The following is a 99,694-nucleotide window of genomic DNA, read 5'->3' as shown; positions in this document are numbered from 1 at the left end:
TCGTTTCCGCTCGACTTGCATGTGTTAGGCCTGCCGCCAGCGTTCAATCTGAGCCATGATCAAACTCTTCAATTTAAGATTTTGTCGGCTCAATGAATACTGAACATTCCTTTCGCTAATAAATAGCAGAAGTAATGTTTGAATTGACTGTGCTCTTATTGGTTTTTACTTTTGAAAAAGTAAAACAAAACAGCTCAAGGCTGCTTCCCAATTCGAATGGTCACTTCGTTTCATTGAAACCTAATTTGATACCGAGGTATCTAATTGGATTATCATCAACGAGTGCCCACACAGATTGATAGGTCTATATTGTTAAAGAGCTTGCTTTGCGAGAAGTTTTTCTCTCAAAGCGGAGGTGCATTCTAGCGATTTAGTTGTTAGTGTCAAACACTTTTTTAAACTAATTTTTTGTAGAAGCTTTTTACCTCTTCGACCCTGCTAAAGCCTTGTGGCGTCTGCCGTGTCGATGGATGCGCATTATAGGGAGAAGATTTTCTTTGGCAATACTAAAAGTGCATTTTTTCTAAAAAAACATGCCAAATGGATACTTTCCATCCAACCCTAAAATTACCCAGAAATAACACTCAGGATTTATACAATTTACCCACAAAAAGCTGTGGATAACTACTCATCACTATCAAAGAAATAAGAAATACGCGAACGCGGATTTAGATACTCTTTTACTTTATCCGGTAATTTTGACGGATGAATCGCGTTAACTATCTTTATATCTTTTGAGGCAAGATCAATGATTGGCGCTTGCGTCCTTGGTACTGATGGATCGTAAACCAAGACATTCGGGAATAATAGATGCGATGCATTCACTGAGATAACCAGGCCGACCATATTATTAGAAAGCTGAACTACGGTACCCGGAGGAAACACGCCCATAAACTTAATTAGGATGTTCAGGTTCTCTTCTTTATATAGGTGTTTACAGTTCTTATATAAATGAGAGAGTGCGGTATAAGGAATCTTTTGATCTGAGACTATCGGTGTATGACACAAGTTATCAAACGCATTGGCTACAGCAATAATTTGAGCAAACTCGTTGATCTCATCTCCTTTCAGGCCTTTAGGATAACCAGACCCATCTCTTAGCTCATGGTGCTGCGCAATCACAATTCTCGCGACTTCGGGAAAAGCCTCGATTTGACTCGCAAGATCGACGCCATATTTAGTGTGCAACTTTAAGTAGTTGGTTTCTGGCTCTGTTAGAGGTAGTTGCTTTCTTAATATTGCAGTCGGGATTTTTATTTTCCCGATATCATGGAATAGTGCGGAGAAGGAAAGCTCTTTCAACTGTGCTGCTGAGTACCCTTTAGCACGGCCAATCATCATCGAGATAACAGCCACGTTCAATGAGTGGAAATAAATATCTTCAAACTCATTTTTTCCGTTCATCAGGTGTAACGTAACATTATCATCGCACATTAACTTCTCGACGATATCTTCAATAAGAAGCTTTGCTTCATCAACTGCTGCTGTCGGACGGTTACGGATTTTAGTCATGACTGAACGCATACGTGCCAGAGAGCGCTCAAACTCTTTTTCACACTGAATCACGCGTCGACGGTATGCACTTAACTTTTCTATGCGGTTCTGTTTTTCTTGCCACATTTTTTGAGTTTCATGATCTAACGACGCTTCATTTGTTACTCTGTCAGCTTGTCTTTGATCAACAGGGAGTGGAACGGCATCGCTTTGCTCTGGATTAAAGTAAACGAACTTTACGCCGAGGTGGCGGATCATCTCGACTTGCTCTTGGTCTTTAATCTTAAAGCTATTGAGTAGAAAGGGGTGATCGTTCCACTTTAGCGGAAGACGGATATGTAATCCGGGTTGAATACGATCGACCGTTAGTTTAATGGCTGCCACTTATTCACTACTGATTTATATTTCTTAAGAGAGTTAGAATACTAGTAAATTTTGTGAATAAATTCATCAGTAACTATCAAAACATCAAACCGTTATTTCTAAGCGACTCACTTAATTAGATAGAAGTAAGCTACTTTAAGGAGCGATCTGCTTTGCGTATTTTAAGCTTGGCCTCGAACACTGGCTTGTCTATTACTTCTTGATCTTTGACTAGCCCCATTAACGTTTGTACCGCTACACGGGCCATGTCACTGATAGGAAAGTGCACTGCTGATACTGTAGGGTAAAGACTTTCACAAAGATCAACACTGTCAAAGCTAGTTAATGAGATTTGCTCTGGTACAGAAATACTGTGCTCGTGTAAGTACTGCATTGCGCCAACCGTCATTTCTTCACTGCACGAAAAGACAGCCGTCACATCAGGGTGTCGTTGTAAAATTGCAGCCATTGCATCATAACCACTTTGCCGACCATAATTCCCTTCTTCACACCAGCTTTCATCAATATCTATACCAGCATCCTTCATTGCATCAATATACCCAAGCTTTCTCAATACACTGTTATGACGTTGGGATGGACCGGCAATACAAGCAATCTTTCGATGACCACCAGCTAAAAGGTGCTCAACGGCAATACGGCTTGCATGATGATGGTTAAAGGTAACACAACGCTCTTCTATTCCTTCCACGTAGCGATCCAGGAGAACGAAAGGTGTAGGCTGTTTAGCTAGTTCACGTAAGTCATCATCTGACAAATAACGACTATGAAGTACATAGCCGTCACAACGTAAATCATTAAAACGCTGAATTGCCTCTTTTTCACCTTGTGCAGAATGATGGCCTTGAGCTGTAATCAAAAACTTCTTATGAATATCCAGCTCGGTCTGAACCTGCTCCATCATCTCGCCAAAGAAGCCCCCCGTATAGTAAGTCACCAATAACCCAACCATATTACTGGATGAGGTTGCGAGTGAACGAGCAATTGCACTGGGACGATAATTCAATTGCGCCATAGCTTGCTCTACTTTTTTTCGAGTTTCCTCGCGAAATTTCCCCTCTCCATTAATAATTCGAGAAACGGTAGAGCGATTTACACCGGCGAGTTCGGCTACATCTTTAATCCTTGCCATAATGCTATTGGGTCCAACTGCAATTGTTATTAAATATTCGTTTGTGTAGAACGGCTGCCAGCAATTCGTAAGGTGCTATAGGGGGCGAAGCTGGCAGCCTTTAATCATACACCGACCATTTGATTGGTAGAAACAAGCTCAGAGTAATCCGTGACAGTTATACCATGATGAGCTAACTGTTCTTTTAAAATGGGAGAGGTAAGAACTTGTAACTCTAGCTCTCGCTGAAGCGCATAGCCACTCTTTAAGATAAGCGCCTGATCGGCCTCTGCCGGGTGGCACATCACCTCAACCAAGTCATAGTCAGCTTTTAAGCTCAATAGATGTGCCATTAAGCCATCCAAGCTCACTTTTTGATCATAAAACTCATCAGTAAAGATATACCTGATTGTCATCGATTCTTGACACAAGCCAGTGCCCCGCAGTGGCACTCGGTATTCATTCGCTACTTCTTTAATAACGGGCAAAATTTGAGGGTGAGTATGCGCGTGATGATGGCTATCTAAGTGGCTTAGCTCTAACCCAAGCGATAAAAAATGTTCCACCTGAGCTTTTGCTTCATCATAAACGACCTGAGTTTCGAAGTCCTGCTTACTCCAAAGTTCGTCATAGTTAATAAAGTGCGCTCGGCCGTTGGTCAAGTTAGGATGCTTCGTTATAGGCACACCTGCTGTAAACCTAAGATGAACGCCAATTTTCAAGTCTGGATTATGGCGAGCTAGTTCTAAGGCATGTTGCTCAGCATCCATACCCACCATCATGGTGGTTGAATGAACCACACCTTGCTGGTGAGCTTTAACGATGCCGCTATTTACACCTCTCGTTAAACCAAAATCATCAGCATTAAAAATGACTTTCATTGGCGTCCTTCCTTAGTACTACAACGTCGTTAGTTTAAATTGAGGTAAATACGGAGCGTTCACCGCTAGGATATCATCCAGGATTGACTTGGCGCGGCCAATGTCAGGCACCAATGGGTTATTGGTTAATGCCATAAGCGCCTTGTCATAATTACCTTCGACAGCAGCTTCTATTGTTAGCTGCTCATACGCTTTAACTTGATAGAGTAATCCTTTGATATTGTTTGACAACTCGCCAACCGCAAGAGGTTTCGCCCCCCAGCTACCAATCACCGCACTACATTCAATCACAGCATCGTCAGGTAGGCCGTTGATCGCTCCATTATTTAAAACGTTAACAACATGAATACTATTACGATTGTTATAAATTGAATCAACTAGGTTCAGTGATGCATCAGAATAATAAGCACCACCCCGCTCCTCTAACTCTTTCGGCTTATGATCGAGGGTAGGATCTTGATAGAGCTTAAATAGCGCATTTTCTGTTTCCATTACCTGCTCAGCACGAGTGCCTTTTTCATCGGCACTTTGTTTCTCTTCAGCAAGCATGGCATCAGTTTGGTAGAAGTAGCGATGATAAGGACATGGTATCGCCCCCAGTGCTTTTAGAAATGCAGGATCCCACGGCTCTTCCCAGATATTCTTCATACTGAAGTTGGCACCATCACCGACTTTCTCTAATACCGTTTGAGTAATATCTTCCCCATTGAGCCATGCTTTGTGTACCCACACGAGATGGTTTAACCCAGCAAACTCAAGTTGTAGCTCTTTTGGCTCGCACTCCATCATTTCTGCAATCATCATTTCCATTGAAACGGGCACATTGCACAAACCAATACTCTTTACTTTGGTGTACTTACTGACCGCTTCGGAAACTAAACCCGCTGGGTTGGTGAAATTGAGCATCCATGCGTTTGGAGCCAACTCTTCAATGTCTTTACAGATATCAAGAATGACCGGAATGGTTCGCAGTGCTTTAGCAAAACCACCAGGGCCCGTTGTTTCTTGGCCGATGACGTCGTACTTGATTGGGATTCGCTCATCGTTAGCGCGTGCAGCAAGGCCACCAACACGAAACTGCGTCATCACAAAATCCGCATCTTTTATCGCAGCACGGCGATCGAAACCGGCTTTTATCTCAATTTTTGCTCCGGCTTTATCGACCATTCGCTGAGCCAATCCTTTGATGATCTCAAGCTTCTCAGCTCCTGAATCAATGTCCACAAAATGGATTTTCTTAACGGGTAAATATTCTAAGCGCTTAATAACCCCTTCAACCAATTCCGGGGTATAGCTACTACCACCGCCAATAATGGCAAGTTTGATCGCCTCTCTAGACATTTTCATCCCCCTTTACTTGTTCGAGATTTTTTTGTTCAGTGCGACGATTTCTACAGCCATCTCTTGAGCCAAAATCGTAGTCATCAGGTGATCTTGAGCATGCACCATCACTAACGTCATCGGGACTTTCCCTTCTCCCTGATCTTCTTCAATAAGCTGAGTCTGTATTAAGTGGGCTTTATTAATGCACTCTCTTGCTTGAGAGAGCTTCTCGTCAGCCGCTTCAAAATCTTGTTCTCGAGATAAACGCAATGCCTCGTAGCTTAAACTTCTGGCTTCACCAGCATTGCAAATGATCTCCATCACAACCAATTCTTGTTCCATCATTTTCTCTCCGAAAATCGGGCCGCGGTAATTGCGGCCCATTAAGCACAGTTAAGCAGTAACGCCTTCGCCTGACGGCTGCGTGTCACCTTTAGTTTCCTTCGTCGTTGGTAGTTCTTGCTCCAACATTTGCTTCTCAAACATTTTGAAGAATGGGAAGTAGATGATTAGATCAAGAATCAATAAACCAATGACGAGCAATACTGGCGCAAAGGTCCAACCGCTACCCCACGAAGCACCTATCAGTGCCGGTGTTGTCCAAGGTGTTGTAGCGACACCCATACCCACAAAGCCGACATGCACAGCAAAATACGCAATCGTAGCGTTGATGACTGGAGCGAAGACGAACGGGATAAACAAGGTCGGGTTCATCACAACTGGGCTACCGAAGATCACTGGTTCGTTGATTTGGAAAAAGCCAGGCACCGCACTCATTCGACCAATGCTCTTAAGGTGAACAGAACGGCTAAACGACATCAGCATAACAAGAGCAAGTGTTGCACCAGAGCCGCCAATAAAGATGTAAAAATCCCAGAACGGTTGAGTAAATACGTTTGGAATCGGTTCACCTGCAACAAAGGCTTCAATGTTGGCACCAATGTTGGTCAAAAAGATTGGAGAAAGCAGTCCAACAACAATTGCAGCACCATGAATACCCGCAAACCAAAGCAGCTGGCAAAGCAATAAAGCGCCAATAATGGCAGGCAATGAGTTAGACGCACTAATTAGCGGTTTAAAGATAGCCATAACAGCATCTGGAATCAGCATGTCGTACTGGGTTTGTACGAAAAGGCTAAGTGGATATAAGGTAATGAATATCGCTAAGACTGGTAGCAATACTTCAAATGATCGCGCAATCGCCGGTGGCACCTGCTCTGGCATGCGAATCGTAATATTGTGCTTTTTCATAAAACGGTAGAGCTCCACCGAGAAAAATGCACACATCACTGCGGTGAAGATCCCGGTTCCGCCCATGTGAGACATAGACAACGCGCCATCTTTAGCTGGGGCCGCAATGAGTAAAAAAGACATTAGTGACAATACAGCACTCGTGATCCCATCCATCTTGTAAGCCTTCGCTAAACTATAAGCAACGCCCAGCGAAACAAAAATGGTCATGATCCCCATCGACATGTTGTAGGGCATCATTATGGTATCAAAATGTGTAGTGGCGAAATCGAGCCAAATTCGACCAAAAGTAAAGGTTGTATCTTCGGCAAATGGGGGGAATGCAAAAATCAAAATGAAACTACCAACAATAATAAACGGCATTGCGACAATAAAACCGTCTCTCATTGCGCGAACATGGGGCTGATTCCCCACTTTAGCTGCTATAGGGGCTATATGCTTTTCGACTGCGCCTATAATTGCGTCATAAAGCTTCATAGAATCCATCCTTATTTTAGGCAAAAGAATCCCGCATCAAATATTTATATTTGATGTACAGTTATCTTTTTTAATTTAAAACTATGGTTTAGTTAATTAATTCTAATGCTTGCTCTAGTACTTCCTCTCCCTTCATCATTCCATAATGCTGAGGAGAAATCGCGTCAATGTTTTTACCATGCTCTTGCGCCGTTTTTCTTAGCTCTTCTAGCTGAAAACGTACTTGAGGCCCGAGAAGACAAACATCGTACTCTTTAATTGCATCTTCAAATGCATTCACTGACATCGCATCAATTTTGCATTCAATTCCTTTATTTTCAGCAGCTTGCTCCATTTTCCTAACAAGCATACTGGTTGACATCCCTGCGCTACAGCATAAAAGGATCTTTTTCATAGCCTTACTCCCGTTGTGTAAATTTCAACCTGCAAAAACTGTAGCAAAAATAACCAAGACAAAAAAGAGCAACCGGTTGCATTATTCGTGAACACAATCCCAATTTAGAAAATACCACCTATTTTTTTGTAATTATTTAGGTCTAGGATAAAAGTCATAAAATAATTTAAGACATCACATTAAGTTTCAAATTATCAATATTTTACTACTGACAACGTCGTTATTAATTTCTTAAAAGGAATAGAGAATGAAATTTAATAAATTGGCTATTGCAACGCTTGTAAGTGCCGCACTATCACAACACTCATTTGCTCAAACCGACTCTAAAGGCACAATTTATCTAACGTTTGATGATGGACCAATCAATGCATCTATTGACGTTATTCAAGTACTTAACCAGGAAGATATCAAAGCGACGTTTTACTTTAATGCTTGGCATTTAGATGGAATTGGTGATGAGAATGAAGACCGTTCCCTAGAAGCCTTAAAGCTCGCATTAGACACTGGTCATATTGTTGCGAACCACAGTTACGATCACATGGTGCACAACTGCGTGGATGAGTTTGGACCGAACAGTGCTGCGGAGTGTAATGCGACCGGGGACCACCAGCTTAACTCGTATCAAGACCCTGTTTACGATGCCTCAATGTTTACGGAAAACTTATCTGTGTTAGCAAAGTATTTGCCGAACATTACAAGCTACCCGAACTACAAGGCAACAGAGTTTGCTAGACTGCCCTACACCAACGGTTGGCGCGTGACGAAAGACTTCAAAGCAGATGGGTTATGTGCCACGTCTGATGACCTGAAACCTTGGGAACCAGGATATGTATGCGATACATCCAACCCATCCAACAGTGTAAAAGCAGCTATCGAGGTTCAAGATATCCTAGCGAATAACGGCTATCAAACTCACGGTTGGGATGTGGACTGGGCACCCGAAAATTGGGGCATTGAAATGCCAGCAAACAGCCTTACAGAAGCAGAAGCATTTCTTGGATATGTGGATTCCGCGTTAAACACTTGTGCACCAACAACGATTAACCCGATCAACTCCAAAGCTCAAGAGTTCCCATGTGGTACACCTTTACACGCCGATAAAGTTATCGTATTAACTCACGAGTTCCTATTTGAAGATGGTAAGCGTGGCATGGGTGCAACGCAAAACCTACCTAAGCTCGCTAAGTTTATACAGTTAGCAAAACAAGCGGGTTATGACTTCGACACAATGGATAACTACACACCGAACTGGCAAGTTGGTCATAACTACGACGCTGGCGATTACGTCTTACACCTAGGTACTGTATACCAGGCTGTAACAAACCATACTGCGCAACAAGATTGGGCACCGTCTCCAACCTCTAGCCTTTGGACAAATGCAGACCCAGCCACTAACTGGACTCAGAATGTTTCCTATAAACAAGGTGATGTGGTGACTTATCAAGGTTTGCGTTATCTAGTTGATGTACCGCACGTGTCCCAAGCAGACTGGACTCCGAACACTCAAAATACCTTGTTCACAGCTCTATAGGCTGTTCCTACTATCACCATGTAGTAGTTTGCGCGAGGCATACCCCTCGCGCTTTTTTTGTTTTGAAGATCCAGATACAGCAAAGCCCCGACTTTCATCGAGGCTCTGTCTTAAAATATGGTACCGGTGGGCGGAGTTGATTGGACTGGCATTCCTGCCGCCACCGCGAAGGCAACGCTAACTTTCTTTTGATATTTACGAACACCTAAAACGACGAAAGGCCGCTATAAAAGCGACCTTTCTAATATGGTACCGGTGGGCGGACTTGAACCGCCACGCCCGAAGGCAACGGATTTTGAATCCGTCGTGTATACCAATTTCACCACACCGGCATCTTTGGGCTATTGCCCTTTGATGGTTGGCATTATACGTAAGCTTTTGACCTGCGCAAGCAGAAATACCTTAAATAACTATCGTTTGCTGATAATTTCGCCACAAAGTGTGACAAAGCTGTACTCATAAGAAACGTACGCTCCATTTTCTACTACTCTTCCAGATGAAAGTGAGTATACGAAACTCTTTTTAAATTCTATTCACTGTAATATCAGAAACATAACCATTCCCAATGCTCGACAACGCATTATGGAGCATCTCTGCGGCATCTTCTGCTTGCATGAAGTGACTCGTGTCCATCGTATTGCCGCTTGTTTTCCAGAATTCCGTATCCATTCCACCAGGATAAACCGCGATAATTTTCATAGGTTTTCCTTTTAGCTCCAAACGAACCGACTCAATTAATCCTTTGACGGCCCATTTCACTGCACAATACGTAGACTCTTGCGCTTTAGGTTGTTGCGCGGCAGTGGACATGATCATGACCACTTTTATTGGATGATCTTTGTAACGCTTTACTAACTCTCTTAACACATGAATCGCAGAATTCAGGTTGTTATCAATCAACTTTTGAATCTCTTCCGGCTCCTGCTCTTCCAGTAAGCCAAAATAACCACTTCCTGCACTATGAATGACCATTTCAGGCGGCTGTTTCATCCCATCAAAGAGCTGTTTCACACCTTGATGTAATGAGAGGTTGCAAGCTTGATAGCCGACGTTATGAGAGAGTTGTTTTGCTAGTGCGGATAGTTTTTCTGTATTTCTTCCTATTACATACGTCTCTTTGCCTTCCGCATCATAACGCTTTGCTAGTTCCGCCCCTAAGCCGCTACTTGCACCTGTAATTACAATCATGCGCTACCTCTTTTCAATCACATACTTTTAATTCATCTATCAATTAAGGTAACAGAATCGTGGTAATTCACACCTCAAGAGCACCATTCTTTGAAGCAAGCAGCTTTCTTACTTTCGTGATGCATGAAATATCAAGCAGAACGACGGGCATTTAACCTATGCTTAAGCAAGAATAACTTTCTGAATTTTCTATCGACTTTCTAGTGAGAACTGAATAGGAGCAAAGAATGACTGGGTCAAAATGGCAGTGGTTACTGAAACAGATGACACGAAAACTGTGGGTCCGGACGTCACTCTACGCATTACTAGCTGTTGCTACCGCCTTAATGTCGATTGTTTTAAACCAGTTCATTACTCTGCCCCCTGCCATCAACGTCAGCAAGGATTTGTTGAACAACATATTAAATATCCTCGCAACCTCCATGCTTGCAGTGACTACATTCTCTCTCAATATTATGGTCTCAGCGTACAGTGCCGCTAGTGCAGGGGTAACGCCGCGAGCGACAAAACTGTTGATGGAAGACAGCACAACACAAAATGCCTTAGCAACCTTTCTTGGCTCTTTTCTATTTAGTTTGGTAGGAATTATCGCGCTAGGTATTGGGGCCTATCATCAACAAGCACAAATTTATCTGTTCATCGTGACTATCGCCGTAATCGTGATGATCATACTCACTCTGCTACGTTGGATTCAGCACCTTTCCGTACTAGGAAGGGTCAGTGAAACCACTTCATACGTGGAGCAAGCCTTGTTAGATGCGATAAGAAAACGGGGCAAAGAGCGTTGGCTAGGTGCTCACCCGTGGAGCCACCCAGAACATAAACCCAGAGGAAGTAAACCTATTTTGAGCCAAGAAATTGGCTACTTACAGCATGTTGATATGCATCATCTCGATAGTATTGCTGAAGCAAACCAATGCACCATCTACCTTGAGCGACAACCGGGAAGTTTTGTGTACGTAGGTCAACCATTGGCTTGGGTTTGTGGAGAATTGCCAGACGAAAGCGAAGTAACGGCAGCCTTCACGATTCGAACGGAGCGTTCATATGATCAGGACCCTCGCTTTGGTTTAGTCGTTATGGCGGAAATCGCCTCACGAGCACTATCTCCGGCTGTAAATGATAATGGCACCGCAATTGACGTTCTTGGGCGTTCTGTACGAGCACTTTCATTATGGGGAGACCTACTCAGTGAGCCTCCTACCAAAACTCGATATCCTAGACTATTTGTGCCCGCATTGAGCTGCCAGGATTTGTTTGATGATGTCTTTTTGCCGATAGCACACGATGGTGCAGCGCAACTCCAAATACAGATTCGCCTACAAAAGGCCTTGCTAGCTCTCTCTAGTATGCACCCTAAGTTATTTTTGTCACCAGCAATCAAGCTGTCAGAAAAAGCTTTAGAGCTTTCATTAAGCCAACATTATACCGAAGATGAGAAACACCAACTCTCTCAGCTATCTAATCTGGTCACAGACCAAAGAGCCAATGGTTAAGAGAATCGAATTCAGTTGAAACATATTGCTGCACGGCCTCGTGTATCATGACATGTGCTGATAACGTAGGGCAGAAAAGTCACTTAGTTTATACACAATTAAAGACTCTGTGCGTTAGGTCTCTTTTCTCTTGGTGAGGGAATCTATATTCTGACGCACAATTTTTAAGGTAAGTGATGGAATAATGACAACGTCTACAACTCTTCCACCTGCTGGTCTGTTTCGTCGACTTGCAGCGTTGATTTACGACACATTGATTATTATCGCAATTGAAATGATGGCCGCAGGTATTGTTATGGCCGTTGTGTTTGCACTAAATGCAGCAGGATTGTTGAGCTATGGCGAGTACGCTGATGCCGCAGATATGCTCGGAAAGCACCCTGTATTGAGCCCTCTATTTACACTTTACCTTGCGGGTGTGTGGATATATTTCTTTGTGTTCTTCTGGACGCGAGCAGGACAAACTCTTGGGATGCGCGCTTGGAAGCTTCGAGTTCGCAATGCCAAAGACGGAGCACCAATTACGGTAACTCAAGCTCTGATTCGTATTTCGACATCTGGCTTTGGCTTGGCAAATTTGACTGTACCGATTGATCCGAAGAAACGTGGTTTCCACGACATTTGGGCCAAAACAGAGGTTGTTGTATTACCTAAGGCAAATTAACTTGTCTAGGAACACAAAAAAGGAAGGCGTAATGCCTTCCTTTTACATTTGGTTCGGTAAAACTTGGTTTATTCGATGATGCTTCAGTTATAGCTTTCTTCGTAGCAGTGCAATCGCAATAGCTAAGAACACCAAACTCGGGGCCAAAGCACCAAACACTGGGGATATGCCATACACCAAGCTTAATGGACCAAAGAACTCACTGGATATGTAAAAAGTAAACCCGGCAACCACGCCCGACAATACCCTTGCCCCCATGGTCACGCTTCTGAGTGGACCGAAAACAAAAGATAGCGCCATTAACATCATCACAGCAATTGAAAGCGGCTGAGTCAACTTACGCCAAAACGCCAACTCATAGCGAGATGCATCTTGTTCCGATGCTTTCAGGTAAGTCACATAATCATACAAACCGCTCAGTGACAATTCTTCTGGCTTCACGGTCACCACAGCTAGCTTATCTGGTGCCAAAGAGGTGTGCCACTCCATCTGTTCGATGTCTTGCTTTGAAATTACGTTTTCATTTTCCATGTCCGTAATTTGTACGTAGCGCATCAGCCAGTTGTTATCTTGTTGGTAGTCGACTTCTTCGGCGAAAATAACTTTTTGTAGATTCTTATCATCATCAAAACGCCACATATTTAAAGCATAAAGCTTGTCGTCTTCGACTTTACCGATAAAGATAAAGTCGTTTGCGTCACGAGCCCACACACCTGAGCGCACAGACACAATGCTACCACCTGATATCGCAAACGCACGTAAGTCACGGGCCATCTTCTGGGCCTCAGGAGCGCCCCATTGGCCTAACGCCATAACGACAATCATGAGTGGGACGGCCGTTTTTAGTACCGATAACCCGATATCCAGCTTAGAGAAACCAGCAGCTTGCATCACCACCAGCTCAGAGCTTGAAGCCAACATACCTAAGCCGATCAGGGCACCGAGTAATGCCGCCATTGGAAAGAACATTTCGATATCACGCGGCACACTGAGTAACACAAAGTACAACGCATGAGTGAGGTCGTACACACCTCGCCCTACTTTACGTAGCTGTTCTACATATTTGATGATGCCCGATAAGCCAACAAACGTCGCTAAAACCAAGGCAGTGGTAGAGATGATGGTTCTACCGATGTAAAGGTCTAAGATTTTGAACACAGCTTACGCGAGCCTCTTCTTGCGGAATTTGTCTTTTATTCGTCTAGCAGCAACGCTGTCCATCATATTCGCCATGATAGCAACAATCAGCAACATCGCATTGATTGGCCACATACCAATAGCAGCCGGGATGTCACCATCTTCTAATGCAGATTTGGTTGCACTGATCGCCAAGAAATACGCTAGATAGATCAGAATCGCAGGCCCCATTTTGGCAAACCGTCCCTGACGCGGATTCACCGCAGACAAAGGAATAACGAGCATTGTTAAGAGTGGAATACACACAAATAACGAAATTCGCCATTGTAGCTCCGCTTGCGCCTCTGGATCTGGGTGACCTATCAAGTCAACCGTTGGGTATGCTTCCCAGTCTCGCCCTTTCTTTTTGACCTCACGTTGGCCGATAACACCTTCGTATTCATCGAATTTCGTGATCATATATTCAACGCGAGTAGGCACACCTTCATAACGCGTACCTTCTTTCATAGTGATGATCTGACGACCGTCCGAAAGCTCTTTTACTTCACCAGAAGATGAGAACATCACACTCGGTAACACTGAATCTCGAGGGCGCATCTGCGCAACAAAAACGTTGCTCAAGGTATTGTCTTTAATGTCATCGATGAACACAACCGATGAACCGTCTGGTGTACCTTGGAACTGACCTTTTTTAAGTAGGTCAACGCTGTTTTCTGACGCTACCTGCTCATAAAGCTGCTCAACGCGGTCTTGAGACCACGGCGATAGCCACAACGCATTGAAAGCCGCCACCGCTGAAGTAATCAACGCTAGGTATAAGGCCGCTTGAACCAAGAATTTATTACCAATACCTGTCGCGTTCATTACGACAATTTCGCTCTCTGCATACAGACGACCAAATGTGATCAATATGCCGATATACAGACTTAAAGGCAGCATTAACAGACCCATTGCTGGCATGTTCAAACCAACAATCGAGAAAATCAATCCAGCAGGAATATCCCCATCAGAAGCATCAGCAAGAACACTTATGAATTTCTGGCTTACAAACACCAAAAAAAGTACGAAAAAAATCGCAAATTGGCTCTTGAGTGTTTCGCGGATCAAATATCTAACAATAATCACGCTGAAATTACCTATACAAAACTTGTTTTTTTGGTCGAATCACTATAGTTTCCCGTTGAACCATTTATTTTTTTAAAAATTATAAACTAGATGTTAGTCGCTTAATCAGCTCTGCATGTAAGCCTGGAGCTAAAATTCAACAAGTAAGCGATCATTATCTAACATTTAGAGCAATTTGTCTTCAGGATGTAGGAGTACGCATGGAGTTCAGTGTAAAAAGTGGCAGTCCAGAGAAACAACGTAGCGCATGTATCGTTGTTGGTGTGTTTGAACCACGTCGCCTTTCTCCAGTAGCCGAACAACTTGATAAAATCAGTGACGGTTACATCAGTTCACTACTTCGCCGTGGTGATCTAGAGGGTAAACCTGGTCAGATGCTGCTACTGCATCAAGTACCAGGTGTTTTGTCAGAGCGCGTTTTACTTGTCGGTTGCGGCAAAGAGCGTGAACTTGGCGAGCGCCAGTACAAGGAAATCATTCAAAAGACGATCAGCACACTTAACGAGACAGGCTCAATGGAAGCGGTATGTTTCCTAACTGAACTGCATGTTAAGGGTCGTGATACATACTGGAAAGTGCGCCAGGCTGTAGAAGCGACTAAAGATGGTCTATACACATTTAATCAATTCAAGAGCGTGAAACCTGAGACTCGCCGCCCACTGCGCAAGCTTGTTTTCAACGTACCAACGCGTCGTGAATTGAACTTGGGTGAAAAAGCAATCACTCATGGTCTTGCTATCGCATCAGGTGTCAAAGCCTCAAAAGACCTTGGCAACATGCCGCCAAACGTAGCTAATCCAGCTTACCTTGCTTCTCAAGCTCGTCGTCTAGCGGACGACTACGAAACCGTAACCACCAAAATTATTGGTGAGCAAGAGATGGAAAAACTGGGTATGACCTCTTACCTAGCAGTAGGCCGTGGTTCTAAAAACGAATCTATGATGTCTATCATCGAGTACAAAGGTAACCCTGACTCAGATGCAAAACCGATTGTGCTCGTAGGTAAAGGTCTAACCTTCGACTCAGGCGGTATCTCTCTAAAGCCGGGCGAAGGTATGGATGAGATGAAGTACGACATGTGTGGTGCGGCATCGGTATTCGGTACAATGAAAGCGCTGGCGAAGCTAAACCTACCAATCAACGTTATTGGTGTTCTAGCGGGTTGTGAAAACATGCCTGGCAGCAACGCTTACCGTCCAGGTGACATCCTAACGACCATGTCTGGTCAAACTGTAGAAGTTCTGAACACGGATGCTGAAGGCCGTCTTGTTCTTTGTGACGCACTGACTTACGTAGAGCGTTTCGAACCAGACTGCGTGGTTGACGTTGCAACGCTAACTGGTGCTTGTGTTATCGCACTAGGCCACCATATCAGCGGCGTAATCTCTAACCACAACCCTCTTTCTCATGAGCTAGTAAACGCTTCTGAGCAAGCGAGTGACCGTGCATGGCGTCTACCAATGGCAGACGAGTACCACGAACAGTTGAAAAGCCCGTTTGCGGATATGGCAAACATTGGTGGTCGCCCTGGTGGCACAATTACTGCGGGTTGCTTCTTATCTAAGTTCGCGAAGAAGTACAACTGGGCACACGTCGATATCGCAGGTACCGCGTGGAAATCAGGCGCAGCGAAAGGCTCAACGGGCCGTCCTGTCTCAATGCTTGTCCAATTCCTTTTGAACCGCAGCGGCCAAGAGACAGAAGAGTAATTTCTGAACAACATCTAAAAGGGCCGCAAGGCCCTTTTTTATTATCCTAATTTTCTAAAATGAAAGTGGGACTTAAGATGGTCTTAGGAAGAGACCCAAGGCAAGTGAGAGAATGATGCAAACTGCAACCTTCTACATCATTAACGAAGAGAGCCCGCAAGCAACGGTGGCTGGCTTTGAAGAATACATCGTGTTTTTGGCTCAGCACTTTGCTCGCCAAGGCGCTAAAGTGTATTTAAACTGCCAAGACAAACCACACGCCGAGCAGCTCGCTGAAGCCTTTTGGCAAGTTGATGCAGACAAGTTCATGGCACATAACCTCGTAGGCGAGGGACCGAAATACGCCACCAACATTGAAATCGGCCATGAAGGTGTAAAACCTAATTGGAACCGTCAGCTGGTAATTAATTTGGCGGAAAATGAGACAACCTTTGCGAACAAGTTTGCTCAAGTGGTAGACTTCGTGCCCTGCGAAGAAAAAGCTAAACAACTCGCAAGAGAAAGATATAAAATTTACCGTCAAGCAGGTTACCAGCTGCAAACGATCGAAATTCAATATCCTTAACGGTCAATCCTTATAGTTAAGGCGATCTTGTTAAGATCCCTCACTTATAAAGATTGACTAAGATTCAACCATCAACGTATCCATTAAAAGAGCGCTATGGAAAAGACATACAACCCAACTTCAATCGAACAAGCTCTGTATCAGACTTGGGAAGAGAAAGGCTACTTTAAGCCACACGGTGACACTACTAAAGAATCATACAGCATCATGATCCCGCCACCGAACGTCACTGGTAGCCTACACATGGGCCACGCGTTCCAAGATACGATCATGGATACGCTTATCCGTTGTGAACGTATGAAGGGTAAAAACACCCTTTGGCAAGTAGGTACTGACCACGCTGGTATCGCAACTCAGATGGTTGTTGAGCGTAAGATCGCTGCAGAAGAAGGCAAAACAAAACACGATTACGGTCGTGAAGCTTTCATCGACAAAATCTGGGAATGGAAAGGCGAATCTGGCGGCACTATCACTAAGCAGCTTCGTCGTCTTGGCGCATCTGTAGACTGGGATCGTGAACGCTTTACGATGGACGATGGTCTATCTAACGCCGTTCAAGAAGTCTTCGTACGTCTATACGAAGACGATCTAATCTACCGCGGTAAGCGTCTGGTTAACTGGGATCCAAAGCTACACACAGCGATTTCAGATCTAGAAGTAGAGAACAAAGACACTAAAGGCCACATGTGGCACTTCCGCTACCCACTAGCAGATGGCGCTAGAACAGCCGATGGCAAAGACTACATCGTTGTTGCAACGACTCGTCCAGAGACCGTGCTAGGCGATACGGGTGTTGCAGTTAACCCAGAAGATCCACGTTACAAAGATCTTATCGGTAAAGAAATCATCCTTCCTATCGTTGATCGTCGCATCCCAATCGTGGGCGATGAGCACGCAGATATGGAAAAAGGTACTGGCTGTGTGAAAATCACACCTGCGCACGACTTCAACGACTACGAAGTAGGTAAGCGCCACCAGCTACCAATGATCAACATTCTGACTTTCGACGCAAACATCCGTGATGCTTCTGAAGTATTCAACACCAACGGCGAAGCAAGCGACGCTTACAGCACTGAGCTACCAGCTAAATACCACGGTATGGAGCGTTTTGCCGCTCGTAAAGCTATCGTTGCTGAATTCGACGAGCTAGGCCTACTTGAAGAAGTGAAAGATCACGATCTACAAGTTCCTTACGGCGACCGTGGTGGCGTGGTTATCGAACCAATGCTAACTGACCAATGGTACGTACGTACTGCGCCTCTAGCGAAAACTGCAGTTGAAGCAGTAGAAAACGGCGACATCCAATTTGTTCCTAAGCAGTACGAAAACATGTACTTCTCTTGGATGCGTGACGTTCAAGACTGGTGTATCTCTCGTCAGCTATGGTGGGGTCACCGCATCCCAGCTTGGTACGACAACCAAGGTAATGTTTACGTAGGTCGCACTGAAGAAGAAGTTCGTAAGAACAACAACCTAGAGTCAGTCATTGAACTGCACCAAGACGAAGACGTACTGGATACGTGGTTCTCTTCTGCACTATGGACATTCGGTACTCAAGGTTGGCCAGAGCAAACTGACGACCTGAAAGTATTCCACCCTTCAGACGTTCTAGTAACTGGTTTCGACATCATCTTCTTCTGGGTTGCGCGCATGATCATGATGACCATGCACTTCGTGAAAGACGAAAACGGCAAACCACAAGTACCATTTAAGACGGTTTACGTTACTGGTCTAATCCGTGATGAAAACGGCGACAAGATGTCTAAGTCGAAAGGTAACGTCCTTGATCCAATCGACATGATCGATGGTATCGACCTAGAGTCTCTCGTAGAGAAGCGTTGTGGCAACATGATGCAGCCTCAACTAGCGAAGAAGATCGAGAAGAACACTCGTAAGACGTTTGAAAACGGTATCGAAGCATACGGTACAGACGCACTGCGTTTCACTCTTGCAGCAATGGCATCGACAGGTCGTGATATCAACTGGGATATGAAGCGTCTTGAGGGTTACCGTAACTTCTGTAACAAGCTATGGAACGCAAGCCGTTACGTAATGATGAACACAGAAGAGCAAGATTGTGGCTTCAACGGTGGTGAGATTGAATACTCACTAGCAGACAAGTGGATCGAGTCTCAGTTTGAACTAGCAGCGAAAGCGTTCAACAACCATATCGACAACTTCCGTCTAGATATAGCTGCGAACACGCTTTACGAATTCATCTGGAACCAATTCTGTGACTGGTACCTAGAGCTTACTAAGCCAGTTCTATGGAAAGGTACTGAAGCACAACAGCGTGGTACTCGTCGTACATTAATCACGGTTCTTGAGAAGACTCTACGTCTAGCTCACCCAGTGATTCCTTACATCACTGAAACTATCTGGCAAAGCATCAAGCCATTAGTTGAAGGTGTAGAAGGCGAGACAATCATGCTACAAACACTTCCTCAATTCGACGAAGCAAACTTCAACCAAGAAGCGCTAGATGATATCGAATGGGTGAAGGCGTTCATTACCAGCATCCGTAACCTACGTGCTGAATACGACATCAACCCTGGTAAGCCGCTTGACGTTATGCTGAAAGCAGCAAATGCAGAAGATGCCTCTCGTCTAGAAGCAAGCAAGCAAGTACTGATGTCACTAGCGAAGCTAGAAGCAGTACGCGTGCTTGAAACTGGCGAACAAACTCCTGCATGTGCGACAGCACTGGTTGGTAAGTCTGAGTTGATGATCCCAATGGCAGGTCTGATCGACAAAGATGCTGAGCTTGCTCGTCTAGATGGCGAAATCAAGAAGACTCACGGCGAAATCAAGCGTATCGAAGGCAAACTAGGTAACGAAGGCTTCGTAGCGAAAGCACCTGAAGCAGTTGTTGCTAAAGAGCGTGAGAAGCTTGAAGGCTACAAAGAGACACTAGCTAAGCTAGAAGAGCAGAAGACAACGATCGCTGCGCTTTAAGCCTCAGTGAAAGAGAAGAATTAACACTTCTCACTTTTGGTTCAAAGGTTGGTCATCATGGCCAACCTTTTTTGTATACATTTCACCAAAACCATCATCAATAGCTTCCCCCTATCACAACAATACTCATTACCCATTAGCATTAATGAGAATTATTATCGATAATGAACTCATCGAAACAAACACGATTGAGTAATTATCATGAAAAAGACACTAACTTTCGCAGCACTGCATTTTACTATCGCATTTAGTGTCGCTTACGTACTCACAGGCGACATTCTAATTGGTAGTTTAATTGCCATGATTGAGCCTTCAGTGAACACCGTAGCCTTCTACTTTCATGAAAAGGCATGGGCAAAAGTCCCAGCACTTAAAGCTCGTCAGTGGATGACCAAATTAAAAACCGCAAGCTTTGCGACCGTGCACTTCAGCGTCGCTTTTACCGTGGTTTACTTACTAACAGGTGATGCATTTGTCGGCGGCGTAATGGCGATGCTAGAGCCGAGTTTGAACACGGTGGCTTACTACTTCCACGAGAAAGTATGGATGCGTAAATCATCAGAAAAAGCTCCAGCACCGCAGTTTTGTTTACATCACCACGCTTAAACATGGAGGCTCACTACGTCTCCTAACGAGAAAAATGACATTTACCATTGACAAGGTTGCGCACCGCAATTAATTTAATTGCGGTGCGCAACTTTATTTTTAGAGGTAAGTGATAATGAACGCTCGTCAACTTCGACACTACTCCCGTCAAGCCGTCCGATTGCTTGGTATGCTTGATAAACAATGCGGCGATGTCGCTCTCACTCCAGTGCAAGCGCACGCATTGGGTGAAATCCAATTGCAGCCATTGACCATCAATCAGCTGGCACAGCAGCTTAATGTCGACAAGTCCAACGCGAGCCGAACCGTTACTGGTTTGATTAAATTAGGTTTGGTCGAGAGCATCGAAAACCCAAAAGACAAACGTAGTCAACTCGTAGCGATTACAGAGCAAGGCCAACAGGCGTTATCACAACTGGACCAACAGCAAAACCACTTCTTTGAACAACTGCTTACCCAACTCGATGACAGCGAGCAAGAGCAACTCAAACTTGGTCTAGAGACTTACCTAAAAGGGCTAACAAAAGTGTGTCAGTCTGAGGAATACGTTCTTCGGCCTCTTACTAAAGCAGACAACCCGCAAGTCGCAGATGTGATTCGTAAAGTCTCTGCAGAATACGGCTTAACCGCAGACAAAGGTTATGGTGTGGCCGATCCAACGCTTGATGATATGTATTCGGTTTACAATCAATGCGGGGCCGCCTATTGGGTCATTGAACATCGCGGAGAGATCGTTGGTGGCGGTGGCTTTGCCCCTTTAGCTGGCGAGCCAAATGTGTGTGAACTACAAAAGATGTACTTCTTACCTCAAACACGAGGACACGGTTTAGCCAAACGCATCGTCGCATTGAGCTTACAATTGGCGGAACAATTTGGGTATCAGCAGTGCTATTTAGAGACAACTGAATGTCTGAGAGAAGCGGTAAGCTTGTATGAAAAGCTAGGCTTTGAGCATCTCGATGCCCCGCTTGGACAAACAGGGCATGATGCATGTGAAGTCGTAATGCTTAAGATGCTGTAATAGATAATATTATTAGAAGTTAAAGCACAACATGGGTAACACAAAGCTCCTGGCTCAAGGCAACAGTGAAGTTTTGGTGCTGCCCATCCAACTCAACAGACAATTGGTAGAGATCACTTGGATCAGGATCAGTAAGATCGGCATACTTTGGCGCTTCGATCTGGAATAAAGCGCTCGCATGCTCCGCTCGGACATCAATAGGAATATGGTAAGTCATACCATTAAACTTAACCGATGCAGAGACCAGACCCGGCGCAAAAGTTTGATAGTACAAGTCTACTTTAAACTCGCAACCACCACCGTGGTGCCAAATCTGCTCGGTTGCCACGCGGTCTAAACGTACATTGCGAATGAACTGCAGATACGGTTCTTGCCATACCCCTAAGCGCTCATCACTTTTTTTATATTCATGATCGGACAGAGAGCACAGCTCAGGTTTATCTTCATCAAACAGAAGATCCTCTTCTTCCTCTAAGAACAAGATTTCAAAGCGGTTACGCCCCATTTGCATGAACGGACGAATGTCTTTCTTGTAGACATTTTGAGAACCGTCACAGTCGAACAATGCTACTCCGTTCAAACGCACTTCTGCATGGTAATCCACACCACCCAACACCATTTCTACCGCTGGGAATGCCATCATGGATTCGTCCACTTCAATGTCATGCATCAGGTGCCACTCTTGCTGACGAATTGCTTCTTCTGTCAGTTCAGCTGGCAATACCTGACTCAAAGGAGCAGGGAAAGTAATGTCATCCTGTGGGATAGAAAGGTCCGTCAGTGGAGAGACTTGCCATAAACCGGCGAGTGAGAGTTGCATATACACCTTGAGCTAGATCAATTTTCACGCATTATAGGGAGAAATCCCCTATAAACTCAATGTGAATTATTTATCGCCTCCACATTCGTCAGTTTTTCAAGGAATAAAAAAACCAGCGTTAAACGCTGGTTTTTCCAAAAGTAGTGAGCTTTGATTACTCGTCGTCTTCATCTTCTTCAGGGTAAAGCGCATCTTCGCCTTCGTAGTACGTACCCCAACCGTCATAGATGATGTCGTATTTTTCTGCCAAGTGAATCAATTTTTCAACTTGCGCATCAATCGCTTCTGCGTCTAGTGCGGACTCCATAGTCGCATCACAGCAAAGCAACTTGTTACCATCTTCATCTTCAGTTTCTTCTGCTTCAAGAACTTCAAAGCCCATCTTGAATGCTTCAACTACCGCTTTTTCTAGCGTGTCAAAATCTTCTGCAAACAGGTGGTGCTCAATTTCGTATAGCGAATCTGGATCGCTGCCATCTTCTAGCAATGCTGCAATGATATCGCGAGTCTCTTCCTTTTGAATCTCAATTAATTCTTCTACTGATAGATATTCATCTTCGTGAGACATGTTTTGGCTCCAGATTAGTTACTTGATGGAAACACAATACCCGATACTGAGTATGCTGATCCGGTGAAATATGGCATGGATTGCGATGAAAAGCCACAAACAAACATCATACCACTGCGATTCTTATCGGTTATTTGAATCTAAATATTAAACCGACCACACAAAGAAACAAAAAATTAACAAAGAATGGCATTTTTTAATATTCAGAACATCCTAATTGACACTTAATGTGGTTATTTTCTCTTTCTATGCGTGTTTATGATGCTTTCTTGAATACACTCACGTGTAAAACGAAGAAGCATAACGAATAAATTCACTTTAATAATGCATAATTTAGAATAAAAATGCACGTTTTATGCACTGTGCGTGTATTCTTTCTCAACGGGAAAATTAGAATAAAAACGCACGCACTCTAATTTTAGTAAAATAGCATTTATATCTAATAATAAATTTCATAAGAATCAAAATAAAAATAAAAAACTCACAAAACCAGAAACACCAGAATATAAACAAAGCTTGATAACTTGCATCTTTCTAGGAAGCTTGTCATAACTAATGGCTGGAAAATTTGTAAGGATACAAAATGAGCAAGCTGTACGTTGGATCAGAAGTTGGTCAACTTCGACGAGTTCTATTAAATCGCCCTGAACGCGCCCTAACCCACTTAACTCCGTCAAACTGTCATGAGTTGCTATTTGATGACGTTCTTGCTGTAGAAGCGGCAGGTGAAGAGCACGATGCATTCGCACGTACGCTGCGCGAGCAAGACGTTGAAGTGCTTCTCCTCCACGATTTACTGGTCGAAACCCTCGCTGTTCCAGAAGCAAAACAATGGCTGCTGAACACTCAGATTTCTGACTTTCGCTACGGGCCAACATTTGCGCGAGACCTACGCCAATACTTTTCAGAAATGGATGATGAACATCTTGCCTGCATCTTTTTAGGTGGCTTAGCATACTCAGAGCTACCGATCTCCTCATCTTCTATGCTGCCAAAAATGAAGCGTCCTCTCGACTTTGTTATTGAGCCACTGCCTAATCACCTCTTTACTCGTGATACCTCATGTTGGGTTTATGGCGGCGTTTCTCTTAACCCGATGATGATGCCTGCACGCCAACGTGAAACAAACCACCTACGTGCGATTTATCGTTGGCACCCAATTTTTGCTGGCCAAGATTTTATCAAATACTTCGGTGACGATGATCTGCATTATGATAATGCTAATGTCGAAGGCGGTGATGTGTTGGTTATTGGTAAAGGTGCAGTTCTGATCGGTATGTCTGAGCGTACGACCGCGCAAGGCGTAGAGAACCTTGCAGCGAGCCTATTTAAAGCAGGCCAAGCGACCGAAGTGATTGCAATTGATCTGCCTAAACACCGCTCATGTATGCATTTAGACACCGTGATGACCCATATGGATGTAGATACTTTCTCTGTCTACCCAGAGATCATGCGCAAAGATCTCGACACATGGCGCTTAACACCAAAAGGCAACGGTGAAATGCATGTTGAAGCCTCACATAACTATCTGCACGCGATTGAGTCCGCTCTTGGCTTAGATCAGCTGAAAATCATCACCACTGGTGGCGACAGCTATGAAGCGGAACGCGAACAATGGAATGATGCCAATAACGTTCTAACTGTAAAACCGGGCGTAGTAATTGGTTACGAACGCAACGTATACACCAACGAAAAATACGATAAAGCTGGCATCAAAGTACTGACAGTACCTGGTAACGAGCTTGGTCGTGGTCGCGGTGGCGCTCGCTGTATGAGCTGTCCAATAGAGCGAGACGATATATAACTTACTCGTCCCTTTACATTAGGTGAATCAAAACTAAGGTTGATGTGAATACATCAACCTTTTTTAGCTTTATTTGAAAATAATTATTCACAATAAAAGCATTTATATGTTTTAATGAATTCTATTAATCTAATCACATGTACTAAGGGACGAGCTATGGCTTTCAATTTACGTAACCGCAACTTTTTGAAGCTATTGGACTTCTCAACCAAAGAAATCCAGTTTTTGCTCGAACTGTCTGCAGAGCTGAAAAAAGCTAAATATGCAGGAACAGAGCAGAAGAAACTTCAAGGTAAAAACATCGCACTAATCTTTGAGAAATCTTCGACTCGTACCCGATGTGCGTTTGAAGTCGCTGCCTTTGACCAAGGTGCTCAAGTCTCTTACATCGGCCCTTCTGGCTCGCAGATCGGTCATAAGGAATCGATGAAAGACACCGCTCGTGTTCTTGGTCGTATGTACGACGGGATTGAATACCGAGGCTTTGGCCAATCCATTGTTGAAGAGCTTGGTACTTATGCTGGTGTTCCAGTGTGGAATGGTTTAACGGATGAGTTCCACCCAACCCAGATCCTTGCTGACTTCCTGACCATGCAAGAGCACGGCCGTGGTAAACAGCTGCATGAAATAACCTTCGCTTACCTAGGTGATGCGCGCAACAACATGGGTAACTCACTTATGGTGGGCGCAGCGAAAATGGGCATGGATATTCGCCTTGTCGCGCCAAAAGCGTTCTGGCCTGAAGAAGAGCTCGTGGCAACTTGTCAAACTATCGCGCAACAAACCGGTGCAAAAATCACGTTAACAGAAAGCGTTGAGGAAGGTGTGAAAGGTTGTGACTTCCTATACACCGACGTTTGGGTGTCTATGGGTGAGTCTGCCGAGGCATGGGATGAACGTGTAGCGTTAATGACACCTTATCAAATCAATATGGACGTGATTGAGCAAACGGGTAATCCACATGTGAAATTCATGCACTGCCTTCCAGCTTTCCACAATGATGAAACCACCGTCGGCAAAGAAGTCGCTGAAAAATACGGTATGAAAGGCCTTGAAGTAACAGAAGAGGTATTTGAATCGGAATACTCCATCGTATTCGACGAAGCTGAAAACCGTATGCATACCATCAAAGCCGTGATGGTTGCGACGCTAGGAAGCTAAACCAGTGCGCAAAAACAGCCGATAAAAACCATGATGTAATCGCTTGCGCTCACGAAAGTTAAGCGTATAATGCTCGGCAATTTGTCTGAGGATTAAGAAATGACCACGCTGATTGCTGACGTAAAAACGCGATTTGCTCTCGCTAAGCGACTACGCTTACGTGGTGTTATTTTCGTTAATTCTATTGAATTTTAAAACCTCCCCATTGGGGAGGTTTTTTTATGTCCAAAATTCCTTTCGGTTATTTGGATGTAGTCATCAATGTTATAGGGAAGAAGATCATGGCGAACTCGCTTTACCAGAAGCACATCATCTCTATTCCAGAGCTTTCACGCGAAGAACTGGAACTTATCGTAGAAACAGCAGGTAGCCTTAAAAAAGCACCTCGACCAGAACTGATTAAAAACAAAGTCGTTGCAAGTTGTTTCTTTGAACCATCAACACGTACACGTTTATCGTTTGAAACAGCGATTCAGCGCATTGGTGGTGACGTGATTGGCTTTGATAATGATGGTAATACCTCTCTGGCGAAGAAAGGCGAAACACTCGCAGATTCAGTACAAGTCATCTCTTCTTACGTCGATGCCTTTGTGATGCGTCATCCACAAGAAGGCGCCGCTCGCTTGGCATCTGAATTTTCAAATGGCGTGCCAGTGATCAACGCGGGCGACGGTGCAAACCAACACCCAACTCAAACGCTACTCGACTTATACACCATCGCGGAAACACAAGGGCGTCTAGACAACCTGAACGTCGCATTCGTAGGTGACCTAAAATATGGCCGCACAGTGCACTCACTGACTCAAGCCTTAGCAAAGTTTAACAACATCCGCTTCTTCTTTGTTGCACCAGATGCGCTGGCAATGCCAGATTACATCTGCGAAGAACTAGACGAAGCTGGCATTCAATATAGCCTACACACAGACATGGAAAGTGTGATTCCTGAACTGGATATTCTGTACATGACACGCGTACAGAAAGAACGCTTTGACGAATCGGAATACGCACATATTAAGTCGGCTTACATCCTAACGGCGGCACTACTAGAAGGCGCGCGTGAGAACTTGAAAGTACTGCACCCACTACCACGTGTGGATGAAATCACAACTGATGTTGATAAAACGCCTCATGCCTACTTCTTCCAGCAAGCTCAAAATGGCGTGTATGCTCGCCAGGCACTGCTGGCGCTTGTTCTAAACGAAACACTGTAATCGAGGGGAAAAATCATGGCTAAAGAAACTCAATTGCAGGTAGAAGCAATCAAAAATGGTACGGTCATCGACCACATCCCTGCGCAAATCGGCATCAAAGTATTAAGACTGTTCGATATGCACAATTCATCACAACGCGTAACGATTGGACTGAACTTGCCATCATCAGCACTCGGTCATAAAGATCTACTCAAAATCGAAAATGTGTTTATCAATGAAGAGCAAGCGAGCAAGCTAGCGTTGTATGCTCCTCACGCGACCGTGAATCAAATCGAGAATTATGAAGTGGTGAAAAAGCTCGCGTTAGAGCTTCCTGAGCGCATCAATGATGTATTTGAATGCCCGAATTCAAACTGTATTTCTCATAATGAACCAGTAGAAAGCAGCTTTAGCGTGTTCGAGAAGAAACAAGAAATCCGCCTAAAGTGTAAATACTGCGAGAAAGTGTTCTCACGCGAGATCGTAACCGAGCGATAAACACGCCGCACGACTAGGCTTTGATACGTTTAAAATACCCTGCAATGTCGGGGTATTTTGCTCTTTACCTACCGAGGGTTTAGAGGCAAACTGAGAATCTTTATTCCCTACAACTGATGGAAAAAATCAAATGACGAAAGTACTTCACACTGAGTCTGCACCAGCAGCAATCGGTCCTTACGTTCAAGGCGTAGATCTAGGTAACATGGTTCTTACTTCAGGCCAAATCCCAGTAAACCCAGCGACAGGTGAAGTGTCTGCTGATATCGCAGAACAAGCTCGTCAGTCTCTAGAAAACGTAAAGGCTGTAGTTGAATCTTCAGGTCTTAAAGTATCTGATATTGTAAAGCTAACGGTTTTTGTTAAAGACCTAAATGACTTTGGCACAGTGAACGAAGTTTACGGCAAGTTCTTTGATGAGCACGGCGTAGCAAACTACCCTGCACGCTCTTGTGTAGAAGTGGCTCGCCTACCAAAAGATGTTGGCATCGAGATTGAAGCAATCGCTGTTCGCAAATAATTGCACTTGCTGACAAACATAAAAAAACGGGTAGCTCAGGCTACCCGTTTTTTATTGTTTTCTCGTGATGATATCGCAGTAAAACTTAAGCAGCGTTGCGCTGTTTGACTTCTTCATCTAACGATTCAAGCTTCTCTTTCATCTGTTCACGACAGATATTCGCTAACTCGCGAATGCCCTCTTTACCATAGCCTTCAGTGCTGATTGGAGGTAGCATTTCAACAATCACATGACCATTGTTCCAACGGTTCAGCTTAATTTTATTCGTCGAGCTACATACGATAGGAATGATTGGCACACCTGCACCAATTGCCGCATGAAAAGCACCTGTTTTGAATGGCAGCAAACCACGCCCACGAGAACGCGTGCCTTCTGGGAACATCCACACCGAAACATCACTTTCTTTCATGCTGCTCACGACCTGATCGATAGTACCTTTTGCTTTAGAGCGATTCGCTCGGTCAATCAGAATGTTACCCGTAAGCCAGTAAAGCTGACCAAACAGTGGCATCCAAGCCAAGCTCTTTTTACCTACTGTCACAACTTTCGGAGTCACAGCCGCAGAAACAGTAAACATGTCCCAGTTGTTCTGGTGGTTAGCAATGTAAACATGTTGGCCGCGTGAATACGCATCTTCAGGGATACGCAACTCTAACTTAATCCCAAACACACGAGACATCTTGGCAAACAAACGGCCAAAAGTGAAAACGTGCTTAGGGTTTCTAGGGCTTAATAGGCAGTAACCACAACCACCAATAAACATAACAATCGCAAAGATAGCGACAGCAAATACACGTAACAGTGCAATCATTCTTGTTCTCCAGGAACCGGCTTTTGCCAGATACAGCTATTAATATCTCTCTTTCCATAAAGGGAAAATATGGTCATGAGAGTGATATAAAAAAGCCGAAACTCAGGTTTCGGCTCTCTTGATATCCAAGTTACCTGCGGTGCAGTTTAACTTGCCTAGCTCACTCGCTCAATATTTGCGCCAAGTGCAGCCAGTTTATTTTCGATTTTGTCGTAACCACGGTCGATATGGTAAATACGATCAACGACGGTTTCGCCTTTAGCAATGCAACCTGCAATAACCAAACTAGCCGAAGCTCGTAGATCGGTTGCCATCACTTGCGCACCGCTGAGTGACTCAACATCACCACAGATAACCGTATTGCCTTCGATCTCAGCTTTAGCGCCCATACGCATGAGTTCTGGTACGTGCATAAAGCGGTTTTCAAAGATAGTCTCTGTGATCACGCCGCCACCTTTCGCCATCATATTCAGAAGCGTAAATTGAGCTTGCATATCCGTCGGAAAACCAGGATGTGGCGCAGTACGTACACTTACCGCTTTTAGCTCGCGGTCGGTCATATCAACGGAGATCCAATCTTCACCCGTTTCGACAAGCGCGCCAGCTTCTTCCAGCTTGGCGAGAACCGCTTCAAGCAAATGAGCATTAGTGTTGCGACATACCACTTTACCGCCAGATACTGCTGCTGCGACAAGGAATGTTCCCGTCTCAATACGGTCAGCAACCACGTTGTGTTTACAACCGCCTAGGCGCTCAGCACCTTCAATCGTAATGGTATCTGTGCCAGCGCCAGAGATTTTTGCGCCAAGCTTATTTAGGAAATCAGCGGTATCGACGATTTCAGGCTCACGCGCAGCGTTATCTAGTGTTGTTGTGCCTTCCGCCAGCGCTGCGGCACACATGATGGTGATCGTCGCGCCTACGCTGACTTTATCCATCACGATGTGCGCGCCTTTTAGACGACCATCCACTTCTGCTTTCACATAACCATCTTCTAATGTAATGGTTGCGCCAAGCTGCTCTAAACCAGAAATATGTAGATCCACAGGACGAGCGCCAATAGCACAACCGCCTGGTAAAGAAACCTGACCTTGACCAAAGCGCGCCACCAAAGGACCCAAAGCCCAAATAGAAGCACGCATGGTTTTCACCAAGTCATAAGGCGCACAGTATTCTGTAATACTGCTTGGATCAACATGAACAGAGCCATTGCGGCTTACTTTCGCGCCTAAACGCTTAAGCAATTCCATGGTTGTATCGATATCACGAAGGTGTGGTACGTTTGCCACTTCTACTGGCTCTTCCGCCAAGATAGACGCAAATAAAATCGGCAGTGCTGCGTTTTTTGCACCTGAAATGGTCACTTCACCAACTAGTGGTTTATCTGACCCAATAACTCGAAACTTTTCCATCAATAAACCTTAAAGCGACATCAATTTCTTATCACGAGCCCACTCTTCTGGTGTGAACGCTTTGATTGATAATGCGTGAATGTCGTTACGCTGGATGTATTCCATCAGAGGAGCATAAATTAGCTGCTGCTTCTTAACGCGGCTCATTCCATCGAAACAAGCATCAACAGCAACCACTTCATAGTGGCTACCTTCACCTTTCACATGCACTTCTTGAAGGTTTAGTGCTTCTTCTAATAACTGTTGTACTTTTGCGCTATCCACAATTTACCCCTGATAATTCTGTATGTGTTTGGCCACTAAAGATTCAACATTGCTCAGTTGAAACAAAGTGCGCAGTTGCGCCGGCACGAAACTGAGCATTATATGACAGTTTTGCTTTTTTGCATGCTCTAATAAGTGGATTAACATCACCATTCCTGCAGAGTCGACACGCTCTATCTCTTTTAGCGAGCATTCCAGCTCCGATTGAGCAGGTTGCCATTGCTGTGCATACGCCCACAATGAAGGCACTGTATCTCTATCAAGTGCCCCTGTTAGCTTAAGAATGTTTTGATCCAATTGCCACTGAGCGGGAGTCTGGGCCATTATTTCTTAGCCTCGAAGCGGATCGGTTCTGCGGCCAATTTTTCTAGGTCTTTAGCAACAGATAGAATACCTTCTTGACGAATTTTACTGTTCCATTCGGATTGTTTACTAGAAAGCAAACTAATGCCCTCTGCAATCATATCGAATGCTTCCCACTCACCAGAGTGGTTGTCTTTACGCAGTTTAAACTCAAGTTTGATGTTTGGACGCGGAGTATCGATGATATCAACTTTAATGCTTGTAATACGCTTAGAGTCATCAATGCTAGGCTCAGGACCAAACTCAATTTTTTGGTCAGAGTATTGCGTCAACACTTGTGCATAAGACGCAATCAGGTACGCACGAAATGCATCGATAAACTCAAGTACATCTTCACGCTTAGCACCTTTTAAGTTTGGACCAAGAAGTTTTAACCCTGCATAGCGGTAGTTGACGTAAGGCATTAGCTCTTCTTCAACGATCACTTTAAGTAAATTTGGATCTTGTTTGATTTTCGGCTGTTCGGCTTTCAATCTTTCGAACGTGACTTCAGCTACCTGCTTCATCATCTTATAAGGTTCAGTTTTATCCACCTCTGCTGCTGTTGCTCCAAAGACGCTAAACACAGCACAAACTGAAAGTAGTAATCTCGCTAACATAGTTATTCCTTACTTGAGTCGTCTGAACCACCTACGCTGTATAGTACTTGACCAATTAAGTCTTCAAGCACAAGCGCCGATTTGGTGTCTTCGATGGTATCACCATCCACTAGCATGACTTCATCATCAAAAACGAAGCCAGGTACTAAACCAATGTATTGCTCACCAATCAGGCCAGATGTCAAAATTTGTACGCTCGACGTTTCTGGGAACTGATTGTATTTGCTATTGATAGATAGTGTTACAACTGGCAATAAGTTGTCTGGGTTAAGCGAAATACTACTTACTCGACCAATCACAACGCCCCCCACTTTTACGGGAGAACGAACTTTTAAACTGCCAATATTATCGAACTCGGCTTTGAGGGTATAAGTATCACCAGAGCCAATGCTTTTTACGTCAGCAACTTGAAAAATCATCACAAGAATCGCGCAAATTCCCGCTAATACAAAGCTGCCAACCCATAATTCAGTTTTACGTGTTTGTTGCATGATTAATTCCCAAACATCAATGCGGTCAGTACAAAGTCTAATCCTAGTACTGCTAAAGAAGAATGCACAACAGTGCGCGTAGTTGCTCGGCTGATCCCTTCCGATGTTGGAATAGCATCATAACCGTTAAATAGAGCGACCCAAGTAACCGTAATTGCAAACGCAAAACATTTGATCATACTGTTACCAATGTCTTGCCCTAGCTCAACAGAGGACTGCATCGCTGACCAAAAACTGCCGTGATCAACGCCTTTCCAGTCAACACCAACAAGCTGAGCGCCCCAAATTCCCACAGCCATGAAAATCATAGCCAGTAAAGGCATTGAGATAACCCCAGCCCAAAACCGTGGTGCAATCACTCGTTTCAATGGGTCTACCGCCATCATTTCAAGGCTAGACAGTTGTTCCGTTGCTTTCATTAGACCTATCTCTGCGGTTAACGCAGAACCGGCACGACCAGCAAACAAAAGTGCAGTAACAACGGGTCCTAATTCACGGAGTAACGAAAGCGCTACCATTTGCCCCAAACTGCCTTCTGCGCCGTAATCCACCAACACAACATAGCCTTGTAGACTCAAAACCATTCCAATGAACAGACCAGATACGACGATGATCGCCAGCGACTGAACACCAACAGAATAAAGTTGCTTAACAAGCAGAGGAAAGCTTCTGATCGGTTGTGGCTTAGAAAATAGCGCCCCAATCAACATGAAAGTCGCACGACCAAATGCTCCGCAAATAGAAAGCGTGCGTCGACCCAGCGAGGCGACAAAGTGAATGAAGTTATCGACCATCAAATAAGTCCTTTTCGATACTTTGAGAAGGGAAACGAAACGGTACAGGACCGTCGGCATCACCTTGTAAGAACTGCTGGACACGAGGATCAGAGTTTTGAGTCAGCTCTTCTGGCGTACCATAGGCGATGATTTTTCCATCGGCCATCAGGTATACCCAGTCAGCAATACTCATGACTTCAGGTACGTCGTGAGAAACCACAATAGAGGTCAAACCTAACGCTTGGTTTAGATTGCTAATTAGCTCAACCAAAACGCCCATAGTGATTGGGTCTTGCCCCACAAACGGCTCATCGTACATGATCAAGTCAGGGTCAAGTGCGATTGCCCGAGCCAAAGCAGCGCGTCTTGCCATACCACCTGAAAGCTCACTCGGCATTAATTGCGCCGCGCCGCGCAGACCGACAGCTTCGAGCTTGAGTAACACCATGGTGCGAATCAAATCTTCCGATAAATCGGTATGCTCTCTTAATGGAAAGGCGACATTATCAAAAACATTCAAATCAGTGAATAAAGCCCCTGACTGGAACAACATGCTCATTTTCTTTCGAGCGTGGTAGAGTTTTTTACGCGAGAGAGAGGGAATATTGTCGCCATCAAACCAGATCTCTCCTTGCTCGGGATACAACTGACCACCAATCAAACGCAGCAGTGTTGTTTTACCAATTCCCGATGGTCCCATAATGGCCGTCACTTTGCCCTCAGGAACATGCAGATCAATATCATCAAAGATCATGCGTTCTCCCCGTGAAAAAGTGAGGTTGTTCACGGTGACTAAATCGTTGTTCGACATATCATCTCTTCTACTGTAGGAGCGTTGCAACTCACGGAATCATCAAGCAGATACTCATCGGAGTTGAATTCTACGTTTAATAAAGTAACGTCGGTACATTTATTAGGCTGCAATCATAAGCACATTGGCGTTGAATTTAAAGCACTGTTCAATTAAATAAAGTCGAGTATATCCCTGCAATTTCTCATGGTTTATGACCGAATTAGCACGAAGTGTTTAAATCCTAGACCAGAATTGCTCATTTAAATGAGTGAGATTTACATACATTTTCGTTACTAACCTTTAATTTATTCTTCGTTTATCTTCCATTTTAGGCCGCAAAAGGTCAAAATTAGCGGTTATTCATTTTACTTATTTAATACTTAGGAATTCTCATGCTCGAAGCCGTTGCGTTGCTTATAGTCGGTCTTGTTTTGCTTGTTTGGAGTGCAGATAAACTTGTTTTTGGCTCTGCAGCGATAGCCCGCAACGTCGGTATTTCCCCGCTTGTCATCGGCATGACAATCCTCGCGATGGGCTCATCCGCCCCTGAGATGATGGTATCTGCAACCGCTGCTTGGGATGGCAAAACAGATACAGCGGTGGGTAACGTATTAGGCTCAAACATAGCGAACATTGCGTTAATCCTAGGTATTACAGCGCTGATCAAGCCTTTGTCGATTAGCTCCGCCGTCATCCGCCGAGAACTTCCACTCATGATAGCCGTAACCGTACTCGCTGGTATTCTGCTTTGGAATAGCCATCTCGGTTTTTATGAGGGTGTCTTATTGTTTGTACTCTTTGGGGCATTTTTATTTGCTATGTTGCAAATCAGCCGCAAAGAGCAAAAATCAGGTGATGTTTTTCTTGATGACCAAGAGTCAGAGATCCCTGAAGGCGTCAGTAACCCTAAAGCAATCATGTGGGTGGTTATTGGCTTGATACTGCTTCCTTTGGCAGCCAGCATGCTGGTTGATAACGCGGTAATTATTGCTAAACACTTTGGTATGAGCGACCTTGTTATCGGTCTAACTATTATCGCCATTGGCACTAGCCTGCCTGAACTGGCCGCATCACTTGCGGGAGTTTTAAAGGGTGAAGACGACATGGCTGTCGGTAACATTATCGGTTCGAATGTGTTTAACATTCTGGCGGTAATGGGGATTCCTGGCATCATTAATCCATCGGTGCTCAGTGAGTACGCGATGGGACGTGACTTCTGGGTCATGTTAGGCGTTTCATTGTTACTTGTCGCGATGTGTTTGGGTAAATCACGCAGTATTAACCGTATTGAAGGTGCCATCTTGTTTGTGTGCTTCTTAGGTTACCAAGTGTACTTATTCGCAAACATGACCGCTTAATTACCACGATCAATAAGTAGAGATCTGATATGTCCAATCAATTTGATTTTCGCGCTGCTGCTAAACAAGTTCTTGATATCGAAGTTGCTGCTCTGCAAGAGCTAGATACCTACTTTGATGATCAATTTGAAAAAGCGTGTGAACTTATCCTTTCCAACAACGGCAAAGTTGTCGTTATGGGTATTGGCAAGTCAGGCCATATTGGTAACAAGATTGCCGCCACTCTGGCAAGCACTGGGACTTCGGCGTTTTTCGTTCATCCAGGCGAAGCCGCACATGGTGACTTGGGTATGATTAGCCCTGGTGACATTGTGCTGGCAATTTCTAACTCTGGTGAATCAAACGAAATTCTGTCTCTATTTCCAGTATTAAAGCGCCTGAATATTAAGATCATCAGCATGACAGGTAAGCCAGAATCAAATATGGCCAAGCTGTCTGACTTACACCTGCAAATTACGGTACCTCAAGAAGCTTGTCCGTTAGGCCTGGCGCCAACTAGCAGTACGACTGCCACATTAGTGATGGGAGATGCATTAGCCGTAGCTCTGCTTCAAGCTCGTGGTTTTTCTGCCGAAGATTTTGCCCTATCTCACCCAGGTGGTGCACTGGGGAGAAAACTGCTACTTAAGTTGTCTGATATTATGCACTTTGGAGAAGCGTTACCTAAAGTTTCTCCTGACGCATTAATTCGCGATGCCCTGCTTGAAATTTCAGAAAAGGGGTTAGGCATGACAGCCATCGTCGATGAGCACGATGCTATGCTTGGTATATTCACCGATGGTGATTTACGTCGTACCTTAGACAAGCGTATCGATATTCATACGACGGCAATTGGCGAGGTCATGACGACAAACCCAACCACAGCACACCCTGATATGCTGGCGGTTGAAGGTTTGAACTTGATGCAGAATAAAAACATTAACGCTCTGATTTTATGTAAAGACGAAAAAATTGTGGGTGCACTGAACATGCACGATTTACTAAAAGCTGGCGTGATGTAATATCAGCACAAACATTTAAATCATTTATTAGACGAATAAAGGCAATGGTCAGGGAAGTACTGAGCTAAACGATAGGCCTTCATTATATGAGTTTTACTCGCCTTATTTATTTGCTCTTGATCTTCGTTGTAGCGTGGTGCGGTTATTACCTACTAACCCCTAAAGGCAACGACGCAATTCAAGTAGCACCAGATTCTGAACTGCCCATGTTCAGTGGTTCTGGATTAGAAAACATCACCTACGGTGAAGATGGTGTCCGCAGTTACATCATTCGCTCCACTAACTTAGACCATTATGCTAAGAGTGGAGATACTATTTTTAATAACCCGACTTTGATGGTTTACCGTGAAGGTAGCGTCATTGAATGGAAGGTGACTGCCACAAGAGCAGTGTTAGATGAAGACCAAGTTTTGACTTTATATGACAAAGTCTTAATGCAAAATCTTCTGCCTGGTGCGAGTTTTGATACCATGGCAACAGACAAATTGGTCATTAATCTAACCAATCGTGATTTTAAAGCTGACCAACAAGTGATGTTGGTTGGACCACAATTTGAAACTACTGGAGGCGCAATGCAAGGCAACTTAAAACAGCATACTGCGACTCTGACAGATGAAGTTCAAGGTCGATATGAAACCGTTACACCTTAGCCTACTGGCACTGGTATTGGCGGCGCCTCAAGCGCTGGCACTCAAGTCGGATACTCAACAGCCGGTTTACATAAACTCTGACACCCAACAGGTGGATATGAAGAGTAACCAGGTTGTTTTTGAAGGCGATGTATCTCTTAAGCAAGGGAGCATCAATATCGATGCTGATAGAATCGTGGTAACTCGCGATCCTAAAACCGAAGCAATTAAACAGATTCAAGCATTTGGTAAACCTGCGAAGTTTTCTCAGCTGATGGACGATGGTAAAACACTTAGTGGTCAAGCTACGGAGTTGGATTACCGTATTTCTACAGACGAACTGACCATGAAAGGTCAAGCGCAGCTGGCGCAAGACAACAACACCATCAAAGGTTCTTCGATTCGTTACCAAATTGGTAAACAAAAGCTAGTCGCAGATAGCTCTAAGGAAGAGCGCGTTACGACCATTTTGCAACCCAATCAGATAGAGAACTAATATGGCAGTACTGAGTGCGAAAAACTTGGCGAAAAGCTACAAAAAACGCAAAGTCGTCACTGATGTTAGCTTAGAAGTTGAATCTGGTCAGATTGTTGGGCTGCTCGGTCCAAACGGTGCGGGTAAAACCACCTCGTTTTACATGATTGTCGGCTTAGTACCTCGCGATGAAGGCACCATTACCATTGACGACAATGACATCAGTATTTTGCCGATGCATAGCCGTTCACGACTTGGCATTGGCTATCTTCCGCAAGAAGCGTCGATTTTCCGTAAGCTTTCAGTAGAAGATAACATCATGGCCGTACTTGAAACTCGTCAAGAAATGACGAGGGAAGAGCGCCAAGATAAACTGGAAGATTTGTTGGAAGAATTCCACATCCAGCACATCAGAACCAGTGCTGGTATGGCACTATCAGGGGGTGAGCGACGCAGGGTGGAAATCGCTCGAGCTTTAGCGGCCAACCCTCAGTTCATTTTATTGGATGAACCTTTCGCTGGTGTTGACCCAATTTCGGTTAATGACATCAAGAAAATCATTGAGCATCTGCGCGATCGTGGTCTCGGAGTGTTAATCACTGACCATAATGTACGTGAAACACTGGACGTATGTGAAAAAGCCTATATCGTGAGCCAAGGGCACCTAATTGCATCGGGAACTCCGGCAGAAGTTCTCAATAATGAACAGGTGAAACAAGTTTATCTCGGCGAACAATTCCGTCTATGATTATATTAGGAACGGTAAGATTCTGAGCATTACAAGGTAAGTAACACTGAATGAAACCTTCATTACAACTCAAGCTAGGTCAGCAGTTAGCCATGACGCCACAGTTGCAGCAAGCGATTCGCTTATTGCAATTGTCGACACTCGATCTTCAACAAGAAATCCAAGAAGCGTTGGACTCAAACCCATTATTGGAAGTTGAAGAAGGCCAAGACGAGCCTCTAGCAAACGGTGAAGATAAGTCAGCGGTCGAGGCTGCTGATAGCAACAGTGCTAGCGAACCAACAGAAATTGACGTTCCAGATAGCTCCGATGTGATAGAGAAATCAGAAATTAGCTCTGAACTTGAAATCGACACGACTTGGGATGACGTCTACAGCGCTAATACTGGTAGCACTGGCTTAGCTCTTGATGATGATATGCCCGTCTACCAAGGCGAAACCACTGAATCGTTACATGATTACCTCATGTGGCAGCTTGACCTAACACCATTCAGTGAAACCGACCGCACGATTGCATTAGCGATTATTGACGCTGTTGACGACTACGGCTATTTAACTTTGTCGCCTGAAGAGATTCATGAGAGCTTCGATAATGAAGAGATAGAGTTAGACGAAGTAGAAGCCGTTCGTAAACGCATTCAACAATTCGATCCTCTTGGAGTTGCATCACGTAACTTACAAGAATGTTTGTTACTGCAACTGACGACCTTCCCAGAAGACACGCCGTGGCTTGCTGAAGCCAAAATGATACTTGCGGATCATATTGATCACCTAGGCAACCGAGACTACAAGCTCGTCATCAAAGAGACTAAGCTGAAAGAAGCCGATCTTCGTGAAGTCTTAAAGCTTATCCAACAGTTAGATCCTCGTCCAGGTAGTCGCATCACTCCTGATGATACCGAGTACGTAATTCCAGACGTATCCGTTTTTAAAGACAATGGCAAATGGACCGTTTCTATAAACCCGGATAGCGTGCCAAAATTAAAAGTAAATCAACAATATGCTCAATTAGGCAAAGGTAATAGCGCGGATAGCCAGTACATCCGCAGCAATTTGCAAGAGGCAAAATGGTTAATTAAGAGCTTAGAGAGTAGAAACGAGACGCTACTCAAAGTTGCAAGATGTATTGTTGAACATCAACAAGATTTCTTCGAGTATGGTGAGGAAGCCATGAAGCCAATGGTACTCAATGATGTCGCTTTGGCTGTGGACATGCATGAATCCACGATTTCTCGTGTAACAACGCAAAAGTTTATGCATACACCACGTGGTATTTTTGAATTGAAGTACTTCTTCTCTAGCCATGTTAGTACTGACAACGGCGGAGAATGTTCGTCAACAGCAATTCGTGCACTCATTAAAAAACTGGTCGCAGCAGAGAATACTGCCAAACCACTGAGTGATAGCAAGATTGCTGCTCTTCTGGCTGACCAAGGGATTCAGGTCGCAAGACGTACGATAGCCAAATATCGCGAATCCTTGGGAATTGCCCCTTCAAGTCAGCGTAAACGCCTATTATAAGGCACTAACTGAAAAGGAAAGTCTATGCAAATCAATATTCAAGGCCATCACGTTGATCTTACCGATTCAATGCAAGACTATGTAAATTCTAAGTTTCAGAAGCTCGAAAGGTTCTTCGACCATATCAATCAAGTGCATGTTGTACTAAAAGTTGAAAAAATTACTCAAATCGCGGAAGCTACGCTTCACATAAATCAAGGCGAAATCCACGCATCAGCCGATGACGAAAATATGTATGCCGCGATCGATTCGCTGGTAGATAAATTGGTTCGCCAACTTAATAAGCACAAAGAAAAACTAAACAGTCATTAATCATGCAACTGAGCGAAATACTGTCATTGGACTGCACCAAAAGTGCGGTCCACTGCACGAGTAAAAAACGCGCCCTTGAAATGATCAGCCGTATCGTGGCTGATCAAACGGGCCAAGATTCTACCGAGCTGTTCGAATGCATGCTCAATAGAGAAAAAATGGGCAGTACCGGTATCGGAAACGGTATTGCGATCCCTCACGCGAGAATGCAATCAAGCGACAAGGCCATTGCTGTCTTACTGCAATGTGATGAAGCAATCGAATTTGATGCGATTGACAATCGACCTGTCGATCTTCTTTTTGCGCTCCTTGTACCAGAAGAACAGTGCAAAGAGCACCTCAAGACTCTATCCTCTATGGCAGAACGTCTGAGCGATAAGCAAGTATTAAAACTACTGCGTAATGCTCAGAGTGATGAAGAACTTTACGACATCATGATTCACCAATAAGCAGGACTAACTCCATGCGACTAATCGTTGTTAGCGGGCACTCAGGTGCCGGTAAAAGTATTGCGCTTCGTGTACTGGAAGACTTAGGTTACTACTGTGTTGATAACCTGCCAGTTAACTTGCTGGACGCATTTGTTCATTCTGTTGCTGACAGCAAACAGAATGTTGCAGTCAGCATTGATATTCGTAATATTCCTAAAAAGCTAAAAGAACTGACGAGTACACTAGAACAGTTAAAAACTGAGCTTGATGTGACCATGCTTTTCTTGGACGCCAATAAAGAAACGCTACTCAAACGCTACAGCGAAACACGCCGAATTCACCCGTTATCTTTAGGTGGCACCTCCCTCTCGCTCGATCAAGCCATCGAGCGTGAGAAACAAATTTTGACGCCACTCAAAGCGCATGCAGATCTGGTCCTAAATAGTAGTGGGCAGTCTTTGCATGAATTGAGTGAAACCGTGCGTATGCGCGTTGAAGGCAGAGATCGCAAAGGGCTCGTTATGGTATTTGAGTCTTTTGGTTTTAAATACGGCCTGCCTTCCGATGCCGATTACGTATTTGACGTTCGCTTCTTACCTAACCCACATTGGGAACCAGCACTACGCCCGCTTACAGGTCTGGATGCTCCTATCGCCGCATTTTTAGAGCAACACCAATCGGTGTTAAGTTTGAAATATCAAATTGAAAGCTTTATAGAGAATTGGTTACCTCTGCTTGAGAAAAACAACCGCAGCTACCTGACCGTTGCAATCGGTTGTACTGGTGGTAAGCACCGCTCGGTGTACTTAACTCAGCAAATCGGTGAATACTTCGCCAACAAAGGACACCAAGTACAAATTCGCCATACCTCACTAGAGAAAAACGCTAAGGAGTAGCCGTGGAGTTAAGTCGTAAAGTATTGATTCAAAACCGCCTTGGCTTACATGCTCGTGCAGCAGTCAAACTGGTCGAACTGGCACAGAGCTTTGAAGCGGTCATCACCATCGACAATGAAGAAGACAAAACCGCCACAGCAGACAGCGTAATGGGCCTGTTAATGCTAGAGTCCGCTCAAGGACAATACGTCACGATCCACGCAACGGGTGGGCAAGCGGAAGAAGCACTGGATGCCGTTTGCCATTTGATCGAAGATAAATTTGATGAAGGCGAGTAGTTTACTCGCTTTTTTCTTACCTCCCATTATCTTTCTCTTCCCTGACCTAATAAATAAATTTGCTTAGTATCATAAGTTGTTATTAAAAGGCGCCTAGAATTAAGTTATTATTCAACGCATTGTAAATATCAGGAATTGGGAGGAATGAATGGCAGAGCAAATTGAATTCGACCAAGCTCACCAAGCCCTCCAAGAAGTCACAGAAGCGCTAGAAAATGGCCGCTTCGTCCATGTTCGTCGTCAATTACAGGACATGGAACCTGAGGATATCGCTCACCTTTTAGAAGCCTCCCCACGTAAGAGCCGTGAAGTTCTTTGGCAACTCACCGACCCTGAAGATTATGGTGAAATCCTTGACGAGCTGAACGAAGACGTCAAAGACAGCCTCGTATCCAAAATGGCACCAGAAGCGCTTGCAGAAGCGACAGAAGGCATGGATACCGATGACGTGGCTTACGTACTGCGTAGCTTGCCTGACAACCTGTCACGCGAAGTCCTGTCGCAAATGGACTCATCTGACCGCCTACGGGTCGAAACCGCCCTATCCTACCCAGAAGACACCGCGGGTGGACTGATGAACACCGACGTCATCACAATTCGTGGTGACGTAGATGTGGACGTAGTTTTGCGTTATCTACGTATGAAAGGCGAGCTTCCAGAAGCTACGGATGCCCTGTATGTGATCGATGAAGAGAGTAAGCTCATCGGTGAACTGCCGATCACTACGCTTATTACCACTCAGCCAGACGTAAAAATCATTGATGTAATGGAAGACGCGGACGAGGCCATCACCGTCGATACTAGCGACTCAGATGTTGCGAGTCTGTTCGAACGCCGTAATTGGGTATCTGCACCTGTTGTTGATGAAAACTTGCATTTGGTCGGTCGTATCACCATCGATGACGTGGTTGACGTTATTCGTGAAGACGCGGAACACTCGATGATGAGTATGGCGGGTATGGACGATGACGAAGATACTTTCGCGCCTGTTGTAAAATCAGCTCGCAAACGCAGTATCTGGCTTGGCGCTAACGTATTAGCCGCCCTTGCTGCTGCTTCCGTTTCTAACATGTTTGAGGCCACATTAGACCAAATGGCCGCCATTGCGGTATTGATGACGATAGTTCCGTCCATGGGTGGTGTCGCTGGTAACCAAACCGTCGCACTAGTGATTCGTGGTCTTGCTCTTGGTCATATCGGAGACTCAAACAAACGCGAACTGTTAATGAAAGAAGCCTCGATCGGCTTACTTAACGGCATCATGTGGGCGCTAATTATTGGTGGTATTGTTGTTGCTTGGAAAGGTAACTGGATGCTCGGAGGAATCATTTCCGCCGCCATGCTGACCAACTTATTGGTCGCAGGTATTGCCGGAGTAACGATTCCAATCCTATTGAAAAAAATGAACATCGATCCCGCTTTAGCTGGTGGTATGGCATTAACAACAGTGACGGATGTGATTGGTTTATCTGTCTTCTTAGGGCTTGCCACAATACTGATTACCTAACAGAAAAAACGAAAAAGCCTGATGAACACATCAGGCTTTTTTGATTCTGAATTGCTAGAAAAGCTTATTCACCCGCCACTTTCATGGTATCCAGTAGGATAGAGCCCGTTTGGATTTGTGAGCGCGTTTCAATATCACTACCAACCGCCACAATCTTGGTGAACATGTCTTTTAGATTACCTGCGATGGTAATTTCTGATACTGGGTATTGGATTTCACCATTCTCAACCCAGAAGCCTGCGGCACCGCGAGAGTAATCCCCCGTTACCACGTTCACACCTTGTCCCATGACTTCTGTCACTAGAAGACCAGTACCGAGCTCTTTAAGCATTTGTTCGAAGTTTTGGCCTGTCGACTTCACGTACCAGTTATGAATCCCACCAGCGTGACCTGTCGGCGTCATCTTCATTTTACGTGCGGCATAACTGGTTAACAGATAAGTTGCTAGCACACCGTCGGTAATGATCTCACGGTCTTGAGTGTACACACCTTCACTATCGAATGGACTTGATGCCAAACCACGCAATACATGCGGACGTTCTGAGATATTGAACCATTCAGGAAGCACTTGTTTGCCTAGATGGTCAAGTAAGAAAGAAGATTTTCGGTACAGGTTACCACCGCTGATCGCCATAACGAGATGGCCAATCAAGCCTGTCGCAACATCAGCCGCAAACATGATTGGGTATTGACCTGTTTTTAGACGCTGCGCATCTAGGCGGTTAACCGTATTCTCTGCCGCCTTACGACCCACCGTTTCTGGGGTCCATAAGTCATCACGATGACGTGCCACGGTGTAGCTGTAATCACGTTCCATCTCGCCGTTTTGACCAACGCCAATTACACAACAGCTAGTACTATGTCGGCTAGACGCATAACTAGCTAATAAGCCATGGCTATTGCCATACACTTTCACGCCGTAATGACTATCATAACTCGCGCCATCACTTTGTTTGATTGCACTATTATAATTTATCGCCTCTTTTTCTGCTGCAATCGCCACATTGGCAGCATAGTCTGGATCGGGTGCGTCAGGGTGGAAAAGATCAAGCTCAGGGATCTCTTGCACCATGTATTCTTTCGCTGCAGGGCCTGCAAATGGGTCTTCAGATGTGTAATGTGCAATATCTAGCGCCGCTATAACGGTTTGCTCGATTGCAGCTTCACTTAAATCAGACGTGGAAGCACTGCCTTTGCGTTGACCTCGGTAAACGGTAATGCCCAGCGCACCATCGCTGTTGAACTCGACATTTTCTACTTCACCCATACGAGTTGAAACACTTAAACCAGTGCTTTTAGTAATTGCGACTTCGGCGGCGTCAGATTTTGCCGATGCAAGCTTTAAGGCTCTTGCTACGGCTTGCTCTAGCTCGGTACGTTGCTCAGCAACCTGCTGTTTAATATCCATTGTCTTTCACATCTTGTCTTTGATGAACAATAGGATAACAAGAATTTCGCTTTCTCCCCATGATTCTTGTTAAAATAGTCATAATATTAATCAAAACACAGGCAACTGAAATGGCACGTAAGAATCAAAAAGCGCCATGGGAACCAGAAGAAGAGATCATCTGGGTAAGTAAATCCGAGATGAAGCGAGACATGGAAGAACTGCAAAAGCTAGGTGAGGAGCTTGTCGGCCTCAAACCTTCAGTTCTAGAAAAGTTTCCATTGAGCGAAGATTTGCGAGAAGCAATTGCTGACGCGCAACGCTTTAAAAATGAAGCGCGTCGTCGCCAATTGCAACGTATCGGCAAATTGATGCGTTACGAAGATCCAGAGCCAATCCAAGCCGCACTGGATAAAATTCGTAATAAGCACTCTCAATTAACGGCGGTATTCCACAAACTTGAAGCGTTGCGTGATCGCGTAGTGGAAGAAGGTGACAAAGCCATTGATGACGTAATGGAAATGTACCCAGAAGCGGATCGTCAGCGTCTACGCCAACTTGCTCGCCAAGCAGCGAAAGAGAAAAAAGCTGGGAAACCAGCAAAAGCGTACCGCGAAATCTTTCAGATCCTTAAAGGTCTAAACGAAGAAGAGTTTTAATTCGAGGGCTCACGCAATGAGCATTCGATTTAAACGCAAAAAGCAGACGTCAATGTCTGCTTTTTTTATCTTTGGTTTTACAGTCAGCGTTACACTAAGCGATTAACGCGGTCTCCGCGCTCGAAAGCGTTAATGTTCTCAATCAAGATTTCCGCTAAACGTTGGATAGATGAGTCGCTGCCCCATGCAACATGCGGTGTCAGTAACAAATTAGGTAAACTCATATTGGCAATCAGCGGATTGCTCTCATCAGCCGGTTCTTGTGTAAAAACATCAAAACCAGCCGCTGCAATTTCTTCCTGTTTTAAGGCATCCACCAGTGCGCTCTCATCCACCAAACCTCCACGCCCTGTATTAATCAAAATGGCGTTGGACTTCATTTGTTTCAACTCTGCTTGACCAATTAAATTCTGAGTATGATCGTTGAGCGGGCAATGCAAAGTCAGCGCATCGGAGCGTTTTAATACTTCCTCAAACGACACATAACCTGGTCTACATTCTGCCGCCCCTTTACGCTCAGAAAACAAGACGGTCATTCCTAACGCTTGAGCCAGATTCGCCGTCGCTTGCCCTAGTACCCCACTACCAACAACACCTAACGTGCTACCACCAATATCCCCGATTGGGTGCGTAAAAAAACAAAACTGCTGGTTACGCTGCCACTCACCTGCGGCAATATCTTGGTGGTACCCAAATAAATTTCGTCTTAAAGCGAATAACATTGCCATCACGTGCTCGGGCACCGAACGCGTCGCGTAACCACGTACATTAGCAACCGCAATACCATTATTAGCACAGTAGTTCACATCGACGTTGTTAAAACCAGTTGCGGCAACCGCGATCATCCGTAATTTTGGTAGTTGCTCTAATACATGTTGGTCAAGCACGACTTTATTGCTAATCACGATATCGGCATCTGCTAACCTTTCTATTACCTGCCCAGGCGCAGTTAGGTCGTACTCACGCCAGTGGTGCGGAAAGCCAGGTCGTGGGATCTCAATATGTTCTGGGATGGTCGCTCGGTCTAAAAATACGATGCTTGGCAAAGACATAACAACTCCTTGTTCACGGCTGAAAGACAGGATACATCAACCACAGTAACGAAATAGCCAAAAATAGCGAACTAGAAAGAACCGTTGTTGAGTGCAATTGGCATTAAGGGTGTGGCAACGTTTTATAATCAGGCAATGTACGCTCTGGCGAAAAATAGTTAAAGATCATCGCCTCGGCTTCAGAATAAAAGTCACAGGGTACAAAAATACTGCTCAGCTGACCCGTAGCTGGATGATAAAAACTTAGCTCCGCAGCGTGCAACTCTAAACGTTCTGAAAACTGATACGCCTCTTCGCTTGCATAAAACTCATCACCCACAATCGCATGACCAATCGCCATCAAATGCACGCGTAACTGATGCGATCGACCAGTAATGGGCAGTAGTCGCACAACGGTCGTATGGGTGCCATCAGGGTGCACTTCACGCTTCACTACTTGGAATAAAGTTTGAGATGGTTTGCCGTCGTCAAAACATACTTTTTGTCGTGGACGATTTGGCCAATCACAAATTAATGGAAGATCAATATTCCCTTCTTGCGGCTCAACATGCCCCCACACACGTGCGTAATACACCTTGTGAGTGAGGCGATATTGGAACTGCTTTTTTAATGCTCGCTCCGCGGGTTTGTTTTTCGCCAGCAACATCAACCCTGATGTCGACATATCCAAGCGATGCACAACTTGAATTTCCGGATGCAACTCTTTGAGGCGGCTCCACATGCTATCGTAATGCTCTGCAAGGCGACCAGGGACAGACAGCAGCCCTGATGGCTTATTCACTGCCAGAATGTCGTCATCCTCAAAAACGATATCGACCCAAGGATCGGTGGGAGGGGTATATTCAAGCATTGCCATGGGAGATCTCTACAAAATAAAAACGCCGCGATTATATACCCAAATAGCACCCAGATGCAGGATTCTGAAGAAAAGTTCAACCCAATAAAACAAAGTCAATCCTTTAGCATAAAAACTAAAAATAGCACGTTGTAAATTTAGTTTGACAACAAGACGCATAACTGAATAGAGTGCTAGATGCACACAGCATGATATTCGCAAAGAATACTTAAAATAAATACACCAAAACACAGCATTTAAAAGACATTACCGTTGCGCAGTATAGGGCGAGCGCTCAGCTTGTCATGTACTGCGGTATGTATCTCTTTAGAAAGATACATAAGATAAAAAGGACAATAAGCAATGGACTCCGCCGTTATAGATAAACCCCAATCCAAACTTTCCTTATTTTTTCGTTCGCTAGGCCCCGGCATATTAATGGCATCTGCTGCGGTCGGTGGCTCTCACCTCGTCGCATCAACCAAGGCTGGTGCGATTTATGGTTGGCAATTGGCTGCACTGATTCTGCTCGTAAACCTGTTTAAATACCCTTTTTTCCGAGCGGGCGTACAGTACACCATGGGGACAGGGCTCACCTTGGTTGAGGGCTACGCGAAATTAGGTCGGCCTTATCTATGGCTATTTCTATTTCTGAGCGTGGTATCGGCCGTCATCAATACCGCCGCTTTGTTAATGTTTAGCGCTAGCTTGCTGGGCTACTTCATTCCGTTTTCACTATCAATGGCATCACTCAGCATCATTGTGATTGTTACCTGCCTGCTCATATTATTTGCTGGCCATTACAAAGCGCTCGATACGCTATCTAAAGTGATCATGTCGGTGTTAACCATCGCGACTTTACTCGCTGTTTCTATCGCCTTTGGTAACCCTGTTGAACAAGTGGCCAACTTCGAGCCGCCGTCACCTTGGTCTATTGCGGCTATTGGTTTTATCGTTGTGACAATGGGGTGGATGCCTGCACCGATAGAGATCTCCTGTTTAACCTCAGCGTGGCTAAAACGCCAATCAAGCCAGCAAGAAGTAACATACCGCTCTGCTCTATTTGACTTTAATGTCGGTTATATTGGCACGGCGTTTCTTGCCATTATCTTTGTATCGCTAGGCTCTTTGATGCTTTATGGATCTGGCGTTGCGCTTGAAAGCTCTGGCGTTGGCTTCTCCCACCAATTGGTTGGCTTATATGCGGCAACGATTGGCGAATGGTCTCGTTACTTGATCGCGGTAATTGCGTTTTTCTGTATCTTTGGCAGCACGATTACCGTTATTGATGGCTACTCGCGCGTTATTTCGGATTCTCAACGCCTACTGCGCTCGCAACCAGACACTAACCCTAAAACCACTTCAGCGATCATGCTGGTAGTCTCCTTACTTGCATTAGGTATTGTGGTTTTCTGGGCTTCTGCGTTATTGCCTATGCTGAACTTTGCGATGATTCTCGCCTTTATGACCACGCCATTCTTTGCTCTGCTAAATTACACCTTAGTGAGCAAAACTGAGTTACCTGAGCCTTTGGCTGTTGGACCTAAACTAAAGTGGTTGTCGATTGCAGGCCTGATTTACTTGTTTGGCTTCTTGGCTGTATTTATCTGGTGGAAGTGGTTGATGTAAATGAGATAGCTATCAGTGATTAATGCATTCCGCATAAAGAAACTAAACCGTAAATAAAGAAAAAGGTCTTCAACTGAAGACCTTTTTTAATGAGCAATAAATACTTACTTAGTTGTGGCTCACCACAATCAAACGCAGCGAGTCGAGCTGAACCTGAGCTTGGTTGATATAACCAGTAAGCTCTTTAATTTGTGCGTCGATAGCTTCAATTTCTTCGTCACGAATATTTGGGTTCACCGCTTTCAGTGCTTGCAAACGCTCAAGTTCTGCATTCAAACTATGCTGCATATCTTGATGAGCTTGCTTGCGTACTTCTTCGACCTTCTCTTCAATAAGAACATCACCAGCTTCAATTAAGCGGTGTACGTCTTTCTGTACCGACGTAACCAACTTGCTACCTAAGTGACGGTTTACAGGGCTGAGCTGGCGGTTAAAGCTTTCAAACTCCACTTGAGCAGACAAATCATTACCACGCGAGTCCATCATTAAACGGATTGGCGTTTTCGGTAAGAAGCGCGCGATACCACTGCGTTTTGGCGCTTGCGCATCTACCGCGTAAATCAACTCAAGAAGAATAGTCCCGACTGGTAACGCTTTGTTTTTCAATAGAGATACCGCAGACGTCCCCACCCCTTCACTCATAAGAAGATCGATACCACCCTGGATCATTGGGTGTTCCCAACTGATAAAGTGCATATCTTCACGAGATAACGCTGTATCACGATCAAACGTGATCGTCGCTCCTTCGTATGGCAGACCTGGGTAGCTTGGCACCATCATGTGCTCAGATGGGGTCACAATCAGGGCGTTTTCACCTTTATCGTCTTGATTCAGGCCAATCGTGTCAAAAAGAGAAAGTGCGAAGGTGACCAGATTGGTATCGCCGTCAGTTGATTCAATTTTCTCAACGATTTGTTGTGCTTTTTCCCCGCCATTCGAATGCATTTCTAATAGGCGATCACGGCCTTGCTCCAATTGGGATTTCAGCTCTTTATTCATTTTTGCTGACGCTTCAATGATCTCATCTAGCGTGCTGGTATCACCAGAGGCAAGAATTTCAATCAGATCATCGGAGTACTTATCGTAAACAGCACGGCCTGTTGGGCAGGTTTCCGCAAAAGCGTTCAGGCCTTCATCGAACCAACGTGCTAGGATCGCTTGCGATGTGCCTTTCAGGTAAGGAACATGAATGTCGATATCGCGATTTTGACCGATACGGTCCAAACGACCAATACGTTGCTCAAGCAAGTCTGGGTTGAATGGCAAGTCGAACATGACAAGTTGGTTGGCAAACTGGAAGTTACGACCTTCAGAGCCGATTTCGCTACAGATAAGAACTTGTGCTCCACCTTCTTCTTGCGCAAAGTAAGCCGCCGCTTTATCACGTTCAAGAATCGACATACCTTCGTGGAAAACGGTGGCGCGGATACCTTCACGCTCACGCAGTGCTTGCTCCAATTGCAGTGCGGTACTCGCACGAGAAGCAATCACGAGGATTTTCTCGCTGCGCTTCTCTTTTACTTTTTCAAGCAACCAATTCACACGCGAGTCAAACTGCCACCAGCTCGCGTCATCGCCTTCAAATTCTTGGAAAATTTCTTCCGGGTAAAGGTTCTTCATCGCACGTGCTTCAGAACTCATCTTACCGCCAATCATTCCAGCAACACGCATTGATGTAGTGTATTGCGGTGGAATATCCATTGGCATCAGATGCACGTTACGCGTAGGGAAGCCTTTGATGGCCGCGCGCGTGTTACGGAACAAAACACGCCCTGTACCATGACGATCCATCAAGTTATCGATCAGCTCTTGGCGTGCCGACGCTTTAGCTTCTTCGTCCGCTTCACTTTCAATAATACGGAAAAGTGGTTCTACGTCTTGTTCAGACAACAACTCAGTGATCTGGTTTTTTGCTTCATTAGGTAGCTTTTCACCGGAAAAGAGTGAAGTAATCGCATCTGCTACGGGCGCGTATTGCTCTTCTTCCTCAACGAATGCTTCGTAATCATAGAAGCGGTCTGGATCCAACAAACGCAGACGAGCAAAGTGACTCTCACGACCAAGCTGCTCTGGCGTTGCAGTCAGTAGCAACACACCAGGAGTACGTTCAGCCAAGCCTTCTACCACTTGGTATTCGCGACTTGGTTTGTCTTGACTCCACTCTAGGTGGTGCGCTTCATCGACAACCAGTAGGTCCCATTCACCTTCCAGTGCTTGTTCAAAACGCTTGCGGCTCTTGCGTAGGAAATCCAAAGAACACAGCACATATTGCTGAGTATCAAATGGGTTTTCTGCATCCGCAAACGCTTCGATACAGCGCTCTTCGTCAAAGATAGAGAAATGCAGATTGAAACGACGCATCATCTCAACCAGCCATTGATGCTGCAGTGTTTCAGGCACCACAATCAAAATGCGTTCGGCACGACCAGACAGAACTTGTTGGTGGATGATCATGCCCGCTTCGATGGTTTTACCCAAACCTACCTCATCCGCCAATAAGACGCGTGGCGCGTGACGACGGCCAACTTCGTGCGCGATGTAAAGCTGATGAGGGATCAAACCTGCACGCATACCACATAGGCCACGCATTGGGCTCTTATGCTGCTCAAACTGGTTGGTTAGCGCACGGTAACGCAGAACAAAGTTGTCCATACGGTCGATTTGACCGGCGTACAACTTATCTTGAGGTTTGTTAAAACGAATTTGGTTGCTAAGGAAAATCTCACGCAGAACAACAGCGGTTTCTTGCGTGTCTTCACGAGTACCGAAATAGGTGTAAAGACCTTCATCTTCCAGTACTTCTTCTACTTTTAGAGACCAACCTTCTTGGCAATCGATGACATCCCCAACATTAAAGGTGACTCGGGTAACAGGTGCATCGTTACGTGCGTAAACTCGGTTTTCCTCTGACGCTGCAAACATCAATGTCACAGTACGAGCATCCATTGCTACAACGGTACCTAAACCTAAATCGCTTTCCGTATCGCTAATCCAGCGCTGCCCCAAAGCAAATGTCATGAATTGACTACCTCGTTATTAGTTCTTGATTCGTATTTCTTGTTGGTCTACTCATGCCCGTAGGCATGGATAATAGTTTAGATCTGATTCTGGCTTCTGCTATGCCGATAGCATTCGTCATTCCAGTATGAACTGAGTATTTTTTAAGCCAGCTCAACATGATAAATCGGACGTAGCCTATACGCAGAAAAAGGTCGCTAATCTTACTTGAAGCTGTGATTTAGGTCACGCCGAAACCGCACCAAGCAGAAACTTTTTTTCCCAAACTCTAAATGCAATCAAATTGTAAAATACTCATGCCAATTATTAAGTTGTAGAACGTAAATATTACGTATACTTCTAATGAGGGGCGTTTAAAACCATTGCATATGATTTAAGCGCGTTAGTACACGATTAGGATCAACACGGGTTTGCAGTAAGTTGTCTTGCTACTCGGTTGCACACTAGCCGACATCAGCCCGACAACCTCTATTGCAAGCAATCAGAGTTAGGTCACTTCACACCTATTTGGAAACGACCTAACAACTCGCATGCAGAGCCGTACTACGGCAAGGAGACGCTATGGGCGATACCGATCGGAAACTGTTTGTACTCGATACCAACATTCTTCTTCATGAACCCTTTGCCATCTTCTCTTTCCAAGAACACGATGTCGTTATCCCCATGACCGTGTTGGAAGAACTCGACCGAATCAAAGACAGTAAGCGCGACGTTGCAAGAGATGCGCGCGTGGCTATTCGCACCTTGGAAGATTTGTTTAAAGAAGCAACGCCAGATGAAATCTCTGAAGGCATTCCTGTTTCTAAAGACAACCCCGACCAAGGTACTATTTCCATTTTGGCGGATTTTGAACTGCAGGAAACCGTCAAAGCCTTCGCCGACAAAGCCGGTGACAACCGTATTCTCAACGCGGTGCTTTATCTGCAAAATAAACGTGCACCACGTGAAGTGGTACTGATCACGAAAGACATCAACATGCGTCTGCGAGCCAAAGGGGCTGGTGTACGCTTTGTTGAGGACTATAGAACCGACCAACTGATTGACGACATTCAATACCTAACCAAAGGCTTTCAATTGCGTGAAGGTGATTTCTGGAGCGGTATTGAGGAAGTAGAAAGCTATGCACTGGGCGGAAAAACTTACCACAAACTCAGTCGCGAACCCTTCGACCCAACCTTTATCAACCAATACGTTATTGATGAAGACAGTGACTTTGCTGGTCGCGTAGAAACCATCAATGAAGACAAGCTAACGCTTCTCGACCTGAGCCGCGAACGCCTAATGCATCGCAAGGCTTGGGACATCACACCTAAAAATATCTACCAGGGAATGGCGTTAGATGCCTTACTCGATCCAGAAATTGACTTGGTGATTCTAACGGGTGCGGCGGGTAGTGGTAAGACATTACTGGCAATGGCAGCAGCATTGGAGCAAACCATTGAAAAAAGCATGTTCGATAAAATTATCGTAACACGTAACACGCCAGATATCGGTGAATCCATCGGCTTCTTACCCGGCTCCGAAGAGGAGAAAATGATGCCGTGGTTAGCGGCGGTGACCGATACCTTGGAAGCACTACATAAACACGATCACTGCACTGAAGGCTCATTGAAGTACATCTGCGATAAAGCCAACATTCAATTTAAATCGATCAACTTTATGCGTGGCCGTTCGATTCAAAATGCGTTTGTACTGCTTGATGAGTGTCAAAACCTCACTGCATCACAAATCAAAACCATCATTACCCGCTGTGGTGAAGGAACCAAAATCGTCTGCTCCGGTAACTTGGCGCAGATTGACTCTCATTACCTCACCCCAGTGACATCAGGATTGACGTACATGGTTGAGCGCTTCAAGAACTTTGAAGGCAGCGCAAATATTCACCTCAACGGCGTGGTTCGTAGCCGCTTGGCGGAATTTGCTGAAGAAAACCTGTAATTGACACCGACTCACAAAGCAAAAGAGCGCTCTAATGAGCGCTCTTTTTATAACGATTCAACTGAGTTACTCAGTGCCACCCACTGTCAGTGAGTCCAGTTTCAAGGTCGGCTGACCAACACCAACTGGCACACTTTGACCTGCTTTACCACATACGCCAACGCCCTTGTCGATACTTAGGTCGTTACCGACCATAGAGACTTGCTGCATTGCTTCGATACCTGAGCCAATCAACGTCGCACCTTTAACAGGGCGCGTAATTTTACCGTTTTCAATCAAGTACGCTTCCGATGCAGAGAACACAAACTTACCCGAAGTAATGTCCACCTGGCCGCCACCAAAGTTTGGCGCATACAACCCTTTCTCGACCGTCGAGATGATTTCTTCTGGCGTATGTTCACCTGGAAGCATGTAGGTGTTGGTCATACGAGGCATTGGCAAGTGTGCATACGATTCACGACGACCGTTACCCGTTGGATTTACACCCATTAGCCGCGCGTTTAGCTTGTCTTGCATATAGCCTTTCAGCACACCATTCTCGATAAGCGTGTTGTACTGACCGTTTACCCCTTCATCATCCACATTCAGTGAACCACGAAGGTCTTTTAACGTGCCGTCATCTACGATGGTACACAGTGAAGACGTCACTTGTTGACCCATTTTTCCAGAGAACACTGACGACTCTTTGCGGTTAAAGTCACCTTCTAGTCCATGACCTACCGCTTCGTGTAGCAACACGCCAGGCCAGCCAGAACCCAATACCACTGGCATCATGCCTGCTGGTGCTGCTTCTGCTTCAAGGTTGATTAACGCCATGCGAATCGCTTCGTCTGCATAATGGAAAGCTTGTTTCACACCATTGCTTTCCGTTAAAAAGAAATCGTAACCGAAACGGCCGCCGCCACCAGCGCTACCGCGTTCACGTCGTTCGCCTTTTTGTGCGAGCACGCTAATAGACAAACGCACCAAAGGACGAATATCGCCTGCATAAGTACCGTCTGTTGCCGCAACAAGCATCTGCTCATGCACACCGCTGATGCTGATCGAGACCTCTTTAATCAATGGCTCTTTAGTGCGGATGTAAGCATCTAGAGATTTGAGCAATTCTGTTTTTTGCTGCTTTTCCCATTCAGCTAGTGGATTCACAGCGGCGTAGTACGCTTGGTTTTCGGTGCGTTTAAACGCTTGGACTTTACCATTCTGCCCTTGCTGAGCAATACCGCGCGCCGCCATTGCACTCTGCTTCAGGCCTTCAGGCTGGATTTGATCAGAGTAGGCAAAGCCGGTTTTCTCGCCAGTTACTGCACGGACACCAACACCACAATCAATGTTAAAAGAGCCATCTTTGATGATGCTGTCTTCTAGAACCAGAGACTCATGCCAGCTGGACTGAAAGTAAATGTCCGCATAATCGATCTGGCGCGTCGCAATGCTGGCAAGCGTGTCAGCAATGTCTTGTTCTGTCAGACCATTTGGGGCAAGGAGTGCCTGTTCTATTTGGTTTGTGCTCATAGTTAGCTCTTTTATTTCCGTCTCAATTCATTTTGAAAGCGACTGTGTTGAGTCAGCGGCATATTCTGCCTTACTTGTTGGCTTTGTGACAAATCTATCTCAGTCACCAATAAACCTACTTCATCCTGAAGCTGTTTATGGATACGTCCCCAAGGGTCAACGACCATTGAGTGTCCCCATGTTTTTCGTCCACATGGATGCGTTCCAGTTTGTCCGCTTGCCAAAATCCAACATTGTGTCTCAATCGCTCTAGATCGCAATAATACTTCCCAGTGAGCTTGCCCCGTCACAGCGGTAAACGCAGCGGGCACCACAATGATATCCGCCCCTTCTTGACGCAATACTTTATAAAGTTCTGGGAAACGTAAATCATAACAAATACTCAATCCAACACTGCCGATATCAGTTTCCGCAACGACTATTTGATTACCCGCCATAAACGTATCCGACTCACGATAACTACCATAACCATCGGCTACGTCGACATCAAACATATGCAGTTTGTCATAGTGAGCAATGCATTTACCGTGCGGCGGAAATACCAGTGTTGTGGTGGTGACACCTTTTGCGGTTTGAATGGGCATGCTTCCGACAATTAGCGTTAACTGGTTCTTTCTAGCGATTTCACAGAGCCGCTGTTGAATCATGCCACTGCCAAGTGGCTCTGCATGTTGATGATAAGCTTCGCGACTGGAAAATAGCACTGTATTTTCAGGAGTAAGAACAAGTTTGGCACCTTGCTTGCTCGCTAAAGCACACTGTTTTTCAATGAAGTCCAAATTCGCGTTAATATCCGGACCCGAAGTCATTTGAATAATGCCAACACGCTCCATGTGTTTCCTCCCTATTCCATTATATTCGGTGAGTTATTTGGCCTGTTCACGCAGTTTTTCTGGCAGCTTGTATTCACCTTTACTTCGCGAAATTTCTTTCACCGTTGGTGAATCTAGTGGGCCTTTCACTTCATAATTGACTTGAGTGAAGACCTCAACCACCGGAGATATCACCGTAGAGATGGCCAAGACATACAAAGCAGTTTGAGGCGCAACGGCAAACGCGGTCAGCATTGGTAGGCCTGATGTGATGTCTGGTGTGAATTTCACTTCCGCATCAACCATTCTGCTGTTCATATTAGCGATGCCGCGGATTTGCATTTCCCCTGCTAACGCATCCATTACGATATCATTGGTGATAAACACACCGTCTTGGATTTTGCCGGTTCCCGTGATCGAGTTGAATGCCATGCCTTTATCGAATACGTCGGTAAAGTCGAGCTGCATCTTACGGATGATAGAATCCAAGCTAAACAAGCCTAACAAGCGTGCCGCACCACTAACTTCACTGATCACGCCTTTACCAAATTCCGTTGAGACGTTTCCTTGCAAGGTTTGTGTCTTCATTGACCAAGGTGCGCCGTCCCATTCCATATTGGCATTGATCTCAAATGGTGCTTGTTGAATGCCTGATGTAATACCAAAGCGCTCCATAAGATCGGTGTTGTTATCACCTTTCATTTTCATGGTTAAGTTGGAATGACTACTCTCTTTCGTCAGGTCCCACCAACCACTCATATCAATGCGGTTTTTGCCGCTACTAAAGGTGATATTTTTCCACTCCAAGCGGTTCTCGCGACGCTGCAAATCAACATTAACTTTGCCCACTTTGTAACCTTGCAGCCAAAAATCATCGATGTTCAAAGTTAAGTTTGGCATCTCTGCGTGAAACTTGCGGTCAAAATTGGTAATCAAAGGTGCGTTTTGATCTTCACTCGCAAAGATTGAACTGCGCTCTTTGGTCATCTCTTCAAACCCTGGGATGTACAGATGCAAGTGCTCTAGAGAGACCGATAGAACATAGGGTTTCAGATAGTTAGCTTTCCCTTTAACCTCTTGACTGTCCACCTCGAGTTGCCAACTCAAATTTTTCTTGCTTGCTGAAAAATCCACATCATGAAACTCAATCCCACCGAGCTGTAAGTTTGGCGTTTCAACTTCAATGCGTGTCGGCAATGGAATGGTCGGCGTTTTCATGCTTGCCAAAACAGACGATGAAGGCTTGCTCTCAGAGACCTGCGCAAGCTCCGCCCATTGGTCTAAATTCAGTTCTTCGACACGCACCGAAGCATCGTGCCCGACAATAGGACTAATCCGGAAGCCACCTTTGCCAACCATTAAATGAGTCGCAGTCAGAACCGGGACATCGCCAGCGATATCTATCTCAGTTTGATACTTCACATTTGGGATCTGTAGTCGTGCTGAAATACTCTCTTGGTTGCCGGATGCTTGCAGTTTCGCTTGCCCAGACTCACCAATTTTTTTCGCTAAAGGATAAGGATATTGACTAGCCAGACGATTTAGCTGCGCCAGCACTTCAAGCTGATAAGTGAAACCAACATCATTGAGTTGCAAGTCAATATCCATTTGCCACGGCGCATGGCCAGAAACAAGGTTTAACCAACGCTCACCGACATAGGGTTTGAGCGGCTCGACATCCCAATCTCCTAGTGTATTAATTGTCACGTTGTAGCCTTGCTCCGCACTCTCTCCATGGAAATCAAGAGAGATAGGCTGTTGTAATAATTCGGCCGACAAACCCGATGTGGTAACCACATCATTGTCGAAGGTGATACGCCCTGTGGCGTTTTCAAGCGTCATTGGCGGCGCTTCAATATCAACACGATTTTCTGTTAAATCTGCATAACCCCAAGCGCGAGACTCTTTCTCAAAATCAAACGGTATATTGAGTTGAAACTCAGAGTAAACGGGACCACTCACTTGCAGCGCTGTCAATGCGGCACCGACTGAATCCACTAATGGCGTCGCCATCATGTAGTCACGGACTTCATTACCCGGCGCGCTTGCTTTCGCTTCAATCTCGATGTGTCCACCTTCTGCCAACTCAGGGATTCGCCCAGTGATACGCTTAGCATGAACGCCATTTAGTGTGGCTGATTTTGAATCCAAATACATGGCATCATTTTCAAACAGCAAGTCTAGCTGCAAATCCGTGATGGTTGGCCATGCCGTATCAAAGCTAAATTTCGCGTCTTTTAATCCAACCCAAGCTTGGAACATGCCATTATGTTCTTTGTAAGGAAAATCACCTAACTCGCCATACCACAACAATTTCGCTGTATTCACTTTTCCGCCCTGAATCGCGGTCGAAAGATAGTCGGTCAAGTCTTGTCCAAGTGCCAGAGTCGGTAGATAGCGCCATGTTTCACCCGCGTTGTAGAGATCCGCTTCGGCATAGAACGATAAAAATGGGCTTTGTTCTTTTGGAAAATCAAGACGGAATGCCCCCAAGACTTGAAGATCAGGCGTTGCTGCCGTCACTTTATCCGCCCACAAACGCCAACCCGCATCATCTTGCTGCCAGATAATATCGACTTCACCTTGTTTGATATTCAGCGGAGCTTGGAATACATCGCCGTACGGAAAGACATCATCAATGACGGTGACTTTTGCTTTAGCTTGATTCACATCCCCCGATACGCTGCCCTGTACGTGATGAAACCCGGGTAGGAGCTCCCATTGTGTCATCGCGAGTTCATCCAGTTCAGCCGAGTAGCGTAAGGTGTCTAAACCGCCGTTCATTGACAATCGGACATCTTCGACCCGACCTTTCGGTGCTAGTTTGTTAATAAGGTCACTGGTCGACTCTGACTCTGGAGCCAACTTGATGAGCGGAATGAGTGCTTCGATGTCGATTTGAGAGAGATTGAGCATCCAGCCGTTTGGTTGCCAATCAAACGCGACGTCTAGCTCTGGCCAAGGGGTGTTGTCGGTTCTGATCTGAAGTGAGTGGCCATTTACTTTCCAGCCTTGTCTATCTGGTCGAAGATTGAAAATTCCAGACTCAATAAACAGCTCATGATGTCCATCTTCATTCCACACCAACTCGGAAGGCAGTAATTCAACATAAGCATCATGCGGTTGGCTATGTTTGAGCGTTAGCCAAGTATTTAAGCTGACTTTACCCGACTCTGCTCCTGACTCTTCTTGCATGTAAGTGGTCAGCCAAGGTGTGACCGAGACATCTTGAGCACTCACGTAAAACTCACCAGATACATCGCGCAACGAGCCATGATCTTTAAAGTTAGCGCTTACTAACAATGAGTTCAGGCGAACATCGGCAATGCTAACCGTGCCCTCGGCTACGTGACGCTTCCCTTGATTACTCCAACGAAGCTGCTCAATATCTAAACGGCGAGTTTCACCTGACACAGACTTATACCAAATCCGTGAATCGCTAATAGTGAAGTCTTCGAACTGACGTAAAAGAAGTGAGTCGAGTTGGTCAATGAGTTTCACTTCGCTCTTATCCACTTCAGGCTTCGGATCTTGACGATGAGAAGTCGGCAGAATGTCTACCGTGTGAATGTCTAAAGCGAGGTTATGAATGGTAAGGTCTGCAACTACAGGTTTAAGTTGAAAAAGAGATTGAATAAGGTCGAACTCAATTTGGACTTCTTCAACAGCGAAGCGTGCATCTTGCACGTTTGGTAGATTTGCCTCTAAACCCAGTAACGCGATTGAGGGATGATTATTGCGCCACGTCCCTGCGACATTGGCAATAGAAACGTCAAAACCTGTGCCTTGCTTGACCCAGGTTTTGATCTCATCTTGGAAATGGTTAAGTTGCGGCAATGTGACGCGCAGCGTGGTCACTAATATGGCTAATAACACCAATACAGTAACTAAACTCCACGCACAAAAACGCCCAAAACGGTTAACACCAGAATTCACAAATGTTCCAAATTACATCATTACGACGTCAAACTGTTCCTGAATGTACAGGGGTTCAGCCTGAACTCGCACTTGCTTGCCAATAAATACTTCGAGCTCAGCCAACGCATGAGACTCATCGCCCAATAGCGCTTCAGCAACAAACGGCGATGCGTACACGACAAAATTATCGGCGTCGTAAGCACGGTTCACACGAGTAATCTCGCGTAATATCTCAAAGCATACGGTTTCGACCGTTTTCACGCTGCCACGGCCTTCACAAGTAGGACAGCCAGAACACAAGATATGTTCAATACTTTCTCGCGTGCGCTTACGCGTCATTTCAACTAAGCCAAGCTGGGTAAAGCCGTTGATGTTGGTTTTTACTCGGTCTTTCGCCAGCGCCGTTTCCAGTGAGGTAAGTACTCGCTGACGATGCTCTTCGGATGCCATATCGATAAAATCAATAATGATGATACCGCCGAGGTTACGTAAACGTAGCTGACGCGCAATAGCTTGCGTTGCCTCTATATTGGTATTGAAGATAGTCTCTTCGAGATTACGACGACCAACAAATGCACCCGTGTTGATATCGATGGTGGTCATGGCTTCGGTTTGATCGATGATCAAATAGCCGCCCGATTTTAGCTCGACCTTGCGCTCTAAAGAACGCTGAATTTCGTTTTCGGTGTCGTACATGTCAAAGATTGGCTTGTCACCTTCGTAAAGCTCAAGCTTATCTGTTAACTCCGGTACATACTCAGAAGTGAATTCTTTCAGGTTTTCATATTCAAGGCGGGAGTCGACCATGATCTTATCAAGCTCTGTGCCAACAAAGTCACGCAGAATGCGTTGAGCTAAGCCGAGTTCACCGTAAAGTGTTGAACGCGTTTTGTATTTTGAGCGACGCTCCATGACTTTTAGCCACAAACGCTTTAGAAATGCCGCATCTTGAGAGAGCTCTTTTTCATCAGCGCCTTCTGCCGCGGTACGAATGATAAAACCACCGTGCTCATCGCAGTAATGGTTCACCACCTTTTTCAAACGCTCACGTTCTTTCTCACTTTCAATACGCTGCGAAACACCGACATGGCTGGCCCCCGGCATAAAAACAAGATAACGCGAAGGTAAGGTGATATCCGTCGTTAAACGCGCACCTTTCGTGCCGAGCGGATCTTTGACCACTTGAACAACAATGTCTTGTCCCTGGCGTACCAGCTCAGAGATATCACGGACTTGAAACTGCTGTTTTTCGTTTTCTGCCACACATTCGGTATGGGGAACAATATCTGACGCATGTAAAAACGCCGCTTTATCTAAACCAATGTCGACGAAAGCTGCCTGCATGCCTGGTAACACTCGGCTTACTTTGCCTTTGTATATATTGCCCACAATACCGCGACGCGATTCGCGCTCGATATGTATTTCTTGTAGTACTCCACCTTCAATCATGGCCACACGAGTTTCACTCGGGGTCACGTTAAGCAGCAATTCTGCACTCATGTGCACACCTCAAAACAATTATAAAAATTCTTGAATTAGCTGATCGGTTTCGAACAAAGGTAAGCCTACTACAGCGTGATAACTGCCTTCGATTCGGGTGACAAATCGCCCTCCGAGTCCCTGAATACCATAACTTCCAGCTTTATCGCATGGCTCTCCTGACTGCCAATATTGTTCGATTTCTTCGTGAGTCAGTGGTTTGAACCACACGTCAGTGGTAACGACCACTGAATGTTGTTGTTCCGATGATACAACGCTCACCGCAGTCATCACTTGATGGCGACGACCCGATAAGTCAGTAAGCATACGCTTTGAATCTTCAAAACTTTTTGGTTTTTCTAGCACACGGTCATCGCATACGACGACCGTATCAGAGCCCAATACAACGGAATCAGGCTTAGCCAACGCTAAGCCTGCCTGAGCTTTTTCCAAAGAAAGACGCAACACGTAATCTCGTGCTTGCTCATGAGCCTGTTTGGCTTCCTCAATATCAGGCAATACGATCTCAAAATCATAACCCAGTTGAGCAAGCAGCTCTTTTCTTCTCGGAGAACCCGATGCGAGAACGAGAGATAAGCTTTTCTTCACCGCTTTACCTTACGTGCCATGCACGACGAACTCGTCGCATTAATAAAAACATCCATGGCCAAAGTATACAGTTTATTGCCGCCGTCCACAGAGATAATGGATTAAATACTACGTCCTGGTTCAAATATTCCCCACAGAATATCAAAACTTCCAATAACGCAGTAAAAAAGGCAATTAAAATCGACTGTTGCCACAAAGCCATGTTGCGAATCAACAGGAAATTCAGCGCCACGAGGTAGATAACGATCGACATCATCATGCCACGAATTCCAAGCGTTGAGCCGATCAAGATATCCCATAATAAGCCCAACACTAGCGCAGTTCCGACGTTCACTCGGTGCGGTAGTGCCAACACCCAATAACACGTAACAAGGAACAACCATGAAGGGCGTAACACATCTAACACACCTGGCCATGGAATGGTTTGCAGTACCAGCGCAACGAAGAAACTGACGCCAATCACCATTCGGCTACTCAATACATTATTGGCCATCGGTTACCTCTTGTTCTTGCTCTAACCCTTCATCTACATTGGACCGCAGTACTTTGTGTTGACGGTCTTCATTCGGCCAAATCAGCAGTAGGTAGCGTAAGCGATCAAATTCCACTACCGGCTCAGCCTTGATTGAGGCGAACTCTTGACGCGTATCGTGATCCACATTGGTAACCGTCGCGACTGGATATCCTTCAGGGTAAATACCACCTAAACCGGATGTCACCAATAAATCACCAACCTGAATATCTGTGCTGGTTGGAATGTGCTCCAGTTGGATTTCATCCATTTCACCATTGCCCGATGCGATCACTCGGATATCATTGCGGATCACCTGGACAGGAATTGCATTTTTCGCGTCCGTTAGCAGCAGAACACGTGCGTTGTGCGCTGCGACAAACGTGACCTGACCGACGATGCCTTTCTCGTTGATAACAGGCTGACCAACGTAAACACCATCAATACGGCCTTTATCGATCACCACTTGATGCCGATAAGGTGAAGTATCCACCGCCATTACTTCTGTCACGACTTTCTTTTCATCACGGACAAATGAAGATCCTAGCAACTTACGTAGGCGTTGGTTTTCTTCTTTATATTGGTCGAGCAAGATAAGCTCGCTTTTCAGGCGTAGCACTTCTCGCTTTAAGCTGCGATTGCCTTCAACCAATGCCTGATGAGAATTAAAACGTTCAAATACGCCATCGAACATACTACGAGGTAAATTCGCTGCGTACTGAATCGGTGCAACCATACTGTTTAGTAGGTATCGAACGTTGGAAAACGTATCTAGACGACTATCGGCCAGCATTAAGCTCGCCGACACGATGACAGCAAAAAACAGACGTAATTGCAGAGACGGACCTCTGCCGAAAATCGGTTTCATCTTGTTTTTGACCTGATTGCTTCCATGATTATTGAGCCTTACTTGGCAACCTAAAAATACTTAACTAAATACTTTTAGGTATGGAGCATGTTTGAATTACAGAGAGAGCAGAAATGAAGGTGAAGCCCGACATGAGCTTCACCTAAACCTTTATTCTTCAGAGAACAGATCGCCACCGTGCATGTCGATCATTTCTAGTGCTTTACCGCCACCACGCGCAACACACGTTAGTGGATCTTCCGCGATAACCACAGGAATACCAGTTTCTTCCATTAGTAGACGGTCTAGGTCTTTAAGTAGTGCACCACCACCTGTTAGTACCATACCGTTTTCAGAAATGTCTGAAGCAAGCTCTGGTGGACACTGTTCTAGTGCAACCATGACTGCTGATACGATGCCAGATAGCGGCTCTTGAAGCGCTTCTAGGATCTCGTTTGAGTTCAAGCTAAAGCTTCGTGGCACACCCTCTGCAAGGTTACGACCGCGAACTTCAATCTCTTGAACTTCATCACCTGGGTAAGCAGAACCGATTTCGTGTTTGATCTTTTCAGCCGTTGCTTCACCAATCAAGCTGCCGTAGTTACGACGTACGTAGTTGATCACAGCTTCATCAAAGCGGTCACCACCGATACGTACAGACGATGAGTAAACCACACCGTTTAGAGAGATAACGGCAACTTCAGTTGTACCACCACCGATATCGACCACCATTGAACCTGTCGGCTCAGATACACGTAAACCAGCACCAATTGCCGCCGCCATTGGCTCGTCGATTAGGTAAACTTCACGCGCACCAGCACCAAGTGCTGATTCACGAATTGCGCGACGCTCAACTTGGGTAGAACCACAAGGAACACAAACAAGAACACGTGGGCTTGGCTTTAGGATGCTGTTATCGTGCACTTGCTTGATAAAGTGCTGAAGCATTTTTTCGGTTACATAGAAATCAGCAATTACGCCGTCTTTCATTGGGCGGATAGCGGAAATGTTGCCAGGTGTACGACCAAGCATCTGTTTTGCTGCGTGACCGACTGCAGCAACGCTTTTTGCAGAACCTACACGATCTTGACGAATAGCAACTACAGAAGGTTCATCAAGGACAATTCCTTGCCCTTTTACGTAAATTAGAGTGTTGGCTGTACCTAAATCGATAGATAGATCGTTAGAAAACATGCCACGAAGTTTCTTAAACATACTCTTCGCTCATCCTGCAAAAATATAGAAGACAAAAATTGCTCTAAATGTACCAATGCCTCGCTGTCACAGCAAGGTATTGGTACACAAACATGAGCAGAAAGCCTCAATTTCTTGCAGTTTCCTAACTTAAGGGCAAAAACCTAAGTTGTTACTGTCCGGTTAACCCTGGCTCACCACGGTAAATCACACGGTCATTACCACGGTGAATACCAAAGGTGACGACGGAGGATGGGTTTTCTTCACCAGCTTTCTTATTGTCCCAGTTGTACTTGAGCCAAGGTAAGCCATTTTTTGAATCATCAAGATCTAACCAAACTTGTGATTGCTGTCGAACTTCATTATCACAACCTTGTACAGCGGTTAAACGCTCTCTATTTGCATTTGGTAATATGCCCCCGGTAACTTTAGCACTGGATGTTTCACTGTCTGCTGAATCAAGAACTTGAATATCGATATCACAGGCAGTAACACCATCTGGACTGCTCCAAATCAGTTTATCATCGCCTTGCTCTACAGCAGAAACGGCCGTTCGGTTGTCCTTAGAATTGACGACAAATCGGTTCTTATTCCAGTACTCAACTTTAAGAGGAATGCTGAGTGTATCCCCTTGTCTTCCGCCAATATCATCTAAAACCATACGCCCATACCTAACATCAGGTTGAGATAACAGTTGTTGCTCTACGGTACGAGATTGTTTGCCATCATGACCTTCTGTCAGAAATAGAGTTGGGTCAATATGTGCTGTCTTCGTACTCGCTGTATTATTGAGAGACAACGCAATTGATGACTCAGTAGAACTATCTGTTGATACTTTGGAGTTAAATGGACCATCTAAATTAACAGCTTTGCTCCAATCAACAGAATTAACCCAGGTTTTACTCCAAATCGCACCAGACCAGTTTTTACTGGTTAGATCAGAGTCCAAGATACTAAGTCGGTCAGAAAAGCTTCCAGCTAAGTGCAAGTCTGCTTTCAAAGAATCAGCAAAACTACCATAGTTCTGCGTAGCATACCCATCAGCGTTGTACGCAGTGACTTCAAACTTAACTGACGCAAAGTTTTGCCCCATATAAACGGAGTCATTCTGATTATCAGGATAAGTCCACTCGGTTCCTGTTACTTTAAAATAATCAGGATAGAAACGACCAACTGTGACGTCATATTCATCTAGTTTCTCTCCCAAATACGTTGCTTTAGTTTTAAGGTTTAAAGCGCCAACTTCACCCCAAACATATTCAACTGTTTTACCCGTTTTAGCTTCTTCCGAACTAAAGTCTAAGCTTGAACCTTTACTTGGGTCTAAGTTGGCGATCTCACCACCCAATGGATACAAGACAGAAAACTCAGCATCAAGTGGTGCAGCCGTATTTGAATCAGAGAAATAGTTTTGTGTCAGTGGGTATTCACAAACATTGGTAGCATTACCACGTGAGTCGCTATGAACGACTGGTTTATAGGTCACATTAAAGCTTTCAGCAGAGGCAATAAAGCCATCACCAGTAGCTTGTGTCTCAGGGTTAGCTTTTCCACCATTTTTCGCCACAATATTACATGCGGCAATTTTCCATGGTCGAGACTTAACGCTGAATGAGCCATTGAGAACCACTGATTCTTGCTCACCTTTCTCTTCATCCGGAGCGATTGGACACCCATCTGAGTACTGAGGATCACACGTGAAATTCGCATCTTCGAGTTTGATTGTGTACAAGCCCGACTCCATTAGCTTAAAGGTATCAGATGTCTTACCTTGCTCTGAGTCAATAAATTTAGGCTCATATGTTAATAAGCTCGCGTCACTGCGCCCGTCAGCTGGTGTTTCGATTTCCAACTGAACACTTGGTGAGCCCGTGTAACTTTTCACTACCGTTTGCTGGCCATCGCTACAAGCTAATACTCTTGTTTCTATTTGATAATTTTTACCAGCTACGATTGCTTGGTCATCTATGTCAAACTTGAATGGTACAAATTTGAAGGTAGACGTCTGCGTTTTTGATGGATCATTGTCCACCGTAACCTTTAACGTATATTCGTCATTAAGCTCAATACCATTTTGATCTGTAACGGTAACTTGTAGCTTCAACTTACCAAGCTTCGAAGACACATTGCTTGTAGTAAAGCTTGGGTAAGTGCCTGTACCAGTGCTATCAGCGACTTCTACAGAGAACTTATCGGCATCAGGATAAACCTGCACAGTAACCCCTGTACTTTCCGCATAGCCATCATTCTTGGTTTCTATTTCAAAGCTAGGTTGCTCTGTCCCGCACATCAGCGCATATTGTGTTGCTGGAAATAGCGTTACTTCATAGTTGTCAGAAGGCGTAAAACAGTGGTTGTCGGTCGCTATAATTTGCGCATCCTCTGTCATATAGATTTGACGCGCAGTTACCGCACCACGGACGATACTGTTATTATCCACTTTAACATCTGACTCGCTATATAGCAGACCGACAAACTCACTATCTTCACTTAGTAGAACATTAGAATCTTGACTACCGTGAACAAGAACGACAAGTTCTCCAGATTTAGTCGTGGTATTCTCTTCTTTAAACCAACTTTTCTTACCGTCTTCCTTCTTACCGCTCATCGAAAGCTTTTTGATATGAATAGTAACTTTTTCACCAGCAGGTATCGAAATCACACCACCATTATTAATGTCGATGCTGGCAACCCAGTAAGTACCCGTTTTAAAAGTTACTGTGCCTTTACCGACTGAAAGGTTTCCAATAACTTCATTATTCGAAAATTCACGCTCACTCTCCCAAACATTGACATTATTCAAGTTAGGGTCATCCGGACTCCTAAAGCTCTCGAGCTCTTGTTTTGTAACCATTAACCCGGAATCACCCAAACAACTTTGCCCATCACAGCTTGCTTCATTTCTTATATCAATCGAGCTTGGAGAAAAACCAACATACCTCTTGCCATTACTGAGTTGAGCTCCCGTTATTTTGGTTCTATTGCTCATCTGTAACAAAGCATTTGTGTTGCTAGACCATGTTTGAGCTGGCGAAGGGAAAAGTTCACAAACCCCATCAACTGGAGGTTTATCGAAAAGGAAGTAGGAGAATGGTTCGACAACATGACCACGTTCCGAGTCTCTCTGCATATCTTCTTCATTGATAAGAGCTACACCTGTTTTTGTCACTGAGCAGCGACGTAGCCAACCACCATTGTTACCATTACGCGTTCTTTTAGACGCAAGTAATACAGGTGCAGACTTAAAGCCAGAAACAGGAAAATTACTCACTTGTAAGCAACCCTCTGTAATTGGTTTAATGACGTTGTCGTCCAATGCTCCCAACGTATTTCGTGTAGAGCCATCCCCTAACCAGAACTTACGACCATTAACAAAGCCTTGCCCGAGACCAGCAACAAAAGCTACGTCCTCAGATTTAGCTAGCACAGCATTCTTCGTAACTTCTGAACGATCTAAAATCAATGAGAAGCCTTGCACTGTAGGATTAAGTGCAATTGAACTCAGCCACAAAGGTTGCCCATTAATGTAGTTATTCTTAGTTTGTAATTGAACTAAGACGCCAGGGGCAGACGCAAAAGAAGTATTTAGACCAAAGTCCCTAAATAGCACATTTTTACTTTTGTAGGTTGTACCGCCAATATTCGAATAAGTAAGGTCGGAGCTTACCTTACCTGCAACAATCATGGCATCCCCATCAAACTTGATAACACCAGGTTCGATAACGAGGTAGTCTATGTCTTCCATGGGAGCATCAACGAAAGTCACCCTCTCACCTTGATTATTGTTGTCCGTGCATCGCCACTTCCCGTTATTGTTTTGCTTCAATCGCTTACATGCCGCGCTGTGTGGCGGAAACAACTGCTTTACTGTGGCCTGAGTTTTGGACTTTGACCATATACGTAAATTTGAAGGATACTCCGTCCTCTTATCCGCGAAGTTAGACATTGACGCATCAATCGTCGACATCACAAAGACAAGCGGCTCTTCATCGTAGGTGTTCTGAAACTCGATATCACATGTAACACCACGCTCATTATTCAATACCTTACAATTTTCAGCAGGGATGGTGCCAAATTCAAACTGAGGGTTGTTATTTACTGCAGCAAAACTGATTGACGAAAAAAGGAAAAGAGCTACCGCAAGTAACGATATTATTATTTTTTTCATTATCTTACTCCCTCACCCAAACTTCTTGCTGTCGTTGAACTTTAGACACTCCAGAACCACAAACAGCCACACTTTTAACCACATATAGCTCCACTTCTTTACCAGGAAAGTCACCTGGTAGCTTACCTGCCTCCTGACATTCGATCGTTGTAACTTTGCATGCTTTATCAAACAAGTCACTGTCAGGCTTAACTCTTTTAGCTTCAATATCATCGCAACGAGTTTTAACAGCAGCGGAACTACTTAAAGGGAAAAACTGAGTTAACACCCAGTCATTACTCGATTGAGCAGTAAACCATGCCTTTGTACCCAAAAACTCACGCGTTAAACCACTTTGATTAGACCAAGTCACTTTCATTAGTGACGCAGCCAAATACCCCATTACGATAATGACAAAGAGCGTCACAATTAACACATTGCCTTTTTGCTTATTATGGAACATTCAGCACCTGCACATCTTGTTGGTACACACTACTTTCACCGGACTGTTCAAACACGAACCTCAGATGCACGAGCCCGCCTCGATGAAGCGATGTATCGTCATATTTGAAATAACTCTGAGATTGATCATCAACATAAATAAGATTGTCGGCAATTATTTCGCCGTAACGCTGTATCTGTGTGCCTACAAAGCAATATTTCACTGACTTAGATGGATCATAGAGATAGTGTCGATTAGAAACGGAGCGACTAGTTACTGAACTAGCGCCGTTAATGATCTTGTATGATTTATTCGAATCTGGAGAAAGGGCTCCGACATCAACACTATGAGTGGATGAGGTTAAATCACTTAACCGTGTTGGGTTAATCACCATTTTCAAGCCACTATCAAATTCGGGAGCATTATTACCAAAAAAACCCACCACAAACTGTATATCATTACCAGAAATCGCATAAAAACCAGAGTGCTCTATAGGCATAAAAATCAGGCAGTTTTTTTCACTCTCATCAATAAAAAAGCTATTCGGCACCGCATGACGAATCTCTCGAGATATTTTCTCAATAACGAATTGCGCCTGAGTTTGTAGTCTCTGCCTATCAATAGTATCAGCATAGCCCTTTGCTCCTAACTGCAAATAACCAGCAATTCCGAGCATGATAAAACTACTAATCACAATAGTGATGACCATTTCTATTAAAGTGAAACCACAATTTTTCATTAGTAATTTCCCCTTATCGCAGACAGTGTTAAAGGCTGTGTTTGTCCGGCGTAAATAGTCATAGTGACTCGTTTATAAGGCGTGATATCTTCCTGTGAAGGATTATTGACACCCGTTCCATCTGATTCAACGTATTGCACTTTCACTTCAACTCGAAAGTTCTTGTAATCATTTGCCATAGACGTGCCAAGAACGTTACTCAGCTCGTATAACGGCGTAGAGTTACAGCTGGCCTTTGTACCTTGTGTATACCAGCAACCGATATAGTCATCGACATCATTAAAACTAGCTGGGTTTGATTCACCGCTATCTGCCCCAAGACTTGTGGAACAATCCTTACCACCAAGGACAGTCTCACTACAGCGTACTAAACCACCATCAAAGTCGCTGTTTTCATCGAAGCCTCGCGCCAATATCTGTGACATAAAACCTTGGCCTAATGCGGCAGCGCGGGTTTGATAATGAGGGATGGCGGAATCTCGAATTTGAGGGACAAGAAAAGAAGTAAACGCCACCATCGCAATGCCCATTAAAACAATCGCGATGATCATTTCTATTAACGTCATGCCACTAGATTTCTTCATGAGCATGTACCTTTAGAAACATAGCCTTGAGTATTAATTTCAACTTGGCAGCGGCTTCGACCATGTTTATCTTCAATTAAGATGTTTACAGCACCACTTACAGGATTGCCGAGAAGGTTAAAATTAATTGTATTTGCGGCACCGCTGATAACGGAAAACTTTGCGGACTTATCGATAACCACGTCACTACGGGCATCTTGTGCACTACCTATTAATGCGCAGGCAGCAACTGAACCAACACATGAGCTAGAAACTTGCAAACGAAAGTTATCATCAGTTTTCTCAACATTCGACTGCATACGATTCACCTGCACTTGGCGAATCACAGAAATCACACGTTCTTGTAATGCATATGCAGAAAAACTGCCAGAGCCCATAAAACGGCTGGCTGCAAAAAGTGAAAGGATGGAGAGGAGAACAATCACTAGGATTAACTCCATTAACGTGACCCCTAATGCAGAGCTGCGAATTTTCATACCCCAACCTTAGGCTTAGAACAAGCGAGATAAGTATACGATGAAATTATGAGATTAATGATAGGTTTATAATTTTTCGATTCGAAGTGTGAACAGACGAACAAATAACCAATATCTAGTTATTTTGCCTTTTTGAACGACTAATCTCTTCTTCAATTCGATCGTAAGTTTCTTTGTTGCTTAGCGTCTCAGAAACGTGCTCAGCGGTCTGCTTGGTTTGCTCCCACTTCGCTTCGTAAGTTTCTGGTTCAAAGCTGATAAATCTTGGTAATACCACATAACCGATCACACCTAAGATAATCAGTACAACCACAAACTCAATTGCACTAAGACCTGATGATTTACGCATATGAACTATTCCGAAATTAATCAAAATAAAGAGATAAAGGCCAGACTAGCTGGCCTTTGTTGTCGAACTATCAGTTTTTACATGAGCCAACAACTTCAGCTTTAGCTGCATCGTCAGCATCTGCTTGGGTGTAAGTTACGTAACACTTGGTGTAGCCTTCGTAACCGTATGTGATTGATGAGCCTGTACCACCACTAATCACTTTCCAATCATCAGCCAAGCCTTCTACAACTAGAGATAGAGCTGAAGAAGTTGCTTTAGGGTAGCCGTATGCGATTGCTAGATCGTCAGTCGACTTAATTGTAAGAGCAGCAGAAGATAGAGCTTCTTTACCATCAATTGCAGCTTTACCGTAAGTAATGCCAGCAGCCCCAGCCATCGCGCCTTTTAGACCTTCAAGCGCAGAGTTACGAGCATCATCTTGTAGGTTAAGGAAACGTGGTGCTGCAGTTACCGCTAGAATACCTAGGATTACAATTACCACTACCAATTCGATAAGGGTGAAACCACCTTGTCTTTTCATTGTTTACTCTCTCTATGTAAGCATGCAGTACAACTGCAAAGTTTTGTTTAGGTCACGCGACCATTTTGGATATTGTCAAAACGGTTTGGGGCAGCAACGTTCACTAAAACTGACCGTGAAGTGGATACTGTATCTACCGCTTGAGCAGAATGACGATTCGCCATTATTCAGTTCATGCTGCAATGAGAAAAACACATTATTGTTTACCCACTATTACAGCCTGTTACTTATGGTAATGATTGCATTATACCGACTTTCATTACCAATTATAGTGATTAGGTGTCAAAAAATTCACTCTGCCGACATTTCGACGTCTATTTTCAGTTGATTAGCAGTTGAGATAACTACAATCGACCGACCATTTTCATAAGTGTATTGACAGACATAACGATCAGTTTTGATGGCTCCACTGATATCTATTAACTTGTTGGTCATTATTTTACGTTGGGGGTAATGCACCGCTAGCCAATAACCACAATCTAAAACACCTTGTTGAGTAAAGGGAGACACTAGCCCGCCCTCAGTCATGGTAAGGTTAAAACCATCCATCAGCATATGTTTTGGCTCGCCTTGTACTAACCAAGCTTGACGATAACGCTGAACACTATCTTGCATCCAAACTCTCGCCAACTTCGCTCCGGTCACTTGCGCCTGCTCGGTAACAGGACGTAATTTGACCGCCAAGCCAACAGCAATGATGGTAGCAATTACCCCAAAAACGATTAGCGTCGCCCGACTTTGATTTTCAACCACCTATTAGCCGCCTTTGATGATGTCTAGCATTCCCCACATTGGCAGGAAGATACCCAGTGCTAGCACCATGACCATGCCGGCGACAATCACCAAAAGTAGCGGTTCTATTCTTGCGGTTAGTGTTTTTAGATCGTAATCGACTTCTCGATCGTAAAAATCCGACACTTCTAGCAGCAGCTCATCAATACGACCGGTTTCTTCCCCTACTGCAATCATCTGAATCACCAAAGGGGTAAAGATTTTACTGTTGATAGCAGTCACTGAGATGGTGCTACCCGCTTCAATCGCGGATTTCATCTCAAGAATTCGATTTTCTAAAAAGCGGTTCCCCAGGGCTTCCCCGGCTAAAGCTAAAGACTGGTTAAGTGGAACGCCTGATTTCAGCATCAACGAGAAGGTTCTAGCAAAACGAGAAAGCTGCGCACGATTAACGATATCGCCTACAATTGGCAGCCGAAGCCGAAACTTATCGAACTTCTCCCGACCATCAGCCGTCGCCACCCACGCTCTGAACACCGTAAACGCGCCAATCATTGCTACAACCAGCAACACCCAATAATTAACAAAGAAATTAGAAGTCGCGATCAAAATACGCGTCGGCAATGGTAGCTCAACCCCAAAGCGCGTGAACATCGATGCAAACTCAGGGATCACCAAGATATTCAATACAAACATGGCGATGGTGATAAAGATAATGACAAACGTTGGATAACGCATCGCCGCTTTAATGCGTTTGCGAGTCTCAAGTTCCTGTTCGTAGTAATTCGCCAGTTGCAATAGCGCTTGGTCAAGCCGACCCGTATTCTCACCGACGTTGATCATAGAAACGAACAGAGGGCTGAATACTTTACTGTGTTGCTGCATCGCAGAAGACAAACCTCGGCCATTACTCAGTTCAGAAACGACATCTTCTAGCGCCTCTTTGAGCTGTTTGTTTTCGCAATTTTGCAACAAGCCACGCATAGAGCGCAGCAAAGGTACGCCAGCTTTAGTCAAACTAAACAACTGGCGAGAGAAAAGAATAATTACTTCCAACGGAATAGCAGGCACAAACAGCTTAGATAAGCTCACTTGGCTTTTTGCCGACTCTTTCTCTAAACGTACATTGAGCGGGATGACCCCTTTATTCATCAATGCTTCCGCTGCAGCTTCAGAGTTCACTGCTTCGATTTTGCCGTTAGTTGATGAGCCGTCTAGCGTGCGGCCTTGATAACGAAAAGTTGGCATTCACTTACCTATATGAAAATGGGATCAGTCTTACCAGAAGCATCGCCCTCACCTAGGGTCATCACTTCGTCCAAACTGACGGTGCCTTGTAGCGCCAGTTCCATTGCAGAAGCAAGCAGTGGCTTATAGTTTTCTGAGCGGCGCGCGGCTTGCGCAAAGCCAACCGCATCATTAGCGCGCAACTTATCCATCATCTCTTGCTCAAGTTCGAGCATTTCAAACACACCGATTCGGCCTCGATAACCAGTCAAATTACAGTTTTGGCAACCTGCGCCTTTATAAAAAATGGTGCTAACTTGATTTGGGAAACGCCCAGCTAACCACTGCTGGCGAGACTCATCTAAGTGGTCTTCTGTTTTACAATCGGGGCAAACTCGGCGCACAAGACGCTGCGCCACCACAGCTCTGACTGCACTAGCAACCAAGTAACCCGGCGCACCCATGTCGATCATACGTAACGCACTGTCGACAGCATCGTTGGTGTGGAGAGTGCTCAATACTAAGTGACCCGTTAGTGCAGCTCGCAGACCAATTTCTACCGTCTCTTGGTCACGCATCTCACCAACAAGAATGATGTCTGGGTCTTGACGTAAAAAGGTTCTAAGAACACGCGAGAAAGTTAGATCGATCTTGCTGTTAACCTGTACCTGAGTGATGCGAGGCAGACGATATTCAACCGGGTCCTCTGCTGTAATGATCTTTTTCCCAGGCTCGTTGAGCTCACTCAATGCGCCGTAAAGCGTGGTGGTTTTACCGGAACCTGTCGGCCCGGTAACCAAAATCATGCCATGCGGACGCGCCAACTGTCGACGTAAGCGAGCAAGCAAGTCTGGCGGCAAGCCCGACTCTTCTAACGGACGCAAACCAGCGGACTGGTTAAGCAGACGCATTACTACAGATTCTCCGTACTGCGTTGGTAACGTCGACATACGAATATCAATTGATTGGCCACGAACTTTGATATTGAATCGGCCATCTTGCGGCAAGCGCTTTTCAGAAATATCTAGGTGTGCCATCAACTTCAGTCGAAGAACCAAAGCCGATGCAATATTCACTTCATTTAAGAGCGTTTCATGCAATACGCCATCAATACGCTGGCGCAAACGCAACACTTGATCGTCTGGCTCAATATGAATATCCGAAGCTCCAACCTGTACCGCATCTTCAAACATGGAATTAACCAGCTTTACAACGGTAACCTCTTCACTATCGGCTTCATCAATACCGTAATCAAAGCTTTGTACATCTTTATGCTCTTCATGCAGCTGTTCAGCAAAGGAGGCGATCTCTTTAGTACGGCGGTAATAACGGTCAAAGCTTGAAATAAGCTGACGCTCTGAAGCAACAATGAACTCAAGGTTGTATTGACCTAACAAGTTCATCAATGATTCTTGGATGAACAAGTCCGCAGGGTCACTCATAGCAACGCGCAGTGTGTCCCCATTTCGAGCAACGACCATCGCACGTAAGCGACGTGCGTGTACCTCAGGTAAAATCTGCACGGCTTCGGCATCCACAGGTGCACGACCAAGATCGATCAGTGGCAAACCAAGCTGCTGAGACAAGAAGTCCAACATTTGCTTTTCGGTAATAAAGCCAAGGTCAATTAACGCATCCCCTAGCTTCTGCCCGGTACTGCGTTGTGCGTTTAGTGCTTGCTGGATTTGTTCTTCAGAGACGATACCTTCCTCAACCAGAAGATCGCCCAAGCGTTTTCTCAACTGAATTTTCATTGTGCGCTCTCCAACTCTTTCAAGATGCTCAAACGGTCACGGATAAATGCTTGCGATTGATTCGAAATGCCAACTTTACCCAGAGCTTGGTTGTAAGAGTTGATCGCGGCAGTAAAAGCCAGGGCGCGCTCTTGTTGAATAGCCAAACCTAACCACCAGCGCGCGTTTTCCGGCTCACGCTGAGTTAGGAGTTGATAGCTCTCAAGCGCAATGTCATTTTGCTTGTGTTTTTGTGCCAATGCCGCACGCATCGCCAAGTAATCTCGACTTGGTACTGGAGGCAAATGAACAAGCGGGCTCAGCGCCGCTTCAGGTTGATTAGCTTTCACTAACAACTTAGACAAGGCCAAGCGAAGTACTTGGTTGTTCGTATCTAGGTTGATACCTTCTTGAATAATCTCATATGCTTTACGCGTGTCACCTTTACCAAAGTACAACGCTGATAGCTTTTGACGCGTGTCTGCATTCATTGGCTCATAACGCAACGCCTCGGCATAAGCCGATAACGCCGTTTGCATATCGTTAGCATCGAGTGCTTTTTCCGCTCGACTAACTGCCTTAAGAGAAAGCTGACGATGTGTAAGCTCAACCTGCTCAATACGCATTGAGCTGTTTTCTGATGTCGTGTGGGTTACGGGATCGTATTGTTCCTCGCTCGGCATCGTTGCTAACTGCGCGAGTAAAACTGCCTCTTCAGAGGCGGTATTTATCTCAGATCTTGGCGTGAACCTATCAGTCTCTTGCATGTGAGGCTGTTGCGCTACTGGCTGCGTGGCTGGTTTGGTGTAAACCACATGAGTTGTATCGGGCGTCATTTTACTCGTTGGCGAGTGAGTGCGCTCCGATGAAACAATTGGTGAGACATTCACAGACGACAGTGGCATAGCGTCGGTTTGAAACTGTGATAGCTCGCCTGAAGGGACAGGACCGCGAGAGACCGCCCAGCTACCAACCGCAAGGCTTAACGAAAAACCGGCGACAAGCCAAAGCCAAGGTTTACTGCGTGAGACTCTTGGAATCTCCGCACGAGTAAGCTCTGACGGCGATGTTTTTTCAGCAAGTTCTGATAATGCTTTATTGATGGCACTCAAGGTTGACTCCATCCCCAAAATACGGGTGTTTTAAACTTAGGTTTACGGGCATCAAACGTATCGTGCATAGCGGCGTAAACGTGATGATTTTTCAATAGTGTGCAACGCTCATTAAATGCAGCAAGCAACGACTTGTGGCTAATTTGGTTTATCAAGCGCGGAATCCCCATGGATGAACGCCAAATCGCTTTTTTCTGTTCAATAGAAAAAATGTGCGCCCCATTGCCTGCTTTATCTAAACGATTATTGATGTAAGCCACGCCTTCATCGATAGAGAGAGGACGTAACTGGCAGCTAAACGTAATGCGTTGACGAAACTGCCTTAGCTCATGGTTAGCCAATCTTTCATCCAACTCAGGTTGTCCGAATAACACCAATTGAATGAGCTTATCTTGTTCCGTTTCTAGGTTGCCAAATAGACGCAATGTTTCTAAAGCTTGTGGGGAAAGAGCTTGCGCTTCATCAACGATCAAGACGGTTTTCTTTCCCAAGGCATGTACTTGAATCAAGTGCTCTTGAATGAGGGAAACGATGCGCAGCGGATCATCGTTCTCGATACCTAACTCTCTGGCGACAGCAAACTGCAACTGTTCCCCATTCAACACTGGATTGGGTAAGTAAATAAGCTCAACTTCAGATTCAATCTGCTCGATCAGCTTACGGCATACCATGGTTTTTCCAGTGCCGACTTCTCCCGTCACCTTAATCACCCCTTCTCCCATTTGCACGGCAGCTAGGATGGTTTGGATCGCCTCATAGTGAGGGACTAACCCCAAGAACATTTCTGTATTTGGGGTTAACGAAAAAGGCTGAACTCGGAATCCAAAGTGGGACAAGTACATACTCGAATCACAAACCTATTAAAAAACAGAACCTTTCCCAGCGCTTATTGCGCATCTGGGAACCACTCTTGCAGCAGATCACGAGAGCGCTCTAGCTCTTTCTGCCAAGAGTTCACGCCAACTACGGTCGGTTTTAGCAAGATGACCAATTCTGTTTTCTCAGTTACGTTATTCACGTTGCGGAACAAATGCCCCAGTGCTGGTACATCGCCCAAAAATGGGACTTTAGAAACAAGCTCACGATTTTGCTGTTTCATCAACCCGCCGATAACCACAACATCGCCATCTTTAGCACGAATAACCGAGTCTGATTCACGAATAGAGCTTTTCGCTAATGGCAGTTGGATGTTTTGGAAATCTCCGCCCAAGTTCAATTGCTTCACTTCTTCCGTGACTTCAATAACTGCGGGGTGAACATGCAGGAACACATTGCCTTTGTTATCAATTTGCGGAGTCACATCAAGGGAAATACCCGAGAAGAATGGCGTCAGTTCCACTTCAGGAACCGCATTTGAGTTTTCACCGTTGCCTGCATTGCTCGATAGCTCGGTAACAAAGTACTCATCGGTACCCACTTTGATAACAGATTTTTGGTTGTTGGCAGCGGTAATACGAGGGCTCGAAAGGACGTTCAAGTCACCTTGCGTAGACATGAAGCTCAATACAGCATTGAAGTTACCATCCGAAATAGTCACGTTAGTTTGACCGCCCAATAGCGTGCCAATCGCATCCAATGGTGGTAATGTCGACGCAGGGCGGTTGACTACGATACTACCCGAGTTACCAATTGATGCCGATAAGTTTGACCAGTTGATGCCTTGTTGGTAGCCATCATTCAACGTCACTTCTAGGATTTTAGCTTCAAGAATGACCTGGCGCTGCATGCGCTCCTGCGATACACCTAAGAACTCGCGTACTTCGCGAATATCATCTGGAAATGCTCGAACCGTAATAACTCCTGCTTGTGGCGTTACAACCACACTTTGCCCTTTGCCTGAACCAATTAGATTCGCAACGGCTTGCTGCAGCATAGGCCAGAAGTCACTTTCAGTGATGGTTTCGATGCGTGTACCACCCGTAGATGTGGTTGAGCTATCGTTGTTGTTTCCATTGTTAGAGTCTGACGAGTCAGAACTGTCTGAGCTACCACCAGAATTAGACGTACCAGCCGAGGTTACAGAGCCCGTAACAATGCTGGTTAATGAGCGACCAGAACGCTTGAACTGCAGGTAATCGACTGGAATGGTCACAGTACGCATACCTGCTGGGTAGATTTGAATTACTTTGCCAGACTTCACCACGTCATAGCCATACATATTCTGTACGACATTCAGAACTTCATCCAATGTCACATCTGACAAGTTGACAGTGATATTACCTTGTACCGATGGGTGAATCGCCACACTGTACTCTGTGCCTTTCACCAACGAAGCGAAAAAGCTTCTTGCATCGACCGCATTCGCTTGAATACGAAAACGCTTCGAGGTGCCTTGCTCTGATGCAACGTTCGAGTCTAAATTTGGCATCAAGTCTGCCTCAACAGAAGAAGGGATTTCTTCCAATGTGCGGCTGTTCGCTTGATTGATCGATTCATTGAGCGCTTCTTTAACTTCCACTGGATTCCGATGACCCATTGAACATCCCATTAAAGAAGCAATCGTTATTCCTACAACTAATTTGCGCATATCTGATCGGGCTCTGGTTATTATTGTTTTACGTTTAAATCAAAAAGCTCTAGGTCCCACTGACGGTTACCACGCTTTAAAGTTACAAATTCACTATTAATGCTCGCGACGCGATAACCCTTAAATAGCTCGCCTTTTTCGACAAGTTTGTTATCCATAATCGCGATACAATCAGTACTTGGCTTACACACAATACTGTTGAGCTTAGGCAGTCGATACCGTTTAACTTTTGGTTTCGCTGACGTTTCAACCGCTGGTTTTTCCCAACCAAGTGGGGCCGTTGGGTCTTGGTTTGCCCAAGCGGTTCCTGCCGCTGCCATAACAAGCAATGAGATGATGAGTTTGTTAACCACCAATAAACTCCTCTCTAGATCCTAGTGTGTAGACTTCTAACACAAGCTTCGCTTTCGGGTACTCTTCGACTTTATAACTAAAGCTGCGCCAGTAATAACTCGCAGGAAGGCTCTCCAATTTATTCAGATAATTAGCAATAGAAAAATAGTCACCAGTCAGTTCCATACGAACAGGATGCACGTAGTAACCAGAGTATTGCGATGCTTCTTTATCTTCCGTTATTGGCTCAGATGGCAAGGTTTGCAGAGATAAAAGGTGAATGCCACTTTGCTGCTCCAACACATTTTCAAGCAGCTCAGCCATTTGCGAAGGTGTAATAAGATGCTCGATGATCTCCGCTAATTGCATCGAAAGATGCTGACTCTCAGCTAACAGATTAGATATCGCGCGATCAATCTCAGCATTTGGATCTTTCTTAAGTTGCGCCTGAATACGTAGCGTATCGATTTCAATCTTTTGATTGGCTTGCTTTAAATTACTTAGTTGCCTCTCATTACTGATGATCTCGTTAAGCTTTGGCTCCAATACCAGCGTAAAGAGCAACATGATCACGACAACTAAACCGCACAATGCAGTGAGCACTTTTTCACGCGTACTCATTTCGCCAAAGCGCCCTTCTAATGAGAGCCAGAATTCGTTCATTTCTCTTTATCCTCGCGCGTTTTTAGTTCAAACGTCACAATATCCTTATCATTTCGACCTATTTTGACGTCGTCAAACGTTCGGCCAACCAAGCTAATTTCATTTTTAAATTGGCTGACCCAATTTGGCACTGAGCTCGGTTTTTTCGCTAGTCCCTTCAGGTCTAAGGTATGGGTATTGATTCGAATTTCGGACAAAGAAATTTCTTGGTTTCCTAGCTTCGCTAATGATTGCATCACGCCAGAGTAACCCGTGCGTTGCGAGTCATCGTATTTCCCGACAGCTTTAAGCGAGTCTCGCTTCGCCTTGACTTCACGCTCTAAGCGGGCTTTAGCTGCCAGCTTATTATTGTCAGGTTGATGCTTACGTAGCTTGACTTGATAACGTTCAAGCTCTGACTTCATGATATCGCCTTTACTTTTTACAATAGCAATCTCATCTTCCAAACCGCTGCTCTGCCAAGTGACATAACCGTAAGAAAATAGAATTGCAGCCGCCGCAACGCCCCAAGATAACGCGATATTTTTTAGCGTCAGGAGCTCTTTTTTCGGCTTTAAGTAATCGGGATATAAGTTGACGCGTCGAGTATTTGAAGTAGCCGCAGTGTCAGCCAAAACATGTCCTGATAGCTCATGTTCTGGTGGTAATAACGGTGAAACCTTAGTACTTAAACGATAGTTCAGAGCCTGAACAAGCTCGCTCTCATCCTCTTCATCACAGCACACTTTCAATTGATGTAATTGCACGTGGCGTAACTGAGATGAAAGATAGTCAATCGAACGTTGCAGTTCTAACGACAGACTGTCCATCTGTAAATCGCTAGACGGAACCCCCGTTAACGGTGGCGTCACACTGCGAATAGAGCGGTGGAACGCAATAGTATTTTCAACAAAAGCGCTTATACGGAAATGACCACGCACACTGCGTTGTAATAATAGGAAGTTTCCTAGTTCACCCGCAGTCTCTCCCCAAATATCGTCTTCAGGAAGAATGGCTTCTAATGGTAACTGGGCTCGGCTGGCCAGTAACACAATCTTATCCAATATTTTTCGCGATAAGACGTATGCTTGCACTTTGGTTGAATTCGGTAACTCGACCGCATCGGCAATAATGTCGATGGCGCGCTCAGAGATCAGTTCTTTCAACAAAAACGGTAATGCGGCTGGCCATTCTTGACGCGGCATGACCGGTTTGTCGATTTGGTACATCTGGTAATAGTTATGAGAAAGAACAACCGTTAATGAATCATACGCACTCGCTGCAACGCTCAATGCTTGCTCAACGGCTTTTTCCCAATTGGACTCAGAAATATCAAATTGGTATGGACGACTACTTTTGATTGAAGATGATAAATAAACGGCGTCTGGCTGAATAACCAAAAAGCAGGAGCGACCACCACTAGATGATCGCTTAAGCTTGTCGAATAGTGCTTTGAAATCCATGATTATTATCTTTATTTTTTCCGCCAGCGATTTCGTCTTCCCAATTTAACTTGGGATTCTGATTGAGAATTCGGCAACGCTTGGGGACGAGGAAGAAACTGCTGCTCCGCAGAAAAGTAACGCCCTTGCCCACCATAAACCCCGAGCTCAACTAATGTGTTGAGCTCGTTCTGATTCTCAATTCCCACTGCTATAATTTTAGTTTTACTGTTTGCCGCCGCACCTAGCATACTGCGGACAAATAGCTGGTTTTCATGTCGTTGGTCGATTTTTGCTACTAAACTGCGATGAAGTTTTAGGTAACGAATGTCCACTTCTTTTAAATAGTGAGTGCTGACGATGGTACGCCCAGCCTGCCCAACCATTAAGTGGCACCCCAAACCGGCCAGCATTTTAGCGACTGGTCGCATAAAGTCTAAGTGTCTTACAAATTGTGCTTCAACAAACTCAAAACTGAGACACTTTCTCTGCTCACGTGACAACTGTAAGAGTTCATCACGAAACCATTTAAAGTACTCTCGGTTAGAAAATGGCGTTACATTCAAATTGAGCGCATACGATCTTGAGTTATCAAAATTATCCTTAAACTCTCTTAAGAATTTATTAATAACTGACTTATCCATTTGCGCTTCATAACCAACCTGTCTGATCGCAGAAATGAACCGAGACGCTTTAACAATCCCATTCTCAGGATCGCGAATCCGACATGTTAACTCTTCATATAATGATTTTTTATGCGTCGCGTCACTTATTGGATGCACAGATTGTGCGTAGAGTATCACACTTTCAGGTGTAAGTGCTGTGTCAAATAACGTTCTCCATCTCACACTTCCGCGAGCTTCTTCATCGTGGTTCCATTTTTTGAAGCGACTCCAATTATTGTTATTTTGTAGTTGCGCACTACGCAAAGCAGTCTCGGCTTCATCAATGATTTGGCTGTGTCGCTCACCTTCTTTATAAGTGGTGATGCCAATATGGCACCAGTTGTCTGGATCAAGTGGCTCTGGCGGCATTAACTTTTCTAACTGGCGAATGCATTGCGAGGCAAGGTTAGCCACATCTTTCGCACTTTGGTGCGGTAGAAAAAGCGCAAAATCAGCATCGTAATAACGGGAAAATACAACATCTGGGTATCGTTGAACTAAATTGGACAATAAACTCCCAACTTCAACAATAAACTCATCCGTAATTTGCTTATCTTGCTCTTCTTCAACCAGTTTCCAGTCTTGAATACGAACTAGCAACACGGCGCCGCGAGCCCCGCTTTCTAGTAACGCCGATTCCAACTTGCTATCAAATAACACTCGGTTAGCGGTACCGGTTAGCTTATCAAGGAAGGTTTGAGTTCGAATAAAGGTATCAAATCGGCTTCGCTCTTGACGCGCATCTTGTAACTCTTCGATTAATACATCGAGCGCTTCACTGGCGGTGTAAGGCCATTCTTTTTTGTCACCTTTGGCATACTGCTCCACCCTACCAGCCAGGATCATTCTGCCTCGCTCTTCGAGCATTTCGGAGCCTTCTAATTGCTCCTTAAGCCATGCCACGCCGCGCATTAAGCAGAAGATGATCAATATAACGGCAAGCGTGATCGACCAAAGCGCCTGCATTGAGTAGCTGTAACCTAAGTAAGGGGGAATTGCTTTAAAGTGAATCGTGTAATCTTGATTGTGAGTCAGCTGATACTCTGCCTCAAACAAGACTGACGCTTCCATTTGATGAGAAGTATCTTTGAAGCGATAAACAACGGCGTTGTTGGTCGACAACGTCATTTCGACAATATTGGAAGCCTGCAGCATTTTCGGCATCCAGCGCTGCATAGAATAAGCGGCGTCAGGATCTTCCATCTCCTTGTCGACCACCTCTACGATCCCTTCTAAATAATGGGTGAGATATTCCTGCCCAAGACGTTTAAAAGAGAGGGTGCCACCGACAAACAAGATAAACATGGCGCAGATAACGATCATGGTGACAAAGGCCACCAGCCGTGTGCTTAACTTAAGAGTTGGGGTATACCTCATGAATACCAAATTCCTTTTTTATTCATCATATACCTTATTGAAATATTTATACTTGATAAGAGTTCATCAAACAATCGGATTAGTCTGATAGTGAGAGGCTGGAGCATAAAGAAAATCACACTCATTGATAAGTTTTATTGTTACGCCTAACCTTGCCAAGAGAAGCCTGTGAAATCATTAGATTGCGACAATAAAAAAGGCCGCGATATTCGCGGCCTTTTCGATTCAAGCATAAGCAGAATTTAGAACGGGATATCGTCGTCAAAATCCATTGGTGGCTCATTGTACTGCTGCTGTGATTGCTGCGGAGCCTGTTGTTGTGGTTGCTGTTGCTGAGGCGCATTGTACTGCTGCTGAGCTGGCTGTTGAGGCTGACCCCATCCACCTTGTTGCTGCTGTTGACCGCCCATAGGTGCGCCGCCACCTTGAGCACGACCGCCAAGCATTTGCATCACACCATTGAAGCCTTGAACAACGACTTCAGTTGAGTAGCGATCTTGACCACTTTGATCTTGCCATTTGCGAGTTTGCAGTTGCCCTTCAATGTAGACTTGAGAGCCTTTACGCAAGTACTCACCTGCTACTTCCGCAAGTTTGCCGAACAACACAACACGGTGCCATTCCGTTTTTTCGCGCTGTTCGCCAGTCGCTTTATCACGCCATGAATCAGAAGTCGCAATAGTAATGTTTGCTACTGCACCGCCATTCGGCATGTAACGAATTTCAGGGTCGTTACCTAGATTCCCCACCAAAATAACTTTGTTAATTCCACGGCTGGCCATGATGTGCTCCGTTTCACTCTGGATATATAAAATTTTAGCGCATTAGAATAGCACGCTTTAATGTTTTGATTAAAGTCTAATACCATTGTGATCTATTGAGTCACCCTCTAGAACCCAAATCGTATTTCAACTTACGTGTGTAGCATTTTTGATTCGCGTTGCAGACATCGTTTCGTGAAGCTTTGAATTCGAACGCATTTATTCAGTAAAGCGATGGTTATGGCCTCTCTTTAATGCCAGTTTATGGCTTCTATTGAACCCAGGGAGATTGGAACACGTGAGAAAGTCGGCTTACGCAAGAAAGCTATTTCTGATCAGTATGGAAGATAATGCGCAAAAAAAAGTGGCGGCACTCGAAAAGTACATTGATATGAGCATCCCGGTGATTTCAACCGAAGCACTCATGGAAGCCAAGCCACAACACCGTAATAAAATTCTACTGATCGACTTCAGTGAACATAAATCACTTGTTCAATCGATCAAAAACTTGCCTCTTGTATGGAAAAACTTTGAAACCGTTGTCTTCAACGTGCCTAAAAGACTAACCACGGATGAACTTCTTTCATTTGGTCAATTAAAAGGTGTGTTTTATTCTGAAGATACGCTAGAGCAAATTGGAGAAGGGTTAAAAGGCATTGTTAACGGTCAAAACTGGCTGCCGCGTAATGTAACCAGTCAACTTTTACACTATTACCGCAATGTCATTAATACTCATACTGCACCAGCTACGGTAGACCTAACCATTCGTGAGCTACAAGTACTGCGTTGCCTACAAGCTGGCGCCTCGAACAGTCAGATGGCCGAAGAGTTATTCGTCAGTGAATTCACCATCAAATCGCACTTGTATCAGATATTCAAAAAGCTATCCGTAAAGAACCGAGTACAGGCAATCGCCTGGGCAGACCAAAACTTAATTTCGTGATGCAATGTGAGCGGCTCTGATAACTGAAATGACGAGTCGCTCATCTTTTTTCCGCACCGAGTCTCACATTTTTTCCTACTTTATTCATGATTCATTGATACCTCTCGTGTTAAAGTTATGCGCAGATTCTTGATAAAAACGAGATAGGATATTCCCCCAATGATAAAAAAATGTCTGTTCCCTGCTGCAGGCTATGGCACACGCTTCCTACCGGCAACGAAATCTATGCCAAAAGAGATGATGCCAGTCGTGAACAAACCGCTTATTGAATACGGTGTCGAAGAAGCAATCCAAGCTGGTATGAACGGCATGTGTATTGTGACAGGTCGTGGCAAGCACTCGATCATGGACCACTTTGATAAGAACTACGAACTGGAACATCAGATTAGCGGTACCAACAAAGAAGAGCTGTTGGTAGATATCCGTGAAATCATTGAATCTGCAAACTTCACTTATATACGTCAACGCGAAATGAAAGGCTTGGGCCACGCGATTCTAACTGGACGAGAATTGGTAGGCGATGAGCCATTTGCTGTTGTTCTTGCTGATGACCTTTGTGTGAACGAGCAAGAGGGCGTACTGGCTCAGATGGTGGCACTATTTAAGCAGTTCCGCTGTTCTATCGTTGCAGTGCAAGAAGTACCAGCCGAAGAAACACACAAATACGGCGTTATCTCTGGTGAAATGATCAAAGACGACATCTACCGTGTAGACGACATGGTAGAAAAACCAGAGAAAGGCACGGCGCCTAGCAACCTTGCTATCATTGGCCGCTACATCCTGACTCCCGATATTTTTGAACTGATCGAAAACACTGAACCTGGTAAAGGTGGTGAAATTCAAATCACGGACGCGCTGCTTAAACAAGCAAAAGCGGGCTGTGTATTGGCTTACAAATTCAAGGGCAAACGCTTTGACTGTGGTAGCGTTGAAGGTTACATCGAAGCAACTAACTATTGTTTTGAAAACCTGTATCTAAAAGATGAAAAAACCTCTGAGCTAGGTAAGCACGCAACACAAAAAGCAGTATAAAGCATCGTCTTAGTACGAAATTACTGTATCGAAAGCCCAGCACAACGCTGGGCTTTTTACTTTACTGTTTTTTTATCCAGTAATTTTCTTTGCACATTTCTCACACTATGTAATACTTGCCCCACTTGGTTATACATAGAGCAAAAACGATGGATAAAATAGAAGTTCGCGGTGCCCGAACCCATAACCTTAAAGACATTAATCTTACAATCCCTCGCGATAAACTGATTGTCATTACTGGACTAAGTGGCTCCGGTAAATCCTCTCTCGCTTTCGATACATTGTATGCAGAAGGCCAACGACGCTACGTAGAGTCTCTCTCTGCCTACGCTCGTCAGTTTTTGTCTCTGATGGAAAAACCCGATGTCGACCACATTGAAGGGTTATCACCCGCGATTTCTATTGAACAGAAATCTACTTCTCATAACCCGCGTTCAACCGTCGGTACAATTACCGAAGTCTACGACTACTTACGTCTATTGTATGCTCGTGTGGGCGAACCCCGCTGTCCAACGCATCATGCCCCTCTTGCCGCGCAAACCATCAGCCAAATGGTGGACAAAGTCCTAGAGATGCCGGAAGGCAGCAAAATGATGCTATTGGCGCCTATTGTCAAAGAACGTAAAGGTGAGCATGTTAAAACGCTTGAGAACTTAGCGGCTCAAGGCTTTATTCGTGCGCGTATTGATGGAGAAACTTGCGATCTTTCCGATCCTCCAACCCTTGAGCTACATAAAAAGCACACCATTGAAGTCGTGGTAGACCGCTTTAAAGTTCGTCCAGACTTACAACAGCGCTTGGCCGAATCTTTCGAGACCACGCTCGAATTATCAGGCGGAATTGCGGTTGTCGCGCCAATGGATGGCGACGGTGAAGAGATTATTTTCTCCGCCAACTTCGCTTGTCCACAATGTGGTTACAGCATGCAAGAGTTAGAGCCGCGACTTTTCTCATTCAACAACCCTGCTGGTGCATGTGGCACTTGTGATGGTTTGGGTGTGCAGCAATACTTCGATCCAAGCCGAGTAATTCAAGATGATTCATTAAGCTTGGCACAAGGTGCGATTCGCGGTTGGGATCAAAAGAACTACTACTACTTCCAAATGCTCACCTCATTGGCCGATCATTATGGTTTTGACCTCCATGCCCCTTTTAATTCTCTGCCAAAGAAAACGCAAGATGTCATTCTAAAGGGCTCAGGTCGTACTGAGATTGAGTTTAAATACATCAACGATCGTGGCGATATTCGCGTTAAACGCCATCCATTCGAAGGTATTCTGAATACCCTAGAACGTCGCTATCGTGATACAGAATCTAACTCTGTCCGTGAAGAGCTTGCAAAATACATCTCCACTAAATCTTGTTCAAGCTGTGGCGGTACTCGTCTACGCCTTGAAGCACGTAACGTGTTTATTGCTGATACGACACTACCTGAGATTGTTGAACTCAGCATTGCTGATGCATTGGAATTCTTCCATTCCTTGAAACTGGAAGGTCAACGAGCCCAAATCGCTGAAAAAGTGATGAAGGAAATCAACGACCGCCTGCAATTCTTAGTTAACGTCGGTTTGAACTACCTAAACTTATCACGCAGTGCAGAAACCTTATCAGGCGGTGAAGCTCAACGTATTCGTTTAGCAAGCCAAATTGGGGCGGGTCTTGTTGGTGTGATGTATGTTCTGGACGAACCGTCGATTGGTCTCCACCAGCGTGATAATGAACGCTTATTAAAAACGCTCACCCATTTGCGCGATTTAGGTAATACCGTACTTGTGGTAGAACACGATGAAGATGCGATTCGCTGTGCAGATCATGTCATAGATATTGGTCCTGGTGCTGGAGTACATGGTGGTAATGTTGTTGCGGAAGGCACCATGGAAGAGATAGTCGCGAATCCGAATTCTCTGACAGGTCAGTACTTAAGTGGTGTTAAAGAAATCGCAGTACCGAAAGATCGCACGCCGCGAGATCCGAAAAAAACGGTTGAGCTATTAGGCGCTACAGGTAATAACCTTAAAAACGTTAACCTTTCAATTCCTGTTGGGTTATTCAGCTGTATTACAGGGGTATCTGGCTCAGGTAAATCAACACTGATTAATGATACTTTCTTTAAAATTGCGCATACCCAACTTAACGGAGCGACAACGGCTCAGCCTTCACCTTATAAATCGATTAAAGGTCTAGAGCACTTCGATAAAGTCATCGATATCGATCAAAGCCCAATTGGCCGTACACCTCGCTCTAACCCTGCAACCTATACGGGGATCTTTACACCAATCCGTGAACTGTTTGCAGGCACACAGGAGTCGCGTTCTCGCGGTTACAAGCCGGGCCGTTTTAGTTTTAACGTACGCGGTGGTCGTTGTGAGGCCTGTCAGGGTGACGGTGTTATCAAAGTAGAAATGCATTTCCTACCAGATGTTTATGTGCCATGTGATGTGTGTAAAGGTAAACGCTACAACCGTGAAACTCTCGAAGTACGTTACAAAGGTAAAACTATTGATGAAGTGCTAGAAATGACGGTCGAAGATGCACGCACCTTCTTCGATCCAGTTCCTGCCATCGCTCGCAAACTACAAACACTGATGGATGTGGGTTTGTCGTACATACGATTGGGTCAAGCGGCAACAACACTCTCCGGTGGTGAAGCACAGCGTGTTAAATTGGCGCGAGAGCTATCCAAACGTGATACAGGAAAAACCTTGTACATTTTGGATGAACCAACAACCGGCTTGCACTTCCATGATATCCAGCAGTTGCTCACTGTACTGCACAGACTTCGCGACCACGGAAATACTGTCGTGGTGATCGAGCATAACCTGGACGTCATTAAGACTGCGGACTGGATTATCGATCTTGGTCCTGAAGGGGGTCAAGGTGGCGGCGAGATAATCGCTCAAGGCACACCGGAAGATGTGTCGCAAATCGAGGGATCGCACACAGCTCACTTCCTTAAGCCTATGTTGAAGTAGAAAAAACAGGTAAAGTACCGAGACCAGCAAGTGCTGGTCTTTTTTCATTCAAAACAACGCAATAACTATGGCTACTATACATGTAAGTGGAACAAAGCTTTCTCCCGAAAAAGTACAGGTTCCCCTCAATCGCAAGTTTCTCATTGCCTTGGCAACACTATTTGTGTTGGCAATGCACTTTTTCATGCCCAACCCCGGCGGTTCGGGGCTTTCGCTTTCGTTCAATGCGACAACTTGGATTGCTTTTAGCTTTGCATTAGGCATTGGGTGTTACCAACTCGCGAATAATCGAGTGCTACGTTACTCAAAACTAACCATCGGCTTGTTCATTAGTGCTCTTATCATGACAGTGCCCATTCTGTACCCAAATGCGAATAGCAGCTTGGCAGCCAATAAGCTCATAGGCCTGTGGTGTGGTGTCCTGTTCTTTATTGTTTTACAACAATTTCATTTCAGTAATAAACATCGCCAACGCCTATTATGGTTCATTGTCCTTGCGGTTGTTATCGAAGCCATTTTTGGTCTGACACAATATCTGTATCTCAAACCAGGCAATCCGTTTGGTTACGACACGGTGGCCAATCGTCCTTATGGTATTTTCCAACAGCCCAATGTAATGGCCAGCTTTCTTGCGACAGGGTTGGTGATTGCCAGCTATTTACTTGCACGTCAGCCCTACAAATACGACCGTAAGTTAAGCGATGTTTACCTTCTCTATGCCGTGCCAGTTTTAACTTTACCACTAATTGTGGCGTTGGCTTCACGCACTGGTTGGTTAGCCTCGGTTATCGCCGTGTTGTTGGTCATTCCATACATGTACCGTTTTGCAACCAAAGGGCGCTTTATCCGCTGGGTTGTGTCACTTGTAAGTGGGCTCTTATTCTCAGTCGTTGTCATGCATCTTGCCTTTCCTGATGGAGGTGGGTTAGCCGCAGAAAAAGTAAATATGGAGTCTCCTCGAGCGTATACTTTTCCGCAAACATTAGACATGGTGATTGAAAAGCCTTTTACTGGTTATGGATATGGTAAGTTTGAATCTGAGTACATGCTGTATACGGCTCGTCAACATGCCCTAAATGAGAATTACCCAGCTGGTTTGCCAGCCATGGATCATCCGCATAACGAGCTGCTTTACTGGGGAGTAGAAGGTGGCTTGCTGCCAATACTCGGTATCTTCTTAGCGATGGCACTGGTACTGTATCGAATCTATCAAGCCAAACGCGGAACTCGTCTTGCGTTGCTGGCCTTGTTTATACCTATCGTATTGCACTCACAACTGGAATACCCTTTCTACCACTCTCTCGTGCATTGGTTGATCTTCGTTATCCTACTGTACTGGGTCGATCAGCGCGTCTCTCGTTATCGACAAGTCGGCTTTAGTAATGTAACCAAAAGCTTGCTGCGTGTTTTTAGTTTGGTACTTCCCGTTGCGTTTACGTTTTACATGGTAAGCGCATTACATACGAATTATGTATTGACGAAGTTTGAGACCACTAGACCAACTAACCCTGATATTCTGAATCAAGTCAGTAACCCTGTAGTTTGGAAAGACAGGTTTGATTGGGATGTCTATAGCACGTTTTTAAACCTTGGGCTGTACCAACAAGACGCAACCTTGATTCAGCCTTATATCGATTGGTCGCTAAAAATCATCAAAGATAAGCCTCGCCCTGCATTTTATAATAATTTGATTTTGGCCTACCAAGGCTTAGATGACTCAAGTAAAGCGGAGCAAATTAGAGCTGAAGCGCAGTTTTTGTTCCCGAAGATTGATTTCAGTGACGTCAATTACCAGCCACCTTCTCAAGCAATATCTGCCTCACCAGCCCCCACTTCAGGAGCTGAGTAATAAATACCAAAAAGCGAAGGGATGACCTTCGCTTTTCTTTATCTCATTGCTGTATGATTTTATTCAGTGAGTGACTCTTCTAACGCTTTTAAGCACAGCGCAACGTTTTCAGATCGAGCGCCGTAACCCATTAAGCCAACACGCCACGCTTTACCAGCTAATGCCCCAAGGCCTGCACCAATTTCTAGGTTATAGGTTTCTAGCAAGTGAGCACGAACTTTTGCTTCATCAATTCCTTCAGGCACGTAAATCGCATTTAATTGTGGCAACCGATGGGCTTCGTCCACAACAAATTCAAAGCCTAACTTTTGTAAGCCATTTTTGAGTTTTTCATGCATCAGTTGGTGACGAGCCCAAGCGTTTTCTAATCCTTCATTTTTCAGTATCAATAAAGCTTCATGAAGCGCATACAAGCTATTAACTGGCGCCGTATGATGGTAACTACGCTTGCCTTCTCCACTCCAATACCCCAAAACTAAACTCTGATCGAGGAACCAACTCTGTACTGGTGTTGTTCTTGCTTGAATCTTTTCAATCGCGGCAGGAGAAAACGTCACTGGTGAGAGCCCTGGTACACATGACAAACATTTTTGACTGCCAGAGTAAACCGCATCCAGTTGCCATTCATCCACTTTTAACGGCACACCACCAAGTGACGTCACCGCATCAACAATAGATAATGCATTATGCTGTTTCGCCAGCTTACTCAATGCTTGAGCATCACTGACTGCACCAGTTGAGGTTTCCGCATGCACAAAAGCAAGAATTTTTGTATCTGGGTGCTGTTCGAGTGCTTGCTCGACTTTATCAATGGAAACAGGCGTCCCCCATTCATCATCGACGATAACAACTTCGCCACCAGCACGGACGACATTTTCGCGCATGCGTTCACCAAATACACCGTTACGGCAGACGATCACCTTGTCGCCTTTCTCGATCAAGTTTACAAAGCAGGTTTCCATCCCTGCACTACCTGGCGCTGAAACCGCAATAGTGAACTCATTGTCAGTTTGAAAGGCATACTTCAATAGCTGCTTGAGCTCATCCATCATACCGATAAACAGAGGATCAAGGTGACCTACCGTAGGACGGCTTAGTGCTTGTAACACTTGAGGATAAATATCAGAAGGACCAGGTCCCATTAAAATACGGTGAGGTGGAATAAAGCTTTGGATCGACATGTCAGCTCCTTGATTATCTTTTATCCTGAGCATTCTAAAAGTTCTACTCAATAACATGGCTCAGGTGTAGGGTTCTTCACCCTAATAGATTTTTCCTCTATCAGCAATTAGCCGTAAGTATGGAGGTCAAACCAGTGTCACAAAATCGTTAATAAAAAACACCATAAAGGTTGAAATATTGATTGACATTAAGGCCTCAAAACCGTTCAATGTTTGAGCTTTATGTAGAAGAGGAGCGCTACCCAGGTAGATGATTTGTGGAACCGCAATTCCAACACCAATCATTGAGGGGGAGTAGTGCCGAGGTAAGTCAAAGTTGCAGGATTTGACTTGTCGGTTGAATTGGGCTGAATCCCATCAACTGTCATCAGCGCAGTCTGATGAAGGGCTTCTGAGGGTAAATTTTTCAAATAGCATTCTAAATACCTCTCTTTTTGCTCTGTTCCTTTTCTCACTAAACATTGGATGTACAATTTTTTAGGAAGTCGTGGGAGAACGCAGTGAGCGCATTTAACGTAGCTAAATTCGGTGGAACCAGTGTTGCCAACTTTGAGGCAATGAGTCGTTGCGCCACCATTATCGAAAACAATCCAAATACTCGCCTGGTCGTGAGCAGCGCTTGCTCTGGCGTCACCAACCTATTGGTAGAACTCGCCAACGGTGTTCAGGATCAAACGCACCGTACTGAGCTGCTGCAAAATCTGGCCAACATTCATGACGCCATTTTAACTCAGCTCGAAGACAGCACGAAAACTGCTGCCGAGGTGTATGGCATATTAGATACCGTAACCAGCCTGGCCGAGGCTGCATCTATCCAAGCTAGTGCGAAGTTAACCGATCATTTAGTCGCATGTGGCGAACTCATGTCGACGCATATTCTAACTCAGTTAATGTGTGAGCGAGGCATTCAAGCTGTGCGCTTTGATATCCGCGATGTGCTGCGTACTGATGACAACTTTGGTCGCGCGGAGCCAAACATTGAAGCAATTTCGACGCTTGCGCAAGATAAACTCGTACCACTTTGCCAACAATCCGTTGTTGTTACTCAAGGCTTCATAGGATCTGACGAAGCCGGTAATACAACAACATTAGGTCGAGGGGGCAGCGATTACAGCGCCGCCTTAATTGCTGAGAGCGTTAAAGCGGCAGGGCTAGAAATCTGGACTGATGTTCCGGGTATCTACACAACAGACCCGCGAATTGCACCAAAAGCCTCACCAATTCCCGAGATCAGCTTTAGTGAAGCTTCAGAAATGGCTAACTTTGGCGCTAAAATCCTTCACCCTTCTACGCTAGTACCCGCATTACGCCACGACATTCCGGTATTTGTAGGGTCATCGAAAGAGCCTGAAAAAGGGGGAACTTGGATTCGCCACCAAGTCGAAAGCTCACCGTTATTCCGTGCGCTAGCTTTGCGTTGTAACCAAACCATGGTAACGCTACGCAGCGCCAATATGTTCCACGCATACGGTTTCTTAGCAAAGGTCTTTGAGATCCTTGCAAAGCATAAGATCTCTGTCGATTTGATCACGACATCTGAAATCAGTGTATCGTTAACACTTGATCAAACTGATACCTCTGGTGGCGCGCCGCAGCTGCCGCAAGCTGCACGAGAAGAGTTAGAAGAGTTATGTAAGGTAGAAGTTGAACATGACCTATGCCTCGTTGCTCTCATTGGTAACAACATGAGTGAGAGTAAAGGCTACGCGAAACAGGTTTTTGGCACGCTAGAAGATTTTAACCTACGCATGATTTGTTATGGCGCTAGCCCTCACAACTTATGCTTCTTGCTCCATGAATCGGTATCGAAACAAGCCATACAAAAACTCCACACGGAGTTGTTTGAGAAGTAAGTTCAACTCAATAAAACAAAGGGCTGCGTATCTACAGCCCTTTGTTGTTTCAATAGTTGTTACATTTGGACGAGGTAAACATCAATTTAACCGTTAATGTTTGGCCCTAACCATTTTTCAGCCTCGATCCTATCCCACCCCTTACGATCGGCGTAACTCTCTAGCTGATCTTCTTGGATCTGTGCGATCGCAAAGTAACGTGAGTCAGGATGAGAGAAATACCAACCAGAGACTGACGCGCCCGGATACATTGCATAGCTGGAGGTTAGAGTCATGCCAATATTCTCTTCCACATTAAGTAGCTCCCAAAGCGGTCCTTTTTCAGTATGCTCAGGGCACGCTGGATAACCTGGTGCAGGGCGAATACCTTGGTATTTTTCACGAATGAGATCATCGTTAGATAAATCTTCATCCGCAGCATAACCCCAAATTTCTTTACGGACACGCTCATGCAAATACTCAGCAAACGCTTCGGCTAGGCGATCCGCCACCGCTTGAATCATAATTGCGTTGTAATCATCTCCCTGTGCTTTGTATTCATCAGCAAGCTCTCGTTCACCAATACCACCAGTGACAGCAAATGCCCCTATCCAATCATGCTTACCCGACTCTTTAGGTGCGATGTAGTCGGATAAACAATAGTTGAATCCTTTTGGTTTCTCGGTCTGTTGTCGCAAGTTACGTAATACTTTCACAACGTCGGTACGAGTTTCATCAGCATAAACTTCAATGTCGTCCCCCACGCTCGCAGCAGGGAATAAGCCACACATTCCACGCGCTTTTAACAGGCCTTCTCGCTCAACTCGATCAAGTATCTCGTTGGCATCTTCGAATAAACGTTTTGCTTCTTCACCAACTTCTTCATGTTGGAAAATTGTTGGATACTTACCCACAAGTGACCAAGTCATAAAGAATGGTGTCCAATCGATGTATTGACGTAATATAGCCACATCAAAATCATCGAAGATATGAATGCCAGGCTTAACAGGCACTGGAGGAGTATAAGCTTCCCAATCGATAGCAACTTTATTCGCTCGAGCAGCTTCTAATGTCACTGGTTTGGTTCTCGGTTTCTTTCGATTATGTTGATCACGTACTCGTTCGTAATCAGCTTCAAGTTTTTCAACAAATTCAGGGCGACGTTCATCTGACAGAAGAGAAGTACATACGCCCACTGCACGTGAGGCGTTGTTCACGTAAACCACTGGATGCTTGTAATTTTGCTCAATCTTAACTGCTGTATGGGCTTTTGACGTTGTTGCGCCACCGATGAGAAGAGGTAAGTTAAAGTCGAGACGCTCCATCTCTTTTGCAACATGCACCATTTCGTCTAATGAAGGCGTGATCAACCCTGATAAACCAATAATATCGACGTTTTCTTCTTGCGCTACTTTTAAGATCTTTTCGCAAGGAACCATGACACCAAGATCAATAATTTCATAATTATTGCACTGCAATACAACGCCAACGATATTTTTCCCGATATCATGTACATCACCTTTGACCGTCGCTAGCAAAATCTTACCGTTTGTTTGTCCCACCTGCTTTTCTGCATTGATGTAGGGCTCCAGATGCGCGACTGCTTGCTTCATCACTCGTGCAGATTTTACGACCTGAGGAAGGAACATTTTACCTTCACCAAACAAGTCTCCGACGACGTTCATCCCATCCATTAGTGGGCCTTCAATCACCTCTAATGGCTTTGAAGCGTTGACACGAGCCTCTTCGGTATCATCAACGATGAACTCAGTTATTCCTTTCACTAACGCGTGCTCTAAACGCTTTTCAACAGGCCAAGTTCTCCACTCAAGTGCAGAGGCATCCTCCTCTTTACCTACCCCTTTGCCTGCATATTCCGCCGCGATATCTAACAATCTCTCAGTGGCGTCATCACGACGGTTAAGAACGACATCTTCCACAGCCTCACGCAATTTTTCAGGCACGTTATCGTAGATTTCTAACTGACCCGCATTCACAATCCCCATATCCATACCATTTTTAAAACAGTGGTAGAGGAACACCGCGTGAATCGCTTCACGTACATAGTTATTGCCACGGAAAGAGAATGAGACGTTAGAAACACCACCAGATATCATCGCATGTGGTAAATCACGTTTGATATCGCCAACGGCTTCAATGAAATCCACCGCGTAGTTATTATGCTCCTCGATCCCCGTAGCAATGGCAAAAATGTTGGGGTCAAAAATGATGTCTTCTGGTGGAAAGCCCACTTCATCAACAAGAATTCGGTAAGCGTTGGTACAAATTTCTACTTTGCGCTCACGTGTATCTGCTTGCCCAATCTCATCAAACGCCATCACAATCACAGCCGCACCGTAACGGCGGATCAACTTAGCTTGTTCAACGAATTTCTCTTTGCCTTCTTTGAGAGAGATCGAGTTAACAATGCCTTTGCCTTGGATGCACTTAAGACCGGCTTCAATAACCTCCCACTTGGAAGAGTCAACCATGATTGGTACTTTTGAGATTTCAGGTTCTGACGCACAAAGGTTTAAAAAGCGAACCATACAAGCTTGTGCATCCAACATGCCTTCATCCATGTTGATATCGATAATTTGAGCGCCATTTTCAACTTGTTGACGAGCCACATCGAGCGCTTCATCGTACAGCTCTTCTTTAATTAAGCGCTTAAAACGCGCAGAACCGGTTACATTCGTACGCTCACCGACATTGATAAATAAAGAGTCTTTATCAATAGCGAGTGGCTCCAGGCCAGACAAGCGACAAGCAACGGGAAGTTCAGGTAATTGACGAGGGGCGATATTTTCAACCGCGAGTGCCATTTGGCGAATGTGCTCAGGAGTTGTACCACAACACCCACCAATCAAGTTTAAAAAGCCACTTTGAGCCCACTCTTTAACATGCTTAGCCATATCTTCTGGCGACAAATCGTATTCGCCGAATGCATTCGGAAGCCCAGCATTTGGGTGAGCGGAAACAAAAGATTCTGATATACGAGAGAGCTCTTCAACATAAGGACGCAGCTCATCTGGACCAAGTGCACAGTTCAAACCAAACGAAATCGGTTTAACATGACGTAATGAGTTGTAAAACGCTTCTGTGGTTTGACCGGATAATGTCCGACCGGAAGCATCAGTAATAGTCCCCGAGATCATCACAGGTAACTCAATCCCCATCTCTTCAAACACACTTTCAACAGCAAATGAACAAGCCTTAGCGTTAAGCGTATCGAAGATGGTCTCGATAAGAATAAGGTCTGAACCACCTTTAATAAGCGCTCGAGTCGATTCAGAGTAAGCCTCAACTAACTCGTCGAAAGAAACATTTCGATATCCAGGGTCGTTTACATCAGGAGAGATAGAACAAGTGCGGTTCGTCGGCCCTAAAACCCCTGCGACATAACGCGGTTTATCGGGTGTTTTTTCGGTCCATTCGTCTGCAACTTCACGTGCAAGCTTGGCAGCTGCAAAGTTAATTTCTTCACTTAGGCTTTCCATCTCGTAGTCAGCCATCGCAATGGTTGTTGCGTTAAACGTGTTGGTTTCGAGAATATCTGCACCCGCTTCTAAATATGCAGCGTGAATTTCCTTGATAAGTTGAGGCTGACTTAGAACCAACAGGTCGTTGTTACCTTTTAGATCACAATGCCAATCCGCAAAGCGCGTTCCTCGATAGTCTTGCTCTTCAAGTTTGTATCCCTGAATCATGGTTCCCATACCACCATCAATCAAAAGAATACGTTGCTTCAATTGAGCTTCAATCTGTTGTCTTACGTTACTTCCCACAGTACAGCCTCATTCCTTTAGTTATCCTTCCATCCTATCACACAAACTTCAGGAGTCTAGACGTCTAAACGTGGAATTAATGATTATTTTATCTCCTTCTTAACTTACAAAATAATCACGAAAAAATGTTTGCTATTTAAGCAGCATCAGCCGAGAATTCCATTCATAAAATGTTACAAATAGAGAGCTCTATGTCGGTCTATCATACTTTATGTTTTCTATCCGCAGCTGCGATGCTAATTGCTTTTGTAAACAGCAAGATAGGAAAGATGCAAACCACCATTGCGATTACCGCAGGTTCAATGGTGCTTTCACTTCTAATCTTAATTGCGGGTCAAAACAACTGGTTCCATCTCACCGAAATTGCAACGGAGACGGTCACAAGGATTAACTTCGAAGATTTCTTGCTCAAAGGCATTCTTGGCTTCTTACTATTTGCTGGTGGACTAGGCATCAAACTCCCGAACCTTAAAGATCAAAAGTGGGAGATCACTGTTTTAGCCCTTGGAGCTACACTGTTTTCTACGTTCTTTATTGGATTTGCGCTGTATGGGTTTTGTCAGTTAATTGGCATCCAATTTGATTTGGTCTACTGCTTACTATTTGGTGCTCTAATATCGCCAACTGACCCAATCGCTGTATTGGCTATTGTGAAAAAACTCGATGCTCCTAAACGTATATCCACTCAGATTGAAGGAGAATCGCTCTTCAATGATGGCTTCGGTTTGGTTATCTTCGTCACTCTATTTACGATTGCATTTGGCACTGAGGCACCAACTGTAGGTAGTGTCACCTTACTCTTCATCCAAGAAGCTATCGGTGGTATCACATATGGTTTCGTCCTCGGTTTGCTATTCCACTACTTGATCAGTGCCACCGATGATCACTCAATGGAATTGTTACTTACCATTGGTGTCCCAACAGCAGGTTACGCATTTGCTGAATACATCCATGTATCAGGCCCACTAGCAATGGTTGTATCCGGTATTATGATTGGCAACTGGACACGCTTTATTGGCTTTTCAAAAGAGAGTGAAGATCACCTTGACCATTTTTGGGAGCTTGTTGATGAGTTCTTGAATGGCGTGTTATTCCTACTGATCGGCATGTCGATGCTGCTGTTTGAATTCCACAAAGAAGACTGGATCATGATGGCTATTTCAGTCCCTCTTGTACTAGCAGCTCGCTATTTAAGCGTATTTCTCTCGTACATTGGCTTTAAACGTTACAGAAAATATAACCCGTGGTCAGTACGTATTTTGACGTGGGGCGGCTTACGCGGGGGCCTTGCATTGGCAATGGCACTTTCCATTCCATCTGGTATTTGGGTGATTCAAGATAAGTTAATCGATGTAAAAGAGATTATTCTTGTAATGACCTACTCCGTCGTTGTTTTCTCTATCCTCATTCAAGGCTCAACAATCACTCCAATGATTGAAAAAGCAAAAGCAGAAGAGAAGAAGATGGAAGAGAACAACCAAGCAATAACCACTCCGGAACATACGGAGACAGTGGACTCTTAAAGACACGTAACTTAATAAATCAAAAGCAGCTACCTAGCTGCTTTTTTCATAACTAATTTTCAGACTCCCCTTCAAGGACGAAGGCTCCTTATTCTTTGATATACCATCAAATATACGAAGAATCGCTACGCTACATTTTCATAGATACTAACTATTGCTGATAGATAGTATTCATAGACGAGCCTTTTAATTTACCCATTTTTATCTGTATCACTTCTCTTCCCTTGGCAATATAGGCTCCTCGCAAACATCAAAGCTAAACTTCCACAATACTTAGCAATGAGCGAGTTTGTATTTTTATGAGAAAGAGGCATTTAGGGTAATTGCGTTCAGAACCCAAACAGGTTAGCAACCTCACCAAGATAAAACTGAGCTAGCATTCAGGTAGATCAAAGCCTTAACAGAAATGTAGCCCCCCTCCCTCTTGATCTCAGTGAGACTAAACTTGTATTCAAAGTCGTCCTGTTTTCAAATTAGAAACAAGCGACACTTCAAACAATTAAACTCTGTCACATAACTAGATTTTCTAATATCGAATAAAAGGAGCTTTGGTGAATGAAGAGGCTCAAAACTAGCGCTCGAGACTGCAGAAACCACACAAAACTGCGTTCCACTTCACTCATAACAGGGCTTAGAAAGCATCGCCAGAGGGAAGCCGGCCTCTCGATGCAAGGTTTCAATATGAAAGTGGATTTAAGGTAAGTCGGGGAACCAAAACGAAAAAAGCCTCAGTCTTTCGACTGAGGCTTAATATAAGTGGCGGAGTGGACGGGACTCGAACCCGCGACCCCCGGCGTGACAGGCCGGTATTCTAACCAACTGAACTACC

The 99,694-nt window shown here is 44.8% G+C and carries 85 protein-coding genes, 1 tRNA gene, 1 rRNA gene and 1 riboswitch; of the genes, 33 read left to right on the top strand and 54 right to left on the bottom strand.

The features are described from left to right. The 8 genes from R8N46_RS19950 to R8N46_RS19915 all read right to left on the bottom strand — a co-directional run. A 16S ribosomal RNA gene (locus tag R8N46_RS19950) occupies positions 1-75 on the bottom strand; the annotation flags it as partial. Between the two features lie 549 nt (positions 76-624). Next, entirely contained in the window at positions 625-1,878 is a 1,254-nt protein-coding gene (locus tag R8N46_RS19945; RefSeq protein ID WP_005381029.1) for an HD-GYP domain-containing protein, read from the bottom strand. Positions 1,879-2,008: 130 nt separating this feature from the next. Then, entirely contained in the window at positions 2,009-3,007 is a 999-nt protein-coding gene (locus R8N46_RS19940; protein WP_005381031.1) for a LacI family DNA-binding transcriptional regulator, read from the bottom strand. A gap of 104 nt (positions 3,008-3,111) precedes the next feature. Further along, on the bottom strand, positions 3,112-3,867 hold the full coding sequence (gene chbG / locus R8N46_RS19935; RefSeq protein WP_005385547.1) for a chitin disaccharide deacetylase: 756 nt from the start codon (positions 3,865-3,867) through the stop codon (positions 3,112-3,114). An 18-nt stretch (positions 3,868-3,885) separates the two neighbouring features. Then, the gene (locus tag R8N46_RS19930) at positions 3,886-5,208 is read right to left on the bottom strand and encodes a 6-phospho-beta-glucosidase (protein ID WP_115386300.1); all 1,323 of its coding nucleotides are present in this window, start codon (positions 5,206-5,208) and stop codon (positions 3,886-3,888) included. 12 nt (positions 5,209-5,220) lie between these two features. Continuing rightward, positions 5,221-5,532, bottom strand: coding sequence for a PTS lactose/cellobiose transporter subunit IIA (locus R8N46_RS19925; RefSeq protein WP_031777269.1), 312 nt, complete (start codon positions 5,530-5,532; stop codon positions 5,221-5,223). A 51-nt stretch (positions 5,533-5,583) separates the two neighbouring features. Then, a complete protein-coding gene (locus R8N46_RS19920; protein ID WP_005381064.1) occupies positions 5,584-6,918 on the bottom strand; it encodes a PTS sugar transporter subunit IIC in 1,335 nt (444 codons plus the stop codon). A gap of 88 nt (positions 6,919-7,006) precedes the next feature. Continuing rightward, the gene (locus R8N46_RS19915) at positions 7,007-7,312 is read right to left on the bottom strand and encodes a PTS sugar transporter subunit IIB (protein WP_115386301.1); all 306 of its coding nucleotides are present in this window, start codon (positions 7,310-7,312) and stop codon (positions 7,007-7,009) included. A gap of 247 nt (positions 7,313-7,559) precedes the next feature. Between R8N46_RS19915 and R8N46_RS19910 the strand changes: the two genes are divergently transcribed. After that, positions 7,560-8,843 (top strand): carbohydrate-binding protein, encoded by a 1,284-nt coding sequence (locus R8N46_RS19910; protein WP_115386302.1) that lies wholly within the window; start codon positions 7,560-7,562, stop codon positions 8,841-8,843. 247 nt (positions 8,844-9,090) lie between these two features. On the opposite strand, the gene R8N46_RS19905 is transcribed toward R8N46_RS19910, so the two are convergent. Together R8N46_RS19905 and R8N46_RS19900 are read right to left on the bottom strand one after the other, a co-directional pair. Continuing rightward, positions 9,091-9,175 (bottom strand) — tRNA-Leu (locus R8N46_RS19905). A 190-nt stretch (positions 9,176-9,365) separates the two neighbouring features. Next, positions 9,366-10,031, bottom strand: a complete 666-nt coding sequence (locus R8N46_RS19900) for an SDR family NAD(P)-dependent oxidoreductase (RefSeq protein WP_033906213.1) — start codon at positions 10,029-10,031, stop codon at positions 9,366-9,368. Positions 10,032-10,258: 227 nt separating this feature from the next. Here R8N46_RS19900 and R8N46_RS19895 point away from each other — a divergent pair, with 227 nt between their 5' ends. Together R8N46_RS19895 and R8N46_RS19890 are read left to right on the top strand one after the other, a co-directional pair. Then, positions 10,259-11,527, top strand: coding sequence for a DUF2254 domain-containing protein (locus tag R8N46_RS19895; RefSeq protein WP_017636178.1), 1,269 nt, complete (start codon positions 10,259-10,261; stop codon positions 11,525-11,527). A 184-nt stretch (positions 11,528-11,711) separates the two neighbouring features. After that, a complete protein-coding gene (locus R8N46_RS19890; RefSeq protein ID WP_005381070.1) occupies positions 11,712-12,191 on the top strand; it encodes an RDD family protein in 480 nt (159 codons plus the stop codon). 87 nt (positions 12,192-12,278) lie between these two features. Here R8N46_RS19890 and lptG read toward each other — a convergent pair whose 3' ends face one another. Together lptG and lptF are read right to left on the bottom strand one after the other, a co-directional pair. Then, positions 12,279-13,349, bottom strand: a complete 1,071-nt coding sequence (gene lptG, locus R8N46_RS19885; protein ID WP_005381071.1) for an LPS export ABC transporter permease LptG — start codon at positions 13,347-13,349, stop codon at positions 12,279-12,281. Between the two features lie 3 nt (positions 13,350-13,352). After that, the gene (gene lptF, locus R8N46_RS19880; protein WP_005381072.1) at positions 13,353-14,453 is read right to left on the bottom strand and encodes an LPS export ABC transporter permease LptF; all 1,101 of its coding nucleotides are present in this window, start codon (positions 14,451-14,453) and stop codon (positions 13,353-13,355) included. Positions 14,454-14,653: 200 nt separating this feature from the next. On the opposite strand from lptF, the gene pepA reads away from it, so the two are divergent. The 5 genes from pepA (at position 14,654) to R8N46_RS19855 (ending at position 21,309) form a co-directional block, all read left to right on the top strand. Further along, complete coding sequence (pepA, locus tag R8N46_RS19875; protein WP_005381073.1) at positions 14,654-16,162, top strand: leucyl aminopeptidase; 1,509 nt, start codon at positions 14,654-14,656, stop codon at positions 16,160-16,162. Between the two features lie 115 nt (positions 16,163-16,277). Beyond that, positions 16,278-16,727, top strand: coding sequence for a DNA polymerase III subunit chi (locus tag R8N46_RS19870; protein WP_031777270.1), 450 nt, complete (start codon positions 16,278-16,280; stop codon positions 16,725-16,727). 96 nt (positions 16,728-16,823) lie between these two features. Next, positions 16,824-19,682 carry a valine--tRNA ligase gene (locus R8N46_RS19865; protein WP_318098501.1) on the top strand — a complete coding sequence of 953 codons (2,859 nt, stop codon included), beginning with the start codon at positions 16,824-16,826 and terminating at the stop codon, positions 19,680-19,682. A 201-nt stretch (positions 19,683-19,883) separates the two neighbouring features. Continuing rightward, a complete protein-coding gene (locus R8N46_RS19860; RefSeq protein ID WP_005381078.1) occupies positions 19,884-20,288 on the top strand; it encodes a DUF2061 domain-containing protein in 405 nt (134 codons plus the stop codon). A 115-nt stretch (positions 20,289-20,403) separates the two neighbouring features. Then, positions 20,404-21,309, top strand: a complete 906-nt coding sequence (locus R8N46_RS19855; protein WP_080996865.1) for a bifunctional helix-turn-helix transcriptional regulator/GNAT family N-acetyltransferase — start codon at positions 20,404-20,406, stop codon at positions 21,307-21,309. A gap of 19 nt (positions 21,310-21,328) precedes the next feature. On the opposite strand, the gene R8N46_RS19850 is transcribed toward R8N46_RS19855, so the two are convergent. Next, positions 21,329-22,129 carry a glycosyl hydrolase 2 galactose-binding domain-containing protein gene (locus tag R8N46_RS19850; protein WP_033906208.1) on the bottom strand — a complete coding sequence of 267 codons (801 nt, stop codon included), beginning with the start codon at positions 22,127-22,129 and terminating at the stop codon, positions 21,329-21,331. Between the two features lie 154 nt (positions 22,130-22,283). Next, complete coding sequence (gene rraB, locus R8N46_RS19845) at positions 22,284-22,697, bottom strand: ribonuclease E inhibitor RraB (protein WP_005381081.1); 414 nt, start codon at positions 22,695-22,697, stop codon at positions 22,284-22,286. Between the two features lie 583 nt (positions 22,698-23,280). Here rraB and arcA point away from each other — a divergent pair. From arcA to R8N46_RS19820, 5 genes are all read left to right on the top strand, one after another. Beyond that, a complete protein-coding gene (arcA, locus tag R8N46_RS19840) occupies positions 23,281-24,501 on the top strand; it encodes an arginine deiminase (protein WP_005381082.1) in 1,221 nt (406 codons plus the stop codon). A gap of 156 nt (positions 24,502-24,657) precedes the next feature. After that, entirely contained in the window at positions 24,658-25,662 is a 1,005-nt protein-coding gene (locus R8N46_RS19835; protein WP_005385520.1) for an ornithine carbamoyltransferase, read from the top strand. Positions 25,663-25,943: 281 nt separating this feature from the next. Beyond that, entirely contained in the window at positions 25,944-26,873 is a 930-nt protein-coding gene (gene pyrB / locus R8N46_RS19830) for an aspartate carbamoyltransferase (RefSeq protein WP_005381085.1), read from the top strand. A gap of 15 nt (positions 26,874-26,888) precedes the next feature. Beyond that, positions 26,889-27,350, top strand: coding sequence for an aspartate carbamoyltransferase regulatory subunit (pyrI, locus tag R8N46_RS19825; RefSeq protein ID WP_005381086.1), 462 nt, complete (start codon positions 26,889-26,891; stop codon positions 27,348-27,350). 130 nt (positions 27,351-27,480) lie between these two features. After that, positions 27,481-27,870 (top strand): RidA family protein, encoded by a 390-nt coding sequence (locus R8N46_RS19820; protein WP_005381087.1) that lies wholly within the window; start codon positions 27,481-27,483, stop codon positions 27,868-27,870. A gap of 85 nt (positions 27,871-27,955) precedes the next feature. Here R8N46_RS19820 and R8N46_RS19815 read toward each other — a convergent pair whose 3' ends face one another. The 8 genes from R8N46_RS19815 to mlaF form a co-directional block, all read right to left on the bottom strand. Beyond that, the gene (locus tag R8N46_RS19815) at positions 27,956-28,681 is read right to left on the bottom strand and encodes a 1-acylglycerol-3-phosphate O-acyltransferase (protein ID WP_005381088.1); all 726 of its coding nucleotides are present in this window, start codon (positions 28,679-28,681) and stop codon (positions 27,956-27,958) included. Positions 28,682-28,836: 155 nt separating this feature from the next. After that, positions 28,837-30,093 (bottom strand): UDP-N-acetylglucosamine 1-carboxyvinyltransferase, encoded by a 1,257-nt coding sequence (gene murA, locus R8N46_RS19810; RefSeq protein WP_132937230.1) that lies wholly within the window; start codon positions 30,091-30,093, stop codon positions 28,837-28,839. 9 nt (positions 30,094-30,102) lie between these two features. Further along, positions 30,103-30,357, bottom strand: coding sequence for a BolA family iron metabolism protein IbaG (ibaG, locus tag R8N46_RS19805; protein ID WP_005381092.1), 255 nt, complete (start codon positions 30,355-30,357; stop codon positions 30,103-30,105). A 3-nt stretch (positions 30,358-30,360) separates the two neighbouring features. After that, on the bottom strand, positions 30,361-30,681 hold the full coding sequence (locus tag R8N46_RS19800) for a lipid asymmetry maintenance protein MlaB (RefSeq protein WP_005381093.1): 321 nt from the start codon (positions 30,679-30,681) through the stop codon (positions 30,361-30,363). Continuing rightward, positions 30,681-31,319 (bottom strand): phospholipid-binding protein MlaC, encoded by a 639-nt coding sequence (gene mlaC / locus R8N46_RS19795; RefSeq protein ID WP_017821301.1) that lies wholly within the window; start codon positions 31,317-31,319, stop codon positions 30,681-30,683. The genes R8N46_RS19800 and mlaC overlap by 1 nt, the downstream gene beginning before the upstream one ends. 2 nt (positions 31,320-31,321) lie before the next feature. Further along, positions 31,322-31,810, bottom strand: a complete 489-nt coding sequence (gene mlaD, locus R8N46_RS19790; RefSeq protein ID WP_005381099.1) for an outer membrane lipid asymmetry maintenance protein MlaD — start codon at positions 31,808-31,810, stop codon at positions 31,322-31,324. A 2-nt stretch (positions 31,811-31,812) separates the two neighbouring features. Beyond that, positions 31,813-32,604 (bottom strand): lipid asymmetry maintenance ABC transporter permease subunit MlaE, encoded by a 792-nt coding sequence (mlaE, locus tag R8N46_RS19785; RefSeq protein WP_005381100.1) that lies wholly within the window; start codon positions 32,602-32,604, stop codon positions 31,813-31,815. Further along, positions 32,594-33,397, bottom strand: a complete 804-nt coding sequence (gene mlaF / locus R8N46_RS19780; protein WP_005388422.1) for a phospholipid ABC transporter ATP-binding protein MlaF — start codon at positions 33,395-33,397, stop codon at positions 32,594-32,596. The genes mlaE and mlaF overlap by 11 nt, the downstream gene beginning before the upstream one ends. Positions 33,398-33,771: 374 nt before the next feature. Here mlaF and R8N46_RS19775 point away from each other — a divergent pair, with 374 nt between their 5' ends. The 11 genes from R8N46_RS19775 to mgtE all read left to right on the top strand — a co-directional run bounded on the left by R8N46_RS19775 (position 33,772) and on the right by mgtE (position 42,534). Next, a complete protein-coding gene (locus R8N46_RS19775; RefSeq protein WP_005381102.1) occupies positions 33,772-34,737 on the top strand; it encodes a calcium/sodium antiporter in 966 nt (321 codons plus the stop codon). A 29-nt stretch (positions 34,738-34,766) separates the two neighbouring features. Next, entirely contained in the window at positions 34,767-35,738 is a 972-nt protein-coding gene (gene kdsD, locus R8N46_RS19770; RefSeq protein ID WP_005381104.1) for an arabinose-5-phosphate isomerase KdsD, read from the top strand. Positions 35,739-35,824: 86 nt separating this feature from the next. Next, on the top strand, positions 35,825-36,388 hold the full coding sequence (lptC, locus tag R8N46_RS19765) for an LPS export ABC transporter periplasmic protein LptC (protein WP_005381106.1): 564 nt from the start codon (positions 35,825-35,827) through the stop codon (positions 36,386-36,388). Next, positions 36,369-36,863: a lipopolysaccharide transport periplasmic protein LptA gene (gene lptA / locus R8N46_RS19760; RefSeq protein ID WP_005381109.1), complete on the top strand. Its 495-nt coding sequence runs from the start codon at positions 36,369-36,371 to the stop codon at positions 36,861-36,863. Before lptC ends, lptA begins: the two co-directional genes overlap by 20 nt. Position 36,864: 1 nt before the next feature. Next, positions 36,865-37,590: an LPS export ABC transporter ATP-binding protein gene (gene lptB, locus R8N46_RS19755; protein ID WP_005381111.1), complete on the top strand. Its 726-nt coding sequence runs from the start codon at positions 36,865-36,867 to the stop codon at positions 37,588-37,590. A gap of 50 nt (positions 37,591-37,640) precedes the next feature. Beyond that, complete coding sequence (locus tag R8N46_RS19750; RefSeq protein WP_005381112.1) at positions 37,641-39,110, top strand: RNA polymerase factor sigma-54; 1,470 nt, start codon at positions 37,641-37,643, stop codon at positions 39,108-39,110. A gap of 24 nt (positions 39,111-39,134) precedes the next feature. Further along, the gene (gene hpf / locus R8N46_RS19745; protein ID WP_005381114.1) at positions 39,135-39,422 is read left to right on the top strand and encodes a ribosome hibernation promoting factor; all 288 of its coding nucleotides are present in this window, start codon (positions 39,135-39,137) and stop codon (positions 39,420-39,422) included. A 2-nt stretch (positions 39,423-39,424) separates the two neighbouring features. Then, positions 39,425-39,871 carry a PTS IIA-like nitrogen regulatory protein PtsN gene (gene ptsN / locus R8N46_RS19740; protein ID WP_005381116.1) on the top strand — a complete coding sequence of 149 codons (447 nt, stop codon included), beginning with the start codon at positions 39,425-39,427 and terminating at the stop codon, positions 39,869-39,871. 14 nt (positions 39,872-39,885) lie between these two features. After that, positions 39,886-40,749: an RNase adapter RapZ gene (gene rapZ, locus R8N46_RS19735; protein WP_005388424.1), complete on the top strand. Its 864-nt coding sequence runs from the start codon at positions 39,886-39,888 to the stop codon at positions 40,747-40,749. Positions 40,750-40,751: 2 nt separating this feature from the next. After that, on the top strand, positions 40,752-41,027 hold the full coding sequence (locus tag R8N46_RS19730) for an HPr family phosphocarrier protein (protein ID WP_005381120.1): 276 nt from the start codon (positions 40,752-40,754) through the stop codon (positions 41,025-41,027). Positions 41,028-41,175: 148 nt separating this feature from the next. Beyond that, complete coding sequence (gene mgtE, locus R8N46_RS19725; protein ID WP_005381121.1) at positions 41,176-42,534, top strand: magnesium transporter; 1,359 nt, start codon at positions 41,176-41,178, stop codon at positions 42,532-42,534. Between the two features lie 64 nt (positions 42,535-42,598). Here mgtE and pmbA read toward each other — a convergent pair whose 3' ends face one another. Then, positions 42,599-43,942 carry a metalloprotease PmbA gene (gene pmbA, locus R8N46_RS19720; RefSeq protein WP_115386307.1) on the bottom strand — a complete coding sequence of 448 codons (1,344 nt, stop codon included), beginning with the start codon at positions 43,940-43,942 and terminating at the stop codon, positions 42,599-42,601. 110 nt (positions 43,943-44,052) lie between these two features. Between pmbA and yjgA the strand changes: the two genes are divergently transcribed. After that, a complete protein-coding gene (gene yjgA / locus R8N46_RS19715; protein WP_005381124.1) occupies positions 44,053-44,580 on the top strand; it encodes a ribosome biogenesis factor YjgA in 528 nt (175 codons plus the stop codon). 89 nt (positions 44,581-44,669) lie between these two features. Here the strand turns inward: yjgA and R8N46_RS19710 are convergent, their stop codons facing one another. Beyond that, a complete protein-coding gene (locus R8N46_RS19710) occupies positions 44,670-45,632 on the bottom strand; it encodes a D-2-hydroxyacid dehydrogenase (RefSeq protein WP_171346116.1) in 963 nt (320 codons plus the stop codon). Positions 45,633-45,735: 103 nt separating this feature from the next. After that, complete coding sequence (rluA, locus tag R8N46_RS19705; protein ID WP_054575320.1) at positions 45,736-46,488, bottom strand: bifunctional tRNA pseudouridine(32) synthase/23S rRNA pseudouridine(746) synthase RluA; 753 nt, start codon at positions 46,486-46,488, stop codon at positions 45,736-45,738. A 342-nt stretch (positions 46,489-46,830) separates the two neighbouring features. Here rluA and R8N46_RS19700 point away from each other — a divergent pair, with 342 nt between their 5' ends. Further along, positions 46,831-48,096, top strand: coding sequence for an NRAMP family divalent metal transporter (locus R8N46_RS19700; protein WP_064377045.1), 1,266 nt, complete (start codon positions 46,831-46,833; stop codon positions 48,094-48,096). Between the two features lie 108 nt (positions 48,097-48,204). Here R8N46_RS19700 and rapA read toward each other — a convergent pair whose 3' ends face one another. Beyond that, on the bottom strand, positions 48,205-51,114 hold the full coding sequence (gene rapA / locus R8N46_RS19695; RefSeq protein WP_005388434.1) for an RNA polymerase-associated protein RapA: 2,910 nt from the start codon (positions 51,112-51,114) through the stop codon (positions 48,205-48,207). Between the two features lie 561 nt (positions 51,115-51,675). On the opposite strand from rapA, the gene R8N46_RS19690 reads away from it, so the two are divergent. Beyond that, positions 51,676-53,052, top strand: coding sequence for a PhoH family protein (locus R8N46_RS19690; RefSeq protein WP_005381133.1), 1,377 nt, complete (start codon positions 51,676-51,678; stop codon positions 53,050-53,052). Positions 53,053-53,118: 66 nt separating this feature from the next. Here R8N46_RS19690 and tldD read toward each other — a convergent pair whose 3' ends face one another. From tldD to R8N46_RS19560, 26 genes are all read right to left on the bottom strand, one after another. Continuing rightward, a complete protein-coding gene (gene tldD / locus R8N46_RS19685; RefSeq protein ID WP_005381134.1) occupies positions 53,119-54,564 on the bottom strand; it encodes a metalloprotease TldD in 1,446 nt (481 codons plus the stop codon). An 11-nt stretch (positions 54,565-54,575) separates the two neighbouring features. Then, on the bottom strand, positions 54,576-55,397 hold the full coding sequence (locus tag R8N46_RS19680) for a carbon-nitrogen hydrolase family protein (RefSeq protein ID WP_171346115.1): 822 nt from the start codon (positions 55,395-55,397) through the stop codon (positions 54,576-54,578). 33 nt (positions 55,398-55,430) lie between these two features. Then, positions 55,431-59,312, bottom strand: a complete 3,882-nt coding sequence (locus tag R8N46_RS19675; protein WP_171346114.1) for a YhdP family protein — start codon at positions 59,310-59,312, stop codon at positions 55,431-55,433. Positions 59,313-59,324: 12 nt separating this feature from the next. After that, entirely contained in the window at positions 59,325-60,794 is a 1,470-nt protein-coding gene (gene rng, locus R8N46_RS19670; protein WP_005381138.1) for a ribonuclease G, read from the bottom strand. 18 nt (positions 60,795-60,812) lie between these two features. Further along, positions 60,813-61,382: a Maf family protein gene (locus tag R8N46_RS19665; RefSeq protein WP_005381139.1), complete on the bottom strand. Its 570-nt coding sequence runs from the start codon at positions 61,380-61,382 to the stop codon at positions 60,813-60,815. Positions 61,383-61,386: 4 nt separating this feature from the next. After that, on the bottom strand, positions 61,387-61,875 hold the full coding sequence (gene mreD, locus R8N46_RS19660; RefSeq protein ID WP_005381141.1) for a rod shape-determining protein MreD: 489 nt from the start codon (positions 61,873-61,875) through the stop codon (positions 61,387-61,389). After that, positions 61,865-62,761 carry a rod shape-determining protein MreC gene (gene mreC, locus R8N46_RS19655; RefSeq protein ID WP_005381142.1) on the bottom strand — a complete coding sequence of 299 codons (897 nt, stop codon included), beginning with the start codon at positions 62,759-62,761 and terminating at the stop codon, positions 61,865-61,867. Before mreC ends, mreD begins: the two co-directional genes overlap by 11 nt. 150 nt (positions 62,762-62,911) lie before the next feature. After that, a complete protein-coding gene (locus R8N46_RS19650; RefSeq protein ID WP_005381144.1) occupies positions 62,912-63,955 on the bottom strand; it encodes a rod shape-determining protein in 1,044 nt (347 codons plus the stop codon). A 151-nt stretch (positions 63,956-64,106) separates the two neighbouring features. Next, the gene (locus tag R8N46_RS19645) at positions 64,107-68,102 is read right to left on the bottom strand and encodes a DUF6701 domain-containing protein (protein ID WP_318098502.1); all 3,996 of its coding nucleotides are present in this window, start codon (positions 68,100-68,102) and stop codon (positions 64,107-64,109) included. A 4-nt stretch (positions 68,103-68,106) separates the two neighbouring features. Then, positions 68,107-68,544 carry an MSHA biogenesis protein MshP gene (locus R8N46_RS19640; RefSeq protein ID WP_042523492.1) on the bottom strand — a complete coding sequence of 146 codons (438 nt, stop codon included), beginning with the start codon at positions 68,542-68,544 and terminating at the stop codon, positions 68,107-68,109. Next, positions 68,534-69,262, bottom strand: a complete 729-nt coding sequence (locus tag R8N46_RS19635; protein ID WP_213972533.1) for a PilW family protein — start codon at positions 69,260-69,262, stop codon at positions 68,534-68,536. The genes R8N46_RS19640 and R8N46_RS19635 overlap by 11 nt, the downstream gene beginning before the upstream one ends. Next, positions 69,262-69,846 carry a prepilin-type N-terminal cleavage/methylation domain-containing protein gene (locus tag R8N46_RS19630; RefSeq protein ID WP_017636196.1) on the bottom strand — a complete coding sequence of 195 codons (585 nt, stop codon included), beginning with the start codon at positions 69,844-69,846 and terminating at the stop codon, positions 69,262-69,264. Before R8N46_RS19630 ends, R8N46_RS19635 begins: the two co-directional genes overlap by 1 nt. Continuing rightward, positions 69,843-70,322 (bottom strand): type II secretion system protein, encoded by a 480-nt coding sequence (locus tag R8N46_RS19625; RefSeq protein ID WP_205461582.1) that lies wholly within the window; start codon positions 70,320-70,322, stop codon positions 69,843-69,845. Before R8N46_RS19625 ends, R8N46_RS19630 begins: the two co-directional genes overlap by 4 nt. Before the next feature lie 115 nt (positions 70,323-70,437). Then, positions 70,438-70,671, bottom strand: coding sequence for a type II secretion system protein (locus tag R8N46_RS19620; protein WP_205461583.1), 234 nt, complete (start codon positions 70,669-70,671; stop codon positions 70,438-70,440). Positions 70,672-70,741: 70 nt separating this feature from the next. Beyond that, positions 70,742-71,194, bottom strand: coding sequence for a type II secretion system protein (locus R8N46_RS19615; RefSeq protein WP_205461584.1), 453 nt, complete (start codon positions 71,192-71,194; stop codon positions 70,742-70,744). A gap of 291 nt (positions 71,195-71,485) precedes the next feature. Continuing rightward, positions 71,486-71,947, bottom strand: a complete 462-nt coding sequence (locus R8N46_RS19610) for an MSHA biogenesis protein MshF (RefSeq protein ID WP_205461585.1) — start codon at positions 71,945-71,947, stop codon at positions 71,486-71,488. Between the two features lie 3 nt (positions 71,948-71,950). After that, positions 71,951-73,174 carry a type II secretion system F family protein gene (locus tag R8N46_RS19605; protein ID WP_005381186.1) on the bottom strand — a complete coding sequence of 408 codons (1,224 nt, stop codon included), beginning with the start codon at positions 73,172-73,174 and terminating at the stop codon, positions 71,951-71,953. 8 nt (positions 73,175-73,182) lie between these two features. Then, entirely contained in the window at positions 73,183-74,907 is a 1,725-nt protein-coding gene (locus tag R8N46_RS19600) for a GspE/PulE family protein (protein WP_005381188.1), read from the bottom strand. Further along, positions 74,904-75,998, bottom strand: coding sequence for a tetratricopeptide repeat protein (locus R8N46_RS19595; RefSeq protein WP_213972532.1), 1,095 nt, complete (start codon positions 75,996-75,998; stop codon positions 74,904-74,906). Before R8N46_RS19595 ends, R8N46_RS19600 begins: the two co-directional genes overlap by 4 nt. After that, positions 75,995-76,840 (bottom strand): ExeA family protein, encoded by an 846-nt coding sequence (locus R8N46_RS19590; RefSeq protein ID WP_033907419.1) that lies wholly within the window; start codon positions 76,838-76,840, stop codon positions 75,995-75,997. The genes R8N46_RS19595 and R8N46_RS19590 overlap by 4 nt, the downstream gene beginning before the upstream one ends. A gap of 44 nt (positions 76,841-76,884) precedes the next feature. After that, a complete protein-coding gene (gene mshL / locus R8N46_RS19585) occupies positions 76,885-78,525 on the bottom strand; it encodes a pilus (MSHA type) biogenesis protein MshL (RefSeq protein ID WP_005388471.1) in 1,641 nt (546 codons plus the stop codon). Between the two features lie 20 nt (positions 78,526-78,545). Further along, positions 78,546-78,878 carry a hypothetical protein gene (locus tag R8N46_RS19580; protein ID WP_005381196.1) on the bottom strand — a complete coding sequence of 111 codons (333 nt, stop codon included), beginning with the start codon at positions 78,876-78,878 and terminating at the stop codon, positions 78,546-78,548. Further along, complete coding sequence (gene gspM / locus R8N46_RS19575) at positions 78,871-79,521, bottom strand: type II secretion system protein GspM (protein WP_005381197.1); 651 nt, start codon at positions 79,519-79,521, stop codon at positions 78,871-78,873. The genes R8N46_RS19580 and gspM overlap by 8 nt, the downstream gene beginning before the upstream one ends. Further along, on the bottom strand, positions 79,518-80,963 hold the full coding sequence (locus R8N46_RS19570) for an MSHA biogenesis protein MshI (protein WP_167415479.1): 1,446 nt from the start codon (positions 80,961-80,963) through the stop codon (positions 79,518-79,520). Before R8N46_RS19570 ends, gspM begins: the two co-directional genes overlap by 4 nt. Positions 80,964-80,974: 11 nt before the next feature. Next, positions 80,975-82,984 carry an RNase E specificity factor CsrD gene (gene csrD / locus R8N46_RS19565; protein ID WP_171346111.1) on the bottom strand — a complete coding sequence of 670 codons (2,010 nt, stop codon included), beginning with the start codon at positions 82,982-82,984 and terminating at the stop codon, positions 80,975-80,977. Between the two features lie 242 nt (positions 82,985-83,226). Then, positions 83,227-83,766 carry a single-stranded DNA-binding protein gene (locus tag R8N46_RS19560; RefSeq protein ID WP_005381235.1) on the bottom strand — a complete coding sequence of 180 codons (540 nt, stop codon included), beginning with the start codon at positions 83,764-83,766 and terminating at the stop codon, positions 83,227-83,229. A 277-nt stretch (positions 83,767-84,043) separates the two neighbouring features. Between R8N46_RS19560 and R8N46_RS19555 the strand changes: the two genes are divergently transcribed. The 4 genes from R8N46_RS19555 to R8N46_RS19540 all read left to right on the top strand — a co-directional run bounded on the left by R8N46_RS19555 (position 84,044) and on the right by R8N46_RS19540 (position 90,541). Next, positions 84,044-84,688, top strand: coding sequence for a LuxR C-terminal-related transcriptional regulator (locus R8N46_RS19555; RefSeq protein WP_171346110.1), 645 nt, complete (start codon positions 84,044-84,046; stop codon positions 84,686-84,688). 159 nt (positions 84,689-84,847) lie between these two features. Next, complete coding sequence (gene galU, locus R8N46_RS19550; protein ID WP_005381239.1) at positions 84,848-85,720, top strand: UTP--glucose-1-phosphate uridylyltransferase GalU; 873 nt, start codon at positions 84,848-84,850, stop codon at positions 85,718-85,720. 149 nt (positions 85,721-85,869) lie between these two features. Then, positions 85,870-88,692, top strand: a complete 2,823-nt coding sequence (uvrA, locus tag R8N46_RS19545; RefSeq protein ID WP_005381241.1) for an excinuclease ABC subunit UvrA — start codon at positions 85,870-85,872, stop codon at positions 88,690-88,692. A gap of 67 nt (positions 88,693-88,759) precedes the next feature. Continuing rightward, positions 88,760-90,541 (top strand): PglL family O-oligosaccharyltransferase, encoded by a 1,782-nt coding sequence (locus R8N46_RS19540; RefSeq protein WP_053350598.1) that lies wholly within the window; start codon positions 88,760-88,762, stop codon positions 90,539-90,541. A 59-nt stretch (positions 90,542-90,600) separates the two neighbouring features. On the opposite strand, the gene R8N46_RS19535 is transcribed toward R8N46_RS19540, so the two are convergent. After that, positions 90,601-91,722 (bottom strand): pyridoxal-phosphate-dependent aminotransferase family protein, encoded by a 1,122-nt coding sequence (locus tag R8N46_RS19535; RefSeq protein WP_171346109.1) that lies wholly within the window; start codon positions 91,720-91,722, stop codon positions 90,601-90,603. A gap of 220 nt (positions 91,723-91,942) precedes the next feature. Beyond that, a riboswitch (Lysine riboswitch) is annotated at positions 91,943-92,121 on the top strand. A 101-nt stretch (positions 92,122-92,222) separates the two neighbouring features. Here R8N46_RS19535 and lysC point away from each other — a divergent pair. Further along, positions 92,223-93,575, top strand: a complete 1,353-nt coding sequence (lysC, locus tag R8N46_RS19530) for a lysine-sensitive aspartokinase 3 (protein WP_017821324.1) — start codon at positions 92,223-92,225, stop codon at positions 93,573-93,575. Positions 93,576-93,661: 86 nt separating this feature from the next. Here the strand turns inward: lysC and metH are convergent, their stop codons facing one another. Next, complete coding sequence (gene metH, locus R8N46_RS19525; protein WP_064368807.1) at positions 93,662-97,342, bottom strand: methionine synthase; 3,681 nt, start codon at positions 97,340-97,342, stop codon at positions 93,662-93,664. Positions 97,343-97,533: 191 nt separating this feature from the next. Between metH and R8N46_RS19520 the strand changes: the two genes are divergently transcribed. Then, complete coding sequence (locus R8N46_RS19520) at positions 97,534-98,865, top strand: cation:proton antiporter (protein WP_064354335.1); 1,332 nt, start codon at positions 97,534-97,536, stop codon at positions 98,863-98,865. The last annotated feature ends 829 nt before the right edge of the window (positions 98,866-99,694 follow it).

It is taken from the genome of Vibrio sp. 1874 (assembly GCF_033344395.1).
GTDB classification, from domain to species: Bacteria; Pseudomonadota; Gammaproteobacteria; order Enterobacterales; family Vibrionaceae; genus Vibrio; species Vibrio alginolyticus.
The sequence above is the reverse complement of the archived record's forward strand: the minus strand, read 5'-3'. Positions and strand labels throughout refer to the sequence as shown.

What these genes read in the sequence shown, in the direction of transcription:
- ptsN (WP_005381116.1), top strand. Translation starts at nt 39,425, where the DNA reads ATGCAACTGAGCGAAATACTGTCATTGGACTGCACCAAAAGTGCGGTC.
- R8N46_RS19915 (WP_115386301.1), bottom strand. Translation starts at nt 7,312, where the DNA reads ATGAAAAAGATCCTTTTATGCTGTAGCGCAGGGATGTCAACCAGTATG.
- R8N46_RS19750 (WP_005381112.1), top strand. Translation starts at nt 37,641, where the DNA reads ATGAAACCTTCATTACAACTCAAGCTAGGTCAGCAGTTAGCCATGACG.
- R8N46_RS19775 (WP_005381102.1), top strand. Translation starts at nt 33,772, where the DNA reads ATGCTCGAAGCCGTTGCGTTGCTTATAGTCGGTCTTGTTTTGCTTGTT.
- murA (WP_132937230.1), bottom strand. Translation starts at nt 30,093, where the DNA reads ATGGAAAAGTTTCGAGTTATTGGGTCAGATAAACCACTAGTTGGTGAA.
- pepA (WP_005381073.1), top strand. Translation starts at nt 14,654, where the DNA reads ATGGAGTTCAGTGTAAAAAGTGGCAGTCCAGAGAAACAACGTAGCGCA.
- tldD (WP_005381134.1), bottom strand. Translation starts at nt 54,564, where the DNA reads ATGAGCACAAACCAAATAGAACAGGCACTCCTTGCCCCAAATGGTCTG.
- R8N46_RS19820 (WP_005381087.1), top strand. Translation starts at nt 27,481, where the DNA reads ATGACGAAAGTACTTCACACTGAGTCTGCACCAGCAGCAATCGGTCCT.
- galU (WP_005381239.1), top strand. Translation starts at nt 84,848, where the DNA reads ATGATAAAAAAATGTCTGTTCCCTGCTGCAGGCTATGGCACACGCTTC.
- rapA (WP_005388434.1), bottom strand. Translation starts at nt 51,114, where the DNA reads ATGACATTTGCTTTGGGGCAGCGCTGGATTAGCGATACGGAAAGCGAT.
- R8N46_RS19700 (WP_064377045.1), top strand. Translation starts at nt 46,831, where the DNA reads ATGGACTCCGCCGTTATAGATAAACCCCAATCCAAACTTTCCTTATTT.
- R8N46_RS19835 (WP_005385520.1), top strand. Translation starts at nt 24,658, where the DNA reads ATGGCTTTCAATTTACGTAACCGCAACTTTTTGAAGCTATTGGACTTC.
- R8N46_RS19620 (WP_205461583.1), bottom strand. Translation starts at nt 70,671, where the DNA reads ATGCGTAAATCATCAGGTCTTAGTGCAATTGAGTTTGTGGTTGTACTG.
- R8N46_RS19560 (WP_005381235.1), bottom strand. Translation starts at nt 83,766, where the DNA reads ATGGCCAGCCGTGGAATTAACAAAGTTATTTTGGTGGGGAATCTAGGT.
- R8N46_RS19600 (WP_005381188.1), bottom strand. Translation starts at nt 74,907, where the DNA reads ATGAAAATTCAGTTGAGAAAACGCTTGGGCGATCTTCTGGTTGAGGAA.
- R8N46_RS19520 (WP_064354335.1), top strand. Translation starts at nt 97,534, where the DNA reads ATGTCGGTCTATCATACTTTATGTTTTCTATCCGCAGCTGCGATGCTA.
- R8N46_RS19865 (WP_318098501.1), top strand. Translation starts at nt 16,824, where the DNA reads ATGGAAAAGACATACAACCCAACTTCAATCGAACAAGCTCTGTATCAG.
- rapZ (WP_005388424.1), top strand. Translation starts at nt 39,886, where the DNA reads ATGCGACTAATCGTTGTTAGCGGGCACTCAGGTGCCGGTAAAAGTATT.
- csrD (WP_171346111.1), bottom strand. Translation starts at nt 82,984, where the DNA reads ATGAGGTATACCCCAACTCTTAAGTTAAGCACACGGCTGGTGGCCTTT.
- yjgA (WP_005381124.1), top strand. Translation starts at nt 44,053, where the DNA reads ATGGCACGTAAGAATCAAAAAGCGCCATGGGAACCAGAAGAAGAGATC.
- gspM (WP_005381197.1), bottom strand. Translation starts at nt 79,521, where the DNA reads ATGAACGAATTCTGGCTCTCATTAGAAGGGCGCTTTGGCGAAATGAGT.
- R8N46_RS19710 (WP_171346116.1), bottom strand. Translation starts at nt 45,632, where the DNA reads ATGTCTTTGCCAAGCATCGTATTTTTAGACCGAGCGACCATCCCAGAA.
- R8N46_RS19630 (WP_017636196.1), bottom strand. Translation starts at nt 69,846, where the DNA reads ATGAAGAAATCTAGTGGCATGACGTTAATAGAAATGATCATCGCGATT.
- R8N46_RS19890 (WP_005381070.1), top strand. Translation starts at nt 11,712, where the DNA reads ATGACAACGTCTACAACTCTTCCACCTGCTGGTCTGTTTCGTCGACTT.
- mlaD (WP_005381099.1), bottom strand. Translation starts at nt 31,810, where the DNA reads ATGCAACAAACACGTAAAACTGAATTATGGGTTGGCAGCTTTGTATTA.
- hpf (WP_005381114.1), top strand. Translation starts at nt 39,135, where the DNA reads ATGCAAATCAATATTCAAGGCCATCACGTTGATCTTACCGATTCAATG.
- lptC (WP_005381106.1), top strand. Translation starts at nt 35,825, where the DNA reads ATGAGTTTTACTCGCCTTATTTATTTGCTCTTGATCTTCGTTGTAGCG.
- R8N46_RS19640 (WP_042523492.1), bottom strand. Translation starts at nt 68,544, where the DNA reads ATGTTCCATAATAAGCAAAAAGGCAATGTGTTAATTGTGACGCTCTTT.
- R8N46_RS19615 (WP_205461584.1), bottom strand. Translation starts at nt 71,194, where the DNA reads ATGAAAAGACAAGGTGGTTTCACCCTTATCGAATTGGTAGTGGTAATT.
- R8N46_RS19690 (WP_005381133.1), top strand. Translation starts at nt 51,676, where the DNA reads ATGGGCGATACCGATCGGAAACTGTTTGTACTCGATACCAACATTCTT.
- R8N46_RS19570 (WP_167415479.1), bottom strand. Translation starts at nt 80,963, where the DNA reads ATGGATTTCAAAGCACTATTCGACAAGCTTAAGCGATCATCTAGTGGT.
- mreD (WP_005381141.1), bottom strand. Translation starts at nt 61,875, where the DNA reads ATGGCCAATAATGTATTGAGTAGCCGAATGGTGATTGGCGTCAGTTTC.
- rraB (WP_005381081.1), bottom strand. Translation starts at nt 22,697, where the DNA reads ATGTCTCACGAAGATGAATATCTATCAGTAGAAGAATTAATTGAGATT.
- R8N46_RS19920 (WP_005381064.1), bottom strand. Translation starts at nt 6,918, where the DNA reads ATGAAGCTTTATGACGCAATTATAGGCGCAGTCGAAAAGCATATAGCC.
- R8N46_RS19900 (WP_033906213.1), bottom strand. Translation starts at nt 10,031, where the DNA reads ATGATTGTAATTACAGGTGCAAGTAGCGGCTTAGGGGCGGAACTAGCA.
- R8N46_RS19910 (WP_115386302.1), top strand. Translation starts at nt 7,560, where the DNA reads ATGAAATTTAATAAATTGGCTATTGCAACGCTTGTAAGTGCCGCACTA.
- R8N46_RS19855 (WP_080996865.1), top strand. Translation starts at nt 20,404, where the DNA reads ATGAACGCTCGTCAACTTCGACACTACTCCCGTCAAGCCGTCCGATTG.
- lptB (WP_005381111.1), top strand. Translation starts at nt 36,865, where the DNA reads ATGGCAGTACTGAGTGCGAAAAACTTGGCGAAAAGCTACAAAAAACGC.
- lptA (WP_005381109.1), top strand. Translation starts at nt 36,369, where the DNA reads ATGAAACCGTTACACCTTAGCCTACTGGCACTGGTATTGGCGGCGCCT.
- mshL (WP_005388471.1), bottom strand. Translation starts at nt 78,525, where the DNA reads ATGCGCAAATTAGTTGTAGGAATAACGATTGCTTCTTTAATGGGATGT.
- pyrI (WP_005381086.1), top strand. Translation starts at nt 26,889, where the DNA reads ATGGCTAAAGAAACTCAATTGCAGGTAGAAGCAATCAAAAATGGTACG.
- R8N46_RS19800 (WP_005381093.1), bottom strand. Translation starts at nt 30,681, where the DNA reads ATGGCCCAGACTCCCGCTCAGTGGCAATTGGATCAAAACATTCTTAAG.
- R8N46_RS19535 (WP_171346109.1), bottom strand. Translation starts at nt 91,722, where the DNA reads ATGTCGATCCAAAGCTTTATTCCACCTCACCGTATTTTAATGGGACCT.
- mreC (WP_005381142.1), bottom strand. Translation starts at nt 62,761, where the DNA reads ATGAAACCGATTTTCGGCAGAGGTCCGTCTCTGCAATTACGTCTGTTT.
- mgtE (WP_005381121.1), top strand. Translation starts at nt 41,176, where the DNA reads ATGGCAGAGCAAATTGAATTCGACCAAGCTCACCAAGCCCTCCAAGAA.
- mlaE (WP_005381100.1), bottom strand. Translation starts at nt 32,604, where the DNA reads ATGGTCGATAACTTCATTCACTTTGTCGCCTCGCTGGGTCGACGCACG.
- rng (WP_005381138.1), bottom strand. Translation starts at nt 60,794, where the DNA reads ATGAGTGCAGAATTGCTGCTTAACGTGACCCCGAGTGAAACTCGTGTG.
- R8N46_RS19605 (WP_005381186.1), bottom strand. Translation starts at nt 73,174, where the DNA reads ATGCCAACTTTTCGTTATCAAGGCCGCACGCTAGACGGCTCATCAACT.
- arcA (WP_005381082.1), top strand. Translation starts at nt 23,281, where the DNA reads ATGAGCAAGCTGTACGTTGGATCAGAAGTTGGTCAACTTCGACGAGTT.
- R8N46_RS19635 (WP_213972533.1), bottom strand. Translation starts at nt 69,262, where the DNA reads ATGAAAAATTGTGGTTTCACTTTAATAGAAATGGTCATCACTATTGTG.
- R8N46_RS19680 (WP_171346115.1), bottom strand. Translation starts at nt 55,397, where the DNA reads ATGGAGCGTGTTGGCATTATTCAAATGACTTCGGGTCCGGATATTAAC.
- R8N46_RS19925 (WP_031777269.1), bottom strand. Translation starts at nt 5,532, where the DNA reads ATGGAACAAGAATTGGTTGTGATGGAGATCATTTGCAATGCTGGTGAA.
- R8N46_RS19930 (WP_115386300.1), bottom strand. Translation starts at nt 5,208, where the DNA reads ATGTCTAGAGAGGCGATCAAACTTGCCATTATTGGCGGTGGTAGTAGC.
- R8N46_RS19650 (WP_005381144.1), bottom strand. Translation starts at nt 63,955, where the DNA reads ATGTTTAAGAAACTTCGTGGCATGTTTTCTAACGATCTATCTATCGAT.
- R8N46_RS19850 (WP_033906208.1), bottom strand. Translation starts at nt 22,129, where the DNA reads ATGCAACTCTCACTCGCCGGTTTATGGCAAGTCTCTCCACTGACGGAC.
- R8N46_RS19815 (WP_005381088.1), bottom strand. Translation starts at nt 28,681, where the DNA reads ATGATTGCACTGTTACGTGTATTTGCTGTCGCTATCTTTGCGATTGTT.
- pmbA (WP_115386307.1), bottom strand. Translation starts at nt 43,942, where the DNA reads ATGGATATTAAACAGCAGGTTGCTGAGCAACGTACCGAGCTAGAGCAA.
- R8N46_RS19860 (WP_005381078.1), top strand. Translation starts at nt 19,884, where the DNA reads ATGAAAAAGACACTAACTTTCGCAGCACTGCATTTTACTATCGCATTT.
- chbG (WP_005385547.1), bottom strand. Translation starts at nt 3,867, where the DNA reads ATGAAAGTCATTTTTAATGCTGATGATTTTGGTTTAACGAGAGGTGTA.
- mlaF (WP_005388422.1), bottom strand. Translation starts at nt 33,397, where the DNA reads ATGTCGAACAACGATTTAGTCACCGTGAACAACCTCACTTTTTCACGG.
- R8N46_RS19940 (WP_005381031.1), bottom strand. Translation starts at nt 3,007, where the DNA reads ATGGCAAGGATTAAAGATGTAGCCGAACTCGCCGGTGTAAATCGCTCT.
- R8N46_RS19645 (WP_318098502.1), bottom strand. Translation starts at nt 68,102, where the DNA reads ATGAAAAAAATAATAATATCGTTACTTGCGGTAGCTCTTTTCCTTTTT.
- R8N46_RS19590 (WP_033907419.1), bottom strand. Translation starts at nt 76,840, where the DNA reads ATGTACTTGTCCCACTTTGGATTCCGAGTTCAGCCTTTTTCGTTAACC.
- uvrA (WP_005381241.1), top strand. Translation starts at nt 85,870, where the DNA reads ATGGATAAAATAGAAGTTCGCGGTGCCCGAACCCATAACCTTAAAGAC.
- rluA (WP_054575320.1), bottom strand. Translation starts at nt 46,488, where the DNA reads ATGGCAATGCTTGAATATACCCCTCCCACCGATCCTTGGGTCGATATC.
- mlaC (WP_017821301.1), bottom strand. Translation starts at nt 31,319, where the DNA reads ATGTTAGCGAGATTACTACTTTCAGTTTGTGCTGTGTTTAGCGTCTTT.
- R8N46_RS19895 (WP_017636178.1), top strand. Translation starts at nt 10,259, where the DNA reads ATGACTGGGTCAAAATGGCAGTGGTTACTGAAACAGATGACACGAAAA.
- R8N46_RS19870 (WP_031777270.1), top strand. Translation starts at nt 16,278, where the DNA reads ATGCAAACTGCAACCTTCTACATCATTAACGAAGAGAGCCCGCAAGCA.
- R8N46_RS19625 (WP_205461582.1), bottom strand. Translation starts at nt 70,322, where the DNA reads ATGAAAATTCGCAGCTCTGCATTAGGGGTCACGTTAATGGAGTTAATC.
- kdsD (WP_005381104.1), top strand. Translation starts at nt 34,767, where the DNA reads ATGTCCAATCAATTTGATTTTCGCGCTGCTGCTAAACAAGTTCTTGAT.
- R8N46_RS19540 (WP_053350598.1), top strand. Translation starts at nt 88,760, where the DNA reads ATGGCTACTATACATGTAAGTGGAACAAAGCTTTCTCCCGAAAAAGTA.
- pyrB (WP_005381085.1), top strand. Translation starts at nt 25,944, where the DNA reads ATGGCGAACTCGCTTTACCAGAAGCACATCATCTCTATTCCAGAGCTT.